At 66.5% G+C, this 82,785-nt stretch carries 80 protein-coding genes, 1 tRNA gene and 1 pseudogene; 43 read left to right on the forward strand and 39 right to left on the reverse strand.

The features are described from left to right. A partial coding sequence (locus G3N96_RS08605) for an oxidoreductase (RefSeq protein WP_206136939.1) occupies positions 1–834 on the reverse strand: 834 nt, incomplete at its 3' end. 166 nt (positions 835–1,000) lie between these two features. Then, positions 1,001–1,291, reverse strand: coding sequence for a DUF3331 domain-containing protein (locus G3N96_RS08610; protein ID WP_039366241.1), 291 nt, complete (start codon positions 1,289–1,291; stop codon positions 1,001–1,003). A gap of 663 nt (positions 1,292–1,954) precedes the next feature. Between G3N96_RS08610 and G3N96_RS08615 the strand changes: the two genes are divergently transcribed. The 9 genes from G3N96_RS08615 to G3N96_RS08655 all read left to right on the forward strand — a co-directional run bounded on the left by G3N96_RS08615 (position 1,955) and on the right by G3N96_RS08655 (position 11,271). After that, positions 1,955–2,719, forward strand: a complete 765-nt coding sequence (locus tag G3N96_RS08615) for an SDR family oxidoreductase (protein WP_124578516.1) — start codon at positions 1,955–1,957, stop codon at positions 2,717–2,719. Between the two features lie 42 nt (positions 2,720–2,761). Further along, complete coding sequence (locus G3N96_RS08620; RefSeq protein ID WP_124578514.1) at positions 2,762–3,604, forward strand: ureidoglycolate lyase; 843 nt, start codon at positions 2,762–2,764, stop codon at positions 3,602–3,604. A 23-nt stretch (positions 3,605–3,627) separates the two neighbouring features. After that, positions 3,628–4,905, forward strand: coding sequence for an L-fuconate dehydratase (locus tag G3N96_RS08625; protein ID WP_206136940.1), 1,278 nt, complete (start codon positions 3,628–3,630; stop codon positions 4,903–4,905). A gap of 43 nt (positions 4,906–4,948) precedes the next feature. After that, positions 4,949–5,725, forward strand: a complete 777-nt coding sequence (locus G3N96_RS08630) for an SDR family oxidoreductase (protein ID WP_206136941.1) — start codon at positions 4,949–4,951, stop codon at positions 5,723–5,725. 12 nt (positions 5,726–5,737) lie between these two features. After that, positions 5,738–7,276: a sugar ABC transporter ATP-binding protein gene (locus tag G3N96_RS08635; RefSeq protein ID WP_206136942.1), complete on the forward strand. Its 1,539-nt coding sequence runs from the start codon at positions 5,738–5,740 to the stop codon at positions 7,274–7,276. A gap of 27 nt (positions 7,277–7,303) precedes the next feature. Next, positions 7,304–8,341, forward strand: a complete 1,038-nt coding sequence (locus tag G3N96_RS08640) for an ABC transporter permease (protein WP_089462170.1) — start codon at positions 7,304–7,306, stop codon at positions 8,339–8,341. 97 nt (positions 8,342–8,438) lie between these two features. After that, a complete protein-coding gene (locus tag G3N96_RS08645) occupies positions 8,439–9,380 on the forward strand; it encodes an ABC transporter substrate-binding protein (protein ID WP_089441826.1) in 942 nt (313 codons plus the stop codon). Positions 9,381–9,440: 60 nt separating this feature from the next. Then, the gene (locus G3N96_RS08650; RefSeq protein ID WP_124578503.1) at positions 9,441–10,313 is read left to right on the forward strand and encodes an amidohydrolase family protein; all 873 of its coding nucleotides are present in this window, start codon (positions 9,441–9,443) and stop codon (positions 10,311–10,313) included. A gap of 190 nt (positions 10,314–10,503) precedes the next feature. Further along, a complete protein-coding gene (locus tag G3N96_RS08655; protein WP_206136988.1) occupies positions 10,504–11,271 on the forward strand; it encodes a FadR/GntR family transcriptional regulator in 768 nt (255 codons plus the stop codon). Between the two features lie 30 nt (positions 11,272–11,301). Here G3N96_RS08655 and G3N96_RS08660 read toward each other — a convergent pair whose 3' ends face one another. Together G3N96_RS08660 and G3N96_RS08665 are read right to left on the reverse strand one after the other, a co-directional pair. Then, positions 11,302–12,543, reverse strand: a complete 1,242-nt coding sequence (locus tag G3N96_RS08660) for an FAD-binding oxidoreductase (RefSeq protein ID WP_089475409.1) — start codon at positions 12,541–12,543, stop codon at positions 11,302–11,304. A gap of 526 nt (positions 12,544–13,069) precedes the next feature. Continuing rightward, complete coding sequence (locus G3N96_RS08665) at positions 13,070–13,576, reverse strand: hypothetical protein (RefSeq protein ID WP_206136943.1); 507 nt, start codon at positions 13,574–13,576, stop codon at positions 13,070–13,072. A gap of 28 nt (positions 13,577–13,604) precedes the next feature. Between G3N96_RS08665 and tssI (G3N96_RS08670) the strand changes: the two genes are divergently transcribed. The 5 genes from tssI (G3N96_RS08670) (at position 13,605) to G3N96_RS08690 (ending at position 19,865) form a co-directional block, all read left to right on the forward strand. Next, entirely contained in the window at positions 13,605–16,394 is a 2,790-nt protein-coding gene (gene tssI / locus G3N96_RS08670) for a type VI secretion system tip protein TssI/VgrG (RefSeq protein ID WP_206136944.1), read from the forward strand. Beyond that, positions 16,366–16,935: a hypothetical protein gene (locus G3N96_RS08675; protein WP_206136945.1), complete on the forward strand. Its 570-nt coding sequence runs from the start codon at positions 16,366–16,368 to the stop codon at positions 16,933–16,935. Before tssI (G3N96_RS08670) ends, G3N96_RS08675 begins: the two co-directional genes overlap by 29 nt. A gap of 77 nt (positions 16,936–17,012) precedes the next feature. Continuing rightward, positions 17,013–17,807, forward strand: coding sequence for a DUF1795 domain-containing protein (locus tag G3N96_RS08680; RefSeq protein ID WP_206136946.1), 795 nt, complete (start codon positions 17,013–17,015; stop codon positions 17,805–17,807). Continuing rightward, entirely contained in the window at positions 17,804–19,105 is a 1,302-nt protein-coding gene (locus G3N96_RS08685) for a PAAR domain-containing protein (RefSeq protein ID WP_206136947.1), read from the forward strand. The genes G3N96_RS08680 and G3N96_RS08685 overlap by 4 nt, the downstream gene beginning before the upstream one ends. A 34-nt stretch (positions 19,106–19,139) precedes the next feature. Next, a complete protein-coding gene (locus G3N96_RS08690; RefSeq protein ID WP_124578491.1) occupies positions 19,140–19,865 on the forward strand; it encodes an SMI1/KNR4 family protein in 726 nt (241 codons plus the stop codon). 66 nt (positions 19,866–19,931) lie between these two features. On the opposite strand, the gene G3N96_RS08695 is transcribed toward G3N96_RS08690, so the two are convergent. From G3N96_RS08695 to G3N96_RS08730, 8 genes are all read right to left on the reverse strand, one after another. Next, on the reverse strand, positions 19,932–20,657 hold the full coding sequence (locus G3N96_RS08695) for an Asp/Glu/hydantoin racemase (RefSeq protein WP_206136948.1): 726 nt from the start codon (positions 20,655–20,657) through the stop codon (positions 19,932–19,934). A 14-nt stretch (positions 20,658–20,671) separates the two neighbouring features. Then, complete coding sequence (locus tag G3N96_RS08700; RefSeq protein ID WP_206136949.1) at positions 20,672–22,054, reverse strand: amidohydrolase family protein; 1,383 nt, start codon at positions 22,052–22,054, stop codon at positions 20,672–20,674. A gap of 85 nt (positions 22,055–22,139) precedes the next feature. Beyond that, on the reverse strand, positions 22,140–23,513 hold the full coding sequence (locus tag G3N96_RS08705) for a nucleobase:cation symporter-2 family protein (protein WP_124578487.1): 1,374 nt from the start codon (positions 23,511–23,513) through the stop codon (positions 22,140–22,142). A 61-nt stretch (positions 23,514–23,574) separates the two neighbouring features. Beyond that, the gene (locus tag G3N96_RS08710; RefSeq protein WP_206136950.1) at positions 23,575–24,687 is read right to left on the reverse strand and encodes a GTP-binding protein; all 1,113 of its coding nucleotides are present in this window, start codon (positions 24,685–24,687) and stop codon (positions 23,575–23,577) included. Further along, positions 24,684–25,298, reverse strand: coding sequence for a UbiX family flavin prenyltransferase (locus G3N96_RS08715; RefSeq protein WP_089475404.1), 615 nt, complete (start codon positions 25,296–25,298; stop codon positions 24,684–24,686). Before G3N96_RS08715 ends, G3N96_RS08710 begins: the two co-directional genes overlap by 4 nt. After that, entirely contained in the window at positions 25,295–26,689 is a 1,395-nt protein-coding gene (locus tag G3N96_RS08720) for a UbiD family decarboxylase (RefSeq protein ID WP_206136951.1), read from the reverse strand. The genes G3N96_RS08715 and G3N96_RS08720 overlap by 4 nt, the downstream gene beginning before the upstream one ends. An 81-nt stretch (positions 26,690–26,770) precedes the next feature. After that, positions 26,771–27,676, reverse strand: coding sequence for an amidohydrolase family protein (locus G3N96_RS08725; RefSeq protein ID WP_089426889.1), 906 nt, complete (start codon positions 27,674–27,676; stop codon positions 26,771–26,773). Between the two features lie 36 nt (positions 27,677–27,712). Continuing rightward, on the reverse strand, positions 27,713–28,615 hold the full coding sequence (locus tag G3N96_RS08730) for an amidohydrolase family protein (RefSeq protein ID WP_124578478.1): 903 nt from the start codon (positions 28,613–28,615) through the stop codon (positions 27,713–27,715). A gap of 243 nt (positions 28,616–28,858) precedes the next feature. Here G3N96_RS08730 and G3N96_RS08735 point away from each other — a divergent pair, with 243 nt between their 5' ends. Beyond that, positions 28,859–29,749: a LysR substrate-binding domain-containing protein gene (locus tag G3N96_RS08735; protein ID WP_124578476.1), complete on the forward strand. Its 891-nt coding sequence runs from the start codon at positions 28,859–28,861 to the stop codon at positions 29,747–29,749. A 9-nt stretch (positions 29,750–29,758) separates the two neighbouring features. On the opposite strand, the gene G3N96_RS08740 is transcribed toward G3N96_RS08735, so the two are convergent. Further along, on the reverse strand, positions 29,759–30,652 hold the full coding sequence (locus G3N96_RS08740; protein ID WP_206136952.1) for a LysR substrate-binding domain-containing protein: 894 nt from the start codon (positions 30,650–30,652) through the stop codon (positions 29,759–29,761). Positions 30,653–30,779: 127 nt separating this feature from the next. Here G3N96_RS08740 and G3N96_RS08745 point away from each other — a divergent pair, with 127 nt between their 5' ends. The 11 genes from G3N96_RS08745 (at position 30,780) to G3N96_RS08795 (ending at position 45,133) form a co-directional block, all read left to right on the forward strand. Further along, positions 30,780–31,274: a (2Fe-2S)-binding protein gene (locus G3N96_RS08745; RefSeq protein WP_206136953.1), complete on the forward strand. Its 495-nt coding sequence runs from the start codon at positions 30,780–30,782 to the stop codon at positions 31,272–31,274. Position 31,275: 1 nt separating this feature from the next. Continuing rightward, complete coding sequence (locus G3N96_RS08750; RefSeq protein WP_206136954.1) at positions 31,276–33,522, forward strand: molybdopterin cofactor-binding domain-containing protein; 2,247 nt, start codon at positions 31,276–31,278, stop codon at positions 33,520–33,522. A 281-nt stretch (positions 33,523–33,803) separates the two neighbouring features. Further along, the gene (locus tag G3N96_RS08755) at positions 33,804–34,511 is read left to right on the forward strand and encodes a YfiR family protein (protein ID WP_206136955.1); all 708 of its coding nucleotides are present in this window, start codon (positions 33,804–33,806) and stop codon (positions 34,509–34,511) included. Beyond that, on the forward strand, positions 34,508–35,776 hold the full coding sequence (locus G3N96_RS08760; protein WP_206136956.1) for a diguanylate cyclase: 1,269 nt from the start codon (positions 34,508–34,510) through the stop codon (positions 35,774–35,776). The genes G3N96_RS08755 and G3N96_RS08760 overlap by 4 nt, the downstream gene beginning before the upstream one ends. A gap of 85 nt (positions 35,777–35,861) precedes the next feature. Beyond that, a complete protein-coding gene (locus G3N96_RS08765; RefSeq protein WP_206136957.1) occupies positions 35,862–36,374 on the forward strand; it encodes an OmpA family protein in 513 nt (170 codons plus the stop codon). A gap of 406 nt (positions 36,375–36,780) precedes the next feature. Continuing rightward, positions 36,781–38,919, forward strand: a complete 2,139-nt coding sequence (gene tssI / locus G3N96_RS08770; protein ID WP_206136958.1) for a type VI secretion system tip protein TssI/VgrG — start codon at positions 36,781–36,783, stop codon at positions 38,917–38,919. Positions 38,920–38,936: 17 nt separating this feature from the next. Further along, positions 38,937–39,395, forward strand: a complete 459-nt coding sequence (locus G3N96_RS08775; protein ID WP_206136959.1) for a DUF1795 domain-containing protein — start codon at positions 38,937–38,939, stop codon at positions 39,393–39,395. Next, entirely contained in the window at positions 39,392–43,729 is a 4,338-nt protein-coding gene (locus G3N96_RS08780) for an RHS repeat-associated core domain-containing protein (protein WP_346778884.1), read from the forward strand. The genes G3N96_RS08775 and G3N96_RS08780 overlap by 4 nt, the downstream gene beginning before the upstream one ends. A 9-nt stretch (positions 43,730–43,738) precedes the next feature. After that, positions 43,739–44,302 (forward strand): hypothetical protein, encoded by a 564-nt coding sequence (locus G3N96_RS08785; RefSeq protein ID WP_206136960.1) that lies wholly within the window; start codon positions 43,739–43,741, stop codon positions 44,300–44,302. Between the two features lie 55 nt (positions 44,303–44,357). Then, positions 44,358–44,549 (forward strand): hypothetical protein, encoded by a 192-nt coding sequence (locus G3N96_RS08790; RefSeq protein ID WP_206136961.1) that lies wholly within the window; start codon positions 44,358–44,360, stop codon positions 44,547–44,549. A 362-nt stretch (positions 44,550–44,911) separates the two neighbouring features. Then, the gene (locus tag G3N96_RS08795; RefSeq protein WP_206136962.1) at positions 44,912–45,133 is read left to right on the forward strand and encodes a SymE family type I addiction module toxin; all 222 of its coding nucleotides are present in this window, start codon (positions 44,912–44,914) and stop codon (positions 45,131–45,133) included. Between the two features lie 85 nt (positions 45,134–45,218). Here G3N96_RS08795 and G3N96_RS08800 read toward each other — a convergent pair whose 3' ends face one another. Continuing rightward, the gene (locus G3N96_RS08800) at positions 45,219–45,839 is read right to left on the reverse strand and encodes a hypothetical protein (RefSeq protein WP_206136963.1); all 621 of its coding nucleotides are present in this window, start codon (positions 45,837–45,839) and stop codon (positions 45,219–45,221) included. Between the two features lie 812 nt (positions 45,840–46,651). On the opposite strand from G3N96_RS08800, the gene G3N96_RS08805 reads away from it, so the two are divergent. The 5 genes from G3N96_RS08805 to G3N96_RS08825 all read left to right on the forward strand — a co-directional run bounded on the left by G3N96_RS08805 (position 46,652) and on the right by G3N96_RS08825 (position 51,630). Beyond that, positions 46,652–47,767, forward strand: a complete 1,116-nt coding sequence (locus tag G3N96_RS08805; protein ID WP_124578452.1) for a branched-chain amino acid ABC transporter substrate-binding protein — start codon at positions 46,652–46,654, stop codon at positions 47,765–47,767. Between the two features lie 182 nt (positions 47,768–47,949). Further along, positions 47,950–48,876 carry a high-affinity branched-chain amino acid ABC transporter permease LivH gene (gene livH / locus G3N96_RS08810; protein ID WP_034186151.1) on the forward strand — a complete coding sequence of 309 codons (927 nt, stop codon included), beginning with the start codon at positions 47,950–47,952 and terminating at the stop codon, positions 48,874–48,876. An 11-nt stretch (positions 48,877–48,887) separates the two neighbouring features. Next, a complete protein-coding gene (locus tag G3N96_RS08815; RefSeq protein ID WP_206136964.1) occupies positions 48,888–50,159 on the forward strand; it encodes a high-affinity branched-chain amino acid ABC transporter permease LivM in 1,272 nt (423 codons plus the stop codon). Further along, positions 50,156–50,929, forward strand: coding sequence for a high-affinity branched-chain amino acid ABC transporter ATP-binding protein LivG (livG, locus tag G3N96_RS08820; protein WP_089448183.1), 774 nt, complete (start codon positions 50,156–50,158; stop codon positions 50,927–50,929). The genes G3N96_RS08815 and livG overlap by 4 nt, the downstream gene beginning before the upstream one ends. Next, a complete protein-coding gene (locus tag G3N96_RS08825; RefSeq protein WP_039366289.1) occupies positions 50,929–51,630 on the forward strand; it encodes an ABC transporter ATP-binding protein in 702 nt (233 codons plus the stop codon). The genes livG and G3N96_RS08825 overlap by 1 nt, the downstream gene beginning before the upstream one ends. Positions 51,631–51,712: 82 nt before the next feature. On the opposite strand, the gene G3N96_RS08830 is transcribed toward G3N96_RS08825, so the two are convergent. Next, positions 51,713–52,564, reverse strand: a complete 852-nt coding sequence (locus G3N96_RS08830) for a LysR substrate-binding domain-containing protein (protein WP_206136965.1) — start codon at positions 52,562–52,564, stop codon at positions 51,713–51,715. A gap of 132 nt (positions 52,565–52,696) precedes the next feature. On the opposite strand from G3N96_RS08830, the gene G3N96_RS08835 reads away from it, so the two are divergent. The 4 genes from G3N96_RS08835 to G3N96_RS08850 all read left to right on the forward strand — a co-directional run bounded on the left by G3N96_RS08835 (position 52,697) and on the right by G3N96_RS08850 (position 56,047). Continuing rightward, positions 52,697–53,677, forward strand: a complete 981-nt coding sequence (locus tag G3N96_RS08835) for a hypothetical protein (RefSeq protein ID WP_124578446.1) — start codon at positions 52,697–52,699, stop codon at positions 53,675–53,677. A gap of 29 nt (positions 53,678–53,706) precedes the next feature. Further along, a complete protein-coding gene (locus G3N96_RS08840; protein ID WP_206136966.1) occupies positions 53,707–54,693 on the forward strand; it encodes a 2OG-Fe(II) oxygenase in 987 nt (328 codons plus the stop codon). Positions 54,694–54,706: 13 nt separating this feature from the next. After that, the gene (locus G3N96_RS08845) at positions 54,707–55,630 is read left to right on the forward strand and encodes a DMT family transporter (protein WP_206136967.1); all 924 of its coding nucleotides are present in this window, start codon (positions 54,707–54,709) and stop codon (positions 55,628–55,630) included. Between the two features lie 66 nt (positions 55,631–55,696). Next, a complete protein-coding gene (locus tag G3N96_RS08850; RefSeq protein WP_206136968.1) occupies positions 55,697–56,047 on the forward strand; it encodes a VOC family protein in 351 nt (116 codons plus the stop codon). Positions 56,048–56,239: 192 nt separating this feature from the next. Here the strand turns inward: G3N96_RS08850 and G3N96_RS08855 are convergent, their stop codons facing one another. From G3N96_RS08855 to G3N96_RS08865, 3 genes are all read right to left on the reverse strand, one after another. Next, positions 56,240–56,647, reverse strand: coding sequence for a DUF2000 domain-containing protein (locus G3N96_RS08855; RefSeq protein ID WP_124578434.1), 408 nt, complete (start codon positions 56,645–56,647; stop codon positions 56,240–56,242). 44 nt (positions 56,648–56,691) lie between these two features. Next, complete coding sequence (locus tag G3N96_RS08860) at positions 56,692–57,549, reverse strand: AraC family transcriptional regulator (protein ID WP_206136969.1); 858 nt, start codon at positions 57,547–57,549, stop codon at positions 56,692–56,694. Positions 57,550–57,622: 73 nt separating this feature from the next. Then, positions 57,623–58,537, reverse strand: a complete 915-nt coding sequence (locus tag G3N96_RS08865) for an AraC family transcriptional regulator (RefSeq protein ID WP_206136970.1) — start codon at positions 58,535–58,537, stop codon at positions 57,623–57,625. A gap of 105 nt (positions 58,538–58,642) precedes the next feature. Between G3N96_RS08865 and G3N96_RS08870 the strand changes: the two genes are divergently transcribed. Further along, entirely contained in the window at positions 58,643–59,392 is a 750-nt protein-coding gene (locus tag G3N96_RS08870; protein ID WP_206136971.1) for an SDR family oxidoreductase, read from the forward strand. A 33-nt stretch (positions 59,393–59,425) separates the two neighbouring features. On the opposite strand, the gene G3N96_RS08875 is transcribed toward G3N96_RS08870, so the two are convergent. Beyond that, positions 59,426–60,727: an aspartate aminotransferase family protein gene (locus G3N96_RS08875; protein WP_206136972.1), complete on the reverse strand. Its 1,302-nt coding sequence runs from the start codon at positions 60,725–60,727 to the stop codon at positions 59,426–59,428. 76 nt (positions 60,728–60,803) lie between these two features. Between G3N96_RS08875 and G3N96_RS08880 the strand changes: the two genes are divergently transcribed. After that, a complete protein-coding gene (locus G3N96_RS08880; RefSeq protein WP_206136973.1) occupies positions 60,804–61,688 on the forward strand; it encodes a LysR family transcriptional regulator in 885 nt (294 codons plus the stop codon). A 25-nt stretch (positions 61,689–61,713) separates the two neighbouring features. Here the strand turns inward: G3N96_RS08880 and G3N96_RS08885 are convergent. Then, positions 61,714–61,878, reverse strand: a pseudogene (locus G3N96_RS08885) (salicylate biosynthesis isochorismate synthase); the annotation flags it as partial. On the opposite strand from G3N96_RS08885, the gene G3N96_RS08890 reads away from it, so the two are divergent. Beyond that, positions 61,804–62,001, forward strand: a complete 198-nt coding sequence (locus G3N96_RS08890; RefSeq protein WP_206136989.1) for a hypothetical protein — start codon at positions 61,804–61,806, stop codon at positions 61,999–62,001. The pseudogene G3N96_RS08885 and the gene G3N96_RS08890 sit on opposite strands and share 75 nt — an antisense overlap. 187 nt (positions 62,002–62,188) lie before the next feature. Here the strand turns inward: G3N96_RS08890 and G3N96_RS08895 are convergent. Continuing rightward, a tRNA-Leu gene (locus G3N96_RS08895) sits at positions 62,189–62,273 on the reverse strand. Positions 62,274–62,414: 141 nt separating this feature from the next. Between G3N96_RS08895 and G3N96_RS08900 the strand changes: the two genes are divergently transcribed. After that, entirely contained in the window at positions 62,415–63,740 is a 1,326-nt protein-coding gene (locus G3N96_RS08900; protein WP_206136974.1) for a leucine-rich repeat-containing protein kinase family protein, read from the forward strand. A gap of 15 nt (positions 63,741–63,755) precedes the next feature. Here G3N96_RS08900 and G3N96_RS08905 read toward each other — a convergent pair whose 3' ends face one another. The 8 genes from G3N96_RS08905 to G3N96_RS08940 form a co-directional block, all read right to left on the reverse strand. Then, on the reverse strand, positions 63,756–64,385 hold the full coding sequence (locus G3N96_RS08905; protein ID WP_206136975.1) for a LysE family translocator: 630 nt from the start codon (positions 64,383–64,385) through the stop codon (positions 63,756–63,758). A gap of 99 nt (positions 64,386–64,484) precedes the next feature. Then, positions 64,485–64,658, reverse strand: coding sequence for a hypothetical protein (locus G3N96_RS08910; RefSeq protein ID WP_175968951.1), 174 nt, complete (start codon positions 64,656–64,658; stop codon positions 64,485–64,487). Positions 64,659–64,689: 31 nt separating this feature from the next. Next, positions 64,690–65,136 carry a copper chaperone PCu(A)C gene (locus G3N96_RS08915; RefSeq protein ID WP_206136976.1) on the reverse strand — a complete coding sequence of 149 codons (447 nt, stop codon included), beginning with the start codon at positions 65,134–65,136 and terminating at the stop codon, positions 64,690–64,692. A 79-nt stretch (positions 65,137–65,215) separates the two neighbouring features. After that, on the reverse strand, positions 65,216–65,581 hold the full coding sequence (locus G3N96_RS08920) for a copper resistance protein CopC (RefSeq protein WP_206136977.1): 366 nt from the start codon (positions 65,579–65,581) through the stop codon (positions 65,216–65,218). A 302-nt stretch (positions 65,582–65,883) separates the two neighbouring features. Continuing rightward, the gene (locus tag G3N96_RS08925; protein ID WP_206136978.1) at positions 65,884–66,261 is read right to left on the reverse strand and encodes a DUF2946 domain-containing protein; all 378 of its coding nucleotides are present in this window, start codon (positions 66,259–66,261) and stop codon (positions 65,884–65,886) included. Between the two features lie 92 nt (positions 66,262–66,353). Beyond that, the gene (locus tag G3N96_RS08930) at positions 66,354–66,848 is read right to left on the reverse strand and encodes an SRPBCC family protein (protein ID WP_206136979.1); all 495 of its coding nucleotides are present in this window, start codon (positions 66,846–66,848) and stop codon (positions 66,354–66,356) included. Between the two features lie 56 nt (positions 66,849–66,904). Continuing rightward, the gene (locus G3N96_RS08935; RefSeq protein WP_124578406.1) at positions 66,905–67,207 is read right to left on the reverse strand and encodes a 2Fe-2S iron-sulfur cluster-binding protein; all 303 of its coding nucleotides are present in this window, start codon (positions 67,205–67,207) and stop codon (positions 66,905–66,907) included. Positions 67,208–67,295: 88 nt separating this feature from the next. After that, positions 67,296–69,200: a sigma-54-dependent Fis family transcriptional regulator gene (locus G3N96_RS08940; RefSeq protein ID WP_206136980.1), complete on the reverse strand. Its 1,905-nt coding sequence runs from the start codon at positions 69,198–69,200 to the stop codon at positions 67,296–67,298. A gap of 386 nt (positions 69,201–69,586) precedes the next feature. Between G3N96_RS08940 and G3N96_RS08945 the strand changes: the two genes are divergently transcribed. Both G3N96_RS08945 and G3N96_RS08950 read left to right on the forward strand, forming a co-directional pair. After that, the gene (locus G3N96_RS08945; protein ID WP_264163869.1) at positions 69,587–69,862 is read left to right on the forward strand and encodes a DUF2964 domain-containing protein; all 276 of its coding nucleotides are present in this window, start codon (positions 69,587–69,589) and stop codon (positions 69,860–69,862) included. A 239-nt stretch (positions 69,863–70,101) separates the two neighbouring features. Beyond that, positions 70,102–70,392, forward strand: coding sequence for a DUF1488 domain-containing protein (locus G3N96_RS08950; protein WP_039366385.1), 291 nt, complete (start codon positions 70,102–70,104; stop codon positions 70,390–70,392). Positions 70,393–70,639: 247 nt separating this feature from the next. Here G3N96_RS08950 and G3N96_RS08955 read toward each other — a convergent pair whose 3' ends face one another. After that, positions 70,640–71,941 (reverse strand): NCS2 family permease, encoded by a 1,302-nt coding sequence (locus G3N96_RS08955; RefSeq protein ID WP_089462214.1) that lies wholly within the window; start codon positions 71,939–71,941, stop codon positions 70,640–70,642. A 786-nt stretch (positions 71,942–72,727) separates the two neighbouring features. On the opposite strand from G3N96_RS08955, the gene G3N96_RS08960 reads away from it, so the two are divergent. Beyond that, on the forward strand, positions 72,728–73,006 hold the full coding sequence (locus G3N96_RS08960) for a hypothetical protein (RefSeq protein WP_011354312.1): 279 nt from the start codon (positions 72,728–72,730) through the stop codon (positions 73,004–73,006). 160 nt (positions 73,007–73,166) lie between these two features. Here the strand turns inward: G3N96_RS08960 and G3N96_RS08965 are convergent, their stop codons facing one another. The 6 genes from G3N96_RS08965 to G3N96_RS08990 all read right to left on the reverse strand — a co-directional run bounded on the left by G3N96_RS08965 (position 73,167) and on the right by G3N96_RS08990 (position 78,531). After that, positions 73,167–73,541 carry a DUF2917 domain-containing protein gene (locus G3N96_RS08965; RefSeq protein WP_206136981.1) on the reverse strand — a complete coding sequence of 125 codons (375 nt, stop codon included), beginning with the start codon at positions 73,539–73,541 and terminating at the stop codon, positions 73,167–73,169. A 326-nt stretch (positions 73,542–73,867) separates the two neighbouring features. Beyond that, a complete protein-coding gene (locus tag G3N96_RS08970) occupies positions 73,868–74,245 on the reverse strand; it encodes a DUF2917 domain-containing protein (RefSeq protein WP_206136982.1) in 378 nt (125 codons plus the stop codon). Positions 74,246–74,496: 251 nt separating this feature from the next. Then, entirely contained in the window at positions 74,497–74,784 is a 288-nt protein-coding gene (locus G3N96_RS08975) for a hypothetical protein (protein WP_011354315.1), read from the reverse strand. Positions 74,785–74,862: 78 nt separating this feature from the next. Beyond that, on the reverse strand, positions 74,863–75,768 hold the full coding sequence (locus G3N96_RS08980; RefSeq protein WP_046548452.1) for a metal-dependent hydrolase: 906 nt from the start codon (positions 75,766–75,768) through the stop codon (positions 74,863–74,865). Between the two features lie 30 nt (positions 75,769–75,798). Continuing rightward, on the reverse strand, positions 75,799–77,586 hold the full coding sequence (locus G3N96_RS08985; protein WP_206136983.1) for an SDR family oxidoreductase: 1,788 nt from the start codon (positions 77,584–77,586) through the stop codon (positions 75,799–75,801). 45 nt (positions 77,587–77,631) lie between these two features. Next, on the reverse strand, positions 77,632–78,531 hold the full coding sequence (locus G3N96_RS08990; RefSeq protein WP_206136984.1) for a M24 family metallopeptidase: 900 nt from the start codon (positions 78,529–78,531) through the stop codon (positions 77,632–77,634). A 510-nt stretch (positions 78,532–79,041) separates the two neighbouring features. On the opposite strand from G3N96_RS08990, the gene G3N96_RS08995 reads away from it, so the two are divergent. Further along, on the forward strand, positions 79,042–80,319 hold the full coding sequence (locus G3N96_RS08995; RefSeq protein WP_206136985.1) for a haloacid dehalogenase-like hydrolase: 1,278 nt from the start codon (positions 79,042–79,044) through the stop codon (positions 80,317–80,319). A 427-nt stretch (positions 80,320–80,746) separates the two neighbouring features. Here the strand turns inward: G3N96_RS08995 and G3N96_RS09000 are convergent, their stop codons facing one another. From G3N96_RS09000 to G3N96_RS09010, 3 genes are all read right to left on the reverse strand, one after another. Next, a complete protein-coding gene (locus tag G3N96_RS09000) occupies positions 80,747–81,688 on the reverse strand; it encodes an Abi family protein (RefSeq protein ID WP_206136986.1) in 942 nt (313 codons plus the stop codon). 157 nt (positions 81,689–81,845) lie between these two features. Continuing rightward, entirely contained in the window at positions 81,846–82,619 is a 774-nt protein-coding gene (locus G3N96_RS09005; protein ID WP_206136987.1) for a slipin family protein, read from the reverse strand. Further along, positions 82,616–82,785, reverse strand: a 170-nt coding sequence (locus G3N96_RS09010; RefSeq protein WP_277399434.1) for an NfeD family protein, incomplete at its 5' end; no start/stop codon positions are given. The genes G3N96_RS09005 and G3N96_RS09010, both read right to left, overlap by 4 nt.

The raw sequence follows: 82,785 nt of genomic DNA on the forward strand, positions 1-82,785 counted from the left end.
GGGCGCCGGCAACCCGCGCGACTCGAACCAGCCGGACGGCCCGATGTAAGCCCCGCCGGCGAGATCGGGCGAGGTCGCCGCATGAATCGCGGGCAGCGCGCCCTGGTCGGCCGGCTGCGCGAGATAACGGTTCGCGGCGCGCATCAGCGCGGCACGGGCGGGCGAGCGGTCCATCGCCGGGCCCGCGAACTGCAGGTTGGTCGCCGCGTAGCCCGGGTGCGCGGCCACGCTGATCCCGGCGAACGCCGCGCGCTCGAAACGGCGCTGCAACTCGATCGCGAAGACGAGATTCGCGAGCTTGCTGTCGCAATAGGCGAGATAACGGTTGTAGCGGTGTTCGGCGCGCAGGTCGTCGACGCGGATCCGGCCGCCGCGGTTCAAGCCGCTCGACGTCGTCACGACCCGCGCCCGGCGCGCGGCGCGCAACGCGGGCAGCAGATGGCCGGTGAGCGCGAAATGGCCGAGGTGGTTGGTGCCGAACTGCATCTCGAAGCCGTCGTGCGTATGACGCAGCGGCAGGAACATCACGCCGGCGTTGTTGCAGAGGATGTCGACGCGGCCGTGACGTTCGCCCACATCGGCCGCGAAGCGCGCGATCGACGCGAGATCGGCGAGGTCGAGCGCGTCGACTTCGACGCGGGCATCGGGATGGAGCCGGCGGATCGCGTCGGCCGCCTGCGTGGCGCGGGCAGCGTCGCGGCAGCCCATCACGACCGTCGCGCCTTTCGCGGCCAGCGTTTCCGCCAGCTGCCAGCCGAGCCCGCTGTTGGCGCCGGTCACGACCGCGACCTTGCCGCCCTGCGCCGGGACGTGGCGCGCGCTCCATGCATGCATGTCTGCCTCCATCGGCGCGGCCGGGCGGCCGCGGCGCGTAATCGTTACATTGAGTGGTGTAACGATAGTGCGCGCGGGCGTGGCAGACAAGTGAGGGAACTAGACCGGCGCTTCTAGGGCCGGCGCATCGGATGGCGCCGCGTGCGGTGACGCGCGGCGGCAGGATTTACCTGCCGCCGGCCAGTGCGAGCACTTCGGCGGCGGAGATCATCGCGGCCGCGTTCGCGGGCGCCGGGCGTTCGGCCGGGCGGAAGACTTCGTCGCCGCGGTGGATCACCTGGCGCGACAGCGCGCAGGTGCCGGTGCGTTGCGCAAAGCGGCGGCGCCAGCGCTGTTCACCGTAGTGACAGCGGCCGGGCTCGACCCAGCGGACGACGAGCAGCGTATCGGAACGTTCGAGGATTTCGACGTGGACGTCGGCGGGATCGAGCGCAGGCAGGGATTTGGAGGCCTTCATTTGCCGTTTCCTAAAGCTCGTGCGGTTCGGTCATGGCAGTGGATGTCACTACCCGATGGCGAATCCGTAGCGGTTTCCATGAGTGGTGCGCTAAATGTAAGCGTCTGTGACCGGAAAAAACATCCTGTCTGGCTCAAATTACCTTTTGCCGATTTAGAAACAATCCAGGCTTATTTTCTTGGAAACCACAGACAAAAACGCCCCGGACACGAAGTCCGGGGCGGAAAATCGGCCTGCGCGCCGTGTCTGCTCGCCCAGTCACGGAGCCCATCGCCGGGGGGGACGGAGGTGCCCGCAGGGATCGAACGCGGGCGGGGTGGCGATGGACGGGAAGCGCAGTCCGGTACGTCATGATGGCGCGCGCATCCCGTTGAGACCCTGACGTGAACATGACTTTTTCGTCAGTTTGGCGGGGTGCCGTGCCGAGCGTGCGCGAAAAAACCGACTGGAGGGCCGCCGGTATTGGATTCGTCCGAATCCCGGGGCGTGCTCGCGGGCGCTGTCGAACGTCGAATCCGTGCTCAACAGCCCCATTTCTCCACCCGGGTAAATACTGAATCCCGATTCCGTGACAAACGCGGGATCACTTCCTATGATTGGTTGGACCTTTAGTCCTTTGTGCCAATCGGCCGACGGGTGGCCGCTTTTTCGGGAGAGTCGCTCATGAGATTGCAGGGCAAACGCGCGCTAGTGACGGCGGCCGGGCAGGGCATCGGCCGCGCGACCGCGCTGCGCTTCGCGAGCGAGGGCGCCGACGTGCTGGCGACCGACATCAACGAAGCCGCGCTCGTGCGGCTCGAGGCCGACGCCGAGCGCGCGGGCGGCCGGCTGGCCACGCGTCGGCTCGACGTGACCGATGCGCGGGACGTCGCGGCGCTCGCCGCGAACGAGCGCGCATTCGACGTGTTGTTCAACTGCGCGGGCTATGTCCACCACGGCTCGATCCTCGATTGCGACGACGAAGCATGGGCGTTCTCGCTGAACCTGAACGTCACGTCGATGTACCGGCTGATCCGCGCGCTGCTGCCCGCGATGCTCGAAGCCGGCGGCGCGTCGATCATCAACATGGCGTCGGCCGCGTCGAGCGTGAAGGGCGTGCCCAACCGCTTCGTCTACGGCACGACCAAGGCGGCCGTGATCGGCCTGACCAAGGCGGTGGCCGCCGATTTCGTCGAGCGGGGCATCCGCTGCAACGCCATTTGCCCGGGCACGATCGAATCGCCGTCGCTGGCGCAGCGGATCGCGGACCAGGCGCGCACGCGCCACGTGTCGACCGACGAGGTGCGCCAGGCGTTCGTCGCGCGCCAGCCGATCGGACGCATCGGCACCGCGGAGGAAGTGGCCGCGCTCGCGCTGTACCTCGCGTCCGACGAAGCGTCGTTCACGACCGGCGCGATCCACCTGATCGACGGCGGCTGGTCGAACTGACCACGCCCCTCCCATTCACTTTCCGTATCGGCTCAACACGACATGAAACTGCTGAGATTTGGCGACAAACACCATGAAAAGCCGGGCCTGCTCGATGCGCAGGGCCATATCCGCGACCTGTCCGGCGTGATCGACGACCTCGCCGGCGACGCGCTGTCACCCACCTCGCTCGCGCGGCTGCGCGACATTCCGCCGTCGTCGCTGCCGCTGGTCGAAGGCACGCCGCGGCTCGGCGCGTGCGTGGGCCGCGTCGGCAAGTTCATCTGCATCGGGCTCAACTATTCCGACCACGCGGCCGAATCGGGGATGGAGGTGCCGAAGGAGCCCGTCGTGTTCGGCAAGTGGACGAGCGCGATCTCGGGGCCGAACGACGACGTCGAGATTCCGCGCGGCTCGGAGAAAACCGACTGGGAAGTCGAGCTCGGTGTGGTGATCGGCCAGGGCGGCCGCTACATCGCGGAAGCCGACGCGCTGTCGCACGTCGCCGGCTATTGCGTGGTGAACGACGTGTCGGAGCGCGAATTCCAGCTCGAACGCGGCGGCACGTGGGACAAGGGCAAGGGCAACGACACGTTCGGGCCGCTCGGCCCGTGGCTCGTGACGGCCGACGAAGTGCCCGATCCGCACGCGCTGCGGCTGTGGCTCGACGTCGACGGCCATCGCTACCAGAACGGCACGACCGCGACGATGGTGTTCCGCGTGCCGCACCTGATCAGCTACCTGAGCCGCTTCATGAGCCTGCAGCCGGGCGACGTGATCTCGACCGGCACGCCGCCGGGCGTCGGCCTCGGGCAGAAGCCGCCCGTCTATCTGCGCGCCGGACAGGTGATCACGCTCGGCATCGACGGGCTCGGCGAGCAACGCCAGCGCACCGTGCAGGCCTGATTTCCTTTAACGGACGGTTCGTCATGCCTATCATTCGATCGATGCGCGTCCTCGACGTGCGCTTCCCGACCTCGCGCCAGCTCGACGGCTCCGATGCGATGAATCCGGACCCCGATTATTCGGCGGCCTACGTCGTGCTCGAAACCGACCATGACGGGCTCGAAGGTCACGGGCTCACGTTCACCATCGGGCGCGGCAACGAAATCTGCTGCGCGGCGATCGACGCGATGCGCCACCTCGTCGTCGGCCTCGACCTCGACTGGATCCGCGAAGACATGGGCCGCTTCTGGCGGCACGTGACGTCGGACAGCCAGTTGCGCTGGATCGGCCCCGACAAGGGCGCGATCCACCTGGCGACGGGCGCGGTCGTCAACGCGGTGTGGGATCTGTGGGCGAAAGCCGAACGCAAGCCGCTGTGGCGGCTCGTGGCCGACATGAGCCCCGAGGAACTGGTGAGCGCGATCGACTTCCGCTACCTGACCGACTGCCTGACGCCGGACGAAGCGCTCGATCTGCTGCGCCGCCAGGCACCGGGCAAGGCCGACCGGATCGCGCTGCTGGAGCGCGACGGCTACCCGTGCTACACGACGTCGGCGGGCTGGCTCGGCTACAGCGACGACAAGCTGCGGCGGCTGTGCCGCGAAGCCGTCGACGCCGGGTTCGAGTACGTGAAGCTGAAGGTCGGCGCGAACCTGGAGGACGACATCCGCCGCGTGACGATCGCGCGCGAGGTGATCGGCCCCGACCGCAAGCTGATGATCGACGCGAACCAGGTGTGGGAAGTGGACGAGGCGATCGACTGGGTGCGCGAGCTGGCGTTCGCGCGGCCGTGGTTCATCGAGGAGCCGACCAGCCCCGACGATGTCGAAGGGCATCGCAAGATCCGCAAGGCGATCGCGCCCGTGCAGGTCGCGACCGGCGAGATGTGCCAGAACCGCGTGCTGTTCAAGCAGTTCATCGCGCGCGGCGCGATCGACGTCGTGCAGATCGACGCGTGCCGGCTCGGCGGCGTGAACGAGATTCTCGCGGTGATGCTGATGGCCGCGAAGTACGGGCTGCCCGTGTGCCCGCATGCGGGCGGCGTCGGGTTGTGCGAGTACGTGCAGCATCTGTCGATGATCGACTACATCTGCATTGCGGGCACGAAGGAAGGGCGCGTGACGGAGTACGTCGATCACCTGCACGAGCATTTCGTCGAACCGTGCGTCGTGCGCGGCGCGGCGTACATGCCGCCGACGGCGCCCGGTTTCTCGATCGAGATGAAGCCCGAATCGCTGGAGCAGTACCGGTTCCGCGGCTGACACGCGTCGGGCGTGCCGACAACATGAACGACGGAGACGCGAAGTGGATTTGAATCTGCAACACAAGGTCGTGATCGTGACCGGCGGCGCGTCGGGCATCGGCGCCGCGATCTCGATGCGGCTGGCCGAAGAAGGTGCGATTCCGGTGGTGTTCGCGCGCCACGCGCCCGACGATGCGTTCTGGCGCGTCGTCGTGCAGAAGCAGCCGCAGGCCGTATGCATCCCGGTCGAATTGCAGGAAGATGCGCAGTGCCGCGATGCCGTTGCGGAAACGGTCACGCGCTTCGGCCGGCTCGACGGCCTGGTCAACAACGCGGGCGTCAACGACAGCATCGGGCTGGATGCCGGGCGCGACGCATTCGTTGCGTCGCTCGAACGCAACCTGATCCACTACTACGTGATGGCGCACTACTGCGTGCCGCACCTGAAGGCGTCGGGCGGCGCGATCGTCAATGTTTCGTCGAAGACGGCCGTCACCGGGCAGGGCAACACCAGCGGCTATTGCGCATCGAAGGGCGCGCAGCTCGCGTTGACGCGCGAATGGGCCGTCGCGTTGCGTGACGACGGCGTGCGCGTGAACGCGGTGATTCCGGCCGAGGTGATGACGCCGCTGTACCGGAGATGGCTCGACGGTTTCGACGACCCCGACGCGAAGCTGGCGGGCATCGCGGGCAAGGTGCCGCTCGGCCAACGCTTCACGACGGCCGACGAAATCGCCGATACGGCCGTGTTCCTGCTGTCGGAACGCGCATCGCACACGACGGGCCAGTGGCTGTTCGTCGACGGCGGCTATACGCATCTCGACCGTGCGATCAGCTGAGGGCGTCGATCCATGCAACCCGACCCGACTCCGAACGCCGCACCGCCGCTGATCGCGTTGACCGGCATCGGCAAGCGCTTCCCCGGCGTGCAGGCGCTCGACGACTGCCATTTCGACCTGCGTGCCGGCGAAGTGCATGCGCTGATGGGCGAGAACGGCGCCGGCAAGTCGACGCTGATGAAGATCCTGGCGGGCGTCTACCAGTGCGACGAAGGCGAGATCCGGATGGACGGCCGCGCGGTGGAGATCGCCGATCCACGCGCCGCGCAGGCGCTCGGGATCGGCATCATCCATCAGGAACTGAACCTGATGAACCACCTGAGCGTCGCGCAGAACATCTTCATCGGCCGCGAGCCGCGCGGCCGCTTCGGCGTGTTCGTCGACGAAGCGGCACTCAACCGCGACGCGGCCGCGATCTTCGCGCGGATGCGGCTCGATCTCGACCCGCGTACGCCGGTCGGCCGGCTCACGGTCGCGAAGCAGCAGATGGTCGAGATCGCGAAGGCGCTGTCGTTCGACTCGCGCGTGCTGATCATGGACGAGCCGACCGCCGCGCTCAACAACGCGGAGATCGCCGAGCTGTTCCGCATCATCGGCGACCTGCGCGCGCATGGTGTCGGCATCGTCTACATCTCGCACAAGATGGACGAGCTGCGCCAGATCGCCGATCGCGTGACCGTGATGCGCGACGGCAAGTACGTGGCGACCGTGCCGATGGCGGACACGTCGATGGACGCGATCATCGCGATGATGGTCGGTCGCCAGCTCGCGACCGAATTCCGCACGCCGCCCGATACATCGGCAAACGACGTCGCGCTCGAAGTGCGCGGGCTGTCGCGCGGCCGCGCGATCCGCGATGTCGGCTTCACGCTGCGGCGCGGCGAGATCCTCGGCTTCGCCGGGTTGATGGGCGCCGGCCGCACCGAGGTCGCGCGCGCGGTGTTCGGCGCGGACCCGGTCGATGCGGGCGAGATCCGCGTGCACGGCAAGACCGTGACGATCCGAACGCCGGCCGACGCGGTGAAGCACGGCATCGGCTACCTGTCCGAGGATCGCAAGCACTTCGGGCTCGCGGTCGGGATGGACGTGCAGAACAACATCGCGCTGTCGAGCATGCGCCGCTTCGTGCGCCGCGGCGTGTTCCTCGATGCGCGTGCGCTGCGCGACACCGCGCAAGCGTACGTGCGGCAGCTCGCGATCCGCACGCCGTCGGTGACGCAGCCGGCGCGGCTGCTGTCGGGCGGCAACCAGCAGAAGATCGTGATCGCGAAGTGGCTGCTGCGCGACTGCGACATCCTGTTCTTCGACGAACCGACGCGCGGCATCGACGTCGGCGCGAAAAGCGAGATCTACAAGCTGCTCGACGCGCTCGCCGCCGACGGCAAGGCGATCGTGATGATCTCGTCGGAATTGCCCGAGGTGCTGCGCATGAGCCACCGGATTCTCGTGATGTGCGAAGGGCGCGTGACCGGCGAATTGCGCGCGGCCGATGCCACGCAGGAAAAGATCATGCAGCTCGCGACGCAGCGCGAGTCGACCGTATTGTCCTGAATCAGACGCCGAGACGCTTACCCGATCATGTCCAACGATACGCATCCCGTTCCGCCCCTCGCGTCCGGCGACACGCCGGCCGGCGCATCGAGCCTGAAGTCGCGCTTCTTCAATCCGGCCGCGCGGCAGAAGCTGCTCGCGTTCGCGAGCCTCGTGCTGCTGATCGTGTTCTTCAGCGTCGCGTCGCCGAACTTCCTCGAAGTCGACAACCTCGTCGCGATCCTGCAGGCCACCGCGGTGAACGGCGTGCTGGCCGTCGCCTGTACCTACGTGATCATCACGTCGGGCATCGATCTGTCGGTCGGCACGCTGATGACGTTCTGCGCGGTGATGGCCGGCGTCGTGCTGACGAAATGGGGGATGCCGCTGCCGCTCGGGATCCTGGCCGCGCTGTTTTTCGGCGCGTTGTCGGGCAGCGTATCGGGCTTCGTGATCGCGAAGATGAAGGTGCCGCCGTTCATCGCGACGCTCGGCATGATGATGCTGCTCAAGGGGCTGTCGCTCGTGATCTCGGGCACGCGGCCGATCTACTTCAACGACACGCCGGGCTTCACGTCGATCGCGCAGGATTCATTGATCGGCAACCTGATTCCGGCGCTGCCGATTCCGAACGCGGTGCTGATCCTGTTCCTCGTCGCGATCGGCGCGTCGATCGTGCTGAACCGCACGATCTTCGGCCGCTACACCTTCGCGCTCGGCAGCAACGAGGAAGCGCTGCGGCTGTCGGGCGTGAACGTCGACGCGTGGAAGATCGCGGTCTACACGTTCAGCGGCGCGGTGTGCGGGATCGCCGGGCTCCTGATCGCGTCGCGGCTGAATTCCGCGCAGCCCGCGCTCGGGCAGGGCTACGAGCTCGATGCGATCGCGGCCGTCGTGATCGGCGGCACGTCGCTGTCGGGCGGCGCGGGCAGCATCGTCGGCACCATCATCGGCGCGTTCATCATGAGCGTGCTGACGAACGGCCTGCGCATCATGTCGGTCGCGCAGGAATGGCAGACGGTCGTGACGGGCGTGATCATCATCCTCGCCGTCTACGTCGATATCCTGCGCCGGCGGCGCCGCTGATGGCCGCGTTCACGCGGGCAGGTGCTTCATCGCCGGTTCCGGCCGGCGTCCCAGTCGTTCCAGTCGGTTGAGTCGATACGAAAAAAGGAGACGCGAAGTGATCAGGAGCAAGGTGTTGAACGCGATCGTCGGGCTGACGTTCGCCGTCGGCGTCACGGCCGGCGCGCAGGCGCAGGAAACCTACATCCCGTTGATCTCGAAGGGCTTCCAGCATCAGTTCTGGCAGGCCGTGAAAGCGGGCGCGACGCAGGCCGCGAAGGACTACAAGGTGAAGGTGACGTTCGAAGGGCCGGAGACCGAGGCGATGGTCGACAAGCAGATCGACATGCTGTCGGCCGCGATCGCGAAGAAGCCGGCCGCGCTCGGCTTCGCGGCGCTCGACAGCAAGGCCGCGCTGCCGCTCTTGAAGAAGGCGCAGGCCGAGAAGATCCCGGTGATCGCGTTCGACTCGGGCGTCGACAGCGACATCCCTGTGACGACGGCCGCGACCAACAACAAGGCCGCCGCGTCGCTCGCCGCCGACAAGCTCGCCGCGCTGATCGGCGACGAGGGCGAGGTGGCCGTGGTCGCGCACGACCAGACGAGCCGCACCGGCATCGACCGCCGCGACGGCTTCCTCGAACGGATGAAGTCCGCGCACCCGAAGGTGCAGGTCGTGACCGTGCAGTACGGCGAAGGCGACCAGCTGAAGTCGACCGAGGTGACGAAGTCGATCCTGCAGGCGTATCCGAAGCTCAAGGGGCTGTTCGGCACCAACGAGGGCTCGGCGATCGGCGTGGTCAACGGCGTGCGCGAGATGAAGCGCAAGGTCGTGATCGTCGGGTACGATTCCGGCAAGCAGCAGAAGGACGCGATCCGCAGCGGGCTGATGGCCGGCGCGATCACGCAGAATCCGATCGGGATCGGCTACAAGACGGTCGAGGCGGCCGTGAAGGCGATCAAGGGCGAGAAGCTGCCGAAGGTCATCGATACCGGTTTCTATTGGTACGACAAGACCAATATCGACGATCCGAAGATCGCGGCGGTGTTGTACGACTGAACGTTGCGTCGCGCGGCGGTGGCGCGCGCCGCCGCCGCGGCGACCGGACACGAGGGCATCATGGGCGCAGTGCGTATCGATTCGCATCAGCACTTCTGGCGCTACCGCGCCGCCGATTACCCGTGGATCGGCCCCGGCATGGGCGTGCTCGCGCGCGACTACCTGCCCGATGCGCTGTGGCCGCTGATGCACGCGCAGGCGCTCGGTGCGTCGATCGCGGTGCAGGCGCGCGCCGGGCGCGACGAGACGGCGTTCCTGCTCGATCTCGCGCGCGACGATGCGCGCATCGCGGCGGTGGTCGGCTGGGAGGATCTCGCCGCGCCGCAGCTCGCGGATCGCATCGCCGAATGGCGCAGCCCGAAGCTGCGCGGGTTCCGTCACCAGGTGCAGGATGAAGCCGATGCCGGCGCGTTCGTCGCGGAGCCGGGCTTCGACCGCGGCATCGCCTGGCTGCAGGCGAACGGCTACGTGTACGACGTGCTCGTGTTCGAGCGCCAGTTGCGCGAGGTGTGGGCGTTTTGTGCGCGGCACGACGCGCACTGGCTCGTGCTCGATCACGTCGGCAAGCCCGCACTCGCCGATTTCGAGCGCGACGACACGGCGCTCGCGCGCTGGCGCGCCGCGTTGCGCGAGCTGGGCGCGCTGCCGCATGTCGTGTGCAAGCTGTCGGGGCTCGTGACCGAGGCCGACTGGAAGCGCGGGCTGCGCGGGAAGGACGTCCGGCGCATCGAGCAGTGTCTCGACGCGGCGCTCGACGCGTTCGGCCCGCAGCGGCTGATGTTCGGGTCGGACTGGCCCGTGTGCCTGCTGGCCGCGTCGTATGACGAGGTCGCGTCGATCATCGAGCGCTGGGGCGAGTCGCGACTGTCGGCGGCCGAGCGCACCGCGCTTTGGGGCGGCACCGCCGCACGTTGCTATGGGGTGCCGACGTGAGCGCGCGGGCGTGCCCGTTGGGGCGTGGCTTCATCGGACGAATGGCGACGGGCGCCACGGTGTGTCGATGGTTGCGGTCGCATCGATGCGTCACCCGATGCCGGGGGCCGAACCTTTAGAATATGCGCAAACGGTTGCGTGCGATGCGCGCGCGGCCGTCCGGAACGAAACCGATCACCAGTCCCGACGTATGTCCATCCAGCCGATTCAGAACCGCCGCCTCTACCAGCAGATCGCCGACAAGCTCAGTGCGATGATCGAGTCCGGCGATTTTCCGCCGGGCAGCTACCTGCCGCCCGAGCGCGAACTGGCCGAACAGTTCGGCGTGTCGCGCACCTCGGTGCGCGAGGCGCTGATCGCGCTCGAAGTGAGTGGGCTCGTGAGCGTGCGCGTCGGCGACGGCGTGAAGGTGCGCCATCCCGAAACGGCCGCCGCGCCTGAACCCGCGCCTGTCCCTGCGGAGAAGGCCGCGCCGTTCACGATCGTCGAGATCGATCCCGAACTCGGCATCGCACTCGACCTCGATACCGAAATCCCGCCGTTCGCGTTGCTGCAGGCGCGCCGGCTGATCGAGCCGGAAGCGGCGTCGCTGGCCGCGAAGCACGGCTCGGACGAGCAGATCGAAGGGATCCACGAGGCGTTCCTGCGCAACCAGGCAGACAACCTCAGTGGCTCGCTCACCCATCCGGGCGACCGGTTGTTTCATATCCGCATCGCGGAGGCGAGCGACAACGCCGCGTATGCGCTGATGATCAAGCAACTGCTCGCGCACAAGTACGACCTGATGTTCCAGCGGCTGCAGTCGCTGTACATGCCGAACGACATGCCGCACCGGTCGGAACTCGAACACCGCGCGATCCTCGATGCGATCCGCGCACGCGACCCGGACGCCGCGCGCCGCGCGATGGCCGAGCATCTCGACGAAGTGATCCGCATCTTCGGCCGCGCGCTCGATTGAGCGCGCGTCGAAGCGTGACCGGTTGCCCGTTCAGAAGCGATCCGCGCGATACGGCGCCGGATCGGTGAACGGCGCTTCGCCGGTCATCATCTCGGCCAGCAGTCGTCCCGTGACGGGGCCGAGCGTCAGCCCGTGATGGTTGTGCCCGAACGCGAACCACAGCCCGCGATGCGCGGGCGCGGGGCCGATTACCGGGCGCATGTCGGGCGTGCACGGCCGGAAGCCGAGCCAGGGCTGCGGATCGAGCCGCTCGCCGAAACCGAACACGGGCCGCGCGACGCGTTCCGCGCGTTCGAGCTGCACGCCGGTGGGCGGCACGCCGCGCCGCGCGATCTCGACGCCGGTCGTCAGCCGCAGCCCGCGCTTCATCGGGGCGATCACGTAACCGTATTCGCGATCGACGATCGGCGCCGACGGCACGCCGCGCGCGGACGGCGCGTAGTGCATGTGATAGCCGCGCTTCTCGCGCAGCGGGATCGTGTAGCCGAACTTGCCGAACACCGTGTCGGACCACGGGCCGAGCGCGACGACCACGGCCGGCGCGGCGGCCATGCCGTCCTGCGTCCTGACCTGCCAGCCCGGCGACAGCGCATCGAGGCTCGCGGCGTCGCCCGTCAGCAGCGTGCCGCCGCCCTGCACGAAGAGTTGCGCGTACGCTTTGACGAGCGCGGACGGGTCGACGACGCTTTTCGGATCGAGCCAGTGCAGCGCGCCGCAGAAGCCGGGCGCGAGGCTCGGTTCGTGCGCGCTCAGCGCGGCCGCATCGAGCGGCGTGATGCCGAGCCCGTGGCGGCGAGCGGTGAGTCCGGCCTCGGTCACGCCGCGTTCGAATGCCGCGGGCGTGCGGAACGCTTCCAGCCAGCCGTTCGCGCGGATGAGTTCGCCGGCGCCGGCCCGCGCGATCAGCGCGTCGTGCTCGACGATGCAGCGCTCGATCAGCGGCAGCATGTCGCGCGACGCCGCCGCGTGACGCAGCGGCGCCGATTCCCACCAGAAACGCGCGAGCCATGGCGCGAATGCGGGCAGCGACGCGCTGTGCCAGTAGAGATCGGTCGAGCGGTTCAGCGCATAGCGCATCAGCGTGAACGGGCTGCGCGGGAACGGATACGGTTCGACCGACGAGCGCTCGATCAGCCCCGCGTTGCCGAAGCTCGTGCCTTCGCCGGGCGCGCCGCGATCGACGAGGGCGACCTTGCGCCCGCGATCCTGCAGGTGGAGTGCTGCGGAGACGCCGACGATGCCTGCGCCGAGAACGATGACGTCGAAATCCATGAATGACGGTGACAGAGTAGGGTTAGTGGATGGACCGCTTGCGTGAAGATCCATGGTCCATTCAGAACCCGAGGATACCTCCGAAGCGCACGGGTGCGTCGCGCGATGCCCGACGGTTGGGCGCGCATCGGGTTTCATGCGCGTCATGCCACGAAGCGACACGTTCGCTCGCCGGCGATAATCGGTTGGCGTTTCGTCCGGACCTGCGTCAATCTCAGGCGGGCGCGCAATATGCCAGTGAAAGTCGATTGCGTGATCGACAGGTGTGCGGCTCCAGTCATTCCGGAATGACTGACAATGCCGGAAAACCGCGGTGCGGCGCGATTCGCCGGGACTCATTTGTTTTTGAATTGCCGGTGTGTGGTTATTTTCCGTATCGGTAAATTATCCCGTGTTGCGTCGCGGAAATGTCAGAATTACCCGTCTCACTGTTCCGGGAAATAAAGGCCGGCCGCATCACCAGCTGGCTGCCGGAATTCGAGGGGACTACTTAATTGAAAGGTATGGACTCGCCCGAGGCGTGCCGTTATGATGGCGCCGCTTGTCGTGAGAGACAGCCGATCCCCGCCAAGAAAAAGACATAAGCGTGGGAGAAAATACCGATTTTCTCGAATGTTTGCCTGCTGGCGAATGCAATTGCGTTGATTGCCTGAAAGCCGCGAATCGCATTCCGTCGAAGATGCATTCGGAAATTAATATTTCGGACATCGACATGTAGTAATGCCGCGCCGCCTGCGTCGCGGCAATCAGAAAAGAAAGCGAGAGGGCCCATGAAAGAGTTGCCAGGAATCGCCGGATTGGCCGAGTCCGCGGGATCGTCGCCGCTTGCTGGCGCGCTGCAATCGGGCGCGATGCAAATGGCCGCGGCGGCGAATCCCGTCGTCGGCAAGATCGCGCCGACCGCATCGGCCGTCATGCAGGCCCTGGCCGCCGGCGGGAATCCGGCGCAGATTGCGGCGTCGATGGCCGCACCGGCGGCCGGCATGCTGAATCCGCTTGCCGGGTCACTCGCTTCCGGCGCGATGGCCGGCATGCGCGGCGCGGGTGCCTCGGCGATGCCGATGGCGGCTGCCGACGCGCCGCCGGCCGTCGACGATCACCCGCTCGCCGGGCAGCCGCTTTCCGATCTCGCTTCCGCACCGCAATTCTTCGTTCCGGGCCAGACGGCCGCGCAGCCCGGCGCCTCCGCCGCGTCGTTGCCGTTCAGCGAGACGACGCGCCTGCTGCGCTTCCAGTCGTCGCTGACCGGCAACCGCGCGCTGTCGATCGCGGCGATCACCGGCGGCGAAGCGCTGTCGGAAATGCCCGGCTACACGCTCGACCTGATCACGCAGAATCCGTCGATCGACCTCAAGGACGTGCTGAACCAGGCGGTCGCCGTGAACATCACGCTCCAGGACGGATCGGAGCGGCAGATTCACGGCTATCTGGTCCGGTTCGGCTTCGAGCGCAACGACGGCGGCATCGCGCACTATCGCGGCGACCTGGCGCCGTGGCTCTGGTATCTCGGCAAGCGGGTCAACAGCCGGATCTATCAGCAGGTCACGGTGCTCGACGTGCTGCGCAAGGTCTTCGCCGATTACGGCGCGCTGGTCGATTACCAGACGCACATCAAGCAGGAACTGAAGCCCGAGGATTACGTCGTCCAGTTCCAGGAAAGCGACCTGAATTTCGTCAGCCGGCTGCTCGAGCGGCACGGGCTGTTCTACTACTTCGAATACCGGCAGGACGGTCACACGCTCGTGATCGCCGACGATTCGGCATCCTGTCCCGACCAGGCGCACGATCCCGTCGTGACCTACAACGCCGCGAGCGGCGTGCAGCAGGCGGACCGCCTGACCGCGCTGTCGGCGAGCCGCGAAACCCAGCCCGGCGTGGTGGCGCTGCATACGTTCGACTACAAGCACCCGAAGGGCCGGCCTTACGTCGAACTGCCGACGCTGGCCGATCAGGGCAATGCACCGAAGCTTGAGGTGTACGACGGCAGTTCGGCATTCGCCTACAAGGACACCCGCGCGGGCGAGGCGGAAGCCAAGCGCCGGCTTGAGGTGTACGAGTGGCAGGCCAAGGTATTTCGCGGCGAATCCGGTTGCCGCGGGCTCACGGTCGGCCGCAAGTTCAAGATCGACGGGCACTTCTGGTTCGACCCGGCCAAGCAGGACGACAACACGTTCCTGGTCGTCGGGATCCGGATCGACGCGAAGAACAACTTCGACGATGCCTCGGCGCAGCCCGGCAGTTTCCGCAACGAACTGACGCTGATCCGCAGCAAGATTCCGTATCGTCCGGTGCGGCAACATGAGAAGCCGGTGATGCCCGGCCCGCAGAGCGCGATCGTGGTCGGCCCGAAGGGGCAGGAGATTCATACCGACGGCATGGGCCGGATCAAGGTGCAGTTCCCGTGGGACCGCTACGGCAAGAACGACCAGGACAGTTCCTGTTGGATCCGCGTGTCGCAGCCGTGGGCAGGGCGCGGCTGGGGCACCGTCGCGATTCCGCGCGTGAACCAGGAGGTCATCGTCGATTTCCTCAACGGCGATCCCGACCGGCCGATCATCGTCGGCCGCATGTTCAACGCGGAACAGACGCCGCCCTACGGCTTGCCCGACGGCGCGCACCAGATGGGTTTCCACAGCAACTCCACGCCCGGCGGCGGCGGGTTCTGCGAAGTCGTGATCCACGACAAGAAGGGCGAGGAACTGGTCAATATCCACAGCCAGAAGGATATGGCCACGACGGTCCAGAACAATCACGTGACGGTCGTGAACGGCCCGAACCAGACCAACGTCGTCACGCAGGGCCAGCACGCGAGCATCGTGCGCAAGGCGATTTCCGTGCAGTCGCAGGACGAGCACATCCGGCACACGGCGAAGACGGCGGTGATCCTGCATGCGCAGGAACAGCATATGGCGCTCAAGGCGAAGGGCCCCGTGCAGATCGAATCCGATACCGAGCACGTGCACGTCAAGGGCTCCCAGTCGATCGTGCTCGAATGCGGGAAGGCGAAGATCACACTGTCGGCCGACGGGCAGATCGTGCTCGACGGCACGCGCGTGGTCGTGCTGGGCTCACAAAGTGTCGACCTGAATCCCGATGGCGCGACCGGGCCCGCGGCGCCGCCGCTCGTGCCGGTGAACGATCCGACCGATCCCGAGCCGAACGCTGCCGCACCGGCGGCAGGGGGTGGCGGAGGAGGGGGCGGCGGCGGTGGCGGAGGGGCAGCCGCCGCTGCGCCGGCGCACGGGAAAAAGCAGGCGAAAGGCGCGCCGAAGAAAGCCGTGGCGACCGGGCTCGGCGCCGACGTCGACAAGCTCGCCGCGAAGTCGCCGACGCTCGAACACGACATCGCCAAGTTGCAGAGGGACGGCTGGCATATCCAGTACGGTCCGGCGAATCAGGGGTCGTCCACGAACAAGCACGGCCAGCCGCCGACGATCGTGATCGACGGCAACGACCGCGGCAATCCGCAGGCCGTCGTCCAGGGGCTCGCGCATGAAACCGGACACGCGCTGTACCCGGGCGCGCCGGATTTTTCGAGCAAGACCCATTACGTCAACAGCGAACTGGCGGACGAAGGCGCGGCGACGATGAACAACATCAAGGTGCAGCGCGAAATCCTCGCGCACGGCGGCCCCGACATCCAGATCGCCGGCAATCCGGCCAATTCGCCGGCCTACAATGCCGCGTACAACCAGTTCGTGAAGAACGGCGACGCGAACGCGGCACGGGCCGCCATCGGCCACGTCTATGGCACGGGCGAATACGCGTCGGTGCCCGTCAACGGCCAGTATGTCAATTATCAAACGTACTACGGAAGCTGGTATGACCGTACTTATCCCCCGTCCCACTAAGCGCGGCCGCGGCGCGGCGATCGTCGCCACGCTGCTGCTCGCAATGTCGCTGGGCGTGACACCGGCGTGTTCGGAAGGATCGAAGAAGATGCACACAACCGTTCAACTCAGTCTCTGGCAAGTGATCGACCAGATCGGCGCGCATCAGCCGATCCGGCGCGAACCCGTCGAGCACTTGCTGCACGCGAAGCTCGCGCGCAGCGAATCGAGCAACGAATACTTCACGTTCTGGAGCAACGACGACGGTGCGCCGATCAAGCTCGACGACGGCACGCAGATCGAGCGTGTCGTGCTGCGGACGAGCAATGAAGGCGGCGCGCAGGGTGCGCTGACGTTGACGCTGTCCGGCCATTGCGTCGGCCGCGACGAGGTGAAGGCGCATTTCGCCGGGATGCGGATCGCCGGTACGCCGACGGGCCGCTCGCCGAACGAGGAGACGACGTTCCGCTCGGAGACACCCTGGGGCGAACTCGTGTTCGGGTTCGCGGAGCGCAACCCCGATTGCCTGTCGAGCGTCGGTTTTGGCGAGAAGTCGAAGTAACGCGCGCCCCTCACGCATGTGCGCGGATCGATAAAAGGAAAAACGGAATGGCGGCTTACCGATTGCACGAGGGGCGCATGGCGTTGCCCGACGGCTGGCGCGACCAGACCATGAATGTGTTCCATTTGCCGGATGCGTCCGGTCGCAAGGACGTCGCATTCGTGGTGACGCGCGACTACGACACGCCGCTCGATGACGCCGGCGCGTACGCGGATGTGCAGCAGACGGCGTTCAAGCGCCAGTTTCCGGGCTACAAGCCGCTCGCGCGGGAGGCCGTCACGATCGGCGGACTGCCGGGCATCATGCTCGACTACCAGTGGCGCAGCGACAAGACGGTGCTGCGGCAGCGGCAGGCGATGGTCCGGCTCGACGATGCGATGCTGGTGTTCACGCTCAATGCGCGCGTGGAGGATTTCGAGCGGCACGTGCCCGCGTGGACGTCGATCCTGGCATCGTTCGTCGTGATGCCGCCGGTGCCGGATGAAGCCGATACGCCGGCGGCCGCGCACGAAAGCCTGCCGCATGTGTTCGCGCTGTCGGCCAGGACACGCGTGCTGCGCGTCTATCCGGACCTGCGCACGGTGTGCGAGCGGATCAGCACGCGCGAAGTCGAAGGTCACGACTGGGTGTTCTTCGCGAGCGACGGCTCGCCGCTCGAACCGAGCATTGTCCAGCACAGCCGCCACGGGTTGTTCAAGGCGGAAGGGCGCTACGAGTTGCGGCCCAGCCGTGGCTATTCGGGGCTCCCGCTGCTGCGCCGGCTCGACGCGGTCACGGCCGTGGAGGGGGTGCCGCCGCTGATCTCGCTGCAGGACATCGAAGCGCATCTGCGTCAGCAGGCCGCCGCGCGGCCGGACGGCGCGTCGTCATGAGCGGTGCCGAGGCCGCCCTGCGCGCGGCCCGCATGGGCGACGAGATCGGCCATGGCTTCGGGCTGCTCGGCATGATCGCGGGCGCGGTGGTCGGCGCGGTGGTCGCGGCTGCCATCGTGACGGCGACCGCGGCCACCGGCGGCCTCGCGCTCGTCGCGATCATCGGCGGCTGCGTGGCGGGTGGCGGCCTCGCCGGCGGCGCGCTGGTCCGCGGCATCCAGAAAGCGGCCAACCTGCCCGGTCCAACCACCGGCATGCTGCATCAGGGATCGCCGAACGTCACGGTCAACAGTCGCTCCGCGCTGCGCGCCGGCGTCGACTATGCGGACGAATGCAACGGCCTGCCGTTCAATCATTTTCCGCAGACGCGGTTGCTGGTCGCGCAGGGGTCGCGCACCGTGACCGTCAACGGCAAGCCAATGGCGCGCCTGTCGATGAAGATGGAATGCGGCGCCGCCATCAAGACGGCGAGCGACAACGTGACGGTCGGCGGCGAGACCGTCACCGTCGTGGAGATTCACGACACGGAAGCGATGTTCGAGACGGCCCTCGAAGTGCTTGGCTTCGTCGCGCTCGGCGCGGCCGGGCTGGGCGCGCTCGCGGCCGGCCTGGGCGCCACCGCACTGTTCGCGGGCACGGTGATCGGCGCCAACGTCGGCCTGAATGCGCTCCATTCATGGGGCGAGTCGCTGGGCCCCGGCTACGGCGACATCATGGTCGGCGTCGCCGGGTTCGCGCTGCTCGGCCTCGGCGCGAAGGGCGCGGACACGGAAGCCGCGAAGAACGCGGTCGATGTGTTGAACCGCACCAAGGTGGAGATCGAGCCGAACACGCTCGGCGCGAACGGCGGCAACGTCCGCGTCACGACCAAGGGCGTGCCGCGCACGCTGTACGATCAGCTGCGCGCCAAGACGCCGAGCTCGAAGATCCAGAAGATGGTCAACGAGAACTACGAGCCGGGCATGGACGATCCCGCGCTGCCGGGCCTGACGATCGACAAGCCGCTGCATGCGGACCACATCGTATCGATGAAGGAGATCACCGAGATGCCCGGGTTCAAGGATCTGTCCTTCGACAACCAGGTCAAGGTGCTGAACAACCCCGACAACTTCACGGGCCTGAGCGAGACGGCGAACACGTCGAAGGGGTCGAAGTCCTATGCCGACTGGACCGAATACAAGAAGGGCGGCATCAAGGTGGACGAAGGATTCAGGCAGCAGATGATGCAGCGCGAAGCCGATAACCGGACGCTGCTGCAGCAGCAGATCAAGGATTTGCTTGGCGATCAGCCCAAGTAGAATGTGTCGACGACGAATTCAAGGGTGAGTGGCAATGATTGAGCTATCCGCAACGACTTACACGGCCGAACTGAAGCGCTTCAAGCTGCGCGGCCAGGTCTGGCTCGCAGCGAACGAGATTCCCGCCGACGTGCAGGTGCCGACCGCCTGGCGCGTGCTGCTGGATACGCCCGACGCCGCGCTGGGCAACTGGCTCGCGAAGATGTGGGCGGGCGTCGCCGGCCGCTTGCCGGCGGTCGAGCAGTTCTTCGCGGAGAAGCTGCGGCGCCCCGCCGTGTTCCAGAAGGAGAGCGGCGATCTGTGCCTGCTCTATCCGTACACGGTCGAACAGGACGACCTGAACTTCTTCATCGGCCATCCGCCGCTCGGCGATCTCGTATCGGATGACATGCCGCTGTGGCGCGCATTGCCCGACGATCTGCGCAGCTTCTACCAGTTCACGCACAACGGCTGGACGTTCTTCCCCGCGAACTCGATGGGCCCGTTGCCGATCGGCGACCAGACCGCGCTGACGGACAAGCTCGACCTGACGCCCGACGAGACGCGCCAGCTCGGCGTGAATCCGGATCTCGTGTGGACGGTGTTCCAGAATGGCGGCGGCGACTATCTGTGCCTCGACCTGCGCGACAGCGCCGGCGACGGCAGCGACGCAGGGCGGATCTGGTGGCACGAGAATCCGACCGAACTCGAACCGGTGGATTTCTGGGCCGTGATGAACGCGTGGTTCGAGATTTTCGTCGAGGAAGCCGACCAGCGATGATGAGATACGCCCGGCGCCTTTTGGGGCGTCGGGCGTGTCGGCGCGGGCCGTCGGGCGCGTCCGTCGTCAGCTCATTTCGAACAGCGTCCCCCATCGCGCCAGCACGCGCGTATCGACCCCCGCCATCCTCAGCGTTTTCCACACCACGGTCGCCACCGTGTCATAAGCGGCGATCCCGGTCGCCTGTTCGAACGGCCCGGCCAGATGGGCGGCATGCAGGTTCGTGCAGAACGTCGCCACCGCATGCGGGCGCGCCCGCGCAGCCTGGCGCATCAGCGCCGCGATCTGCGTATCGGGCACTTCCGCGAAGCTGAAGTTGTCGCGCAACCCGAGAGGCTGTTCGCCCACGCATTCGATGCCGAGCTGCGCATACTGGCGCACGATCCGCTGCTGCACGTCGTCGAGATACGGCGTGACCAGGCCGAGCCGCCGCACACCGGTGCGTTCGAGCAGTTCGTTCAACGCCAGCACGGACGTCGTCGCCGGAATGCCGGTGGCCTGCTCGATGACGCGGCACAGGGCCGCGTCGCGTTCGAAGCCGAGCCAGCCGGCCGACGTGCCGCTCCAGCCGAGCACGTCGACGCGCGCGTCGGCGAGCTGCCGCGCCGCGACGAGCATGCGCGCCGCGTCGAACTGGTCGAGCGCGGCGTCGGTGAGCGCAATTTCGGTCACGGTGAAGCGCGCGAAATGCACGCTGACGTCTGGCAGCCCGGCGACGATCGCGGTCGTCAACGGTTCGAGCGCGGTGTTCGACGACGGCGTCAGGATGCCGATGCGGATGCGCGGATTCATCGCGGGGCGTCCGTTCAATCGAGCAACTGCCGCACGGCGTCGACGGCCTCGCGGCGCAGCGCGGCCAGGTCGAGGCCCGGAATCTCGCCGTTGTCCACCACGACGCGGCCGTTCACGATGTTGAACTTCACCGGCGCGGGCTCGCCGGCCGTCACGGGCGCAATGGCGTAATCGTGGAAGCCGTTGAAGCGCGACCCGCTCACGTCGTACAGCACGAGATCGGCGGCCCGGCCCGCTTCGAGCGTGCCGACCGCGTTCAGCCCGAGCACGCGCGCGCCGCCTTGCGTGCCCCAGTGCAGCACTTCCTCGGCGGTGGTGGCCGACGCACCGTGCGCCGCACGATGCACGAGCCACGCGAAATTCGCTTCGTGCGTCATGCTGCCGGATTCGTTCGACGCGACGCCATCGACACCCAGCGACACCGGCACGCCGGCCGCCGCCATGCGCGGCGCGGGCGCGATGCCGCTGCCGAGCCGCGCGTTGCTGACGGGGCAGTGCGAGCAGCCGGTGCCCGTTTCGGCGAGCAGCGCGATTTCGTTCTCCTCGAGATGGACGAGGTGCGCGAACCATACGTCCGGGCCGAGCCATTCGTGTTCGGCGACGAATTCGACCGGGAGCTTGCCGTAGCGCTCGCGACAGAAGTCGACGTAACGCGTCGTCTCCGACAGGTGCGAATGCAGCCGCAGGCCCATCCCGCGCGCAGCGCGCGCGACTTCGGGCAGCAGGTCGGGCGGCAGCGAGAAGGTCGGTGTCGTCGGGGCGACGACCACGCGCCGCATCGATGCGGTGCCCGCGTCGTGATAACGCGCCTTCAGCCGTTCGATATCGGCAAGCATCTGGTCGAGCGTCTCGGGCCGCAACGCCGTGCCGGCGAAGCCCGGATGATCGCCGGCCGCCTGCAATGCGCCGCCGCGGCACAGCACGAAGCGCATCCCGAAGGCGGCCGCTTCGTCGAACAGCAGGTCGCCGGTCTCGGTCGCGCCGCCCGCGTGATACAGGTAGTGATGATCGGCGCAGGTCGTGACGCCGGACAGCAGCAACTCCGCGAAGCCGAGCCGTGCGGCGATGCGTGCGAGTGCCGGCGTGAAGCGCGCGACGCGCGGATACGGTACGGCCGCAAGCCATTCCTGCAGGCCGGCGTTGATCCCGGCCGGCACGGCCTTCAGCAGGTTCTGGAACAGGTGGTGATGCGTGTTGACCCAGCCCGGGTAGACGACGCAGTCGGTCGCGTCGATCACGCGTTCACCGGGCAGCGGTGCGAGCTCAGGCGCAATCGTGTCGATCCGGCCGTCGCGGATGCGCAGGTCGGCCTGGCCGAGCCGCGCGGCGTCGCCGGTGCGGCCGCTCATGACCGCGATCGGGTTGCGGATCAGCAGCGAAGATGAAGGAACGCTCATGGTCGGGTCTCCTCGGATACGGATAGTCGGGTTGTGGTTCGTCAGGCGCCGCGCGGGCTCGATGCCGCACGCGGCCTGCGGCCCGTCAGTCGCACTCGCGCGCCATCGGGCTGCCGTGCGCGGCGTCGGCTCGGACGTGCGATTCAACCGGGTCGGCCGCCGGCACACCGTTGAGCAGCGCGTTGAGCAGCACCGACACGAGGCACGCGAGCACGACGCCGCTGTGCAGGAACGGCTGCGTCCAGTCGGGCATGTGCGCGAACACCTTCGGCGCCATCACCGGAATCAGCGCGGTCGCGATCGTGAAGCCGACGATCAGCACGTTGTAGCGGTTGCCTTCGAAGTCGACTTTCGCGAGCGTCTGCACGCCGGCGGCGACCACCACGCCGAACATCGCGATGCCGGCACCGCCGAGCGCCGCGGACGGCGTCGACGCGACGATCGCGCCGATCTTCGGCACCAGCGCGACGACGCACATCAGCACGCCGCTGACCGCGACGATCCAGCGGCTGCGCACGCCGGTCAGGATCACGAGCCCGACGTTCTCCATGAACGCGATGAACGGGAACGCGGCGAACGTGCCGGCGATCGCGCTCGCGACGCCGTTTGCCCGCAGCCCGCGCACGACGTCCTCCTCGCTCACCTGCTTCTCGACGATGTCGCCGATCGCGACGAACAGCCCCATCGACTCGACCATCTGCACGATCATCACGACGACCATCGTCAGCACCGGCACGATCGCGAACACCGGCGTGCCGAAGTGGAACGGGTAGGGCACGGTGAACCACGGCGCGGCGGCGACGTTCGTGAAATTGCCCATCCCGAGCGCGATCGCGAGCAGGCTGCCCGCGACGAGCCCGATCAGCACCGACAGGTTGCGCAGGAACGCGTTCGCGAAGCGGTTGACCGCGAGGATCACGACCGCGACGACGAGCGCGACCGCGAGAAACGACAGTTCGCCGAACTGCAGCTTCGCCGCGTCGCCGCCGCCGGCCCACTGGTACGCGACCGGAAACAGCTGCAGCCCGATCACGGTGACGATGCAGCCGGTCACGACCGGCGGGAACAGGCGGCGCAGCCGGCCGACCAGCGGCGCGGCGAAGGTCGTGATGATGCCCGCGCCGATCACCGCGCCGCACACGCCGGCGAACCCCACGCCCGGCGTCAGGCCGATCGCGATCACGGGGCCGACGCTGCTGAACGCGACGCCCTGCAGGATCGGCAGGCGCACGCCGAGTTTCCAGACGCCGACCGTTTGCAGGATCGTCGAGATGCCGGAACAGAACAGCGCGGTGCTGATCAGCACGGTCGTATCGGCGGGCGACATCTTCAACGCCGATGCGACGATCAGCGGCACCGCGATCGCGCCGATATAGGCGACGAGCATGTGTTGCAGGCCGAGCGTCAGCATCTGGCGGCGCGGCAGGACCCGATCGACGGGATGTGAAGCAGCGTTCATGGGCGAGTCTCCTGAGGTTCGTTTGCGGGCGGGCGCGCGATGCGCCCGCCTGGCGTGCCCGTCAGGCCGCGACCGCCGCGGCGAGACAGGCATGGAAACGGTCGGTCAGCGCGGCGCGATCGAGATCGCGGCCGATGAAAACGATGCGTGACGAGCGCGGCTCGCACCCCCACGCCTGCGCGGCGCGCAGCTCGATCACGCCGTGCACGCCCTGCAGCACGTAGCGCTGCGCGCGGCCCTGCACGGCCAGGATGCCCTTCATCCGGAACAGGTTCGCGGTATCGGCGCGGCGCAGCTCGCCGAGCCACGTTTCGAGCGCGTCGAGATCGACGTCCCCGTCGACTTCGATGCCGACCGACGACACGCTGGCGTCGTGTTCGTGGTGGTCGTGATCGTCGTCGTGCGCGTGGGCTGCGTGCGCTTCGTGTGCGTGGTCGTCGTGCTCGTGCTCGTGCGCGTGTTCGGCCGCATGCGGCGCATCGGCCTGCAGCCCGTCGCTCTCGACGAGGATCTGCGCGAATTCGTTCGCGCCGATGCCGAGGATGCGGTCGAGGTCGACCTGTGCATAGCTCGACGTGACGATTTCCGCCGTCGTGTTCAGCGCGCGCAGCCGCGCGGTCAGCGCATCGACGTCCGGCGCGGCGACGAGGTCGACCTTGTTGATCACGATCCGGTCCGCGCAGACGATCTGGTCGACCGCCTGGTTGTCGCGGCCGTCGAGCACCAGATCGTCGAGGTGCGCGCGGATATGCTTCGCGTCGACCATCGTGACGACCGCGTCGAGCGCGACTTCCTTCGCGATCGGATCGTCGAGGAAGAAGGTCTGCGCAACCGGATACGGATCGGCGAGGCCGCTCGTCTCGACGATGATGTGATCGAGCCGGTCGGGGCGCGCGACGAGCATCCGCACGATCCGCACGAGATCCTCGCGCACCGCGCCGACGCAGCACACGCAACCGTTGGTCATCTCGTAGATTTCCTCGGTCGATTCGAGCACGAGGCCGCCGTCGATGCCGATCTCGCCGAACTCGTTCTCGATCACCGCGATCTTGCGGCCGTGCTTCTCGCGCAGGATGTAGTTCAGCAGCGTGGTCTTGCCTGCGCCGAGAAAGCCCGTGAGCACGGTGACCGGAATCTTCTCGACGTCGCTGTGGGTGGTGTGGATGTGGGTCATGATGCGTCTCCGTTGAGTCGGTTGGGCTGCGGGTTCGGCTGTGATGCGTTGTCTTTCCAGCGATGGACGGTGCGGGAATCGAGGTCGAACAGGTCGAGCACGCGGCCGAGCGTGTGGTCGATCATCTGGTCGAGCGAAGCGGGGCGCGCGTAGAACGCCGGCACCGGCGGCGCGACGATCGCGCCCATCTCCGTGACGGTGGCCATGTTGCGCAGGTGCGTGAGCGTGTACGGCGTCTCGCGGGCGAGCAGCACGAGCCGGCGGCGCTCCTTCAGCACGACGTCGGCCGCGCGCGAGATCAGGCCGGAGGAAAGGCCGCTCGCGATCTCGGCGAGCGTCTTCATCGAGCACGGCGCGACGATCATCCCGAGCGTGCGGAACGATCCGCTCGAAATCGGCGCCGCGATGTCGTCGCTGCGGTACAGCACACTCGCGAGTGCGGTGATGTCGGACAGCCGGAAGTCGGTCTCGTGCGCCATCGTCAGCGCGGCGGCGCGCGACACGACGACGTGCGTCTCGATGTCGAGGTCGCGCAGCAGCGCGAGCAGCCGCATCCCGTACACGAAGCCGGATGCGCCGCTGATGCCGACCACGAGCCGCCGCGCGCTCATCGCGACGCTCCGCCGAGTTGCGCGATCACGTGCGCGGCGCGCTGCATCGCGGCGGCGCCGACGCGTGCGCGCACGCCGTCGAAGCGCGAGCCGCGCGTCGCGTCGATCCCCATCCGCGACGTCGTGCCGTCGGGCGACGACGACGGATCGAGCGGGCTGCCGGGCAGGCCGTCGACGACGAACAGGTCGCGGTGCGGCTGGAAGTGCGTCGCGATGGCCCACAGCACCTGCGCGTCGTCGGTGATGTCGACGTCGCTGTCGACCGCGACGACGCTCTTCAGGTACGGGTCCCAGCCGAGCAGCGCGAGCATGATCTGGCGCGCTTCGCCGTCGCGCGATTGCTTGAGCGCGACGTAGCAGTGGAAGTGCGTGCCGGAATTCGGATAATGAATCGCGGTGACGGCAGGAAAGCGCGCCTTCAGCTTCTCGCTCATCTCGGCTTCACGCGGCAGCCGCGCGAGCGTCAGGTGCTCCGCGTACGGGCCGCCGACCACGTCGACGAGCCATGCATCCCTGCGCCGCATCATCGCGTCGATGCGCAGCACGTTGTTGGTCGAACGGTCCGACGAGTAGCCGGTGAATTCGCCGAACGGGCCTTCTTCCGCCTGCGCGTCGGGATCGATCGTGCCTTCGAGCACGAACTCGGCGGCGGCCGGCACGCCGATGCCGTGGCGCGGCGTGCGCACGAGCTGCAGCGGCGCGCCGAACAGCCCGCCGGCAATCGCCCGCTCATCCGCGCCGAACGGCACGCGCGCGGCGGCCGCGAGCATGAACAGCGGATGCGCGCCGATCACCATCGCCACCTTGAGCGTGTCGCCGCGCGCCTTCGCGGTCTGCAGCATCCGCCACAGATGGCCGCGCGAATGCAGGCTCGTCGCCAGCGCGTTGCGCGCATGCGGCATCGAGCGGTGGTAGCTGAGATTCGCGACGCCCGTCACCGGATCTTCGGCGACGATCACCGCATTGGTCACGTAGGGCCCGCGATCGGTTTCGAAATGGCGGATCATCGGCAGCCGCGCGAGATCGACCGCGTCGCCTTCGGTCACCTGATCGAGCACGGGGCCGTGCGGCACGACGACCGGCGCGACGGGTGCGTTCGCACGCTGCTGCCACGCGTCGAACAGGCCGTTTGCATCGACGCCGAACAGCCGGCCGATGCGCGTGCGGGACGCAAATACGTTGGTGACGAGCGGCGTCGACAGACCGTCGACGCGCTCGCAGACGAGCATCTCGTGCCGCCCGCGCGCGGCGAGCGACGCGACGACGGCCGTGACGTCCTGGTCGGCGGACAGCGGCTGCGCGAGCGTCAGCACGTCGTCCGGAAAGCGTTCGCGATAGGCGTTCGCGAAGTGATGAAAATCCTGCTGCTCGGCGAAAAAGCTGGACGCCATGATGCACTCCGTCGGATGCGGAAGGGGAAAGGCCGGATCGCGCGCGTGTTCGATGCGGCACGCGATCCGGCTGCCGGCGCGTTACAGGTAGGTCGACGTGAGGCGCTTCTGCGCTTCGTCGAGATCCTTCGGCGGCCTGGTCGGCTCGATGCCGACGAGGCGGGCGATGTTGTTGCCCATGTAGTCCTCGAGGCCGTCCTCGTCGAGATCCATCCCCTGCGGCGCGGGCCCGCACAGCATTTCCAGCTCGCGCAGCCACATGCCGGGTTCGTTCGGCGGCGAATCGGTGCCGAACACGATCTTGTTGCGCGGCAGCTCGCGGGCGAACTCGACGATCCGCGACTGGTAGCACCAGCCGGATTCGCAGTACACGTTCGGCGTATCCATCGCCATCCAGAACGCTTCGAACGAGTAGTTGCCACCCGTCTGGATCCCGAAGTGACCGATGATGAAGTTCACCATCGGAAACTCGCGGATGATCGGATAGAACTGCGTCGGGATCGTGTACGGGCCGTCACCGGTGTGGATCAGCACGACGATGTTGTACTTCGCGCAAACCTTCATCGCAGGGCGCAGCCAGTCGAGCGCGCGATCGGGCCGGTAGCCGTGCATGTTCGCGTGCAGCTTCACCATCTTGAAGCCGTACTCCCTGATGTGGAATTCGAGCTCCGCCGCGCCGTTCTCCGGGCCCCAGCGCGGGTTGTACGTGAAGTTGCCGATGAAGCGGTCGGGGTACTTCTGCGTGAGTTCGGCGATATACGCCATGTAGTCGCGGATGCCTTCACGGCCGCGGCGGTTGCCGTCGCGATAACCGGTGTTGCCGGGCGGCGGCTGGATGAAGCCCATGTCGATGCGGCGCGGCTTGCCGTTGATGATGTAAGGGCCGTCCATCATCTTCAGCAGGCGTTCGCCGGTGAACGGTTCGCCGGTGTGGCGCCACGCCTCGTCGACGAGGTTGGTCGGGTGCAGGTGCGTATCGATGATCATGCGATGCTCCGGAATCGGGAGAGAGGGGTGCGGGCGTCAGGCGGCGAGCCGTGCTTTCGCTTCGTCGACGGTGCGCGGCGCGGGGGTCGGTTCGAGGCCGATCATTCGCGCGGTGTTGTTGCCGAGGTAATCCTCGAGCGTGTCCTCGTCGAGATTCATCCCTTGCGGCGGATCGAAGCACAGCACTTCGAGCAGCCGCAGCCACATGCCCGGCTCGTTCGGCGGCGTGTCGGAGCCGAATAGGATCTTGTGCTTCGGCAGCACCTTCGCGAATTCGACGATCCGCGACTGCAGGCACCAGCCCGATTCGCAATACACGTTCGGCAGGTCCATCGCGAGCTGGAACGGCTCGAAGCAGTAGACGCCGCCGGTCTGCACCCCGAAGTGCGCCATGATGAAATTGACCGTCGGGAATTCCTTGATCATCGGCACCCACTCGGTCGGGATGCTGTACGGGCCGTCGCCGGTGTGCAGCTTCACGAGCACGCCGAGTTCCGCGCATTTCTTCAGCGCGGGGCGCAGCCAGTCGAGTGCGCGGTCGGGCCGGTACGCATGCATGTTGGCCTGGAACTGCACCATCTTGAAGCCGAGCTTGCGCACGTAGTGATCGATCGCGTTCACGCCGTTCTCCACGCCGCAGCGCGGGTTGTAGACGAAGCAGCCGATGAAGCGGTCGGGGTGCTTGCGCACCATCTCGACCGTGTACGCCATGTACGCGTCGATCGATTCGGTGCCCGACTTCTCGCCGTCGGTATACGTGTAAATGGTGTTGCCTTGCGGCGGCTGGATGAACGCCTTGTCGACGCGGCGCGGCTTGCCGTTGATGAGGAACGGGCCGTTCATCGTCTCGATCAGGCGCTCGCCGGTGAACGGCGGGCCGTCGTGACGCCAGGCGAGGTCGACGAGATTCGTCGGGTAACAGCTGGTGTCGATGATCATCTACTCGATCTCCTTGAGAGGAACCGGAAAGGCCGGTTGCCGTATCGCGGGCAGGCGCGTCGATGAAGCGACCGGTCGGTCGGATTCATGCGGCCCTTTGCAAGGCGCGTTATTTTTTTGCGCCTTCCCCTCGCCGGCATCGAGTGACACACTGCGACGTGCACTGCTGCTTGGGACCGAGTGTCACCAGCCGAATGTGCTCTGTACAATATTTTTTACTGACGCTCTTGATACGTTTGCGATATGGACATGCGTGTGTTGCGTTACTTCGCGGTGCTGGCCGACGAACTGCATTTCGGGCGCGCGGCCGCGCGGCTCCATATCTCGCAGCCGCCGTTGAGCCAGCAGATCCGGCTGCTCGAGGAGCAGCTCGGCACCGCGCTGTTCGTGCGCTCGCAGCATCGCGTCGAATTGACCGAGGCAGGGAAAACACTGAAGGAGCAGGTGCCGCTGATCGTCGCGCAGTTCGATCGCGCGATCGATCTCACGCGTTGCGCGGGGCGCGGTGAAGTGGGGCGGCTTGCGGTCGGCATCATCAGCTCGGCGATGGTCGTGCCGATTCCGCGTGCGTTGCGCGTGTTCGCCGAACGCCATCCGCACGTGCACTGGTCGCTGCACGAGATGACGCCGGCCGCGCAGATCGATGCGCTGAAGGAGAAGCGGCTCGACGTGTGCTTCTTCCGGCTGTTCCAGGACGACCCGTCGATCCGCAGCGAAATCGTGGTGCGCGAAACGGCCGTGGCCGTGCTGCCGTCCGGCCATCCGCTCGCGTCGCGCGACGCGATCGCGCTCGGCGAGCTGGCCGGCGAGCAGTTCGTGTCATTCGGCTTGCGGCACTCTCAACTGGCGCGCTTCCTGCAGCAGAGCTGTGTCGATGCGCGCTTCACGCCGCGGATCGCGCACGAGGTCGTCGAGGTGCACACGCTGCTGTCGCTGGTGCGTGAAGGGCTGGGCGTCGCGCTGCTGCCCGCGTCGTCGCGGCAGATCTCGACGGGTGGCGTCGCGTTCGTGCCGCTGTTGCCGCCGGCGCTCGAGGTGTCGCTGCAGGCGCGCTACCGCGCGGACGATACGTCCGCGGTGCTCGGCGCGTTCCTCGACACCGTGCGCGAGATCGCGGCGGAGTTCAGCGCGTAGCGGCGCGCGTCAGCGCGCGAGCGACTGCGCGGCCAGCGTACCGATCGCGTCGACCAGCGGCTTGACGCGCGTATGCCGTTCGCGCGGCCAGATCGCATGCAGGTTGTAGTGCGTCGGAATCGCGATCGTGCAGAGTTCGACGAGCCGGCCGTCGCGGCGCGCATCGGCGGCGAGCAGCCCGCGCACCAGCCCGGCACCGAGCCCGGACACGAGCGTCGCGACGAGCCCCGCCGCGTTGTCGAACACGGCGATGGTGTCCGGCTCGACGGGTTCGAGGCCCGCCGCTTCGAGCCACGGAATCCACGACCGCTTCGTATAGCCGAGCAGCGGCAGTTCCAACACCTGTTCGGGCGTGAGCGGCGCGGTCAACCCGTAACGTTCGAGCAGCGCGGGCGCGGCCATCGCGGTCAGCCGGTCGGGGCAGACCAGCGCGCTGTCCACGCCTTCCCATTCGCCGTAGCCATAGCGCAGCGCGACATCGACGCGGTCGAATGCATCGCGGTCATGGCGCGGCGCCGACAGTACCGTCAGCGTCGTGCCGTCGAGCGTGCGCATCAATGCCGGCAGCCGAGCGGGCAGCCAGCCCTGCATCAGTTCCGGATCGACGTCGAGCCGGAGTGACGGCCCGGTCGTGCGCCCCTTCACCGACGACAGCGCGCGATCGATCTGCTCGAGCCCGTCGGCCAACTGGTTCGCGAACAGCGTGCCGGCATCGGTCAGCATCACGCGGCCGCCGGCGCGGGCGAACAGCGGCTGGCCGATGAATTCCTCGAGCGAGCGAATCTGCTGGCTGATCGCGCTGTGCGTGAGCGCCAGCTGGCGTGCCGCGCTGGAAAAGCTGCCGACCCGCGCGGCGTGCAGAAACGCCTGCATCGACTGGATCGAAGGGTATCGCTTGAGCATCTGTTAGTCCGACTGACAGGGATTCGACGAAATGATCGCTGGCGTAGCCGTGCATCGCGTTTCGATAATGCTCCGGAACCGCGCGATGGCGCGGGCCGACCTATGAATGCGAATCAGGAGACCGCGCATGATCGACATCGTCGTGAACGATACACGCCATTCGCTCGAGAATGTACCGGAGGATATGCCGTTGCTGTGGGTGCTGCGCGACCGGCTCAAGCTCACCGGTACGAAGTTCGGCTGCGGCAAGGGCCTGTGCGGCGCGTGCACCGTGCATCTCGACGGGCAGGCCGCGCGCGCGTGCCTGATTCCGGCCGTCGTCGCCCACGGGCGGCACGTGACGACGATCGAGGGATTGTCGCCGGACGGGCGGCATCCGCTGCAACTCGCGTGGGTGGCCGAGGACGTGCCGCAATGCGGCTATTGCCAGCCGGGGCAGCTGATGCAGGCGGCCGCGCTGCTGAAGGGCGGGCAGCCGGTGGACGACGACGCGATCGTGCAGGCGATGTCGGGCAACCTCTGCCGCTGCGGCACGTATGCGCGCATTCACCGCGCGATCAAGCGTGCGGCGTCGGGCGATCCGTCGCTGAAAGCCGCGGCCGAACCCGCGAAGGAGGCGTGACATGCGCGACGATCACGCACCGGATGCACCGCATGGCGACGGCACGCCGCGCCGGCGTTTTCTCAAGCAGAGTTCGGCGCTGCTGGCCGCAGGCATCGCGATCGGCTTCCGGATGCCCGACGCGGCGGCCGCAGGCAAGCACGCGAGCGGCGATCCGCATCCGGCCGCCGGCGAATTCGAACCGAACGCGTGGGTGCGCGTGCTGCCCGACGACACGATCAAGCTCGTCGTGCACAAGCACGATTCGGGCACCGGCACGCGCACCGCGCTCGCGGCGGTGGTGGCCGAGGAGCTCGACGTCGATCCGTTCCGGGTCGACGTGATCACGCCGGAAGATCCGTTCTTTGCCGACTACCTGCATCCACTGTGGAAAGTGTTCTCGACCGGCGGCAGTACGAGTGTCGCGATGGAGTACGACCGGCTGCGTCGAGCGGGCGCGACCGCGCGTGCGATGCTCGTCGAAGCGGCGGCGCGTCAATGGGGCGTGCCCGCTTCTGCGTGCACGACGGCAGACGGCGCCGTGCTGCATGCGTCGAGCGGCCGCCGCGCGACGTACGGCTCGCTCGCGCAGGCGGCCGCGCAATTGCCGGCGCCGAAGCAGGTCGCGCTGAAAGATCCCGCGCGGTTCCGCTATATCGGCAAGCTGCGCAAGAAGCGCGGCGCCGCGCAGAAGGCCGACGGCTCGTTTCCGTACGGCATCGACGTGTCGCTGCCGGGGATGCTGGTCGCGGTCGTCACGCGTGCGCCGGTGATCGACGGCCGCGTGCGCAGCGTCGATGCGAAGGCGGCGCTCGCGATTCCCGGCGTGCGCGACGTGCTGCAGATTCCGCCGCGCCCCGATGTGCTCGGCGGCAACCAGGCCGGCGTCGCGGTGCTCGCGGACGACTACTGGTCCGCGCATCAAGGGCAGGCCGCGCTGACGATCGAATGGGAGGACAGCCTGTTCGAAACCTTCGACAGCAGCACGCTCGCCGCGCGCCAGGCCGCGTGGCTCGACGATCCGGCCGCGCGCGTCGTGCCGACGATCGCCGACGGTGATCCGGCGAAGGCCCATGCGGCCGGCGCGCGCACGATCGAGGCGTCGTATGCGATGCCGCACAAGGCCGCGAACCCGCTGGAGCCGATCAACCTCACAGTGTGGGCACGCAACGGCGGCATCGAATACTGGGGCGGTCTGCAGGTGCCGTCGACCGCGATCGAAGCGGCGGAGGTGATCGGCAGCATTCCTGCGCATCGGGTGACGCTGCACGAGCTGGTGTCGGGCGGCAGCTTCGGCGCGCGCGAATCGAAGTACTGGCTGTTCGAGGCGACGTGGCTCGCGGTGAAGACGGGCAGGCCCGTGAAGCTGATGAACAGCCGCGAGGACGAGATGCGCGCGCTGTTCTATCACGCGGCAAGCTACCACCGTGCGCGCGCGGTGCTCGATGCGCAGGGCAATCTCGCGTCGCTGTGGCTGCGCACCGTGATGCCCGCATCGCCGCAGCAGTGGGAGCCCGGCTATCTCGAGCGCACCGACCGGATGGATTTCAGCACGACCGAGGCGATCACGAAATGGGAGTTCGCGTATGCGGCGCCGCATCGCGACATCGGCTGGATCCGGATGGAGACGGGCGTGCCGACCGGCTGGTTCCGCGCGGTGAGCTACATCCCGAACGTGTTCGCGGTCGAATCGGTGATGGACGAGGCCGCGCACGCGGCGAAGCGCGACCCGGTCGAGTTCCGGCTCGCGCACATGCGCGACCGGCCGCGTCATGCGGCCGTGCTGCGTGAAGCGGCGCAACGAGCGGGGTGGGGCCAGCCGCTGCCGGACGGTGTCGCACTCGGCATCGCGACGAACCAGGCGTACGACAGCTATGTCGCGGTGGTCGCGCGGGTCGTGCGCAAGGACGGCGCGGTGCGCGTGGAGAAGCTGACGTGCGTCGCCGATTGCGGGATCGCGGTGTCGCCGGCCGGCGTCGACGAGCAACTGGTCGGCGGCCTGATGTGGGGGCTCGGCCATGCGACGTCCGATCGCATCGATTTCCGGCACGGCCGCGTGCAGCAGTCGAACTTCGATACGTATCGCGTGATGCGGATGAGCGACATGCCCGAGACCGACATTCACATCGTGCAGGGCGATCCGGCGAAGCCGGGCGGTGTCGGCGAGCTGTCGAGCCCGGCGGTGACGCCGGCGGTCGCGAACGCGGTGTTCCGGCTGACGGGGAAGCGGTTGCGGGAGACGCCTTTCGATTTGTCGGTGGTGGCGTAGCGTGACCGAACGTATGAAGTTTGCCCTGCATCGGCCGCGATTCCGCTGATCAATTCGCCGACGTCGAGGCCGGATCGACGTCGGCGCACGCGTTCGCCCGCATCGTCGCGCGCAAGCGCCGATTCCGCATAGGTTCCCCCGCTTCTCGCGGGTGTTTCCCACTGGTTGGTGATGCGAATTTTTACCTAAGATGAAGCCATCATGCGCGTAATTCGGTGCCTGCACGCGCATGGAGGGAGGCGGGAGGCAGCGCCGGAGCGACGCCAGCGGATGTTGCCATCATGGATGCGAAAGTGTGCGCGTCGGCTGCCAGTCTCGCGACTGCGGCGACGCCAGCGGACGCGGCGGTAATCGCCGCGCGAACGGTGCCCGGCTGCCCGGGTCGAACCGCCCCGCTGCGCCATGCGCTGGCCGCAATCGTTTGCGTTCTGGGGGCCGCACAGGCCGTGCTTGCCGGGGCTTCCGCCGAGGCGCCCGATCCGGCCGACACGGTGCGCATCGTGGCGGCTGCAAGCCCCGCGGATCCCGCCAATCCGGCTGATGCGACACACGACACGACCGTGCGTCAGGTCGTGCTGGGCATCATCAGTTTCACCCGCTGGCCGACGACACCCGTGCGCCTGCATCTGTGCGTCACGGGCCGGCCCGACTATGCGCGCGGCCTGACCGACACGCTGCAGGCCGGCTCGACGCTGCTCGACGTGCAGCGTGTGCGTTTCGACGATCCGGCGCTCGGCATGGCCTGCGACATCGTCTATCTCGGCAACCTGGGCGCGGATGAGCGCGCGCGCGTGAGGGCGGCGGTAGCCGGCCATCCGGTGCTGACGATTTCGGAACACGATCCGTCCTGCACGGCGGGCGGCATGTTCTGTCTCAACGTCGACGGCGAACGCGTGTCGTTCGACATCAATCTCGACGCGGTCGCACGCAGCGGCGTGCGCGTGCATCCGAACGTGCTCAATCTCGCACGGCGGCCGGGGGCGCCATGACACGACCCACTCCCCCGGTCTCGCTGTCGCGCGTGCCGCGCCCGACGCTGCAAAGCGTGCTGCGCCGCGCGCACCTGCGCCTCGCGTTCGTCGCCGTCACGATGGCGGCCGTGTCGTTGATCGTGGTGGCCGTGATTGCATTGCGTGCGTATGCCGGCAACAACCTGAACCTGCTGGCGCGCTCGCTCGGTTATACGGTGGAGGCCGCGCTCGTGTTCGGCGACCGCGTCGCGGCGGCCGAGGCGATCGGGATGATCGCCGGCGATGAGGACGTCGCGCAGGTGGTGGTCACGGATAGCCAGGGCCGGCCGTTCGCGACGTGGCAGTTGCCTGCCGGCAGCGGGATCGCGCGGCTCGAGCGCGTCGTCGCCGACCTCGCGTTGCCGGGGCCCGTGACCGCGCCGGTGGTGCACGACGGCATCGTCGTCGGTCACGTCGTCGTGCGCGGCCGTGGCCATCAGTTCTTCGGATTCCTGCTCGGCGGCGTGGGCGGCATTCTCGGGTGCCTGGCCGTCAGCGTGATCGGTGCGTATATCAGCTCGCAGCGCCTGCTGCGCAGCATCGTTTCGCCGTTGCGCGCGCTGGCGGGCGTCGCCCACGCGGTGCGGCGCGAACGTGCGTTCGCGCAGCGCGTCGAGCCCGCATCGATTGCCGAACTCAACCAGCTCGGCGACGACTTCAATGCGCTGCTCGACGAATTCGAGGACTGGCAGAACACGCTGCGCGACGAGAACGCGTCGCTCGAACACAAGGCGACGCACGATGCGCTCACGGGGCTGCCCAACCGCGTGCAGTTCGAGTCGCGTCTCGCACTCGCCCTCGGCGAAGCCGGGGTGACGGGGCAGCGGGTCGCGGTCCTGTATCTCGACTGCGATCGCTTCAAGGAAATCAACGACTGCCTCGGCCACGAAGCCGGCGACGCGGTGCTGATCGGCATCGCGTCACGCCTGCGCACGCAGGTGCGCGAGACCGACCTGGTCGCGCGCCTGGGCGGCGATGAATTCGCGGTCATGCTGCCGGCCGTGCGCGAAGCGGGTAGCGTATGTCGTATTGCTGACGAAATCCTGTCCGGCATGGCGCCGTCGATCGAACTGTCCGACGGCCGCGTGGTGGCCACCATGATGAGTGCCGGTGTCGCGTTGTATCCCGATCACGCGTCGGACGCGAGCGGCTTGCTGCGGGCGGCGGATGCCGCGATGTACCGTGCCAAGCGCGCCCGGCCAGGCTCGTGGCAGCTGGCGGAAGGTGTCGCGGGGGCGGCTTGAGGTTCATCGTTTCACGCTGCGGGCGAGGCCGCAGCAGTGGGTGGAAAGCGCGCTCGCGACGCGGGTGCAATCGAAGGGGTCAATGATGAACAACACGTTTCCGGTGGGCATAGGGCGCTTGTGCGTCGGCAGCGCGCTGCTTTTGTGCATGCTGCTGGGAGGCTGCAAGACGCCACCGCCGCTTCATCGTGGATTGACGCAGACGCAGGTCACGGCGCTCAAGTCGGCCGGCTTTCAGGAAACCCAGCAGGGTTTCGAGTTCGGCTCGACCGGGCCGATCCTGTTCGATTTCGATCGGTACAACCTCAAGCCCGATGTGCGGCGGATCGTCGAACGGATCGGACGCACGCTCCGCTCGGCGGGGATCAACGGGGTACGGGTCTATGGATACTCGGACCAGGAAGGCGTGGACAAGTATGACGTCGAGTTGTCCAGGCGGCGGGCGGAGGTCGTCGCGCTTGAACTGGTCGACGTGGGGATCGATGCGAAGCGCATCACGGTCGTCGGGAAGGGGAAGAGCGATCCGGTCGGGGACAACAAGACGCCGGGAGGAAGGGCGCAGAACCGGCGGGCGGCGATCGTGGTGTCGCCGCGGTGACCGGGGCGGTTTTCCCGTACGAAAAGAAGGGCATTTGAAAGCTACGGAAAGCATGCGATCGGATGCGACGACCGGCAGCGTGTAGCGGCGCAGCAGCGCCTGCCAGCGCGCGTTTCCTTCCCGAGCGTTCGCACTATTTCATCGTGACTGAGGGCGATGCTTCGCCCCGTACGGATCTGTCACACGTTTCATGCAGATTGTGTCCCGTTCCGCGCGTGCTGGCGCGGTGATTCGGCATGGGCGCCGCGTCCGGGCGGCCCGGCCGCCGGCCTGTTTCCGGCCTATCGGGGGCCCGAACGGAAACGTTTGCAGGTGTCTTTCACGCGTCCGGGTTTTGTCCTACATTATCGGGGCTTCGGGCCGGTCAGCCGGCACCAGGAACCTGAGAACACAAGAAGGAACAAGCATGAGTTTCGCTCCGAACGGGGGTATTCCCACTGGAATGGGCGGTAGTGCGCTCGGCTCGTTGAGCGCGCTCGGCGGTCTCGCCGGCCCGGTTGCGTCGAGTGTCGCCGGCAGCCTCGGGCCGCTCGCGGGCCTGGCCGGGCACGTCGACACCGTCCAGCGCGCGATGCAGCTCGCGCAGACCGGCTTCTCGCTGATGGACAAGACGCCCGGTGCGATCGCCGAGGCGATCAACGGCGCCGCCAACCCCGCGCGCCTGACCCAGCTCAATCGCTACGTGACGCTCGATACGCCGCTCGGCCCGGACGTGCTGCTGGTCAGCGCCGCCGTCGTCGACGAGCACGTGAGCCGGTTGCCGGAGATCCACCTCGACCTGCTGTCGCATCGCCACGACCTGCGCCCCGAGGATCTCATCGGCCAGCAGGTCAAGATCCGCTTCGACCAGCAGGCGCGCCTGTCGACGCTCGAACGCGTCGTCGCATCGGGCGCCGCCGACAACGATCGTTACTTCGACGGCTACGTCGCGTCGTTCGACCGCGCCGGCAACCCCGGCAACGTCACGCAATATCACCTGACGGCGGTGCCGTGGTTCTGGTTCCTGACGCGCTCGACCGACTGCCGGATCTTCCAGAACAAGACCGCGCAGGACATCCTCACCGAGATCTTCCAGGAGCACGGCTTCTCCGACTTCGTATTCGATATCCGGACGGCCCAGAAGCCGCTCGAGTATGTCGTGATGTACCAGGAGAGCTACTACAACTTCTGCGCGCGGCTGATGGAGCAGGAGGGGCTGGTCTGGACGCACCGCTACGAGAAGCACAAGCACATCCTGGTGATCGGCGATTCGAACCTGCTGTTCCGCCCGATCGACGGGCTCGCGACGGTGCCGTTCGCGGCCACCGAGGCGAGCGAGGACAGCGGCATCGACCAACTGCACGAAGGCCGGCGCTTCGGCGTGGGCAAGGTCACGTTCCGCGACTTCAACCACCAGAATCCGTCGTCGCCGCTGATGCTGGTGGAGGCCGGGCCGCAGAACCTCAAGCACGCGCGGCTCGACGCGACCGAGCGGTTCGAGCATCAGTCGCTGTACGACCACGGCGACGACGGCAACCGCTACGCGCGTTTCGCGATGGAGGCCGAGGAGGCGCAGGCCCATCGCTATACCGGCGGCGGCTACGCGTGGCGCATGACCACGGCGGGCGTCGTCACAGTGGCGAATCACCCGGTGCTCGAGAACAACCAGGAATACGTGATCCTGCACGTGCGTCACGAGGCGGTGAACGACTACACGCAGCACGGCGCGAAGCTGCCGTATCGCAACAGCTTCGCGCTGCTGCCGAAGAAGGTGCCGTACCGCGCGCCGCGCGGCACGCCGAAGCCGGTGATTCATGGCACGCAGTCGGCGATCGTCGTCGGTCCGAAGGGCGAGGAAATCTACACCAACGGGAGCGCCGTGAAGGTGCACTTCCCGTGGGACCGGCGCGGCAAGAAGGATGGCTCCGATTCGATGTGGGTGCGTGTATCGCAGCCGTGGGCAGGCGACGGCTGGGGCGCGGCCGCGATTCCGCGGATCAAGCAGGAAGTGCTGGTCGCGTTCAACCAGGGGGACCCGGATAACCCTGTGATCGTCGGTCGCGTGTTCAATGGCGAGCAGGGCAACCCGTATCACGGGGCGGCCGGCCAGACGATGGGGATCAAGAGCCAGACGCACAAAGGGCAGGGGTCGAACGAAATCCGCATGACCGACACGAACGGCATGCAGGAATTCTTCATGCATGCACAGAAGGACATGAACACCGTTGTCGAGAACAACGAGACGCACAAGGTGCTGGGGCCGATGCGTACCGTGCTGGTGGCGACGGGCAGCGAAGAGAAGCAGATTCCGCAGGGCAACCTGACCGAGACGATCGCCGAGAAGCGCAGCACGACCGCGACCACCGTCGAGGTGACGACGCCGGCCAAGGACGGCGGCGGCGGCACGCAGGTCCACATGGCCGAGCGCGGCATCCTGCTGAAGGTGATGGACAGCTCGATCTCGCTCGCGCCGGAAGGCATCCGCCTCGAGCACAAGGGCTCCGTGATCCTGATGACCGACGACGGCGTGATGATCAACGGCACGCGCATCGACCTCAACAAATAATACGAACGAAACCAGCCATGCACTACGCAATCCACGAAGGCACCTTCGAACTGCCGGACGCGGCGCTCGACCGTACGGTCAACATCCTGGTGATGAATGTCGGCCCCGGCGGCCTCAATCTCGTGATCGCGCGCGGGCGGTTGCGCGACGGGGAGAACCTCGACGCGTTCGTCGCGCGCGAATGGGAAGTGGCGTCGCGCGATGCCAGGATGCTGACCGAGAAGGCGCGTCGGCCGGTGACGGTGGGGTCTCGCGCGGGCATTCAGGTCGATTCCACGCTCGAGCGGGACGGCAGGCTCTGGCATCAGGTGCAAACGATGTTCCCGTCGGATGACGCCGGCCGCGTGCTGGTGATGACGTTGACCAGCGCGGCGCCGCTGACCGAGGAACAGCAGGCGATCGCCGAACGCATGCTCGCCAGTTTCCAGCCGCGCGTGGCTCGGCCGTCCCTCCTCGGGCCGGGTGACGCGTCGTGAGCGCGGAAAACTTCGCGGCCGCACGCTTCGAAGATCCGATCCAGCATACGTCGCTCCTGGGTGAGCTTGTCGGCACTGTTGGGTCGGTAGTCGGCGGCGCCATCGTCGGTGCGTTGGTGGCAGAGGCGATGGAGGGGCTGATATTCGCCGGCCTCGCCGCGCTTGAGATCGGCACGGCAGGGTTGGCGACGCCGCTCGTGATTGCGATCGGTGTAGGCGTGGCGGTCGGCTCCGGCGCGCTGATGGAAGCGAGCGGCATGAACGATGCCATCGACGAGGGCGCGAAATCGGTGGCCAATTCGCTCGTGCCGCCCGAGATCAAAGGCAAGATCGCGAGTGGGTCGGGCAACGTCTACGTCAACGACAAGCCGGCGGCGCGGGCGGCGAAGCCGGGCGATCTCGATACCGTTGCGTGTACCGATCATCCTGGGCCGCAGATGATTGCCGACGGGTCGGGCAGCGTTTATATCAACAATCAACCGGCCGCGCGGGTTGGCGACAAGACGACCTGTGACGGGACGATTGCCGAAGGCTCGGACAACGTTTCTATCGGCGGTGGGACGCAGCGGGTGCGGGATGTGAAGTCGGCCACGCGGCTCGGGTGGCTGGGGGCTGCGCTTGGGATCGCGCTCGCGGTGTGCGGCCACGGGAAGATGAGCTGGGGCGACTTCCTGAAAAGCAAAGTGCCATGTCTTGCGGTGAATTTCGCGGCGGGTGCGTTCGGAACCTGGCTGGGTAGCCTGGCGCGGCCATCGGCGGGGCATCCGGTCGACGTCATTACCGGCAGCAAGGTGCTCGATGGTACGGACGATACCGACTTCGTCCTGCCCGGGCCGCTGCCGATCGTGTGGCAGCGTTTCTATAGCAGCCTCGACGATCGTGCCGACAGCCTGTTCGGGACGGGGTGGAGCGTGCCGATCAGCGTCGAGTTGCGGCTTGCACGTGAACATGGCGAAGTGGTGTCGATCACGTACTGGGACGAGCAGGGGCGCGATATCGTATTCCCCGCCGTGCCGCCGGGTGAGAGCCACTTCAGCGTGCCGGAAGGCATTTACCTGATCTGCACCGAGGGCGGCCACTATGTGGTCGAGACGGTCGACGGTGTGTATCGTGATTTCGGCCGCACTCGTACCGATGCGGATGGCGAAGCGCTCAAGCTGTGGCGTCTCGAAGATCGCAACGGTAACTGGATCGAGGTGGAGCGAGAGGCTCGCGATGAGGTTGTGCGGCCCGTACGGTTGCACGACAGCACCGGTCGCTTGCTGACACTGTCCTACGACAAGTTGCATCCGCAACGTATTGCCGCGATCGAACTGACCCGTGGTGTCGATGGCGAACAACCCGACACGCTGGTGCGTTACGCGTACAGCAATGCCGGCGAGCTGGTGGCCGTTACCGATCGTAGCGGTCATATCGGGCGACGCTTCGCATACGAGCATGGGCTGATGGTCCAGCACACGTTGCGTGGCGGCCTGCAGTGTTTTTATGCATGGCAAGGTGTTGGTCGCGACGCGCGCGTCGTGCGCCACTGGACCAGCGATGGCGAAGCGTACACGTTCAACGCGGATCTCGCGCAGCGTTCGGTGACGATCACCGACCAGATCGGTCGCGTTACGCGCTGGACATGGAACGAGGATCAGCAGCCGACGAGCCATACGGATGCCGAAGGCCACGTGTGGCAGTTGGATTGGAATGCAAAGCGGCAGTTGGTCAGCACGACCGATCCGGCCGGGAACACGACTCGCTTCGAATATGACGAGCGTGGGCGTCAGACGCAGCGCATCGATGCGCTTGGCCAGGTTGAGCGGACCGAGTGGAATGGATACTACGACCTGCCTGTCGCAGAAACCGATCCGGCCAACTCGCGCTGGATTTACCGCTACGACGATCGCGGCAATCTGACGATGACACGCGATCCGGCAGGCTTTGCGACCGAGTACCACCGGGACGAGCGCGGGCTCGTGCATACGATTCGCGATGCGGGGGGCGGGTACAAGTTCCTCGAGTGGAATGGTCGTGCGCAGTTGACCGCGTATACCGATTGCTCCGGCAAGGTCACGCGGTTTGCGTATGACGCACGTGGTGCGTTGGCACGTGTGACTGATGCGGCCGGGCAGTCGACCGTGTACGAAGCAGATGCGATGGGGCGGGTCACGGGAATCGGGACGGCCGATGGTGCTCGTCAGGCGTTCTTTTATGACGTGGCTGGGCGCCTCATTGAGGTTGTTGACGCGAATCAGCGCAGCACGCGTTATGAACTTAATCCGCGAGGGCTGCTGCTTTCGCGTACCGACGCGGCTAACCGCGTTGTGCGATTCGGTTACGACAATGCGTTCCGACTGGCGAGCTTGACCAACGAAAATCGTGAGTCGTATCGCTTTCAGTATGACCGTCGCGATTTGGTGGCTGCGCAGATCGGGCTCGATGGCCACGAGCGCACCTACGAATACGACGTGTGCGGCCAAGGCACGATCGTGCGGGATGGAAAGATCGAGACGCGATACGAGCGCGATGCGATCGGACGACTGACGGCGAAGCAAGCCACGCATGAGCGATGTGAATACCTGTACGACAAGGCGAGCCGGATCGCGTCGGCCGAGTTGTACACGCTGGCCGCTCGTGGTTCGTCGTTGAAGAATCGGGTCAGCCTGAAGTACGGGGCGCGCGGTGAGGTGCTCGAGGAGTACACGCCGACGGGCTGGCTTGTGCATACCTACGATGAGCTCGGTAACCGCGTCAGCACCACGATCTCGGGCGAGCGCACGATCGACTGGCTGCATTACGGTTCGGGGCATGTGCACCAGATCCGCGTTGACGGTGCCGCAGTGGCGGACATGGAACGCGATGATCTGCATAGGGAAGTTCTGCGGACGCAAGGCAAGCTGACCAGCCATTTCGGGTACGACGCGGTTGGCCGTCGTGCTCGGCAAGTTGCGCAGCGAGGCAGGGCAGCGGACGCGTTGCTGGCGAAGCAGTGGCAATACGATGCAGCGGGAGACGTGATCCAGAAGCGGGATATGCGCTTTGGCACGACGAGCTATCGGTATGACCCGACGGGGCGCATTGAACAGGCGGCCGGGCCGGGATTGCCGTCGGAAGTGTTTCGCTGGGACGCGGCGGCGAACCTGGTGTCGAGCGATCACCCGGGAGGCTTCGTTGAGCACAACCGGCTCAAGATGTTCGAGGACAAGCGCTTCGAGTACGACGTTTATGGGCGGCTGGTTCGCAAGTTGAGCGGTCATGGGCCGGCCAAAGAGTTGGCGCTTGAGTACGACGACTGGAATCAGCTGAAGACCGTCGTGACGAAGGACCGGCTTGGCATCGGGACGACGCATTTCGAATACGACGCGTTCGGTCGGCGGATTAGGAAGCTCAATGGGGGTTATGCGAGTACGGATTTCCTGTGGGACGGCATGCGGCTCGTGCAGGAGACGTACCACGACCGTCATGGCGAGGAAGCGCTGACGTACTTGTATGAGTCCAATAGCTACGTGCCGCTGGCGCGGATCGATCAGGGTAAGGCAGCGGCCAACGACGCCAATGCGCGGGATGCTGTCTACTATTTCCACAACGATGTGTCGGGGTTGCCGGAGGAACTGACCAACGCCGATGGCGAGTTGATCTGGCAGGCCCGGTACAAAGTTTGGGGCAACGCGGTGCAGGAGGAGTGGATCGCGCGGGCTCCGCAGCAGCCGGTGCCGGAATGGGGCGAGGTTCAATTGGTTTCTGCAACATCTGGCCACGTACCACGGCCGCAGAACTTGCGCTTCCAAGGACAATACCTGGATCGCGAAACCGGGCTGCACTACAACACCTTCCGGTTCTACGATCCGGATATTGGACGCTTCATCAATCCGGACCCGATCGGCTTGCTGGGGGGGACGAACCTCTATCGGTACGCTGCCAATCCGTTAGCTTGGATCGATCCGTGGGGCTGGGCATGTGGGGAACTTAGCGGGAAAGCACAGGAAATCCATAGCTTGGCCGGTGGTGGGGATGCACGCTCAATACGAAATTCAACAGTATCTATCGTCGAAGCCAAGGTGAATGGCAAGCCACAGCTGTTTGCAGCGGGAAGCGGGGGCCGACTAAGTCCGGCACAACGACAAGCGCTTATGAAGATGGGAGTGCCTGAAGAAAACATCTTCTATGGCAAGAAGTCTATCGATGGTTTTGATAAGCTCGAGAACCACGCAGAGAGAATTATTTTGCGCAATCTTCCCGAAGGGGCTGAGGTTAGTCGCTGGGGTATCTCTTGGGGCGGATTGCAAAGGAATGCGTCGTGTCCTTCGTGCCAGCCCCACGTGGACCAAGCTGGTGGGATTTTTGATTAGGAGATGAGTATGTTCGATATCGAGGCGCATAAAAAATATCTCGAATCAATTCTTGCTACAGGGAAGGTCGATAACCTTGCTCGTTTTGGTGTTTGGTGTTGCATTGGCCTTGCACACGATGACTCAATATTCGAGTTCCTTGCCACGCATGCGGGGGGTACAAGCACGAAGATCAGACAGCGAGTTGGTGACTACTTGGATCAAGTGTGGAATGGAAGCGAAAAATCCAATCCGCTAAGCGATCTGGAGCAAGTGGACTGGGACCCTGATGCAGTCGAAATGGATGACGACGCTGCGGCCCAGGGGGCGACTGATTTGCTGGCGGGGCTTTCCTTTTTGGCTCAATGGTGTACTGGGCACAATGTTGAACGATTGGTTGCATGCGCCGAGGTTCTGATAAATCGGATTGACTACTTGGAAAGTTTCGATTTGATTGGTGGGCATGCGACGAATCCGGTCGAGAATGAAATGAACGCTCAGAGGGATTTTGCACGGGATCTTGTTGCAGGAGTCTTGTCCGATCGGGACAAGAGAAAATATCACGAGTGGCTCTTCAATCTCGGAACCTCTTGAACCACAAACTTATGCAGCGAGCGTCTAAACAGCGGCGGCGCGGCAGTTGGTGTCGATGTACGGCAGCCTCGTGAACATGCTTAGGGGGAATGTGCTGGTGTTCCGTACCATGTGGGCATTGAAGATCAACGGCACGACGCCGCCGAGTTGCCCGCCGTCGACAAAGGGGCTGTCGCCGGAACTCAATCCAAGCGGCAAAAATCGCGTTCGTATCGAACTGCGCTCTATAGCGAATCTGATTTATTAAAATTGTTTCGAATCGTCGCGCGCTGACGCTGATTGACGGTAGCGTCGATTCACTTTCCCCATTACCGCACGAATGACTTTGGGGCACAGATGAACTCGTGTACCTATACCCAACGGCTAACGTGCAGCCAAGTAGGCGTCGACGGTGGTCTAATAGGAAAAGTCCAACTAACGATGATCTCGTTCGCGTCTTGCGCGCGAATGGATGTGCCGCATGCTCTGATCGATGTCGAATTCGCGACCTCGAACCACCTACAAAGGAGGAATCCGATACATCGAAACACCGCAGTAAACGAGCGCGGGCCGCAAGTGCTACCAACACTCACGACCCGCTAACCACAGCCAACTAAGCAGGAGTTGCCCATGGCTAAGGCGAATCATAAAGCACGACCGCGGAAGACGGAACGTTTCGTAACGATCCAGGAAATGTGGGGTTCCCCGAAAACGATGGAACCCAGGCCAGAGACGTTTTATCCGTATATGAAGATCGGTGGAATGTGGCTGGTCAACGATGCGGGTTTTGTTCCGGGCCGCAAGGCGCAGATCACGATTGAGCCAGGCAGGCTGATCATCACGCAGATGTAAGAGGCAACGCCGCAGGATGCGGCCGCGCTGCGCGATGTCGCGCAGCGCGTGTGGTGGGATTGCCGCTGCCGCTCACTGCCGCGCCTCACCAACCGATATTGCAAGACGACCGCCACGTTCCCGCACCACCGGTAGCCTTGCACTTCGTTCCTGCGCCGTTGTCATAAAACGTCCGCGTCTCCGGCTGCGGCACCGAAGGATCAAATGGATTCGGCGCACCATGCGGACCGCGCGGAGCATCGTACGGCCGCTGCGGCGCATACGAACCGCCACTGCCGGCCGGCCAAGAGCCATTAGCCCGCAGATACTCATTCCAGTTTTCCGCGCGCTGCTCATATCCAGGCACCGCGCGACCAAAACTATCGCTGCCACCCGCGCCGAGCGTAACGCGGTTCGACGGCAATACAAAATCGGGCTCGGCCGAAGGCGGCGGCGCCACAAGCGTATCGCCTCTCACCCGCAACGGCCGCGTATCCGGCGTATCGAACGGCGTGCGTTCCATCGGCGCCGCGTACTTCACCTGGCGGCGGCTCATACGCACCGCGCGCCCGTCATCCCGAGCAGCAGCCCTGCGCTCCGACCGAAACACATTGGCACCCACTGACCGATCGGTCAGCGAATCGCGCCCGGAAGCGTCGGCGGTTGAAACAGAAAGCGCGCACGTAATCGCGGCGGCGGCAGAAGAAAAGCGTGGGAGGTGATTCATCAGCGTTCCGAAGCAGGTGATATGCGATGAGAAAAAACGGCAGATCACTGGCTGGCGGCTGGGCGACGGAGGGGCGTCGAAGCGGCCCTGAAGCGGCTGCGAAGCGCGACTCACGCACCTCACAGGAAAGCTGGCTGGATTGCAGAAGCGAATTCGTATTATTTCATGAAAATAACAACGAGCTTCCAAATGTTTAGTTTTGTTTGTAAACAGTAGGATTGACCGCCTCAACCGACTGCCCCGAGTGGGTGCCAGCCCAAGCAATCATCTGTCGATTGATTTTCTGCGATCGGACCCTTAGCAACCCGAAAACGCGCTGCGTAGAATCCACGATCCCCGAAAGCCAAGCGCAGCAAGGCACCACCCAATCCGACCCAACCCATAGCAACCCAATTGCACCCCAGGCAAACGTTCTCGCCCCTCACGAGGTTGCGCCCCCATCGCCACCCCCACCCCCCAAAACCCTCCGTGTTTTCCCTCGGTCGACCGGCATTTTTGACAGACGATTTAAAAACGCCCATATAATTTCGACTGCCTTGCCAATGGCTGTCGGACCATCCCTCCGAACGAGCGATTTGGCAAGCGGGGCAGGCGAAACGCTTGCGCAATGCAAGACGCATCACGATGTCTTTCCGAACCAGACGTCCCCTTTCGGGGACTGCAAGAGCCGGGCCCCGCTACGCAACATTCCGCTGGAGTTCCGTCTTCTATGTGTCTCGGGCGTGTCCCATGTCCTCGCCCCGGGTGCTGTTCGATTGCGCAAGTCATGCCGCCTTTGCCCGTATGACTAAACAACATCGAGGAGCTCCCAGATGACGCTGTCCCGTCTTACGTCCATTTCCGCCGCCGTGCTGTTCGCCGCCGGCGCCGCCGCCGCGCAAGCGGAAACCGTGAAGATCGCCATCGCTGGTCCGATGAGCGGTTCGGTCGCCCAATACGGCGACATGGTGAAGGCCGGCGCGCTGACCGCGATCGAGCAGGTCAACGCTGCAGGCGGTGCGGGCGGCAACAAGTTCGAAGTCGTGATGATGGACGACGCGTGCGAGCCGAAGCAGGCCGTCGCCGTCGCCAACAAGATCGTCAGCCAGAAGATCAAGTACGTGATCGGCCACGTGTGCTCGGGTTCGACGATTCCGGCTTCCGACATCTACGAGAACGAAGGCATCGTGATGGTCACGCCGTCGGCCACCGCGCCGCAGCTGACGGAAGGCAAGAAGCGCCACTTCATCTTCCGCACGATCGGCCGTGACGACCAGCAAGGCCCGGCCGCCGCGCACTACATCATCAACAACGTGAAGCCGAAGAAGGTCGCGGTCCTGCACGACAAGCAGTCGTACGGCCAGGGCATCGCATCGTCGGTGAAGAAGGACCTCGAAGCCGCGAAGATCCCGGTCGTCCTGTTCGAAGGCATCAACGCCGGCGATTCGGACTACTCGGCGATCATCACGAAGCTGAAGTCGCAAGGCGTCGACTTCGTCTACTTCGGCGGCTACCACCCGGAAATGGGCCTGCTGATGCGCCAGGCGCGCGAGCAGGGCGTGAAGGCCACGTTCATGGGGCCGGAAGGCGTGGGCAACAAGGACGTGACGGCAATCGCCGGCCCGGCTTCGGAAGGCATGCTCGTCACGCTGCCGGCCGACTTCTCGGCCGATCCGGCCAACGCGGCGCTCGTGAAGGCGTTCGCGGACAAGAAGCGCGACCCGAACGGCCCGTTCCAGATGCCGGCGTACGCAGCGGTGAAGATCATCGCCGACGCGATCGCCGGAGCGAAGACAACCGATCCGACCAAGGTCGCCGCGTACATGCACAAGACGACGTTCGACACGCCGATCGGCAAGGTCGCGTATGACGCACAGGGCGACCTGAAGGCGTTCAAGTTCGTCGTGTACACGTGGCACAAGGACGCGACGAAGACCGCCGCCAAGTAAGACGGAGTACCCGCCCGCGCATGCCGCCCTGTCCGAGACCCGGACGGGGCGGGTGCGTATTGGCCGCGCATCGGCCCATTGCGCGGCCATGGGGCGGCCCGAGACGACACCGTGCGTTGCGCGCGGCCACGCCGTGATCCGGCGACGGCAGGCGACACGACGCCAACGGGAGCTTCCCGCACATGACTGACTTCTTTCCTCAATTCGCCCAGCAGCTGGTCAACGGCCTGACGCTGGGTGCGATCTATGCGTTGATCGCCATCGGCTATTCGATGGTCTACGGCATCATCGGCATGATCAACTTCGCCCACGGCGAGATCTACATGATCGGCGCCTACGTGGGCCTCGTAACCCTCACTGCCATCGGCATTTCCGCCGGCTATCCGCTGCCGCTCGTGCTCGGCGCCGCGCTGATCGTGTCGGTGATCGTCACCGGCCTGTACGGTTTCGCGGTCGAGCGCGTCGCGTATCGGCCGCTGCGCGGCGGCCCGCGCCTCGTGCCGCTGATCTCCGCGATCGGCATGTCGATCTTCCTGCAGAACTACGTGCAGATCGGCCAGGGCGCGCGCGACGTGTCCGTGCCGGTACTGATCTCCGGCGCGTTCGACATCCATCTCGGCGGCGACTTCGACGTGACCGTCCCGTATTCGCGCCTGATGATCGTCTGCGTGACGCTCGTGCTGATGATCGCGCTCACGCTGTTCATCTCGCATTCGCGGATGGGCCGGGCGTGCCGCGCATGCGCCGAGGACATGAAGATGGCGAACCTGCTCGGCATCGACACGAACCGCGTGATCTCGTTCACGTTCGTGCTCGGCGCGATGCTGGCGGCCGTCGGCGGCGTGCTGATCGGGCTGACGATCGGCAAGCTGAACCCGTATATCGGCTTCGTCGCGGGCATCAAGGCGTTCACCGCCGCGGTGCTGGGCGGGATCGGCAGCATCCCGGGCGCGATGCTCGGCGGCGTGCTGCTCGGCCTCGCCGAAACCTTCGCCGCAGGCTACATGCCGGCCGAGTACAAGGACGTCGTTGCGTTCGGCCTGCTCGTGCTGATCCTGCTCTTCCGCCCGACCGGCCTGCTCGGCAAGTCGGACATCGAAAAGGTTTGAGGGAGACGCAGATGAGTCAAGTCATTTCCGTTCGCCGCCCGGCCGCCGACGCGTCGATCGGCCAGGCGCTGAAAAATGCCGTGGCCGCCGCGTTCCTGACGGCGATCCTCACGATCCCGGTACTCGGGCTGCAACTGAAGCTCGAAGGCTACCAGGTGGTGCTCACGCCGCACTGGCGGCCGGTGTGGATCGCGGTCGCGGGCGTGTTCCTGTTCCAGCTGTTCAAGCCGTGGTTCGTGCGCGCGAAATCGTCGGTGAAGCTGCCGGCCCTGCCCGCGATGGGCGCGCGGCAGCAGCGCGTGATCGTCTGGGTGTTGCTCGCGGTCGGGCTCGTGTGGCCGTTCTTCGGTTCGCGCGGCGCGGTGGACGTCGCGACGCTCGCGCTGATCTACGTGATCCTCGGCCTCGGGCTGAACATCGTGGTCGGTTTCGCGGGGCTGCTGGATCTCGGCTATGTCGGGTTCTACGCGGTCGGCGGCTATACGTACGCGATGCTGAACCAGTACTTCGGGCTGTCGTTCTGGGAATGCCTGCCGCTCGCCGCGATCGCGGCCGCGACGTTCGGCTTCCTGCTCGGCTTCCCGGTGCTGCGGCTGCGCGGCGACTATCTCGCGATCGTCACGCTCGGCTTCGGTGAAATCATCCGCCTGCTCGCGAACAACCTGACGAGCCTCACGGGCGGCCCGGACGGCATCTCGGGCATCCCGAAGCCGACCGTGTTCGGCTACGAGATGGCGCGCAGCGCGAGCGTCGAAGGCGCGAAGACCTTCCATGAACTGATCGGGCTGGAATACAGCGGCGACCACGTGGTGATCTTCCTGTACCTGCTCGCGCTCGTGCTGGTCGGCTTCACGCTGTTCGTGACGAGCCGCCTGATCCGCATGCCGATGGGCCGTGCGTGGGAAGCGCTGCGCGACGACGAGATCGCGTGCCGGTCGCTGGGCCTGAACCCGACGCGCATCAAGCTGTCGGCGTTCACGCTCGGTGCGGCGTTCGCCGGTATCGGCGGCGCGTTCTTCGCGGCGCGCCAGGGCCTCGTGAATCCTGAATCGTTCACCTTCATCGAATCGGCGCTGATCCTCGCGATCGTCGTGCTCGGCGGGATGGGCTCGCAGCTCGGCGTGATTCTCGCGGCGATCCTGCTGACCGTGCTGCCGGAAGTCGCGCGCGGCTTCGCCGAGTACCGGATGCTGATCTTCGGTCTCGTGATGGTGTTGATGATGATGTGGCGTCCGCAGGGCCTGCTGCCCGCGAGCCGTCCCCACGTGGAGCTGCCCCAATGAGCGCGAATACGGAACTGTTGAAGGTCGCCGGGCTGCAGATGCGCTTCGGCGGGTTGCTCGCGGTGGACGGCATCGATTTCGACGTGCGCCGCGATGAGGTGTTCGCGATCATCGGGCCGAACGGCGCGGGCAAGACCACGGTGTTCAACTGCGTCGGCGGCTTCTACAAGCCGACCGGCGGCGACGTCGTGCTCGACGGTCATGCGATCGCCGGGCTGCCGAGCCACAAGATCGCGTTGAAGGGCCTCGTGCGGACGTTCCAGAACATCCGCCTGTTCAAGTCGCTGACCGTCGTCGAGAACCTGCTCGTCGCGCAGCACCGCAAGGTGAAGGCGGGGCTGCTGCCCGGCCTGTTCTCGACGCCCGCGTATCGCCGTGCCGAGAAGGAAGCGCTCGAACGCGCGGCCGTGTGGCTCGACCGGATGGGGCTGACGTCGGTCGCCAACCGGCCGGCGGGCACGTTGTCGTACGGGCACCAGCGGCGTCTGGAGATCGCGCGCTGCATGATCACCGAGCCGCGCCTCCTGATGCTCGACGAGCCGGCGGCCGGCCTCAACCCGCAGGAAAAGATCGAGCTGCAGCACCTGATCGACAAGCTGCGCCGCGAGTTCGGCGTATCGGTGCTGCTGATCGAACACGACATGAGCCTCGTGATGGGCGTGTCCGACCGCATCCTCGTGATGGAGCACGGCCGGCCGATCGTGATCGGCACGCCGGAAGCGGTCCGCAACGACCCGCGCGTGATCAAGGCGTATCTGGGGGAAGAGTGATGCTGAAGCTGGAACAGGTCCATACGCACTACGGCGCGGTCGAAGCGCTCGCGGGCGTGTCGATCGAGGTGAACAAGGGCGAGATCGTCACGCTGATCGGCAGCAACGGCGCCGGCAAGACGACGCTGATGATGACCGTGTGCGGCACGCCGCGCGCATCGTCGGGCCGCGTGCTGTTCGAGGGCAAGGACATCACCGCGATGTCGACGCACCAGATCATGCGGCAGGGGATGGCGATTTCGCCGGAAGGGCGGCGCGTGTTCCCGAGCCTGACGGTGCTCGAGAACCTGAAGATGGGCGGCTTTTTCGCGAGCCGTCACGAAATCGATGACGGCATCGAGCACGTGTTCAAGCTGTTTCCGCGCCTGAAGGAACGGGCGACGCAGCGGGCCGGCACGATGTCGGGCGGCGAGCAGCAGATGCTGGCGATCGGCCGCGCGCTGATGAGCAAGCCGCGCCTGCTGCTGCTCGATGAGCCGACGCTCGGCCTCGCGCCGCTCGTGATCGCGCAGATCTTCGACATCATCCGCACGATCCGCGACGAAGGCGTCACGGTGTTCCTCGTCGAGCAGAACGCGAACAAGGCGCTGGGTGTGGCCGATCGCGGCTACGTGCTCGAAACGGGGCGCGTGGTGCTCGCCGATACGGGCGCGAACCTGCTCGCGAACGATCGCATCAAGCAGGCGTACCTCGGCGGTTGATGCCGAAAGCCGCCGGCCTGCAACGGGCCGGCGGCGCTTCCTGTTTTGCTTTCTCATGCAAGGCCGGTTCCCGGCCTTGTCTTCATCCGATCCGGAACGTGCTTTTCAAAACGTCGCGCAAATGCAGCGCGGCGCGATTGCTGTCGTCCGTCAGGATGGTGATCAGGTGCGGCGGGAGATCGGGCAGCACGATCCCGGCGACGTGGCTCGTCAGGTTGCTGGACACGCGATCGTGTTCGATGAGGCCGACCGCGAGGCCGTTCGCGATACACGCCTCGACCGCCGGCGAACTGGCGCTTTCGAGCAGCATCCGGTGCGCGATCTTCGCCTTCTTCAGCGCGTTCAGCGCGGTGTCGCGGTACGGGCAGCCCTGCAGTTGCACGGCGATCGGCAGCGGCGCGTCGGGATTGAACTTGAAGGTTCGCGCGGCGACCCACACCGGATGGGTCTTGCTGAGCAGCTCGCCGTGCGGCGTCGCTTTCGGCACCACGGCGATCGTGATGTCCAGCTGGCCGCGCGCGAACAGCGACTGCAGCTCTTCGCTGGAGCGTGCTTCGACCGTCAGTTCGAGCAGCGGCCGGTCGGCGGCGAAGCGCGGCAGGAATTCCGCCATGAAGTGCGCGGCGTACGAATCGGGGATGCCGAGCCGCAGCTTGCCGGTCAGCATCTGCGGCGACAGCGATTCGACGAGCCGGTCGTGGCTCAGCAGAAACTCGGTGGTGTCGCTCAGCAGCTTGTGGCCGTACTGCGTGAGTTCGACGGCCTGGTTGTTCCGCGTGAACAGGCGCTGCGCGACCATCTCCTCGAGCTTCTGGATCTGCGCGGTGACCGACGACGGGCTGCGATTCACATGCGCGGCCGCATCCTTGAAGCGGCCGAGCTTCGCGACCGCGTGGAAGGTTCGCAGCAGGTCGACGTCCAGGGTGCGCGGCATGATTTGGTTTTTCCGAATCAGTGATTCAGGTAATGTCGATTGACGGAATTATTGGGCATCCCATATTCTCGGTCAACAGGCAGACAACGGCAGGCAGCCGGTCGCGCGTTGCACGTATCCGGGGAACGATTCATGTCGATCAATGATTTCGTTGTAGATGCATTGGTGCGGGACAGGAAGTTGAAGGCCGAGTCGGTATGGACGGTCGAGAATCACGAAAAGTATTCGACGCTCAAGCGCAGCGACGATGACGCGAGGAGAAAGGCGGCCGGGCGCGAGGTGTTTTCGCTGATGCGTAACCTGAACGAGCTGGGCGTGCGGAGCCCCGCGCTGTGCGCGGACCGCGACGGCAACGGTTCGTTGCGCGAAGCAATCGGCCAGTTGAGCGAGCGGCTCGCGACGTTGTCGCGCGGCCGCGATGTGCATTACATCGAGCTCGGGCCGGAGCCGGTCAAGACGACCGAACTCGTGAAGGCCGTCAGCGGCGGCGGCCCGGACCATCTGCGCTATACGGCCGTCGACATCAACGAGTCGTCGGAAGACGCGATGCGGCACGCGATCATGCCGTTCCTGAAGACGCCCGGCTGTTTCAACTACATCGCCGACGATTACCGGAACGTGCAATGGAACCACATCGACGTGGGCCAGGACGTGACGTTCATCACGATGCTCGGTTTCCAGGAGGGCAACGAATTGCCCGTGACGATCGGCCGGCTCATCCGCAATCTCGGCGGCAAGTCGACCTACGTCGTATCGGAGATGCAGTTGCTGGTCGAGGGGAGAGAGGAGCCCATCTACAACTTCTACCGGAACGAGAACATGGTGCGGTTTTCCGAAGTCGTCAGCCGGCAGCAGGGCTTCGAGCCGCTCGGCGAGCACCATGTGTCGATCGTCCGGCTCAACCTGCTCGGCGACCAGTTCCATGTGGCGGTCACGTTGCAACCGGTATCGAAAGCCGGGGCCGACGGGCATCTGATCACCAACGTCTGCCTGAAATACACGCCGGAGCAGTTCCGCCACGTGCGCCACAGCCACGCCAATTGCCGCGTGATCGACGAACTGCACAGCGGCGACGGCAGCGTCGTGTACCAGATCGCCCAGTTCAAGGGCTGAATGCCGCAACCACGACAACGAGGCACGCGATGAACAAGGGAAATGCATTGCCGGTGTTTGCGCGAGGGTTCGATCGGGTGAGGCTTGCGTTGCAGACGTCGCTGTCCGGCGGCGCGAATGTCGACGGCTCGCTGGACGCCGCGACGGAACCGATGCGCTGGAGCAGCGCCTGCCTGCGCGACGGCTATGAAGTGCGATACCGGCGCAACCTCGACGCCCTCGGCTATCGCGGTGTGCCGATGCGCGGCACGCGCTCGGATGCGCTCAACGCGGTGTGCCATCTTCGCGGGCTGTTTTCCGACGAGGCGGTTGCGGCATTGCGCGAGATCGGCCGCGCGCTGGAGCGCAGCGCGTCGAGCAGCAACTGGATCATCTCGAAGCGCGTGCGTGCGGTGACGGAGCGCTCGCGGTTCGTCGACGACATGATGCACGACCGCGCGTTCCTGCTGAGGGTGTCGCGCCTGGCCGGTGTGCCGCTGATTCCGTATCCGATGGTCAATGCGCGCTCGCAGTTCAACTACTACTACCCGACGGACCAGCGCGACGGCAAGGAAGAGCTGGGTATGTGGCACACCGACGGCACCAGCTTCGTGCTGAACATCGTGCTGTCGGATCGATCGGACTACGAAGGCGGAAACTTTCTGTTCTACGAATCGACCGCGGAAACGTTCGATCGCCATGATCGCGAACGCCGGCACGTGAAGACCGCGAATCTGGACACCGCGGGCGACGCGCTGCTCATCTATGGCAGCAAGCTGTTCCATGGCGTCGAACCGGTCGAGTCGGGGCGGCGCATGTCGCTGGTGCTGTCGTTTCATTGCCCGACCACGCGGGAGGACGACAACGGGTTCTGGCATCTCGCGTCGGACGACGGCATCCCGCGCACGGTCGTCAACTGGCTGGCGCTGCAGCGCGCGCTCCGGGACGACGCCGAGCTGCAGTATCACCGCCTCGGGCTCGAACCGATTCGCCCCGGGGATCTGGCGGACCAGCGCGTGTCCCCTGCAACTGTCTGAGAGTCGTCGCCCCATGCCGCTATTCCTGCTCCAGCTCGTTTTCGTGTTGTCGTGGAGTTCCGGCTTCATCGGCGCCAAGCTCGGCGCGGAGACGGCCGGCGCGTTCAACCTGCTGTTCTGGCGGTTCCTGCTCGTCACGCTGTGCCTCGCGATCGTCCTCAACCGGCAGCTCGGGCGCCTGACGTGGGAGAAGCTGCGCTATCACGCGGTGATCGGCTTCCTGTCGCAGTTCCTTTACCTGGCCTGCGTGTACGTCGCGATTCAGCATGGCCTGCCGCCCGGCATCGCCGCGATCGTCGCCGCGATGCAGCCGCTCATCACGGCCGCGATGACGTCGCTCGAAGGCAGCGAGCGCAGCGGGGCGCGCCAGTGGGCCGGGCTCGTCGTCGGGTTCGTCGGCGTGGGCACCGTGATCGGCGGGCAGTATGCGCTGCCGGCCGGGTCGGTCGGGCTCGTGATGTACCTGCTGCCGCTGGTGTCCGCATTGGGGCTGTCGATCGCGACGATCTATCAGCGGCGCCGCGCGCTGACGGCCGCGCGCAGCAACGAGGACGGCCTGTTCCTGCCGCTGTTCGTGCAGGGCTGCGTGAGCCTCGTGCTGTTCGCGGTGTGCGGGATCGTCACGGGCGACCTGCACGTGCCGACCCAGCCGAACGTGTGGCTCTCCGTCGTGTGGCTGACGGTGTTCTCGACCTTCATCGCCTACCTGTCGCTGTGGGCGCTGCTCAAGCGCATGCCCGCGACGCGCGTGGCGACCCTCGTCTATCTCGAACCGCCCGTGACGCTGTTGTGGGCCGCGTGGATGTTCGGCGACCGGATCGAGGTGACGACCTATCTCGGCATCGTGGTCGTCGCGCTGGGCGTGTGGCTGGCCGGCAAGCACGTGGAGCGGCCCGCGCGGGCGCGGCGGGCGAACATGGAGGCGGCCGGCCGTTGATGCACTGGTTGCGCGCGCGGTTCCGGTGTAGCGTCGCGGTACGGTCATGCTCCGCGAAGGAACCCGATGAAAGTCAAACGGATCGTCGCCAATGTCGACGCCCGGTCAGTCGACGACGCAAAGCGCTTCTACCAACGGATCTTCGGCCTCGACCTGCTGATGGACCACGGCTGGATCGCGACCTACGGCAATGCCGAGCAGATGGACGTGCAGATCAGCTTCGCATCGCAGGGCGGATCGGGCACGCCGACGCCCGATCTGTCGATCGAGGTCGACGACGTCGATGAAGCGCTCGCACGCGTGCTTGCGGCCGGGATTCCGGTCGAGTACGGCCCGGCTGACGAGCCGTGGGGCGTGCGGCGGTTCTATGTGCGCGATCCGTTCGGCAAGCTGGTCAACGTACTTGCGCATCGCTGATTCCGAAATACATCGCGGCGGGCCGCGTCGTGCCCGGTCATGCCTGGGCATGACGGAGGGCGTACCGAGCGAAGTCAATGTGTAGCCCAATCGGCTTCGATCGTAGCGAAATGCGCTACATCCGGGCGATTCGTCCGAATCGGGACAAAATCGGCAACGCGGGCTGTATCGGGTAGCCGGAGCGCTGGTGCATCACGCATGCAACGCCAACCCCTTCACCGCCTTGTCGACTGCCTTCTTCGGCCCGTGCAGCGCCAGCCCGACGAAGTCGAGATTCTCCGCATCGCCGGCGCGAAACACGTCGCGGTTGGCCGCGTCGTGCCCGGTCGAAAACATCGCGTGCACGTAGGGCACGATCGTGAGCTCGCGCGACAGCGCCTGCCGGTGTGCGGCCTGCAGGCCGTTCAGGTCGGCCGAGAACACCAGCATCGGCTGGCCCAGCATGCGGCCGTAGCGGCGTCCCGCCGCATCCTCGTAAGGCTCGCCGAGCGCTTCGGGTGCTTCGGCCGCGACGCCCGTCGCGAGAAACGCGACGACATTGAGTTTTTGCCACGCCGCGAGATCGTCGCGCACGATCAGCGCTACCTTGGTATCGAACATGAGTGCTCCTTATAGAGACGCTCATGATCGGCTGCCGCGCGCGATCAGTCTGGAACGTTTGTGCAGAGTTGCCGGTAAGCGGCCGGCGTGATCCGGTACGCGCGGCGGAACCAGCGGCCCAGGTGGCTCTGGTCGGCGAAGCCGACGTCCGCGGCGGCTTGTGCGGGCGTGCGGCCGGCCGCCAGCAGCCGGCGCGCGGCACGCAGCCGCAAGCGCACCAGGTACGCGTGCGGCGACGTGCCGAACGCACGCTGGAACAGCCGCGTCAGCCGGAACCGGTCGATCCCGGCGACATGCGCGAGTTCGTCGAGCCCGATGTTGCCGTCCATGTGTTCATGCAGCAGATCGCGCACGCGTGCGATCGCGGGCGGCACGACGGCGCTTTCCAGCACGAGCGGGCCGCGCAGTTCACCGCCGAGCCGGATCAGCAGGCGGTCGAGCGTCTGGTCGCGCGCGAGCTTGCCTTCGTTGCCGTGGATCGCGAGAAACGCCTGGCGGATCGCGTCGACGAGGCCGCGATCGTCGACGAGCGTATGGCCGAACGACGCCTCGACGCCGCCGAGGCCCGGCAGGTCCAGCCGGCGTGCCGCGCGCTCGACCCACGCTTGCGGCAGGTACAGCATCCCGTAGGTGAAGCCGCCGGCTTCGGGCGCGTGGCCGTCGTGCAGCGCGCCCGGTTCGATCAGGATCGCGCGGCCCGGCACGCTCGTATGCACCGACCGGTGGCACTGGAATTGCTGTACGCCCTGTTCGGTGAAGCCGACCAGCATGTCGTCGTGATCGTGCGCATCGTAGGCATGGCCGTTGAAATGCGCATGCAGGCTTTCGATGCCGGTTTCCGCATCGCGCCGCGCGACGAGCCAGTGGTCGGGTGCGCCGGCGTCCTTTGCCGTGGTCGTCATCGAGTGCCTCGTGCGTTATCGTCGCATGACGGAGCGTGACCGCGGGTCGCGGGAGGGCGGTGGCGGACGCGGATCATTCGTCGCTCGCTGCGCGTTCGTCGCGCGCATATTGCGCGGGCGGGCGGCCGACGTGGCGCGTGAACGCGACGCTGAAGGTGCTCGCGGAACTGTAGCCGACGCGCCCGGCGATCTCCGCGATGCGGCCCTCGTCGCGACGGAGCAGGTTTTTCGCGAGCGCCATGCGCCACGTGAGCAGGTATTCCATCGGCGCGACGCCGACCGCGCGGCTGAAGCGTTCGAAGAAGGTCGAGCGCGACAGCGCCGCTTCCTTCGCCAGCTCGACGATCGTCCACGGATGCGCGGGGCGTTCGTGCATCCGACGGAGTGCGGCGGCCAGCCGGCTGTCGGCGAGCCCGCGCACGAGGCCGGGCGACGCATCCGTGCCGGCCGAGAATCGCAATGCCTCGATCAGCAGCACTTCCACGAGACGCGACAGCACGAGTTCGCGCGCGGGCCGCTGCGCACGCGATTCGTCCCGCACCAGTTGCACGAGCGTGGTCAGGCGCGGCTCGCCGCGCACGTGCACGTATTGCGGCAGCAGCGACACCAGCAGCGCAGCGTCGGGCGAACTGAAGCTGCAATGGCCGGCCATCATGCGCGTGTCGACCGGGCGGTCCGCGTCGCCGATCCGGTATTCGCCGTTGTCGAGCACGACCGGGGCCGCCGTTTCGACACCCGGCGGCGGCAGTTCGACGCTGGATATCGAGACGCCGTAGGCAGCCGGAATCAACACGAAATCGCCGGGCAGCAGATCGATCGGCGGATGTCCGTCGATCGCGACGCGGCATCCGCCATCCAGGACCGCGCAATAGAACGGCTCGCCGGCGACCGTCCGGCTGATGCGCCAGGGGCTCGCGCCGTGAACCAGCTTGGAATACCGCGTGCTCGGCTGCAACAGCGTCACGACCTCGGCTAACGGATCGATCATCGCCGGACTCTCGCAAATGAAAATCGGATTTTAGATTGTAGCGAATACGGATCCGGCCATCTATCGTACGGACACATGCTCAACACGTCACAGGAGTGAGTTCGCATGAAGACCGTATTGATCACCGGCTGTTCCTCCGGCTTCGGCCTCGAGATTGCCCGCTATTTCCTGGCCCGCGACTGGCAGGTCGTCGCGACGATGCGTACGCCGCGCGAGGACGTGCTGCCGCCGTCGCCGAACCTGCGCGTGCTGGCGCTCGATGTCACGAATCCCGACAGCATCCGCGCGGCGATCGACGCCGCCGGCCCGATCGACGTGCTCGTCAACAATGCGGGTTTCGGCGCGGCCGCACCGGCCGAACTGATGCCGATCGACACCGTGCGCGCGCTGTTCGAGACCAACACGATCGGCACGATCGCGGTGACGGAAGCCGTGCTGCCGCAGTTGCGCCGGCGTGGGGCCGGCGTCGTCGTGAACGTCACGTCGAGCGTCACGCTGAAGGTGCTGCCGCTGCTCGCCGCGTATCGCGCCAGCAAGGCGGCGGTCAATGCGTACACCGAATCGATGGCGCTCGAACTCGCGCCGTTCGGCGTGCGTGCGCATCTCGTGCTGCCGGGGCGTGCGCCCGACACGCGTTTCGCCGACAACGCGCGCGCGCACATGCACGGCTTCGAGCACGAGGCTTATGCGGAATTTGCCGCGGCGGTCTTTGCGCGCATCGTCGACGAATCCGCGCCGGTCACCCATGCGCAGGACGTCGCCGAAGCGGTGTGGCGTGCGGCGACCGATCCGTCGAGCCCGATGCGCATGCCGGCCGGCGCCGATGCCGTCGCGTGGGCGGCGGAAGCGGGCTGATCGATCGCGCTTGCGCGGCGGGGGGAAGGGCGGTTACGACGCGCGTTCGATCGCCTGTTCCAGCAGCGACAGGCCGAGGTCGATCTCTTCCTCGCTGACGGTCAGCGGCGGCGCGATCCGGAACACGCCGCCCATGCCCGGCAACTGCACGATGTTCATGCTGAGCCCGAGATTCATGCATTCGCGCGTGATCTTCGCGCCGAGCCCGTCCGCCGGTTCCTTCGTGCGGCGATCCTTGACGATCTCGACGCCGAGCAGCAGCCCGCGTCCGCGTACGTCGCCGATGCAGTCGAAGCGTTCCATCAGGTCGAGCAGGCCGCGCCGGAGCCGGTCACCCATCACGTTCGCCCGCTCGACGAGCCCGTCGCGCTGCACGACGTCCAGCACGCGCAGGCCGACGGCCGCCGGCAGCGGGTCCGACACGTGCGTCGTGTAGAACAGGTAGCCGAGTTCGTGCGCGCGTTCCTCGATTGCCGCGGACGTCACCATCGCCGCGAGCGGCAGCCCGGCGCCGAGCGTCTTCGACAGCGTCAGGATGTCGGGCGTCACGCCGTCGCGCTGGCACGCGAACATCGTGCCGGTGCGGCCGACACCCGTTTGCGCCTCGTCGAGGATCAGCAGCATCCCGCGCTCCTCGCACTTGCGCTTGAGCGCCGCCATATACCCTTCCGGCAGCTCGATGATCCCGCCCGAGCTGAGGATCGGCTCCGCGATGAACGCCGCGAGGTTGCCGCTCGACTGGCGATCGATCAGGTCGAACGCGTAGTCGAGTTCGGCGAGGTAGTCGTAGGCGCCGTGGCGCTCGAAGCGCGGCCGGTAGGTGAACGGCGCCGGAATCGCGAACGAGCCGACGGCGGCCGGGCCGACGCCCTTGCGGCCGGCGCTGTACGTGGCCGACGCGGCCGCGCCGGTCATCCCGTGCCACGACTGCGCGAAGCCGACGATCTCGTACTTGCCGGTGACGAGCTTCGCCATCCGGATCGCCGCTTCGTTCGATTCCGCGCCGGTGCTGAGCAACAGCGCGCGATCGAGCCCGGCGGGCGTGACGTCGGCGAGGCGCGTCGCGAGGTCGACGACCGGCCGCGACAGCATCCCGCTGAACAGGTGGTCGAGCTTGCCCGCGTATTCGCCGATCACGGACACGATCTCCGGATGGCTGTGGCCGAGCACCGCGCTCATCTGGCCCGACGTGAAATCGAGGATCGCGCGGCCGTCCGCGTCGTACACGAAGCTGCCTTGCGCGCGCTCGATGATCATCGGCTCGAACGTGCCGCCGTAGCGGACCAGGTGCTGCGTGGCGTTGCGCCAGAAGGTCGGGTCATCGTTCAGGGACATCGGGCGTCTCCAGGAAGGGGCGGGGGGCGCTTGCAGTCTAGGCGCGCGTCTGGTTTGATGGAAACGAATAGTTCTAATGCAAGGTAGAAAAGGGGCTAATACCGTGGGACTTTCGCTCGAAATCGACCTGCTGCGCTCGTTCGTCGTGATTGCCGAGATGCGCGCGCTGAGCCGCGCGGCCGCGCGCGTCGGCCGGACCCAGTCCGCGCTCAGCCAGCAGATGAAGCGGCTCGAGGAGGCCGTCGACCAGCCGCTGTTCCAGCGTACCGGGCGCGGCGTGGTGCTGACCCATCCGGGCGAGCGGCTGCTGCTGCACGCGCAGCGCATCCTGCGGCTGCACGACGAGGCGATGGCCGACCTGTGCGGCACGGGGTTGTCGGGGACGATCCGCTTCGGCTGCCCGGACGATTACGCGGAGGTCTGGCTGCCGCCGTTGCTGCGGCAGTTTTCGAGCCAGCATCCGCAGGCGATCGTCGAGGTCGTGTGCGGGCCGACGCCGCGGCTCATCGAGCAGCTGGACAAACGCGCGGTCGATCTGGCGATGATTTCATTGCCGGACGATGGCGCGAACGACGACATCATTCGTCGCGAGCAACTGGTCTGGATCGGCTATCCGGGGCTGGAGCCCGCGCATTTCGATCCGTTGCCGCTGGCGCTGTCCGATCGCGACACGCTCGATCACCTCGCGGCCTGCGAGGTGCTGGATCGTGCGGGCCGCGATTACCGCGTCGCGTATGCGAGCAGCAGTCTCGCGGGGCTGATCGCGCTGGTGCGTTCGGGGCAGGCGTTCGCGGTGATGACGCAGACGGCGGTGCCGGCGGATCTGGCGATCGTCACCGGCGATCCGCGCCTGCCGCCGTTGCCGGCCGTGGGCATTACGCTGAAGTTCGATCGCAAGCGGCCGTCGCATCTGACGGCGGCGTTCGCCGAGCACATCCGGCTCACGCTGCCGCTGTTGTGATGCGCGCGGCCTGCGCGACGCAGTATCACTCGACCGTCGTCGAGGCCGACACTTTTGCCGAGCCGCGTGCGTCGGCATCCGCATCCGCCGCCGCATCGCGCACGCGGATCGCCGCTTGCATGCCCGACAACTTGAGTTCGGTCTCCTGATATTCGTTGGCCGGCTCGGAATCGGCGACGATGCCGCAGCCCGTGCCGGCACCGACGTGACGGCCGTGCAGAGCACGCGCGATCTCGCCGAGCTGATCGCGATGCGGTTGCGGCGGCGGGAGGCGGCGTATGCGGTGAAGGGGGATGATGCGCTGGCGTCGTGAGTGACGTGGCGTGCGTACGATTCCGGCTGTCCGTGACAGTCGGGAGCACGCGATTTCGCAGCACGGTGGTGCCCGGTTGCAGCCTGATGGGGGATCGAAAACAGCGGTGCGCGATTGCGCGGGATGATCGTCGATCGTTGCCGGAATGCGGTTGTCGCATGTCGCGCAACGACGAGAGAAGAAAACCTGGTGCCGACGGCGAGACTCGAACTCGCACAGCTTTCGCCACTACCCCCTCAAGATAGCGTGTCTACCAATTTCACCACGTCGGCACTGCAAGGGGCGCAATTCTAGCGCGACGTTGCGCGTTTGTGAAGGGGGTGTGACACATTGAAGGGATGCGCGCAGGCGATCCCGGTAGAATTCGGGCGATCGACCCGACGATCGTCGCAACCGCCACCCGTTTTCTTCGCGTGACACACACCCTCGAACAACTGCAGGCCGGCCAGCTCGCCGGCGCACGGCAACTCAAGCTCGCATGCGGGTTGACGGAATTCCCGCGCGAGATCTTCGATCTGGCCGACACGCTCGAAGTGCTCGACCTGACCGGCAATGCGCTCTCCGCGCTGCCGGACGACCTGCCGCGGCTGCACCGCCTGCGCATCCTGTTCGCGTCCGGCAACCGCTTCACCGCGTTCCCCGCCGTGCTCGGCGAGTGTGGGCAGCTCGACATGATCGGCTTCAAGGCGAACCGGATTCAAACGGTGCCGAGTGGATCGCTGCCGCGCGCGCTGCGCTGGCTGATCCTCACCGACAACGCAATCGACGCATTGCCGGCCGATATCGGCGATTGCTCGCGGCTGCAGAAGCTGATGCTCGCGGGCAACCGGCTGCGCGCGCTGCCGGCGGAGATGGCCGCATGCCGCGCGCTCGAACTGGTTCGCCTGTCCGCGAACCGGCTGGACGCACTGCCCGACTGGCTGCTGCGCCTGCCGCGCCTTGCGTGGCTCGCCACCGCAGGCAACCCGTTCGGCGCCGCGCCGGAAGCCGCGGCGTCGGCCGGGCCCGAGGTCGCGAACGTCGACTGGGCATCGCTGGCCTGCGAGCAGAAGCTGGGTGAGGGTGCGTCGGGCGTCATTTACCGCGCTCAATGGCGCGCGGACGGGCATCCGCCACGGGCGGTCGCGGTCAAGCTGTTCAAGGGCGCGGTGACGAGCGACGGCCTGCCGGATTGCGAAATGGCCGCGTGCCTGCACGCCGGCCGCCACCCGAACATGATCCCGGTGATCGGCAAGGTGAGCGGGCATCCGGACGGCACGCACGGCCTCGTGATGGAACTGGTCGATCCCGCGCTCACGAACCTCGCCGGGCCGCCGAGCTTCGCGACCTGCACGCGCGACGTGTATGCGGCCGACGCGCGATTCGAGCCGGCCGCAGCGGTGCGGATCGCGCATGGCATCGCGTCGGTCGCGGGCCATCTGCACGCCCGCGGCATCATGCATGGCGACCTGTACGCGCACAACATCCTGCACGATGGCGAAGGCGGCGCGCTGCTCGGGGATTTCGGCGCGGCGTCGCTCTATGGCGTGGACGATTGCACACGCGCTATGGCGTTCGAACGGATCGAGGTACGGGCGTTCGGCCATCTGCTCGGCGAGTTGCTCGAGCGATGCGAGCCGGGCACGTGGGCCGGCCGAAACGCGCTCGATGCGCTCGCGGTGGCCTGCCTGAATGAAGACGTCGATGCGCGGCCGTCGTTCGGCGAGATCGCGTCCGAGCTGGCCGCACACACGCGCTGACGGGTGTGCGTCGGCTCAGGCCTGACGCGCAGTCAGCAGCCTGATCCCCAGCCCGACGAACAGCAGCCCGCTGGCGCGCTTGAGCGCACGCACCGAGCGGCTCATGCCGAAGCCGCGATGGAATCGGCGCACACCGGCCGAATAGACGCTGTGAACGATCACCACCGTGCACGCGATCGTCGCGTACATCACGACGAACTGCAGCGCGAGCGGGCGCTCGTGCACGATGAACTGGGGCATGAATGCCGACAGGAAGATCATCGTCTTCGGATTGCTGCCCGATACGAACAGCGCTTCGCGGAACAGTTTCCCGCGGTCGGGCGCGGCGATCTCCTCCGCCCCGGTCGAAGCGGCGGTCTTGCGGTCGCCGCGCAGTTGCCGGGTACCCAGGAAGATCAGGTACGCGGCGCCGACCACCTTCATCGCGACGAACAGCGGCGGCATCGCGGCCAGCACCGCGCCGACGCCGAGCGCGACGAGTACCACGACCACCCCTTGCGCGACGAGGTTGCCCGCGATCGTCGCGGCCGTGCCGTGCGTGCCGTAGCGCACCGTGTTGCGGATGACGAGCAGCACGTTCGGCCCCGGCGACAGCGTCGTGGCGAGATAGGCTGCGGCAAACAGCATCCAGGTCTGAATGGACATGCGGCGCTCCGAGAGGCGGTTCCGGCGGTCGGGATGAAGCGATGATGCCACGCCAATAATGGGCGCAGGCTCGCGCCGGAACCGCGCCGTCGCGGTGCGTCAGCTCGCGTCGCGCATGCAGTACGCCGGGATCGACGGCGGTGTGTCGATCGCGGCGGGCCGCGTCATCCACGCGATCCACCCGGCCCATATCCCGCAGACGATCAGCACGGCGACGTTCAGCGGCGTCCGGTAGCGGACGATCAGGTCGGCCAGCGGCAGGCGATGTTTCATGTGCATCTCCTTCGATCGGGGGCGGTAGTCGTTACTGGCCGGCGTAGGTCGGCGCCTTGGCGTCGCAGGTCACGGACACCGTCGAGCCGTCTGCGAAATGCAGCCGGAACGGTACCTTCGCACCGGGCGCGACGGCCTGGCGCGGTTGCTCCAGCATCACGTGATAGCTCTTCGGCTTGAAGGTCACCGTGCCATGCGCGGGCACTTCGACGGCGTCGACATGGACCATCTTCGCGGTGCTGCCGCTCGTCTGCGTTTCATGCAGCATCGCCATCCCGTACGCCGGCGAGTCGAGGCCGGTCAGCGTGATTGGCGCGTCGCCGTCGTTCTTCAGCGTGAAGTAGCCGGACGACGGCACGGTTGCCGGCATCGCGCGAATCCAGCAGTGTTCTGCCTGCACGGCCGGCGCGGCGAACGTGGCGGGGGCTTGCAGCGCCAGCAGTGCGAACAGCAGGCTAGTCGGAATCGAGCGCTTCATGGTTGGTTCTCCTGATGGGTAGATGCAGCGGATAAGGGGGGACGCGGCCGGGGCGGATCGCCGGTGCGCATCGCGGACCTCATTTCAGCGTGAACGCGTAATGGCCTTGCGTGCGATGGCCGTCGCTGGCCACCGCGATCCACGCGACCGTGTACGTGCCGGCCGTCAGCTGGGTCAGCGCGACCTGCATGCGCTTCCGGTTGCCTGCATCGACGGACGATTTTCCGTCGACGACCGATTGCCCGTGGCTGTCGGTGACGGCGATCGAGCTGAAAGCGGGCTCGAGCGCTTCGCGGAAGCCGATCGTGACCGCGTGCGGCGCGCTCGAAAGCGTGGCGTCGGCAGCCGGTTCCTGAGTTTTCGGGAGCGCGTGGGCGTTGGCAGCCTGGATGGCGACGAAGCCAAGGGCGGCAAGCGCGCCGTGAACGAAAGAGGAGGTTTTCATGGTCGAGTGTGCGAGTGACGAATCGGATGGAACAACACGGATTCGACGGACGGATGCACGCGTTCCTTCGCAGCAGCACCGAGGGCCGTTGGCGTCAGCGCGAACGTGCGCGACCGGACGTTCGCCCGCGAGCGAATGTCGGCGCGGCAGTCCGAACCGGAAGCAGCCAACCGCACGCACGGCACGACGCCGCGCGCATGACGGTGACACATGACCGTCCTTCGAAACGTGACAGGTCGCGCACGCCGGCGGCGTGTGCGGGCCACGCAATGCCTTAGGGCATCACGGGCATTGACGACGAATCAGGACGAGAACGGCGGGGCGCGTGGTTGCGCGGCCGTGAGCGGCAGCGCGCGGCGCAGGCTGTCGAAGCGGGTCGCTTCGCGATGCTGAATGACGTGCACGTTGGCCGCGAACGTCAGTTCGGGCGCCGGCAGTGCAGGTGTGTGAGCAAGCAGGCTGCAATAGCCGCATGCCTGGAGGTGGGCCGTCAGGCTCTTCCGCGACGCATCGGCGGCGCGCTCGCCTATGGCCGGCGCGGCCGAGCAGTAGCCGGCCAGCAGCGTCTCGACGCGCTGCTGCGTCGTCAGTGCCTGCGAGATCGTCGGCGCGAGCGCCGTCATCAGGATGGCGAGCATCCCGATCAGACTGCCGATCTTCCGGAGGCGACGACTCAGCATGCGATGCGCGGTGACGTACAGGCGACGGTGGAGCGGATTATGCCACGCACGTCGATGCGTATGTCGGCCCGGACCTGCGGCGTGGCGGCGCGCTACGCGTGTTTCGCCAGGTATTTCGTGATCAGCGTCATCTGCGCGGCCCAGCCGTGGTCGTTCATCTCGCGCGCCTTCGCGCGGCGCGTTTCGATCAACTGGTCGAAGCCCGTTTCGGTGACCGTGAGCAGCGTGCCGCCGGCCTGTGCGGCGAGCGTGAACGTGACGAGCGTCATCGGCTCGGACGAGTAATCGAAATTCGGGTCGATCGCGAACGGATGCCAGCGAAACGAGAACAGTTGCTTCGGCTCGAGTCGATCGACGACGATTTCGAACACAGTGCCCGCGTAGGGCTCTTGCGCCTTGGCGACGTCGTCGTCGACGCGGGTCGGCGTGATGAGGCCGAACAGCGGCTGGCCGGCCGCGAACGGCCCGTCGAACGTGACGCCGAACCACAGGCCGAATTCGCCGGAATTGCTGACGGCTTCCCACACCCGGTCGGGCGACGCGTTGAGCTGGGCCTGTTTTTCGATGCGATCGGTTTGCTGGGTCATGACGTTCTCCGCTCGGGATCAACCTCCGCTGGACGGCACGCGCGAGCGCGCCGCGTCTAGTCGAGCATGACCGCGTCGGGCACGTCGAGCACGAGGTCCGACGTCGCGACGGCCACGCACGGCAGCGTAAAGCCGTCGGCCTTTTCCTCGCGGCTCAGCCCCGGCCATTCGATCGTGTAGCGTACGCTGCCGCTGACGATCCGGCAAAGGCAGCTTCGGCACGTGCCGTTGCGGCACGAGCGTGGCAGCGACACGCGCGCGAACGCGGCGGCTTCGAGCAGCGTCAGCGAATCGGGCGCGTCGAAGGTCGCGCCGAGCGGCTCGATGCGCACGAGGGGCAGGTGTTCCGGATCGGTCATGGCGGAGGCAGAGGCGGGCGGCGGTTCGGCGGCAACGCGCCAAGCATACCCGAACGTGCTGGCGGCCGGCGCCGGCCGGCGGCCGGCGTCAATGCCGGCGCAGGTGCCGGTACACGGTATTGCGGGCGAGACCGAGCTCGCGCGCGGCCGCCGATACGTTGCCGCCATGTCGCGCGAGCACGGCGTCGATCACCGCGGCCTGGTGGCTTTGCAGCGTCGTGCCCTCGCGCGTGCCGGCCGATGCGGCCGGCGCCTCGGTGGCGGGCGCCGCCGGTGCGTCGTCGCAATCGAGCCAGAAATCGTCGGGCAAATGGGCGAGCGTGATTTCCGCTTCGTCTTCGGCGAGCATGCCGGCCGTGCGCAGCACGTTGGTCATCTGGCGCAGGTTGCCGGGCCAGCGGTGGCGCGTGAACGCGTCGAGCACGTCGGCCGCGATGCGGCGCGGCATCGGTTCGCTGCGCGCGAGCCGCGCGAGAATCCGCTCGACGAGCGCGGGCAGGTCGGTGCGTGCGGCGAGCGCCGGCAGCGTGACCGCGAGCCCGTTGATCCGGTAGAACAGGTCTTCGCGGAACGTGCCTTCCGCGATCATCGCGCGCAGGTCGCGATGGGTCGCGCAGACCACCCGCACGTCGACCGGCACCGCGCGCGCACCGCCGAGCGGCATCACCGCGCGTTCCTGCAGCACGCGCATCAGCCTGACTTGCTGCGCGAGCGGCATGTCGCCGATTTCGTCGAGAAACAGCGTGCCGCCGTCGGCCTGCACGATCTTGCCGGGGCTGCCGCGTTTGCGTGCGCCGGTGAATGCGCCGTCCTCGTAACCGAACAGCTCGGCCTCGATCAGCGAATCGGGCAGCGCCGCGCAGTTGACCGCGACGAACGGGCCGTCCGCGCGCGGCGATGCCTGGTGCAGCGCACGGGCGAGCCACTCCTTGCCGGTGCCGGTCTGGCCGAGGATCAGCAGCGGCAGGTCGCGCCCGCGAATCTTCGCGACGCGTTCGAGCACGGCGGCCATGCGCGCGTCGCCGGTGTCGAGCGTCGCGAACGTGATCGTGTCGGGGTCCGGCGTGCGCACCCGTGCGGCGGGCGCGGGCGGCGTGACGGCGACGGTGGTCTTGTGTGCTTCCGCGAATTCGCAGCGCGCCAGCACGCGGACGCCGGTCGACAGCGTGAGGCGGAACATCGCACCGGGTGCGCGTGCCGCCTGCTGCGCGAGCTGGCTGAAGCGCATGCCGAACAGTGCGTCGCTGGCCTGATGTTGCAGTGCGTCGAACGATGCGCCGAGCTGAAATTGTGCGCTGCGGTTCGCGGCGATCAGCCCGCCGTCGGCGCCGAAGGCGACGAGCCCGGCGAACAGCGAATCGACGCATTCCTCGTGTGCATGAAAGCGCAGCCGCAACGCTTCCGCGCACTGGTTCGCGAACAGGTGGTTCTCGATCAGTTGCGCTGACATCCTCACGAGCGCCAGTGTATGCGGGCTCGAGCCGCGCGGGTCGCCGCTGACGTCGAGCGTGCCGAGCGTGCGGCCGAACGGGTCGAAGATCGGCGCGCACGAGCAGGTGAGGATGTGGTTGGCGCGCAGGAAGTGCTCGGAGCCATGCACGGCGACGGCCTGGCCCGATGCGAGCGCGGTGCCGATCGCGTTGGTGCCGCGAGCGCCTTCCGCCCACGACACGCCGGTACACAGTGCGACGCGGTTGGCTTTCTCGATGAAGTCGGCGTCGCCGATGCTGTGCAGGATCACGCCGTCGGCGTCGGTCAGCAGCACGAGGCTTTGCGTGTCGGCGATCTGCGCGTGGAGGTTCTCCATCACCGGGCGCGCGTGCGAGAACAATGCGTGATTCGTGTCGAGCAGTTCACGTAGCGCGAGGCGCGACAGCGGCGAGAAATCCGGGCGTTCGTGCGCGCGCAGGCCGACCGCGGTCGAACGCGCATGCGCCTGCGCGAGCAGGTCGGTGCGACCCGCGGTGGCGGGCAGCACGAAGGGTTGCGGCATGACTTGTCTCCTGTCGACAGCAGTTAGCGCTTTAGCGGTTACTGCTGTCCCATGCTTCGCGGTCGACAGCAGTTAGCGCTTTAGCGGTTACTGCTGTCCCATGCTTCGCGGTCGACAGCAGTTAGCGCTTCAGGCCTTACTGCGTGTCCCATGCTTCGCGATCGAGCCCGGTGAGCATTTCGACACTCACTCAGGCCCCATGCTCCTCGAAATCGGCCGATCCGGCGCACGCCCACGCACCGTAATCCTCTACGGATTCTCGCTTTCGCGTGCGGCGCACCATCGGTGTGCGAACGGCAACCATCCGGGTACGCATCATCATACAAGCGCCGCGTACGAAGCGCGACCGCGAACAAAATCCCCTTGCTTTTAAATGCCCGCCTGCAATGATGGAAATGGAACACGCACGCGCCGTGTTCCGCATTGCAACATGCATGCGACGCGACATGCATCCGTTCGGGAGACGCATCATGGTTCGGACGGAACTGAGAGTCGTGCTGGCGGCCATCGCCACCTTCATCATGCTGGGCGGCATCGCCGTGGCGATCCACGGGCTGCTGTTCGATCTGACCGATGCGGTGCGATACGGGGCGGCCGCGATTGCGGTGGGCGCCACGACGGCTGCCATCGCGCTCAACGTCTGGCCGAACGACCCTCACTGACGCCGGTTTCCGAAACGGTGCCGGATGCCGCGCTGATCTGATGAAATGCGCGTCGGAACGACGCACGCGGAATATTTGTCTCCTGCGCGAAACCGTCTAAAGTGGAAATCAACCGGCATGCATTGTCCGCGCCTATCCCCGCGGGCGGTGCCTCCGCCGGCGAGCCCGCGTACACTTCGTCCGGCCGGTAGCGGACGACGGACGCGGTCATTCGTTTTCTACCGGTCGAGGCGGCTCCCATGCAGATCCATTTCACGAACGAGAAGCCCGAGTATTCGGGGCGCGACCTGATGCTGGCGTTCACGGCGTTGGTCAATGGCGAGCGGGTCCAATGTCAGATCACCGCCGAGGCGCTGGAAGATCACTTCGGCGCGGCGTCGCCGCGCTTCGAGGACATGGTCGGCGCATTCGACCAGCACCGCGACCGTATCGAGGCGGCTGCACGACGCCTGCTGTCGGAGACGCGCGCACAGTGCGTGACGCTGCGCAGCGGCTACGTCCGCTTCTACGAGGCCAACTGGCGCGGATGATACGACGTTCGTCCGGCGGCGCACGTCGCTGAACGCTGCGCACGCGCAGACGTTGCCTTTCACGCAATGCCGTTCGGTGGGGCCGGGCGGCATTTTCGTATGCGGGCCGCACCGGATTGCCCGACCATCGGCGTGGCCGTACGTGTCGGTTCGTCAGGATCGCAGAAGAATCGTGTGAAAACGAGAAACGCCACCCGCAGGTGGCGTTTTTTCATCGTGCATCATGCCGCGCGCCGAAGCGCCGCCGTCATTCGCTGCCGAGATAGAAGAAGCGGAACAGGAACACGGCTGCGATGAGCCACACGATCGGCTTGACCGAGCGGGCCTGGCCGGTCAGCAGCTTAAGGCCGCCGTACGCGATGAAGCCGAATGCCACGCCGTTCGCGATCGAGTACGTGAACGGCATCAGCAGTGCGGTCAGCGCGGCCGGCACGGCTTCCGTGGCATCGTCCCACGGCACCTCGACCATCTCGCGCAGCATCAGGCACGACACGTACAGCAGGGCCGGTGCCGTCGCGTAGGCCGGCACGACGCCGGCGAGCGGCGCGATGAACAGGCACGCGAGGAACAGCACCGCGACGGTGATGGCCGTCACGCCCGTGCGGCCGCCGGCCTGCACGCCCGACGCGCTTTCGATATACGCGGTGGTCGACGACGTGCCGAGCACCGAGCCCGCGACGATTGCCGTGCTGTCGGCGAGCAGCGCCTTGTTCAGGCGGTTCATCTTGCCTTCGACGAGCAGGCCCGCGCGGTTCGCGACGCCCATCAACGTGCCCGTCGCGTCGAACAGCTCGACGAGGAAGAACACGAGGATCACGTTGATGATGCCGGTCGACAGCGCGGCGCCGATGTCGAGCTTGAACAGCGTCGCGTCGATCGACGGCGGCGCGGAGAACACGCCGTGGAACTGGTTGTCACCGAAGAAGAACGACAGGACCGTGACGCCGATGATGCCGATCAGGATCGCGCCGCGCACGCGCAGGTGGTCGAGCGTGACGATCGTGAAGAAGCCGACGATCGCGAGGATCGTGTCGTGCTTGTGCAGGTCGCCCAGCGTGACGAGCGTGGCCGGGTTGCCGACGATCACACCCGACGTCTTCAGCGAGATGATGCCGAGGAACAGGCCGATACCCGCGGTGATCGAGATCCGCAGCGATTTCGGAATGCCGTTGACGATCGCCTCTCGCACGCGGAACAGCGTGACGAGCAGGAACAGGCAGCCGGAGATGAACACCGCGCCGAGCGCCGCCTGCCACGTGAAGCCCATCCCCTTGACGACCGTGTACGCGAAATACGCGTTCAGGCCCATGCCGGGCGCGCATGCGATCGGGTAGTTCGCGTACAGCCCCATGATGAGCGACGCCAGCGCCGCGACGAGGCAGGTCGCGACGAACACGGATTCCTTCGGCATGCCGGCGTCGCCGAGGATCGCGGGGTTGACGAAGATGATGTAGGCCATCGTCAGGAACGTGGTGACGCCCGCGAGTATTTCGGTGCGGAAGTCGGTGCCGGCTTCAGCGAAGCCGAAATACCGCTTGATGGATTCCATGAAGGCGTTTCTCCGGTCGGTTGTCGTGTTGCTTGTTGTGCCGAATTGTTGTAAAGGCAGCGCGGCCGGCTTACTGTAACCAGCCACTATTGCCCGGCTATCGGCGGATTGTAATAGCGCGGATAGCTCGGACGATATAGTTGGAGGGCACGATCGAAAGATCGATCGGCTGCCTGCGCGCGAACGGTCTGGCAGCCCGGGCGCGCGACGAAGGCGCGCATTTTACCGGTTCGGGCGGAACGGGCCGGAAGAAATGGCTGAAACGGGAGCGGGAGCGCGAACGACGCCGGCCGATGCGTGCGCAACGGCGTGCAGGACGGCACGCGCGGTGGATCACGCGGCGTGGGTGCGGGATGATGACATCCGACTGAAACGGAGCGCCCGCATGCTGCACGCACGCGGGGCAGGCAGCGTGCGCGCGAACGCACGTGCGCGGCCGGTACGGATGCCCGGCAGCGGCGTGCGGCGGCCATTCGTCAGTCCAGGCGGGTGCAGATATCGGGCTATCGTGCGCCGAAGCCGTCCCGCCCGCAACTGTCATATCGTGATGCGGGGGCGACTGTGGTTTCTGTGTAAAAGATTGCAAGACCCCATCGCATAAACCGGCAAGTCTTTCTAGGATAGATACACCGCGCATGCACACGCCGGCCGGTAATTGCCGACGCGGGGGAGTCGCAGTCCGTGCAGGCCAGGCGGTGAGGTGCGGTCAAGGCCGTTGCGTGTTCGGGCAGGCACGGCCGCTTGCGATTGCCCGATGCGGGTTCGTCCGTAATCACGGAGGTCAGCATGTTGAACTGGATCAGCCGTTGGGCGATGCGACACGCCCCCACGCCGGAAAAAACCGCTGCGTCGATGCTCGTGACGGCGCGCATGGAACTGTTCGCTGCCGAACAGCGCGTCATCGACGCGAAATTACAAGCGGATTACTGGCGCACACGTGTGTCATTCCTGGAAGAGGTGCAGAAGCAGGGCATCGATCCGTGGGTGACCTCGCAGGCAGCGCAACGTCCCGACCTCGAGTCCACTCCCCGAAGCACGGGCCCGCGTCTCGCCGCCAGCACCTGATGCACCTGCTGCATCCCGTCGCTGCGCACGGCGCGCGATCGGTCGCGGCACGCACCGGCGTGCCGCGTCATTCGATGCGCACCTGCGGCGCGTTACGCCGCGGGTGCGTCCGTTTTCGGTCGCGGCCGTTCCGCGTCCCGCGTGCCTGACGGCACGTCGCTCATCCACTCGTTCCCCCCGCCCCGAAGAGCAAACGTTGCACTTGCGCGAGCATGCGCCTGACGCGCTCGCCGCGACGCACGTATGCGGTCGTGAGCGTCGCTTCGGCCGACCGGCCGGCGTCGGTGCCGAGCCAGATGCGCTCGCCGCGTGCGATGCGCAGCACGTCGCCGGGCTGCACCCAGTAGTCGTCGACGCACGGCGGGCGCGTGACCCACAGCGCCGCGCCATGCGCGCGGAGCTCCGCGTCCCGCGGCGCGCGCCACGTCAGCGTCGTACGCGGCGCGACCGGGAAACGGATCACGACAGTCGGTAACGCGATCGTGCCGGCGCGGCACCGATCGGGACGGTCAAACAGCGGGCTTGCCTGGTCCATCGTCTTCTCCATTCAGTGAGCCGGACGGATGACGCGCACCAGAACAAAAAGGCCTCATCCGTTTCCGGTGAGGCCTTGTGTGACATGCGGTACTGCTCGACTGCTAACGCACACGCGCCTCCCGTGAACCATTCTTTCGAATGTTCATCGAGAAATGAATCGCGACGGCGATGGGCGTGTATGTAGGCATGCGAACGAGTTTGTCTGTGTGGAACGACGTTGTCAACGATAATTTTCGGGATAGGCGAGGGTGATGCATCGACGTGCTCGCCTGGCATTGCGTGACGCCGCTGCGTACCCGCATCGACTGCGTAGCGGCGCTTTCGTCAAGATCGACTTCGACACCGCTCACTTAGCAAGCTGCGCATTCGTGCGAGCACATGCGCGAGCCACGCGCCGCGACTCATCGCATACGCGGTCGTGATCGATGCTTCGGCGGGGCGGTCGTCGTCGGTGCTCATCCAGATGCGATCGCCGCGCCGCACGCGCAGTACGTCGCCGGTTCGTATCCAGTAATCGTCGACGCTGCCCAGCCGCGTGACCCACAGCGTCGCATCGTGCACGCGGATCTCGGCATCGTTGTGCGCGCACCATGTCAGCGTCTTGCGCGGCGCGACCGTGAATTGCATCACGACCCGCGGCAATGCGATCGCATCGGTGCGGCACCGATCGGGGCAGACAACCAGCCGGCTTGCTTGGTCCATCGTCATCTCCATCCGTTGAGCCGGGCGGGATGACGCGCACCAAAACAAAAAGGCCTCATCCGTTTCCGGCGAGGCCTTGTGACATGCGCAACTGAATCTCGATGCTAACGCACAAGCGCCTCCGGTGATCGCCACGGGTGGGCGTTCACTCGGTTTTTATGCGCGATGGCGGCGGGCTTGAGCATAGGCATGCGAACGAGTGTGTCGTGGCAGCGCAGCAATGTCAACGGATATTTCGAGATGCGTGGCGGTCACGCGTCGCGTTGCGCGAGCCCGTTCACGAGCAGCTCGGACAGCAGGCCCGTCATCCCTTCCGGGTGCGTGGCCGCACGCGCCTTGAGCTGTTCGACGAGATCGGCGTTGAGCTTGCAGGCGAACGGCACGAGGCCCTGTTCCTGGTCGAGCTTACGCTGCGCGCGGCGGTCGAGCTTGGCTGCGTCGTCGGCACCCTTGCCGAAACGCGCGGAGCTGGATTGCTTCAGCGCGTGCGTCAGCTTGAGCGCCTTGTTCTTTTCGAGATCGGTTTTCTTCATGGCCATCGCGGCACCTCCGGGAAATGAAGCCGCGATTGTACGCATTTCGGCGGACGACGCCCGCCGAGCCGGCAGGAAACCCGTTCAGGCGCCCTTCGTCGTGCCCCAGTTGCCGCCGTGCGCGGCCGCCTGCGCGGCCGGCGAGCGGGCGAGATAGGCGAGCGCCTGTTCGGTCGAGCCTTCGTGGTGCGGCGTATAGCCCGGCTTGAAATAGCGCAGCGCCGCGCCGATCACCTTCCAGAACGACGGCAGGTGCCCGCGCCGCGAGCCTTGCCACCACGCGAGCACGAAACCCGGGTAGCGGCCGGCGGCCGGGTCGCGCCGGTACATGAACTTCGCGCCGGTCGTGATGTAGTAGAGCAGCAGCAGGATCACGAACGCCATGTGCACGCAGCGTTCCGGATAGGTGCCGCCCAGGTGCCGGTAGATGTCGAACGCGACCGTGCGGTGCTCGACTTCCTCCGCGCCGTGCCAGCGCAGCAGGTCGACCATCGTCGGGTCGGCTTTTCCTTCGTCGAGCCCGTGCGCGTTGAGCACCCAGTTGCCGAGATAGCCGAAGAAATGCTCGAGCGACGCGATCACCGCAAGCTGCTGGCGCAGCCAGAAACGCGTGTGGCCGATCTTCAGCCCGAGCGGCTGTTCGCCGAGCACGCGCGTGAAGAGGCGATTGAGCTTCTGCGTGAACGGTTTTGTGTCGATCCCGTGCCGGTCGTAATAGTGCTTGAGCACGCCGCCGTGCGAACGCGAATGCACCGCTTCCTGCCGCAGGAAACCTTCGGCCTCGTCGCGCAGGCGCGCATCGGTGATCAGCGGCAGCGCCTTGTTGTACACGCGGCAGAACCACAGCTCGCCTTCCGGGAACAGCAGATTCAGCGTGTTGATGATGTGCGTGCTGCCCGGGTCGTTCGGCACCCAGGTAATCGGCGTGTCGCTGAAGTCGAACTTCACGTGCCGGGCCTTGATCTTGTGATAGTCGGCGGTATCGGTCATGTCTGTCTCCCTGTGCGGCGCGATGCGCCGTCAATGCGATGCCATGCTGACGCGGGCGATCATCCGGCCGAGCCACGGCATGAAGCGGCCGACGAAGCGCATCGCGTGCGCCTCGCCGCCGACCGCGACGACGGGGCGGTTGCGCAGTACGCCGTCGACCATCGCCTGCGCGACGGTTTCGGGTTTCAGGCCGCGCATCTGGTACAGCTTCGTCGCGCGCTTGCGCAGCCGCGCTTCGTCCTGCGCATTGGCGCCCGCGTATTGCGTCGACGCCATGATTCCGGTCTCCGCGAAACCGGGGCACACGGCCGTCACGCCGATGCCTTGTTCCGCGAGTTCCGCGCGCATGCATTCGCTGAGCATCAGCACGGCGGCCTTCGTCGTCGCATACGCGGGCAGGTCGCGCGACGGCCCGAACGCGGCGGCCGAGGCGGTGTTGACGATGTGCCCGCCGGTGCCGCGCGCGGCCATCTGCCGCGCGAACAGCCGCGAGCCGTGGATCACGCCCCACAGGTTCACGTGCAGGATGCGCTCCCAGTGCCGCGCGCTCGTATCGAGGATGCCGCCGGCCATGCCGATGCCCGCGTTGTTGATCACGACGTCCGCGCCGCCGAGTTCGCTGCCGACCCACGTCGCCAGCGCTTCCATTTCATCGGCGGACCCGACGTCGACGCGCTTCGCGTGCGCTTGCGCACCGGTGAGCCCGATCAGCAGCGCGGTGCGTTCGGCGCTCGCGAGATCGATGTCGCACGCGACGATCGTCGCGCCTTCGCGGGCGAATGCGAGCGCCGCGCAGCGGCCGATCCCGCTGCCCGCGCCGGTCACCACCGCGACCTTGCCGCTGAAACGGCCGCTCGTGGCGCGGCGGCGCGCGTTCGCGAGCGCGGGCGGTTCGTTGCCCGATTCGACCGCGTCGATCAGTTGCTCGGCGAGCGCCGCGAAGCGTGTCGGATCGGCGAGCGGCAGCCAGTGGCCGGCCGCGACTTCACGGCGGTAGTACTGCGGCACCCAGCGCGACAGGTTCTCGGACAGCGCCGGGCTCACATATTTGTCGCCGAGCGGCACGATCGTCTGCACCGGCGCATGCGCGTAGCGTTCGCGCGGCGCGAACAGGCAGCGGATGAAATTCGCGCGATAGAGGCGCACGCCGCGCGCGCCGTCGTCGGCTTGCGTCGGGCGCGGCATGGCGGGCGTCTTCTCGAGCCGGCGCAGCAGGCGCGGCCACGCGCGGCCGAGCCACAGCCGCCAGCCGAGCTCGGGGATGAACGGCAGGTGGAACAGGTACACGTACCACGACCGCACGAGCTGGCCGCCGAGCTTGCCGAGCGACGCGGGCGTCGGGCGCAGCACGCGTTCGCGCAGCCAGAAACCGACGTGGTCGAGGCACGGCCCCGAGCACGACGTGTACGAAGCGATCCGGCCGGCGAGGCGCGGATCGGTGACGAATTCCCAGCCCTGGATCGAGCCCCAGTCGTGCGCGATCAGGTGCACGGTGCGGCCGGGGCAGAGCGCGTCGATCACCGCGACGAAGTCGTCGGTCAGCTTCGCGAGGTGGTAGTCGGCCGTGCGCTTCGGCACGCCGGACAGGCCCGCGCCGCGCACGTCGTACGCGATCACGTAGTGCTTGCGCGCGAGCAGCGGCGCGACGTGCTGCCAGACACTGCTGTCGTCGGGGTAGCCGTGCACGAGCACGACCGGCGAGCGGGCCGGGTCGCCCCAGGTCTTGACCGCGAGCGTCAGGTCGCCGGAGGCGACCGCCGTTTCGCTGTGAACCGATTCGAACAGGGCCAGCGGCGCTTCGTCGGAAAGAGGCTGCATCGTGAGTCCGTTGTTCAGGGAGTCGGGAGGAAGGGCGCGTTCGGGTCAGGCAGCGGCCGGCACGGTCGCGACGGCCTGCAGCCGCTCGGCCTGGCGGCGCTGCCAGCGGCGCACGTGCGGCAGGTCTTCGTCGAGCCAGTACGCGTCGTCTTCGGTGATGACGAGCAGCTCTTCGAATTTCGCCCCGACGCCGGCGAAGCCGAGATGCGGCTCGACGGCCCACAGGCCAGGCACCGGCGCATGCTCGGAGCGGCGGTCGATCGACCACAGCGGCGACCAGCCCTGCTGTTTCGCCGCGCGGCCCTGGTCGAGCAGCAGGTTGCGCGTCGCGTTCAGCCCGAAGCGCGCGACGAAGCGCGGCTTCGACAGCTTGTGGATCTTCGCGACGCGATGCGCGAGCACCTTGAACGGATAGGCCTTGTGGCGCGGCTCGACGCCCTGGCGGCGGCACAGCGCGTCGACTTCCTGCGCGACCTCGGCCATCGGCCGGCGTGCCTTCACGAGCCGCACGATCATGTCGCGGTGGTCCATGAGGTCGTCCTGCAACTGTTCGAGGATCGGGTTGTGGCCGAGGCAGTGCGCGTAGCCGACGTCGGCCACGATGCCGTCGAGCACCGGCGCGACGTCGAGGATCACCGGCATGTCGGTTTCGAGCTGGCGGTTGCTCGGGAAGAACGCGAGATTGAAGCCGCCCAGGTGCTTGAGGCCCGAAAAGCCTTCGAACGCGGTGCGGTCGCCGAACCACGCGAACGGCTTGTGCAGCCAGTCGTGCACGCCGTTGTCCTGCAGCCATTCGGTCAGCAGGCGCGCGGCTTCCTTTTCGGTGATGCCGGGGTAGAGCATCGCGCCGACGGTTTCGACGCAGCGGTACGCCAGCTGCTGGACCGCGCGGAATTGCGGCAGCTCGTCGAGGTGGACTTCCGGCAGCGGGGGATGGTCGGCCATGATGCGTCTCCGTTGGGGGGGGCTGATCCGGAATGCGCCCGCGCCGGCGTCACCGATGCGGGTTATTCAGTCAGCATTTAATGTGTCATTGAGCGATGTAATGATCATAGACGGTTCCGGGACGCGCGCCAGCCCCCAAGGGTGAGGATTTGTCCTAATGAAGGGCCGAAGTGGAGTGGAAACTCTAGATTTCCGGAAGTTGGGCCGGACGGCCCCCGGCGCACCCGTCCGGGTCGGCGGGGCACGGGCCGGGATCGTCACGCGCCGTCTGCCGGCACCGGCCCGATGGCCGCGCGCGCGGCCGCCTGGCGACGGCGCGACATGTCGCGCCGGATCAACTCCCCGTCGTGTCGCGGCGCGACGCTGTCAAATTGCCGAAATAATTTCGTCACATCATTCGCCCCCGGTTCGGAGCCGTCCCGGCTTCGCCGCGCCGATCAGCGGCCGGTGCGCGGTGAGCCGCGCGGGATAGCGACTGAAACCGATTCGACATTTCCAGGGAGAGAGACCATGCAACGCCGCCAGTTCATGAATACCCTTGCCGCGGCGACCGCCGCGACATCGCTGCTGCTCAAGGCCGGCACGGCCGGCGCGAAGAGCGCCGCCGTGCCGGATGCGCTGGACCCGGGCCGCTGGTCGCCGTTCAACGCCGCGCGCCTGCAGGCGGTGCTCGACCAGCATGGCGTCGCGAGCGCGCACTACGACGACAAGCGCCGCCCGTACGCGGTGTTCGACTGGGACAACACGTGCATCATGAACGACTGCGAAGAGGCGCTGCTGATGTACCAGATCAACCATCTGCAGTACAAGCTGACGCCGGCCGAATTCGTCGACGTGATGTGGAAGGACGTGCCGAAGGGCGCCTTCATGAAGGACTACGCGACGGTGGACGGCAAGCCGGTGACGATGGAAGACCTCGCGGCCGACATCGAATCCGACTATCGCTGGCTCTACGCGAACTACCAGGGATTCGGCGGCGACAAGAGCCTCGACGAGATTCGCGAGACCGATCAGTTCAAGGATTTCCGCGCGAAGCTGTACTTCATGTACGACGCGATCTGCGACACGCATCCGCTCGAGATCGGCTACAAGTGGATCATCTATTTCTACAAGAACATGACGACCGCCGAGCTGCAGGCGATGGCGGAAGCGTCGAACAACTACGGCATCGGCGACGCGTTGCGCAAGGTCCGCTACGAAAGCCCGAAGACACTGCCGGGCAAGGCCGGCGTGGTGGCCGACACGCATTTCCACGGCATTCGCATTCACGAGGAAATTCGCGCGGTGATGCATACGCTGCGCGCGAACGGCATCGACGTGTACGTCAGCACGGCATCGCTCGACGATGTCGTGCGGGTGTTCGCCGGCAATCCGAACTATGGCTACGGCGTGCCGCCCGGGAACGTGATCGGCTTGCGTCTCGACATGCGGGACGGCAAGTACACGAGCACGTATCCGGCCGGCTGGCATTTCAACTGGGGGCCCGGCAAGACGGTGGGCATCCGCAACGTCCTCGCGTCGAAGAAGGGCTATGGCCCGCTGCTGGTGTTCGGCGACAGCGACGGCGACGCGTGGATGCTGCGCGACTTCAAGGACACCGCGGCCGGCGTGATCGTCAACCGGATGAAGAAGGGCGAGATCGGCGCGGACAGCAAACTCGCGGCCGAACAGATCGGCACGCCGGACGCGCGCTTCCTGCTGCAGGGCCGCGACGAGCACACGGGCCTGATGATCCCGGACGAGAAGTCGATCAAGTACGGCAAGACCGAGCGCAAGCTGCTGGCTTGACGCGTGCCGGGCGCTGGACGCAGGGCTGTTGCGGCCCAGCGTCCAGCGGAATCGACAGCCGCGCCGCGCGGGCCGGAAACGAGCGTCTCAGCGTTCGCGCGGCGCGCCCAACCGCTCCAGCAACGCGCCCAGCAGATCGACCGGCAGCGGGAACAGCAGTTCGTCTTCCGCACGAGAGGCAGGGATCGGCGCGGCGTGCGTGCACGGTCGACCGCGGGGGGCGGGTCGCTGAATCCGGGAACGGGTTGGAACTGGAAGCAGGCCTGGAAATAAAAAAGGACGCTCGCGCGTCCTTTTGCCGTCTGAAGTGTTGCGCATCGTCGAGAGGCGTCCCCAGCATTTTCATCGACGATGCTAGCGAAGTATCGACGGGATGTCAAAAGGCCTCGCGCCGAAAACGGCGCAATCCGTTGCATCCGCCCTGAACTCACTGCCACGCCGGCGTCGAATGCCAATCGGTCGTGAAGCCGAGATGTGTCGCCGGGTCCACATGTTCACACCCCGTCAACGTTGCTCGCAAGGCTTCGCGCCATTCGCCGCCATGACCGAGCGGGTCGAGCAGGGCCTTCATCATCGTCGCGCGGGCGTAGAACGTCTCGGGGCGGGTCATTTCCGGGGCATATCGGACAAGACTTCGCCCGGCTGGCTTGGCGGGGGGCGATACCGTCAGCTTCATTCCCCAAAGCCGAGCGTGGTGAGCGCACGCATTGCGCAAGTCGGTGAGCGATTGCAGCCAGCTGGTGAGCACCGTATCCGGGATGTCCGGCCACACGTGGCGCCCGGCGACCTTCCGGTCGTGAGTCGAGAGCGCGCTGAAGATCCGGGACAACGCGCCCAGGCTCAACCGCTCACAGACCAGCCAGATCGGCGGCAGGTCGGGGCTGGCGTAGGTTCGATAGTAGTGAGTCAGTGCCGAGCCTTTCCGCGTTTCACATTCCCGGGCGATCTGATCCAGAATGCGCGCGTAGTGGCGCAGGTCGGCGAAACGGTCCCGCTCGACATACCAGTGGCTGCCGTAGTCGATTGCGAGGGGATTGCTCAGTGCAGCGCGCAACGCAACCTCGATGCGCTCGATCGCGTCCATCGTGACCGAGCGCAGACGTCGATCGAAGGCGTAGAGTTCAACGACGTCGGAGAAACGGGTTCGAGGCCAGAACCGTTTGGTGGCGGGGTTCTGAAACCGGCGCATGTAGACCAGCAGCCGGAAATGGCCGATCGACCGAAGCATTCGCAAATTCGCGGGACGATCGTCGATGCGCAGGCCGCGCTGCCACAGTCGATGCAGTGTTTCCTCGGCACTGAGGGCCACCTTGGCATAGGCCCTGGTTGGCGTTGCCGATACTGTCTTCCTTGTCCGAGTCTTGCCCATCGTTGATCCGTACTGCCATGCATGCGGATCTCGTTGTATACGCCAACGGAGCGTGGGCTGCCATCTTCCATACCATTTGGCAGATGAGGTTGCGCCGGTCGCTGTCGACGCCTGTAGTCCCTCGCCCGGCGGAGCATGGCATATCCAAATGTCTGCCTCACCCCTCCCGCTTCCCCCCCAACCGCTCCAGCAACGCCCCCAGCAGATCGACCGGCAGCGGAAACACGATCGTCGAGTTCTTGTCCGCGGCGATCGTCGTCAGCGTCTGCAGGTAGCGCAGCTGCATCGCCTGCGGCTGCAGCGCGAGCCGTTGCGCGGCCTGCAGCAGCTTCTCCGACGCCTGCAGCTCGCCTTCCGCATGAATCACCTTCGCGCGCCGCTCGCGCTCGGCCTCGGCCTGCCGCGCGATCGCGCGGATCATCGTCTCGTTCAGGTCCACGTGCTTGATCTCGACCGTCGACACCTTGATCCCCCACGCATCGGTCTGCGCGTCGAGCGTCTTCTGGATGTCGGCGTTCAATTGCTCGCGCTCGGCGAGCAGCGCGTCGAGTTCGTGCTTGCCGAGCACCGCGCGCAGCGTCGTCTGCGCGAGCTGGCTCGTCGCCTCGAAGAAGCGCGCCACCTGGATCACGGCCTTCTCCGGATCGACCACGCGGAAATACACGACCGCATTGACCTTCACCGACACGTTGTCGCGCGTGATCACGTCCTGCGCGGGCACGTCGAACACGACGGTGCGCAGGTCGATCCGCACGACCTGCTGGACGATCGGGATGATCAGCACGAGCCCCGGCCCCTTCACCTTCCAGAACCGGCCGAGCATGAACACCACGCCGCGCTCGTACTCGCGGAAAATGCGGATCGACGACGCGATGAGCACCGCGACGAAGACGATCAGGATGCTGCTGAAGCCGAACGTGAAACCGATCATGAAGGTTCTCCCTGGTGTTGTTCTCGATGGGGTTCCTGCCCCGGCACGTCGTAGAGCGGGGCGACGGTGAGCAGCAGCCCGTGGCGGCCGGTGACGCGCACGCGGCAACCCGCGGCAAGCGGCGCACTGCTGGCTACGCGCCAGCGCTCGCCGCGCACGCGCGCCC

This window comes from Burkholderia sp. Se-20373 (assembly GCF_017104705.1).
Classification (GTDB): domain Bacteria; phylum Pseudomonadota; class Gammaproteobacteria; order Burkholderiales; family Burkholderiaceae; genus Burkholderia.

Bases quoted from the DNA above. Each gene is read 5' to 3' on its own strand.
- G3N96_RS08610 (WP_039366241.1), bottom strand. From the start codon at position 1,291: ATGAAGGCCTCCAAATCCCTGCCTGCGCTCGATCCCGCCGACGTCCAC.
- G3N96_RS08615 (WP_124578516.1), top strand. From the start codon at position 1,955: ATGAGATTGCAGGGCAAACGCGCGCTAGTGACGGCGGCCGGGCAGGGC.
- G3N96_RS08620 (WP_124578514.1), top strand. From the start codon at position 2,762: ATGAAACTGCTGAGATTTGGCGACAAACACCATGAAAAGCCGGGCCTG.
- G3N96_RS08625 (WP_206136940.1), top strand. From the start codon at position 3,628: ATGCCTATCATTCGATCGATGCGCGTCCTCGACGTGCGCTTCCCGACC.
- G3N96_RS08635 (WP_206136942.1), top strand. From the start codon at position 5,738: ATGCAACCCGACCCGACTCCGAACGCCGCACCGCCGCTGATCGCGTTG.
- G3N96_RS08640 (WP_089462170.1), top strand. From the start codon at position 7,304: ATGTCCAACGATACGCATCCCGTTCCGCCCCTCGCGTCCGGCGACACG.
- G3N96_RS08650 (WP_124578503.1), top strand. From the start codon at position 9,441: ATGGGCGCAGTGCGTATCGATTCGCATCAGCACTTCTGGCGCTACCGC.
- G3N96_RS08655 (WP_206136988.1), top strand. From the start codon at position 10,504: ATGTCCATCCAGCCGATTCAGAACCGCCGCCTCTACCAGCAGATCGCC.
- G3N96_RS08660 (WP_089475409.1), bottom strand. From the start codon at position 12,543: ATGGATTTCGACGTCATCGTTCTCGGCGCAGGCATCGTCGGCGTCTCC.
- G3N96_RS08665 (WP_206136943.1), bottom strand. From the start codon at position 13,576: ATGCCGGCCATCGCGCCGGAAGCGAGTGACCCGGCAAGCGGATTCAGC.
- tssI (WP_206136944.1), top strand. From the start codon at position 13,605: ATGGCGGCTGCCGACGCGCCGCCGGCCGTCGACGATCACCCGCTCGCC.
- G3N96_RS08675 (WP_206136945.1), top strand. From the start codon at position 16,366: ATGACCGTACTTATCCCCCGTCCCACTAAGCGCGGCCGCGGCGCGGCG.
- G3N96_RS08680 (WP_206136946.1), top strand. From the start codon at position 17,013: ATGGCGTTGCCCGACGGCTGGCGCGACCAGACCATGAATGTGTTCCAT.
- G3N96_RS08685 (WP_206136947.1), top strand. From the start codon at position 17,804: ATGAGCGGTGCCGAGGCCGCCCTGCGCGCGGCCCGCATGGGCGACGAG.
- G3N96_RS08690 (WP_124578491.1), top strand. From the start codon at position 19,140: ATGATTGAGCTATCCGCAACGACTTACACGGCCGAACTGAAGCGCTTC.
- G3N96_RS08695 (WP_206136948.1), bottom strand. From the start codon at position 20,657: ATGAATCCGCGCATCCGCATCGGCATCCTGACGCCGTCGTCGAACACC.
- G3N96_RS08700 (WP_206136949.1), bottom strand. From the start codon at position 22,054: ATGAGCGTTCCTTCATCTTCGCTGCTGATCCGCAACCCGATCGCGGTC.
- G3N96_RS08705 (WP_124578487.1), bottom strand. From the start codon at position 23,513: ATGAACGCTGCTTCACATCCCGTCGATCGGGTCCTGCCGCGCCGCCAG.
- G3N96_RS08710 (WP_206136950.1), bottom strand. From the start codon at position 24,687: ATGACCCACATCCACACCACCCACAGCGACGTCGAGAAGATTCCGGTC.
- G3N96_RS08715 (WP_089475404.1), bottom strand. From the start codon at position 25,298: ATGAGCGCGCGGCGGCTCGTGGTCGGCATCAGCGGCGCATCCGGCTTC.
- G3N96_RS08720 (WP_206136951.1), bottom strand. From the start codon at position 26,689: ATGGCGTCCAGCTTTTTCGCCGAGCAGCAGGATTTTCATCACTTCGCG.
- G3N96_RS08725 (WP_089426889.1), bottom strand. From the start codon at position 27,676: ATGATCATCGATACGCACCTGCACCCGACCAACCTCGTCGACGAGGCG.
- G3N96_RS08730 (WP_124578478.1), bottom strand. From the start codon at position 28,615: ATGATCATCGACACCAGCTGTTACCCGACGAATCTCGTCGACCTCGCC.
- G3N96_RS08735 (WP_124578476.1), top strand. From the start codon at position 28,859: ATGGACATGCGTGTGTTGCGTTACTTCGCGGTGCTGGCCGACGAACTG.
- G3N96_RS08740 (WP_206136952.1), bottom strand. From the start codon at position 30,652: ATGCTCAAGCGATACCCTTCGATCCAGTCGATGCAGGCGTTTCTGCAC.
- G3N96_RS08745 (WP_206136953.1), top strand. From the start codon at position 30,780: ATGATCGACATCGTCGTGAACGATACACGCCATTCGCTCGAGAATGTA.
- G3N96_RS08750 (WP_206136954.1), top strand. From the start codon at position 31,276: ATGCGCGACGATCACGCACCGGATGCACCGCATGGCGACGGCACGCCG.
- G3N96_RS08755 (WP_206136955.1), top strand. From the start codon at position 33,804: ATGGATGCGAAAGTGTGCGCGTCGGCTGCCAGTCTCGCGACTGCGGCG.
- G3N96_RS08760 (WP_206136956.1), top strand. From the start codon at position 34,508: ATGACACGACCCACTCCCCCGGTCTCGCTGTCGCGCGTGCCGCGCCCG.
- G3N96_RS08765 (WP_206136957.1), top strand. From the start codon at position 35,862: ATGAACAACACGTTTCCGGTGGGCATAGGGCGCTTGTGCGTCGGCAGC.
- tssI (WP_206136958.1), top strand. From the start codon at position 36,781: ATGAGTTTCGCTCCGAACGGGGGTATTCCCACTGGAATGGGCGGTAGT.
- G3N96_RS08775 (WP_206136959.1), top strand. From the start codon at position 38,937: ATGCACTACGCAATCCACGAAGGCACCTTCGAACTGCCGGACGCGGCG.
- G3N96_RS08785 (WP_206136960.1), top strand. From the start codon at position 43,739: ATGTTCGATATCGAGGCGCATAAAAAATATCTCGAATCAATTCTTGCT.
- G3N96_RS08790 (WP_206136961.1), top strand. From the start codon at position 44,358: ATGTACGGCAGCCTCGTGAACATGCTTAGGGGGAATGTGCTGGTGTTC.
- G3N96_RS08795 (WP_206136962.1), top strand. From the start codon at position 44,912: ATGGCTAAGGCGAATCATAAAGCACGACCGCGGAAGACGGAACGTTTC.
- G3N96_RS08800 (WP_206136963.1), bottom strand. From the start codon at position 45,839: ATGAATCACCTCCCACGCTTTTCTTCTGCCGCCGCCGCGATTACGTGC.
- G3N96_RS08805 (WP_124578452.1), top strand. From the start codon at position 46,652: ATGACGCTGTCCCGTCTTACGTCCATTTCCGCCGCCGTGCTGTTCGCC.
- livH (WP_034186151.1), top strand. From the start codon at position 47,950: ATGACTGACTTCTTTCCTCAATTCGCCCAGCAGCTGGTCAACGGCCTG.
- G3N96_RS08815 (WP_206136964.1), top strand. From the start codon at position 48,888: ATGAGTCAAGTCATTTCCGTTCGCCGCCCGGCCGCCGACGCGTCGATC.
- livG (WP_089448183.1), top strand. From the start codon at position 50,156: ATGAGCGCGAATACGGAACTGTTGAAGGTCGCCGGGCTGCAGATGCGC.
- G3N96_RS08825 (WP_039366289.1), top strand. From the start codon at position 50,929: ATGCTGAAGCTGGAACAGGTCCATACGCACTACGGCGCGGTCGAAGCG.
- G3N96_RS08830 (WP_206136965.1), bottom strand. From the start codon at position 52,564: ATGCCGCGCACCCTGGACGTCGACCTGCTGCGAACCTTCCACGCGGTC.
- G3N96_RS08835 (WP_124578446.1), top strand. From the start codon at position 52,697: ATGTCGATCAATGATTTCGTTGTAGATGCATTGGTGCGGGACAGGAAG.
- G3N96_RS08840 (WP_206136966.1), top strand. From the start codon at position 53,707: ATGAACAAGGGAAATGCATTGCCGGTGTTTGCGCGAGGGTTCGATCGG.
- G3N96_RS08845 (WP_206136967.1), top strand. From the start codon at position 54,707: ATGCCGCTATTCCTGCTCCAGCTCGTTTTCGTGTTGTCGTGGAGTTCC.
- G3N96_RS08850 (WP_206136968.1), top strand. From the start codon at position 55,697: ATGAAAGTCAAACGGATCGTCGCCAATGTCGACGCCCGGTCAGTCGAC.
- G3N96_RS08855 (WP_124578434.1), bottom strand. From the start codon at position 56,647: ATGTTCGATACCAAGGTAGCGCTGATCGTGCGCGACGATCTCGCGGCG.
- G3N96_RS08860 (WP_206136969.1), bottom strand. From the start codon at position 57,549: ATGACGACCACGGCAAAGGACGCCGGCGCACCCGACCACTGGCTCGTC.
- G3N96_RS08865 (WP_206136970.1), bottom strand. From the start codon at position 58,537: ATGATCGATCCGTTAGCCGAGGTCGTGACGCTGTTGCAGCCGAGCACG.
- G3N96_RS08870 (WP_206136971.1), top strand. From the start codon at position 58,643: ATGAAGACCGTATTGATCACCGGCTGTTCCTCCGGCTTCGGCCTCGAG.
- G3N96_RS08875 (WP_206136972.1), bottom strand. From the start codon at position 60,727: ATGTCCCTGAACGATGACCCGACCTTCTGGCGCAACGCCACGCAGCAC.
- G3N96_RS08880 (WP_206136973.1), top strand. From the start codon at position 60,804: ATGCAAGGTAGAAAAGGGGCTAATACCGTGGGACTTTCGCTCGAAATC.
- G3N96_RS08905 (WP_206136975.1), bottom strand. From the start codon at position 64,385: ATGTCCATTCAGACCTGGATGCTGTTTGCCGCAGCCTATCTCGCCACG.
- G3N96_RS08910 (WP_175968951.1), bottom strand. From the start codon at position 64,658: ATGAAACATCGCCTGCCGCTGGCCGACCTGATCGTCCGCTACCGGACG.
- G3N96_RS08915 (WP_206136976.1), bottom strand. From the start codon at position 65,136: ATGAAGCGCTCGATTCCGACTAGCCTGCTGTTCGCACTGCTGGCGCTG.
- G3N96_RS08920 (WP_206136977.1), bottom strand. From the start codon at position 65,581: ATGAAAACCTCCTCTTTCGTTCACGGCGCGCTTGCCGCCCTTGGCTTC.
- G3N96_RS08925 (WP_206136978.1), bottom strand. From the start codon at position 66,261: ATGCTGAGTCGTCGCCTCCGGAAGATCGGCAGTCTGATCGGGATGCTC.
- G3N96_RS08930 (WP_206136979.1), bottom strand. From the start codon at position 66,848: ATGACCCAGCAAACCGATCGCATCGAAAAACAGGCCCAGCTCAACGCG.
- G3N96_RS08935 (WP_124578406.1), bottom strand. From the start codon at position 67,207: ATGACCGATCCGGAACACCTGCCCCTCGTGCGCATCGAGCCGCTCGGC.
- G3N96_RS08940 (WP_206136980.1), bottom strand. From the start codon at position 69,200: ATGCCGCAACCCTTCGTGCTGCCCGCCACCGCGGGTCGCACCGACCTG.
- G3N96_RS08945 (WP_264163869.1), top strand. From the start codon at position 69,587: ATGATGGAAATGGAACACGCACGCGCCGTGTTCCGCATTGCAACATGC.
- G3N96_RS08950 (WP_039366385.1), top strand. From the start codon at position 70,102: ATGCAGATCCATTTCACGAACGAGAAGCCCGAGTATTCGGGGCGCGAC.
- G3N96_RS08955 (WP_089462214.1), bottom strand. From the start codon at position 71,941: ATGGAATCCATCAAGCGGTATTTCGGCTTCGCTGAAGCCGGCACCGAC.
- G3N96_RS08960 (WP_011354312.1), top strand. From the start codon at position 72,728: ATGTTGAACTGGATCAGCCGTTGGGCGATGCGACACGCCCCCACGCCG.
- G3N96_RS08965 (WP_206136981.1), bottom strand. From the start codon at position 73,541: ATGGACCAGGCAAGCCCGCTGTTTGACCGTCCCGATCGGTGCCGCGCC.
- G3N96_RS08970 (WP_206136982.1), bottom strand. From the start codon at position 74,245: ATGGACCAAGCAAGCCGGCTGGTTGTCTGCCCCGATCGGTGCCGCACC.
- G3N96_RS08975 (WP_011354315.1), bottom strand. From the start codon at position 74,784: ATGGCCATGAAGAAAACCGATCTCGAAAAGAACAAGGCGCTCAAGCTG.
- G3N96_RS08980 (WP_046548452.1), bottom strand. From the start codon at position 75,768: ATGACCGATACCGCCGACTATCACAAGATCAAGGCCCGGCACGTGAAG.
- G3N96_RS08985 (WP_206136983.1), bottom strand. From the start codon at position 77,586: ATGCAGCCTCTTTCCGACGAAGCGCCGCTGGCCCTGTTCGAATCGGTT.
- G3N96_RS08990 (WP_206136984.1), bottom strand. From the start codon at position 78,531: ATGGCCGACCATCCCCCGCTGCCGGAAGTCCACCTCGACGAGCTGCCG.
- G3N96_RS08995 (WP_206136985.1), top strand. From the start codon at position 79,042: ATGCAACGCCGCCAGTTCATGAATACCCTTGCCGCGGCGACCGCCGCG.
- G3N96_RS09000 (WP_206136986.1), bottom strand. From the start codon at position 81,688: ATGGGCAAGACTCGGACAAGGAAGACAGTATCGGCAACGCCAACCAGG.
- G3N96_RS09005 (WP_206136987.1), bottom strand. From the start codon at position 82,619: ATGATCGGTTTCACGTTCGGCTTCAGCAGCATCCTGATCGTCTTCGTC.